Genomic DNA, 115,343 nt, shown 5'->3' on the forward strand with positions numbered 1-115,343 from the left:
AAATTGTCGTTCTTCTTTTTTTCTTCAATTTTAAAACTTCATCCATTGTTTTCCCGGGAAGAGGTACAAGTGAAAGAAAGTGAATTGCAGAATAAGTGTCGTGCCAATTGCCACCAGCTTCCTTTGTTGCTTGTCTATTTCTGCTTCATCTAAATTAATTTTCTTTTAATCTTCCGCAATGCCCCAATAAACATACATCATTTTCTTTTATTTTCTTCCTTTTCATAAGCATGCAGGCTATCTCTCCTTGTTAAGTTGAAGCAGCAGTTCTGCTTTTTTAATTTTCTCCCTTTGTTAAACATATTTTTTGATAGCTCTTTACTCCGAAGTGTATCAGTGTAACCCAACTCTTTCTAAATTGTCTGATAAGCAAGACATATTTTGAAACCATTATTAACAAATTGTTGAATAAGGTATTTTCTTCTTTTTAATTGAGTAATAAGTCTTTGGGGAAATAAGGAATAGTAATTATCAGCTGAATAATAATTTGCAGTTCCCTGATTTTTCCTGCTTTCATAAATAATGGCTTAAACTTAGAAGCATCATGCTTTACTTTTAAACAGTTTTTCAGCAAATGAAATAATTGCATCTATTTTTTTTATATCAAGCCTCAAATTATTGGATGTATTCAGGCTTTCTATCTTCATATAACATAAATATTCTGCTCAATCGATTCAAAGAGGTCTAGTAAATAATTATTTAAGTTCTTTCCCATTAACATTTCATCTATGATACTTTGTTACAGGCAAGTTATATATCTTAATGGCTTTTTTATCAGGCCAGCCAGAGAACTTTTTGCCCGTTATTCTCTTTGAAACATATCACGATGCATAAACAATAATGCTTCCTGTCTATTAATATAACAAATTCTCCAAAAGAAAGCGCAATGCTGTAATTAATTTAAATTCAAAAAGAAAAATCATAGAAGGAATTCATCTTCGTCAATTGGGCCGCTCTGAGGGGGATGATTCTTCCTGAAAGGATGCCTTTGGCTTGGATTCTTCAGGGAAAAGCATTTTTATACAATCTCTTAATTTGCAATAAGACCACCATCATTTGAAAATCGATTCGATTATGGATTTCATGCCATCCTTAACACGTTTTACGCGGCAGCCAGGGACTCAGGTACATCTTTTTCTCAGCTTGAAAGCAGAAAACCTAACAAAGCAGAATATTTGTTCAGAATCAGCAGTTGCCCCCAAAGTCAGCAGGCGATCTGGCTTATTTTCTCAGCCGTTTGAAGTCCTTGCGTATATTTCTAAACTAATAAATTTTCCATTTTTTATTTCCACAATCTCCTTATAGTTCCTTCTCTGCCGGAAGTCAAGTTTTTCCATTGTTTTTTACAGTTTATATTGTCGGATTCTACAAACCCTTCAATTCTGTGAAGTCCCAATTTTTCAAAACCATACTTAAAATGATAGGCATTGTTTCAGTCATGATTCCTTTGTCTCCAATAATCAGAAGCAGCCAAAACCACTTCCGCTTTTTATGTGCTTTGCTTAAACTATTCAGACCCCCAGCTCCATAAGATGTTGTATTATCCAATGAGCAAACTGCCCACCAAATTCCTGTTTCCTTCTACTCCAAACTGGTAAAAAATTTCATTTGTGCCTTTGTTTCTTCCAATGTTGTATAACTAACTCCATAGTATTTAATAATGTCCGGGTGCGACAGACCTCTGTATACATTTTCCAAGTCACTTCCTGAAAACTGTCGAAGTAAAAGTCTATGTGTTTTTATTATGGGAAAATCCTTTTGCTGTCATAGTCTGGTTCTATTTTCTCAGTTCACAAACAAGGAATTATGCAACTCTATAAAATTATTATGTAACACTCCTTCCTTGCGAGTTCATAAATTGCAACGATCCTTTAAAGGTAAGTGATGCTATATTCAAATTAAACAAATTCGAAACAAATATGTGGTTTTTCCAAATCAGCAGAAGCAGTTTTAAAAGAACTTAATGTTGATCCTGCTTTTGGTCTTTCTGATGATGAAGCTATAACCAGAGTGAAGAAATAGGGTTCAAATAAATTACTGTCAGAAAAAAAAAAAAGCATAATCCTGTTGTTTTTTGCCCAGCTTAAAAACTGGTTAATATATATCCTGCTTGGAGCGGTGGTTATTACCATTTTTATGGGAGAGTATGTTGATGCAGCTATAATTTTATTTGTGATAAGTATTAATGCAATCCTGGGCGTAGTTCAGGGAAGTAAAAGCGGGAAAGCGATTGAAGGACTTAGAAACTTACATTTCAAAACACTTGTTCGCAGAAATGGAGTTGTTCAGGAGATTGATTCTGAAAATATCGTACCTGGTGACATCCTAATCCTTGATGCGGGCAGAATTATTTCCGCAGATATTCGCCTGATCGAATCCATTAATCTGCAGGTTGATGAATCATCATTAACAGGGGAATCTGTTCCATCAGAAAAGACGCCACCCTTTATTCAAACTGACCTTAAACCGCCCGGGAGACCGGTTAACCTAGGTTTCATGTCAACTATAATAACCATAGGAAGAGGATTCGGGGGTAGGGAGGGAACAGGAATGAATACAGAAATTGGTAAAATTGCTTCCATCATAAACACAGAGATTAAGTCGAAAACTCCATTGGAAATCTGTTTGAGATAAACTGGGCAAAACTTAGGTATTATTGCAATAGTCATTTGTGTATTGATTTTCATCATTGCAATGTTGCAGGGAAGGGATTTGTCTGAAATATTCCTGATGTCGATTTCCTGGCTGTGGCCGCCATACCAGAGGACTGGCAGCAATAGTAGCAGTCTATGGCAATAGGGTTACAAACCTTTCAAAAAATGCCATTATTAAACAACTTTCCGCTGTTGAAACACTGGGTTCTTTGAATATTATCTGCTCCGACAAAACAGGTACATTAACTACAAAATAAATGACGGTTACAAGCTGTTTCACCCATCAAGGTCTGCAGTTCAGCTTGGATTGAGGATAATATGATTCAGAAGAGCAAAAACCCGGCTAAAGTCATGATCCTTGCCTGACACGAGCTATGACAATGGGCAGGAACCGGGGACCCCAATGGAAATAGCTCTGCTGGTGATGGGCGATAAACTGGGGATTGACCGTAAATCATTACTCCACAGCAACAAGCGTATCGATGAATCGGCTTTTGATTCTGACCGAAAGTTAATGTCTACACTGGTTGAAGAAAACGGGAAGTTTTATGTCTATACAAAAGGAGCTCCGGGAAACTTAATAGAAATCTGCACCCAGGTATTAGAGGATGGAAAAACGAGTCCTTTAACCGAAGCTCATAAAAAGAGGTACCTGGATGCTGCCATTATTATGTCTGATCAGGCTTTGCGCACGCTTGGGGCAGCCTATACAGGTAAATGAAAAATTGACCCACACAGAGATGGAAAAGACCTGATACTAGTCGGCCTGGTGGGTATGATAGATCCACCAAGGGCTGAAGCGAAGGACCTGATTCTAAAAGCAAAATGGCCGGGTAAAAACGTCTCATGATTACCGGTGACCATAAGAATACGGCATTCGCTATTGCCTTTCAGCTGGGAATTGCAGAAAAGATAGAACAAACATTAACGGACAGGAAATTGACGGGTTTACTGAACTTGAATTCTCTGAAAAGATTGATAATTATAATGTTTTGCACGTGTGTCCCCCGAACATAAAGTAAAATTGTACGGGCACTGGAAATCTCAGGGCAATATAGTTTCCATGACGGGTGACGGGGTCAACGATGCCCCGTCGTTAAACACTGCCGATATTGGAGTAGCGATGGGAATTACAGGGACTGATGTTGCCAAAGGTGCTTCAGATATGATTCTTACCGATGATAATTTTTCAACCATTGTTTCGGCTATTGAGCAGGGTAGAAATATTTACAATAACATAAAAAAGTCCGTTATTTTCCTGATTACCTGTAACCTGGGGGAAGTGATAACCATCTTCGTCGCACTTATTATTGGCTGGAAAGCTCCATTAATTGCAACACAACTACTTTGGATAAACCTGATCACTGACTCCCTCCCTGCAATAGCACTTGGAATGGATCCGGGAAACACCGATGTAATGAAAGAAAAGCCACGGCCTGCCAAAGAAAGTTTCTTTGCCAATGGTGCCGGTATGCATGTTTTGCTTGGGGGAGTTTTGATAGGTTCATTAACGATCACCGCTTACTTTTTTGGATATTATGAGCATGGCTACACTCCGTTTGATAAGCAGGTACCGCAAAAAACAATAGAATATGCCCGTACAATGGCTTTTATGGTATTGGTGGTATGTCAGCTGGTTTATTCGCTAGCACTGAGAAATGAACGAAAATCCATTTTCAGCATCGGAATTTTTTCAAATAAATTTCTTGTGGGAGCCATTCTGTCAGGTTTAGCCCTTCAATTCCTTGTGGTTAAAATTCCAGCCATAAAAAGTGCATTTCATTTGCAGATGCCTGATCTCAGAGCGTGGGGGATTATTCTTGCACTTGGAATTACTCCATTGATATTAAATGAACTTATTAAATTAATTATCAGAGTTTCGAAAAAAACATGGTGAAAACAATCTGCAAGAATCTTGCTTTGCAAATTCATTGCGATTGAGTATAGTTACGCAAAAACGGGATAAATCAATATACGGGTGTGCTGGCTAATCAGGCAGCAGCAATGTTATGGTTTTCACAACATCACTTTCGTGATTTCAACCCCTGCCTGGGTTTCAGTTCGCAACAGGTAGGCACCTTTTGGTAAAAATGAAATATCAACCTGAATCTTTTCATTTGGACTAAATTCCTTTTCCCAGAATAACTGTCCGTTGATGCCTGAAATAGCAACTTTTACACCTGAAGATACCTGATCATTGAATTCGATATTGATAATTTCTGTGGCAGGATTAGGGTACACAGTGATGTTTCCTTTTGACAATTCACTTTCTGGCATCCCCAAAGCACCGGCATTGGTGGTTTTCAGGATTAAACCATTATCACCAGCAATAAAACCAATACTTTCGTCATAAAAATACACATCCCATAAATTAAGGCTGGTTCCGCTCACCGAAATCGTCCAGTGCAAACCGGCATCAGCTGTCATCAGGATAGTACCATCTTTGCCTGTTATATAGCCGTTGTTTTCAGAAGTGAATACAACAGAATATAAATCCTTAATAGTCACTGAGGGTAAAAACAGTCCAGTTTTCCCCGGCATCAGTGGTTTTCATTATACAGCCTACTGCACCTACTATGTACCCTGTGTTTGGGTTAGTAAAAAACACATCTGAAGGATGTTGCCATGATGGAGATGAAACAATCCAGTTTAGCCCCCCATCAACTGTTTTTAACACTTTTCCAGATCCTCCGACAGCATATCCTGTGTTTGCATCTGTGAAGAAGCAGGATTGCAGGTCATCATTAACCGGACTTAGCATCATATTCCAGGTTTCACCGCCATCAGTAGTTTTACGCGAATGACCTTTGGTAACATTGTCAGGACTGCTTCCTACGTGCATACAACCAACACTGGCATTAACAAAGAATAAATCATTAATCCAGTTTCCTGTTGAATGAAATTTGGATATCCAGGTGGCTCCTCCATCAGTAGTTTTCAGGATTCTTCCGCCATCCATACTGGCAGTTGAAACCATTCCGGTACTTGCATCCATAAAATAAAGGGAAGTAAGGTCCATCTCCGTACCACTTTCAAGGGCTATCCAGTTGGTGCCCCCATCATCCGTCTTAAAAAGAACCCCACCACTTCCTGCTAAATACCCCGTTTCTGGCTGAGGAAAACAAACCGAGAAAAGCTTTTTATCGGTAGGTGCCGGTGAAAGTATGGTCCACTGGGCAAACGTTACAGATGAAAACAATAACAGGATCCCAAGAATATTGAATGCTTTCATAGGTATATTTTTTAGGTTATTGCAAAATATTGTCAGTTACAAAGTTATACCAATGTCAGAACCAAATCTACTACCCGGTTGGGTAGTATTTTTCATAAGTTTGTCAAGTACTTAGCAAAAGAATCATAATTATGAGCCTGGTAAGTGATTTCTTTAAACCTGTCCCTTCCATCGAAGGCATCAGTGAGGCTGATTATGAATCACTCAGGCACTATATTAATACCCTGGAAGCCATAGCCCGCCTGGTTGACCTGAGTTATTACATAATAGACTATAAGAAGCGTGAATTTATTTATGTTTCAGGACACCCCCTGTTTCTTTCAGGCTATCAGGCTGAAGAAGTCCGGCAAATGGGATATGATTTCTTCGGAAAAGCAGTTCCTCCGGATGATTTGAATATGCTGCTTGGAAATCAATGAAAAGGGATTTGAGTTTTACTATAACTTGCCCTCAATCAGGCGTCCGAAGGGATATATCTCCTATGATTTCAGGCTGAAACACAAAAGTGGCAGCACCATCCTTATTAATCATAAGCTCACCCCTGTAATTCTGAATGAAGAGGGTGACCTGTGGATTTCGCTATGCCTTGTCACACTCTCCACTGCACGAAAAACCGGTAATATGAATATTTTCATGCAGGATGAGGGGGTAAAATATCATTATAGTTTCAGGACGAAGAAATTCCAGGCTGCAAAAAACCAATCCCTTACTGCGACAGAGAAACAGGTTATTCAGCTTCTTTCGATGGGGAATTCAAGTCGTCAGATTGCAGCGCAATTATCAGTGAGTGAAAACACCATCAAGTTTCACAAGAAAAATGTCTTCCGGAAACTTGGGTCAAAACAGTAATGAAGCTGTTTACTCTCTACCATTCAGAAGTGATTTTCGAATCCCTGATGGAATAATATTACCATAAAAAGACTCAACTGACAACACCAGCAATCAAGTCATTCGTGCTAATTCGTGCATTCGTGGCATTAAAACTCCCTCAGGATCATGTTCATGGCCTTTCTTTTCAGCTTTCTGAGTATAATAGGGATAAATATCAGCGAATGGAGTTTCGAATAATTTTGAGTGATCCATGATGCAATTTTTTCAATAATAAAAATAAACTTAGAGACGCCTGGGTCGGGCGTCTCCACGGGTAAACCGGGTTAAATCAAATCAATAACCCTATTGACATTAATGTTTAAACCTGCCGTCCAGACCCAATTCCGAACACGGAGTTCATCGGTTCTGACCGGGTTTAAGAAATCCATATTCATTGATATATCCAGGCTTATCAGCTTGTAGATTTCAACACCTGCACCAAGCAGGTAGCTCATCGAGAATTTTTTGTATTTTGAATAATCCGGAAACTGGCTCAAGGTATACAGATCAGGGAATTCCTCCATATCTTTTGCTAACAGGTAACTTGCCTGCAGGCCTACCATAAAATAAGGGTTAATAAGTTTTTTGTTCAGGTGAACTTTCCCAAGTAAATCAAGATTCAGATAATCAAAAGTGTTCTTCACTTTCTTATCATTTATTTCATTATTGCCCAGGCCCACCTGCACAGGATCTACAAATCCTTTCCTGCTGTAACCGAGCCGGATCAATGAATTCAGGCTTTTTGCATGTTCGAGTTCAACAAAGGAAGCAACTCCAAATGTGTTGATAGAATTCCATTGGGAAGTGCCATCAGCAGGCTTTTCGGGATTTTTAACCAACTGCGTGGCATTGTTAAATTGTGGGCTCACGCCATAGTTGACGATCTGACTACTTACACTGATTGAAATAAAAAGAAGAGGCAAAGCAAAGATGAATGATTTTCTCATGACAGAAAAGATTTAGGATTGAAAATAAAAGATGAATTAAAAATGGTTAGAGTAGAAATACCTATAGTGATGAATTTGACGATAAACGTAAAATATAAAGGAATATTATTAAGTGGAACTTTAATTCAGGAATAAAATACTAATCAGTCAGTATAATCTGGTTAAGTCTATTCGATATCTGTATAAGTACAATAAATGCAACCCTCATGCGGGGTTAACAAATTATAAATCAGGAAAACCTGCCGTGTGCACATTTGCAAATTATTGTGAATCCCTGTCATTTACCTTTAGCAAAAAAGCATCAAATACGACCTGAATTTCACCTTTAAAATTCTGATCATTCAAATGAGTCTTCATAAAGGCAGAACTATCTTCTTTCTTGTCGTCGGCAAAACCAAAGTAATCGGAAAAGCCTGACAAAAATCACATTTTTCCTTTAGTATATTTTCTACTTCTTTGAATACCAAACCATGACCAAACTTTTCATATTTCTTGTCATCAGAGCTACCACAGCAAGAAACGAAAATTAATTTATTGAGTTTACTATGATTCCTTTTGATAAAACTGCGTAGAGGAGGTATAAGTTTACCCATCCATATTGGCCCACACAAGATAACTCTATCAAAATCTTTCAAGTTGTTCTTCAGTGGCCAAATCCCTAAGTGAATATTCATTAAAAAAAATAGAAAAATATTGAGTCGTGGCTTGATTTCTTCTATCTGGCAGGATAATTCTTTTGAAATTTTTCTGGCTAAGTATTTATTGCTGCCTTTGTTCGAATAATAAACTACAATTGTTTTCATCTGTTAAATATTAATTTTAAGTGTAATTTAATTTTTAAAGTAGATAAGAAAAGTCACCTTGCTAATATAGCCATTTGCATTGATAGGTAAACCTTTCTTTGAAAAATCATCATTGCAAAAGCTATCCCAACGGTGTCAGGCTTTCGGGTATAATTATGTAAATTTAACATTATGGTATTTCTATATCAGTGAACAGTAGTCAATATCATTTGTTTAATATATTATAAGATTAATTAAACAATATCTTTACTAACAGATTAAACCAATGAAAAATATAAATGCAATAGGACTCGACACTGTTAAAGCTAAACAACTAGCAGAAAAACTAGATGAACTTTTGGCAAATTACTCCATATTTTATCAGAACACCAGGGGGTATCACTGGAACATCAAAGGTGAGAAGTTTTTTGAGCTTCATTTAAAGTTTGAAGAACTCTACAACGACTTATTCCTGAAAATAGATGAAGTTGCCGAAAGAATTTTGACTTTAGGTCATTCGCCTTCACACAACTATTCTAAGTACAGGGAGGCTTCCAAAATAGCCGAGAGCGATCAGGTGAGCGATGGAATCAAAGCTGTTGGTGAAATACTAAATGCTTTTCAAACAATAATAATTCTGCAGCGCGAATTACTGCTATTATCAGCGGATGCTAATGACGAAGGGACAAATGCCCTTATGAGTGACTATATCCGCCAACAGGAAAAATTAGTGTGGATGTATTCCTCATTTTTAAATTAAAATTCCGGGGTTGTCGACACTCAAAGATTAACGGATGAAAATTCTACTAACAGGAGTTACAGGATATATTGCGCAACGTCTTTTGCCGGTATTGTTGCAAAACGGTCACCATGTTGTATGTTGTGTCCGTGATCAAAAGCGTTTCAATTCAAAAACATACGCCTCTGAAAAATTAAGCGTAATTGAAGCTGATTTTCTGAAGAAAGAAAGTCTTAATTCTATACCTGGGGATATTGATGTGGCTTTTTATCTCATTCATTCCATGTCGACTCAAACAGGTGATTTTGAATCTATGGAGCAGGTATGTGCCAGAAATTTCCGGGAACGAATACAAAATACCAATGCCCGGCAAGTAATTTATTTAAGTGGTATTGTAAATGAATCGGAACTGTCGAAACATTTGTCGTCGCGAAAAAATGTGGAAAGTATCCTGGCGGATTCAAGCTTTGCCCTTACCACCTTGAAGGCTGGCATTATTGTAGGATCAGGCAGTGCCTCCTTCGAAATTATCCGCGATTTGGTTGAGAAACTCCCGGTAATGATAACACCACGATGGCTTGAAACAAAATGCCAGCCTATCGCAATCCGTAATGTTATAGAATTTTTAGTGGGTGTTACCGGCAACACAGAAACCTATAATAAAAGCTACGATATAGGCGGGCCCGATATACTGAGTTACAAGCAAATGCTACTGCAATTTGCAGCGATCAGAGGTCTGAAAAGAAGAATAATCATCGTACCTGTTATGACGCCGAAAATCTCCTCGTATTGGTTATATTTCGTAACAGCAACATCATTTTCTTTAGCTAAGAATCTTGTTAATAGTATGAAAGTTGAAGTGATATGCTCTCCGAATAATTTAGCATCAAAGCTTGGAATTTCACTGATAGATTATAATACTTCAATTAAACTGGCTTTCGATAAAATTGAGCAAAACCAAGTATTGTCGAGTTGGAAAGATGCACAAACCAGTAATCTTCTGAAAAAAGGTATTTCACAGTATATTGAAATTCCAGTAAATGGCTGTTTTATAGATGTGCGTAAAAGTAAAGTTAATAACAGTCAGACATCTGTGAATAAAATCTGGTCGATAGGGGGTAAAACAGGCTGGTATTATGGGAATTGGCTATGGGAATCAAGAGGTTTTGTAGACAAGCTGTTAGGTGGAGTTGGAATGCGAAGAGGCCGTAAAAGTTATACAGAACTGGCAGCGGGCGATGCTTTGGATTATTGGAGGGTGCTCTATGCCGATCGTGAAGAAAAAAGGCTCTTGCTTTACGCTGAAATGAAGTTGCCGGGTGAAGCATGGCTTGAGTTTAAAATAGATGAAAAGGATTTATTGACACAAACAGCTACTTTCAGACCTTTAGGACTGGCTGGCAGGCTATATTGGTATTCATTATTACCTTTTCATGGTTTGATTTTCAGCGGTATGTTAAAAAAAATAGCAAACGGATAACTTCAAAAACAAAAAAGTAAGTTTCACAAAAAAAATAATTGACTTCATTATGAACCAAATTCTTCCCCTTCGGTCATTAGGCAAATCAGAATTGATGATAACTCCGGTTGGTCTGGGCTGCTGGCAATTTAGCAAGCAAAATAATATGGCCGGAAAATTCTGGCCCAACATGGAAGATGATCTTATCACGCAAATGGTAAAAATCTCCCTGGAAGGTGGTATCAATTGGTTTGATACTGCCGAGTTATATGGAAATGGTGCTTCAGAGCGAGCCTTGGCAGCATCTCTCAAAGCTACTGGCAGAAAACCTGGTGAAATTATAATAGCCACTAAATGGTGGCCGATGTTCCGATTTGCATCTAATATCCTCAAAACAATTGATCAGCGAATTGAAGCCCTGGCACCTTACCCCATTGATTTGTACCAGGTTCATCAGCCCTGGGGGTTCTCAAACACAAAAGCTGAAATGGAAGCCATGGCAAGGCTGGTTAAAGAACACAAAATACGGTATGTAGGGGTAAGTAATTTCTCGGCTGCTCAAATGAGAAATGCATGGGAAGTTCTTCAAAAACACAACATTCATCTGGTTTCCAATCAAGTAAGGTACAATCTGCTTGACCGCAAAATTGAATCTAATGGTATTCTGCAAACTGCAAAAGAACTTGGAATTACCATCATCGCTTATTCACCGTTAGCGCAGGGGTTGGTTACCGGGAAGTTTCACGATAATCCGGAACTGTTAAAAAATATCGGCATGCGTAAACATTCTTCACAATTCAAACCCAACGGACTGGAAAAGAGCAGGCCTGTTATAAAATCTGTTCAGGAACTCGCCATTAAATACGATGTTACTCCATCGCAAATCGCACTCAACTGGCTGATTAATTCTCATGGTGACACTGTTGTGGCTATTCCCGGCGCTACCAAAGAAGCGCACGCTAAAGAAAACGTTGGGACAATGAGGTTTAAATTAACAGCTGAAGACCTATCCATACTTGACAAAAAGAGCACTCTGTTCAGATAAAGCATGAAAAGCACAATATCACCAGCAATCGGAGCATATTTGTGATCCTTCAATTAACGGACAGTTTCTTATCACGGAAAGACTCATTCCAGGTTGTTTCTATCAGTGACGAATTTCGAACCTGCTTATAATGAGTCTATTCACCACATATTTAACTTTACAAAAAGACCATTCAATGAACGAACTAAAAATTGGCAGCACTATTCCATCATTTACATTGCCTGATCAAAACGGAAGTCTATTCGATATTAATTCTGTGATCGGCAAAAAGAACGTGGTGATTTATTTTTATCCCAAAGATGACAGTCCTGGCTGTACAGCACAAGCCTGCTCCTTCCGTGATCAGTTTGAGGTATTTAAGGAAGCAGATGCAGTAATTATTGGCATTAGCGGACAATCTGTCGAAAGCCATAAAGAATTTGCCATCAAACACAGGCTTACCTTTACCCTGCTGAGCGACAAAGGCAATAAAATTCGTAAACAATTTGGCGTACCTACCAATTTATTAGGATTGCTTCCGGGCCGTGTAACCTATGTGGCAGATAAAACGGGCAAAGTAATTTATATCTTCAATTCGCAAATGCAGGCAAGCAGGCATGTGGATGAAGCGCTAAGGATACTCAAACAAACTAAATAGACTGAATCTTTATGAAAATGCGATGCACTTTTCTTTTATATTCAGTAATCCCTGGGCCGACCAGCTCGATTTTTCCGTAAATGAATTAGCAACGGTATAAGCAGATCTTGATTGTAGTATTGGCAATGATCTTGCTAAAATGATTTAGAAGTACACCCTGAAAGAAGCCGATGACGTGAAGCGATCTAATTGCAAAGTCATTAATGCCACTTATAGATGAGCAAAATTATGAATCATTTCCAGAAATACTTTTGTATCAAAGCCTGTAGTTCATCTTTGTGGATAGGCTTGGCAATATAATCGTTGCATCCTGCTTCTATTGATTTCTCCCTGTCGCCGGTTAAACCATGAGCGGTTTGTGCAATTATAATAACCTCTTTGTTAGATTCCCTGATTTGCCTTGTGGCTTCGTATCCACCCATTTCGGGCAAACGAATGTCCATCAGTATCAGGTCAATGTCCGGATTGGAAAGGCACATTTCAACTGCTTCAACACCTGTTCCCGCCTTTAAAATTTCTTTGCTGAACATATTGACTGTTTCGTCCAGCAACATTCCTGAAACCTCATCATCTTCTACAATCAGAATTTTTAGTTTCCTGAAATCATTGGTTTTCCCTGAAGACTCAGGTTGTTGTTTATTGGTTTCTTTAACTGCATTGGTTTTATAAGGCAAGGTGAAATAAAACGATGAGCCTATTCCCTCTTCGCTTACAACCCAAATTTCGCCACCAAGCATTTTGACATAGGCTTTGGAAATTGACAATCCCAGGCCTGCACCCTGGTATGCCATTTTCCAGCAATATCAGCCTGAATAAAACGCTCAAAGATTGCTTCCTGCCTGTCGATGGGTATTCCGATCCCTGAATCCTTAACATAAAATTCCAGGAATTCTTCTTTTAACTGATACCCAAATTCAATGGCTCCTTTGTGACTGAATTTTATAGCATTTTTAACAAGATTGGTTATAATAGAATAGAACTTCTCATTGTCGGTTTTAATGCACACATGATTATCGGGCAGGGATTTCCCGACAATTAAATGTATTCCTTTCTCGTCGGCCTGTGGTTTGAAGAAGGAATAAATATAGTCGAGTTTCTCATTAATATTCGACTCTTCTATTTCAACTGTTATCAGGCCGGCTTCAATTTTCGAAATATCAATAATATCGTTAATAATATTAAGCATACGAGCCCCACTCTTTTCTATGATCCGGATGTACTCTTTCTGCTGTTCTCCGGTGAGGTTAGGTCTTTTCAACAATTCAGAAAATCCTAAGATTCCGTTCATCGGGGTTCGTATTTCATGGCTCATATTGGCAAGGAATGCAGACTTAAGGCGATCGCTCTCAAGGGCCTTATCTTTTGCTTTAATAAGTTCTTGTTCAGCAATCTTACGTTCTGTAATGTTTTCATGCATAAAAACAAAACGCTCAGGCTTGCCAATACTATTATTTAATGGGAATATCAGTGCACGAATCCAGAGTGGAATATCAGGGGCTTCAGCTATAGCATCATGTGCATTGAAGTATATATCAGGTAAATGAACAAGCTCACCATTTAAAGCCCTTGATACCAGATCCTTCAATTCGCTGCCCTTACTTTTTAAATCCTCAAAAATCGAAAACTCAGGTGGTGGAACAGCACCAAAAAGATTAATAAAGGCAGGATTCCCCTCAGAGTATGCCCTTCTTTATCGACTACTTGAATCGACATTGGGTTATTCTCAATAATATCATTTAATAAGGCCTCTGCATTTTTTTGTTCTGTAATGTTTTCATGCAATAATACTATTTTATTAGGAGTCCCATTACTATCATTTAATGTAAAACCCAGTGCTTTTACCCATTCCGGCGAATCAGGGAATGATGGGTCAACATCATGAACATTATAATATGAATCAGGAAAGTAGACAACTTCTCCTTTTTTAATCCGTTCAAACAATTTACCAAAACCCTGCGCTAATAATTGAGTATCTTTTAATACCGAGTAATCAGATGGAGGCTTTACTCCAAAAAGTTTAGTATGTGCAGAATTTACCTGAATTGGATATCCTTCCATATTCAGAATTTGAATAGACATAGGATTTTTTTCAATAATATCCTTAAATATGGCTTCTGATAGCCTATTCTCAGTAAAATCAGTATGTATACCAAATAGACGAATAACCTTGCCTTCATCGTTTTTTAATGAAGCGGCTTTATTATGAATCCATCGATAAGTTCCATCCTTATGGCGAAATCTGAAATCCAGAATAAAATGCTCAACTGGTTGGTTTAAATATGAATATACTGCATTCTGGCAATATTCCTTTTCATCAGGATGAAGGTGCTCAACCCAGGTATTAAATTCATTTTTCAACTCATAATCCTGGTATCCAATTTGCTTTTTCCATTGCTCAGAATAGAAAACTTCGTTGGTTTCAACATTCCAATCCCATATTCCTTCTTCAGAAGCTTCAATAACAAGAGAATAGCGTTCTTCGCTCTTCTTCAGTTTTTCCTGGGCCCGTTGGCGCTCGATGATCGTACCAATCAGTCGTGCCGAGGCATGAAGCCGATGTTTTGTCAGCTCAATGATGTATGGCGGGCGCGATTCGTACTGCATGGCAAGGGCTTGCAGCTCTGCATAGTCAACTTGATAATTTGATGCCAATTCACGTAGTTTCTCCTCATCATTTGGAGGGTCGCCATAACCAAAATTGATCGCACCAACAATCTCATCACCAACCCTGATTAGCACTGCATAGAGATGGATCCCACCATCACAGTCAATGTCAGCAGGCTGTCCTGTTTCGATAGCTGTCTTAGATGCGCGCGACCAACAGGATTCATGACAGTGCCACCGACCAGAGTTCAGCGCCTCGCGGTTATCGTTGGTGTCACATAGCGCGCGGGATGCAGCATCCATGAAGCGGCACCAGCCAGAGGAGAATATACCCAATGCGTAATCACCGTTTTTTTCATAAACAGCTGTAGAGGTATCGAGCAGGTTAAGATAGTCGCCCACAATGTCGGTTAGCGTCTCTTCACCTACCGAGTCGAGAATAAGCCGGGAGGTGTTAAGCGCAACCAGGTCGCCATAAGGTGGATTATAGGCCAGTGCTTGCTTTTCAGATGGATGGTGAGTGCTGGTCAACAGCCATTCAAGGCGTTTCATTTCCTTTTGAGCTAACCTTGCCTTTGTTATATCCTGTAAAATACAATGTGTTTGCTTAAAATCACCTTTCAAATCATAGCCTATTCTGCCCTCAAAAGCTATAAACAGCACTGAACCCTCTTTATGGATCATTTCAAATTCGCTGTGAATATGACCCTGAGCTTTAAAAACAGGAAACCGCATTCGAAATCCATCCTGATAGGCAGGTGTAAGAAAATCACCAAACCACTTGCCAATTACTTCTTCACGCTGATAACCCAACAAATCGAGCCACTGCTGATTGACTTCAATAAAATAACCATCAATATCAAGAGACTGATAACCCAAAGGTGCTTTGTTAAACAAAAGCTGAAACCGCTCTTCGCTCGCCCGCAGCTCAACTTCGGTATGATTATGGGAAAGCAGCTCAGCTTCAGATGTTGCTTTTAAGGAACTATGCGCGAGCCTCAATTCCTGTAACTCACTGATGAGTTGTTCTTTGGATTTTTGTAAATCATTCATAAACATACTCCTTATTTAACGGTAAGCATTTTTATGTAGGCGACTTCTCAGTCAATGGTTATAGCCGGATCATGCATGGCTGGTTTCCACATCGATCTAAGGGAACCGTATCGTAAAGGCATCGGTTCCGTCAACTGGAGAAGATTCCCTGCATACAGCCTGCCAAGCTATAAACAAAGGCTCTTCCAGTTTACTCACGAATATAATAAATATACTGATCTGAATGGGTCTGCCACCCGACAAAAGACTGAAAGTTACTCCACGCTGCATAACTCATTCGAATCACAGTCACGTATGAGCATAAAAACTGTACTTCAAATTTAATGATTTCCTTAAATTTTAAGTACTTTTAAATAATTCCCATGAGAAGGAAAAATATCTTTTTACCCTTAATTGATACTTAACATATTCGTCACCAAACCTATTCTTCATAAAAGCCTCTTCTCCTTTTATTATCAAATGATAGGTAATTAAACTGTATACTCCTAAAATTAAAATGAGCCAATGGAAGGTAAAAACTAAAGATGCAATTGTAATTAAATCAAAACCCACATACATGGGATTTCTGCTAAATTTATAAATTCCATTAGTTTTTAATGTTGTGTCCTCCGAAGGCAATCCCAGGCGTGTTGATTTCCCTAGGTTTACAAGACTTATCACGGTAAATAATAATCCCGCAAAAAGTAAAATTATTGATGCATAATTATTGTAAAAAAACAATTTTCTCTCTATTATATTGATATCGAATAGCATCAAAAACAAAACAATCCAAGTAATATACCCGGATATTTTTCCTGAATAAAAGAGTATCGGGTTAATCGTTGTTCGTCCTATTAGTTCCATATTATATTTTTCATCGAAAAATACATAAATTTGCCGGGTCTAAAAACATTGGATGTTTAAGTTGAAAATGGATCTGGTAAAGTAAATAACCTTTGGTATTTTGCCCAAGGTTATCCCTTCGTTAAACTCCGGCAATCTCTTGCCCGGGTTATTATCACGTGAATATATAAAAATTATCGAAGCAAGGCCTGGCATGGATTGTATTCCTATGCCCTGTTTTCAACAACATAAATTTAAACATCATGAATAACGAAAATAAATCCATTCACGAATTCGACTTCAATTTAATCTGTGAATATTTTTCAAGTCTCGAACGTCAAGGGCCTGGCAGCCCCGAAGTAACTATCAAAGCATTAAACTTTACCGGTAATCTCACCCGGGAATCCCGTATTGCCGACATTGGCTGCGGAACAGGCGGCCAATCGGTGGTATTGGCACAACATACACCGGGACATATTACAGGTATCGACCTTTTCCCTGCTTTCATTGACCAGTTGAATGTGAATGCCAACAAACTGAATATTCAGGATAGACTAAAAGGCATTGTCGGTTCAATGGACAACCTCCCTTTTCAGCATGAAGAGTTAGACCTTATCTGGTCGGAAGGTGCAATCTATAATATTGGATTTGAGAAGGGGCTGAAAGAGTGGAATCAATTCCTGAAACCGGGCGGTTACATTGCTGTTACAGATGCTTCCTGGTTTACAGAAGAACGGCCTGCTGAAATCAATGCATTCTGGCAGGATGCTTACCCTGAAATTGACACGATCCCCAATAAGGTCGCCCAATTACAAAAAGCCGGGTATATTCCGGTTGCGAGCTTTATCCTGCCGGAAAACTGCTGGACGGAACATTTCTATGTCCCTCAAATGGAGGCACAGAGAATTTTCCTGTCAAAGTATAAAGGCAATCCAACGGCTGAGGAACTTATCGCATCTCAGCAACATGAAGCGCAATTATACGCCAGGTATAAAGCGTATTATGGCTATGTATTCTATATTGGAAAGAAGATCTAAGTAATCATTCAAAACGGACTGTCCTGTTCTCAGGGCAGTCCGCTTTTGTTACAATGTATGAAGGTTGGGTCATGCAAGAATCGGGTCCTGTCCAGAAACCGTAAAAGAAAAGGATTGGGGACAGTTCTGCCTCATTCAATCTGGCTGGTTTATGGAACAAAGCTTCTGGATTCTGTCTGCCAGTATGCTATTCCGGATTCTCCCAGGTATACAACTTTTTCTATTGATGTCCAGTCTATAGTCTGAAATGGGATGTTGCTCATTTTATTCTTTTGTCAACTTCAATCAACTTATTAACGGTTGGATTACTCCTATCTAATTGTTGCATTGTGTTTCACCTTAAAATTAACTGAATTTGCTATAAAACAAAGTTCATTAGCTTTTTGATGTAACTCATCAATTTTGCCAGCCAGATCAATATTCTCAATAGTGACTACCGGATTAAGAATTACTTCTTTAAATCTCCCTCCACCGTTTTCAGTTTCACTCAATATTCCAACTGGATTATCAATATAATCAGTAATAACAATTCCACTTTCAGCGCACAAGTGCAGAAACCAAAGCATATGACAACCCGAAAGCGAGGCTAATAATAATTCTTCAGGATTATATTTTGTCTTATCACCACGAAATACGGGGTCAGAAGAAGCAAAAATACCGACTTTGTTTTCAGCCTGAATGGTATAACTCCTTTCATAAGACCGATAATCAAGAGTTCCACTTCCGGTGTTACCAGTCCATTTAATTGCCAATTGGTATAAATGTTCTTTAATCATCATTTAACTATTTGTTGTACTTTTTAAATGCCCGGTAAGAAAGTGCGCCTGGGTGTTACCCAAAGCTTCATCATGTCATATCTTTTTAGGGTTGCCACATGTTTATTTTTTACAATGATTGATTACTAACTGAGCATTAGTCAATGGCTAAAATTCCGATACAGACAGCTGCAGGCATTTATTTATTCCGGAATCGGTTCTGCCAGCAATTCCTTTCCGGCTAAATCATAATAGGTACAGATCATTTTATCCAGGCTAACCACCCATTTTTCGATACCCGATTTTGCGCAATCGCTGCAGAAGGTCATATAATCCGTCTTTCCCTGCTGGTGAGCAAGTAAGTCAGCTTTGAATTGTTCAATACCAGGTGATGTCTCAATCTTTAAGCTATCATACCTAGCAACCGATGAGGTTTTATATTCATTTGCTCCGAAATAGTCGGTATGGCCATCGGTGACATAAGCTTCATAGTGTGTTACCCCTAATTTTTTTATATCCTGAATATATGCAGGAAAGTCTGCCCCGGATTTCACATTGCTATGGGCCGCTTTGATATCATCTATGGTAAACATATCAGTTATTAATCATTATTATTATGTTCAAAAATACCTTGTTAATAAAGATGCTTATTACCTTATATCAGGCATTCGGGTGATATCCTCAATATGAATAAGAGTTAACTTCCATTCGTCATTTTTTTGTTTACTCCATACAAGGCTATAATTCCCTCTTTCTTTAAGAACAGGTCCTCCCGGGGGAGTCAGGTCAAGACTGTAGGTTCCGCCATTATAGGCTATTGATTCATTGGTTTCTTTGATTAAAGAATTTGTTTTTATGTTACTAAGAACCTTAACTCCGCCACTAACCCAATTTTGCGCAATTGCAGAAGTACCCGAGTGAATTAATGAATCATTCATTACTATTGCATTGTCGGCAATAGTGTTCATTATTGCGGCAGAATCATGGTTGTTCCAGCCAGCAAGGAATTCCATCATCAATGAATCAATATTGACTGATTGGGATTGTTGCATCTTTTCGCCAGAATTTTCAGGTCCCTGATTGCACCCAAAAATTACACAACATAAAGAAATCATAACCAGGTTTTTCATAGTGATTGTTTTTAAAATCATGTAATTTATAGCTCAGTAAATATCCAACAATTCCAATCCAATAATGTTTTAGTAATAGGTTCAATTTGCAAATCGGAATTTTTACTAATAATTGGATAAAATCACTATGATCTTACTGCCTTTGAACTTTAACAATTATTGGTTCAATAATGAAATCCGGGGGATCAAAAAAAGCATAGGATTGACTGTAGCGATAGGTGCTGCGGTGGCGGCTGCCAGACTCTTTGTAGCGTGTTAAGAGTTCTGGCAGATATTTAAAATTACGGCTTTTTAGTTTTATAAACGGCAATCGCTAATCCGGTCTAAATTTCTGGGACTTAAATTCAAATTATTTTAGAATTTAAACCCGATATACAGATTAGGTTCAAAAAGAAAGTAGTTATTCCACTTACTTTCTTTTTCTTTAAAGGCTTCAGGTGTATTGGTGTCAATCGGCCAGTACTGGCAATGAACCTGAGGTTCTATATAGACCCTGTTCCTGAAAAAGGAAACATGATACCCCAGATGATAAGAAGTATATAACTTGAAGCCGTTTCCAATCTTCTTATCATTGATGTCAGTGTATGTTTTCAATTGGGGTAAAACTTCTACAGTGGCAAATAAGCCTTTCCACAGCATACGCTGATAAGTAAGTCCTATTCCACTTTCCCTGAGTCTGCCGGGGTAGAAATTACCCTCATTGAACTTAAGCTGCTCCTGCATAGGCATCCCCATCGGGGCAAACATTTTCCAGGTAGCTACCTTGATTCCAATTCTGTCTTTTGGAGTCAGTTTATACCCAAAGTGAAATTCGTAATGATGCGTGTTTGTTTTTTCTTCTTCAAAATTTAAAAATGAATAGTGAGTAGTACTGAGGGAAAATTTACGTTCTGTGGATGTTCCCAAATTTTGGTTCGTTTGGGTTTGTCCGGACATACTCATCATTGATAAGACAAATAATATTGCCAGCGTGATTCTTTTTGTTGTTGTTTTCATTTTACAGTAAATAAAGTTGAACAATAATTTCAACCAAAATTACAGTGACTTTACAGGCTCATTCGTTGACTTAAGTTAAGAAATGCAGCTGAAATTTATTTCAGGATTCTTTTACGAATCCGGCTTAAAGATTCGGGCTTAATTCCCAGGTAACTGGCTATTTGATGCTGGGGTGCCCTTTGGATTAAATCAGGTCTGTTTTTCAACAAGGCCAGGTATCTTTCCTCAGGCGAAGCCATTTTAAATTCGGCCAGTGTATCCTGGTATTTTGCCATGATAACTTCACCTAAAGCACGATTTAATGATTCTATCTGGGGAAATTTCTGATACATTTCAGCTTCCAGTTCAGGAGTACCTACGCCGACAATAGTATCCTCCATACACTCAATATAATACTCTGAAGAAATCTGTTTTCCATACGCTGAGGGGATTACAGCCTCTTCTTCTGTAAAGAATTCAGTTGTTTTTTCTTCTCCATCCTTATTGTAGAAGCTTCTGATGCAGCCTTTGATGATAAAATAGCATTCATTTGAAATTTTCCCTTCTTCCAGCAGAAGGGTTCCTTTCGGATAGACCCTTACAAAATCAATTTTACTGAGTTCATTCTCCAATTCTTTTGTAATTGGAATATATTTTGAAAGGTAGTTTTTTATTTCATTTTCCATTACTTTATTATTTCAGGTTCTATGATAATGAAATAGATCGTTGCCAGGCTTGTATTCAACCGGCTTCCCGGGAAGCACAGATCACGAATTTAGTAATTGTTTTCAAGAGAAGCACGAGCGAAAGCCTGGTGGCAGGTAGGTGGCAGTTATGGACAGGCTATTATTCTATTTTTTTGATTTTAATATCTTTGGATTCAAGGTCCTCAAATTGTATTTTCTTATCACTTATTTTTAGTTGAAAAGAATCCCAGGATATCCAATTTATAAAAGTGACATCTGAGAATTCTCCTTCTATATTTAATGCCTTTATTAACTCATCAGTATTAATTAATCTTCTCCAAAGAATTGTTTTATTTCCTCCTTCACTTCCACATGAAGTTTTTTCGATAAGAATATCATTATATATCTCAGAAGTTGTAATAATCAACCGGTAAGCGAATCCTGTTTCATCATCAGAATTCCAACTTGTTTCACCCTCACTTAGAAAGGTAATCCAAGGATAATAGTCTTGGTTTGATTTATCGGTAGTTGATATCTCGTATGTTTGAGCAGATATTCTGCAGCTCAAAATAGTTAATGTTATTACTAACCAGTATCTCATGCTTGTACTATTTTTTGCTTGCCCATAACGTCAGTTCGTCTAAAAACCTAACCCAAGTTTGGCCTTTAATCCGATTACCTGCTTATACTTCGGCTGATTAGGTTTGTGAATTTTCCTGTATGGAACATGCTCAGTATCACTGAATCTAAAAAGCCTTGCTTCGATCCGAAGGCTTTTTTTTGGGGCAAACTTGTTAAGATTAAGTATAAAATTAAGGAAATCGGTAACAGGAAGGATGAAACTTTTGAAAATTCGGTTCAGGCGGTTTATGGAAGCAAAAGGTTTTTCCTGTTAGTTCTCAACACGCTGCGTTATTGTAAAGGGTTCAATCAACTGTTGGAAAGGAGAAGAAATACGTCATTAAATGGAGAAACCGGATACCCTCAGCCAGGGACCAGAAACATACCTGTGCATGAAGCAGTCAGGCCCGTCAGTCTAAGCTGGCGGGGCCGTTTACTTGACTAGCAGTAAGTTTTATTCATTTTTAATTCGGGTTGAGTGAAGCATTTCCAGTTTCCATCCATTCTCTGTTAAAATTGCCGTTGCGCTTTCTAACCAATGAGCTTTTCTAATGATTTTATTATCAGTTGAGAATGTCGCATAGTTTTGGTATGCAATCCATGCCATTTTGTTTGCGATCTTAATTTCAATAATTTCAATTGTATTCATTCGTTTTGGATTCGGTTTCCGAAGTATGGCATTATCCAAATAATTTTTAATAGAATCGTTATTCCAAACTTCTCCGTTTTCCAAAAGCAGGAAGTCTTTGGTGTAGTATTTATCAATGTTTTTAGAATCTAACTTAGACCATATTTCGTCAAAAGATTCAATTACTAAATTTTTAATATGTGTTTTGTCGGTTTCATTTGAAACCTGACCGAATGATATCGTTGTAAAAAACATCATTAAAATTATGGAGTTAAGTCTTTTCATTTTTTATTATTTTTAAATTACTGCTAAAGTTTGAGGATATGGTTAGTTGCCGATATCAAAGCACTTTCCTGCCAGGTTATACTGAATACTGTTTGGGAATATTCACATGAAGAGAACTGTGTGCCGTTACCCGTCAGTCAGGGTCTTCCTCTATAACTCCAAAAATCCGGACGGCTCGTATAGAATAACTATGAAGTTTATTATTGCAACTCTGTAAGCCAGAGTTAAAGTACTGAGTATATGCACTTAAATAATCACACTCTGAACTACTCCAATAGTTCAGCTTAGTAAAATTGCCCAATCCATTTATTTTCAAATTGGTATACATTAGGCCCAATTCATCCCTGGAAGGTAAAAACCAATCATCAAAACCATTCAAAACCAAGTCATCACAATACTTAGCAGCATAGTAATCATTTCCCAGCCTATCGACAAGGGAGCGGGTATTCGTTTGCCCGGAACCAATACCGGTATTTGTTGTACCATAGTAAATATAACTTTTAGAATACCAGGGGACTCCTGCACCCTGATCGTATTGAGCACAAACAAGTCCAAACTGGTCAGGGTAGGTTCCACGCAAGTAGAAAATAATACCTCCTTCATATGTATCGCCAATAGATAACGATGATGATGAAATTGTTGTAAACGCTCTATCTGGCCCATAACTGATGCCTTCTGAATTTACAGCATAAGCCCGAACATGATACAACTTACCGGGGAGCAAGCCAGTTATATTACTTGTAAAAGCGCTGTCACCAATTCCGTCGGAAGTTTTAAAATTGGCTATAGTTGGATTGGGTTTAGTAAACCAACAAACCCCTCTTGCTGTAATGGCGGCTCCTTCATCACTTACTATATTGCCTCCACTTATTGCAGAAGTTTGAGTTATATCCGAAATCGCTGCTGTAGTTAAAGTTGGTTTCTGGGCAATAGGTGTGGATTGATCTGTTTCACAGCTACTCAAATATGATAACAGGGTAATTATCAGGATGAACTGAAAAGTAAAAATATTATATCGCTTTTTCATGTACTTGTTTATTACTATCGGAAGAAAGGTTACTGATGGGCGCAGGTCTTATAGAATGGACACATGTCTTTATGAAAATTTTCCTGTTCTAAGAGCCTGTTTAAATTTCCGAAAATGCAGTAGAGGTTGAATTCTTTTTGAAGCAGGATTATTAAAGAGTCTCTAAATTCGGCTAAATTTTTTCAATTTCAAGCCCTCGGTGTATCGTTTCAGGATTCCATCATTCTTTTACATAATTGCTATGTGTTTTGTACCTGTTTTTAGTACACATGTCAGCATTGGCGGTAGCGTTCCCGGGCTAGGCGAGGTGGGTTTTGTGGTGGGCTAAGTTCGGCTGGAAAACCCACCTTGCTTAGCCGCTGTTGTAAACAGTTGCTATTCTTGCTTCACTAATACCACGTTACATGAGGTATTGTGTTCTTTTATTACTATTCCGTTTTCTTTTATTGAATAAGTAAGTACAGTTTTCTCTTCATAATAAACCTTCTGTAATTTGAATTCGTATAGGATTGAGTTAACTCCTTGTATGAATTCTATTCTCATGGTACTATCTTTTACTTCTTCTATTATTCTATAATTCTTATATTTTTTAAAAAGATTTTCCTGGTTTTTTCTTTTAAATCCACCAAATCCATATCCTACAATTACTCTATCTTTTGATATAATTAAAGTCTCCAAATTCTTTGAATTACTCTCGTAAATATTTGAGTAGACTCCTTGAAGCCAATTTGGGAAAGTAAGCGATTGTCCAAAGGAAAATGAACATAAGGATAACCCTAAAAAAGTTAGCAATAATATTGGTAAAGCTTTCATTTATCGAAATTTCTGCAATTGTTTACAAACATATATATACCCGAAACTCCCCCTCCCCAATTTCATCTTACATTCTCATATCTCGATATATCCGCATTTCATATAAACACCCTATCTTGCCTTATATACTAAGCTTATTGCTTATTGCACATTATTTATTGCTTAAAACTTCAATACCGGGGAGGAATAAATTTACACCCCTTGTTGACTTATAATTAAAACAATCGGGTTAACTCCTTACTAACACCCTTTAAAAATACCTATTAAAGTCATTCATCATCTTCAAATCCTTACTTTTTCTTCGATGCTTTCGCCCTCGGATTAAAATCAAGGCATAGCCGGATCCAATCATTAAAATCCTGCTGCGTGCGCATTCCGGAATCATCCACCAGCACATAGCCCCTCATCGGGCGTTTGGTAAAGTCCATGGTGCGGCAGCCTTGTTTTTCCACCAGTTCATCATGAATCTCAGGGTCGATGCGGCACATCATATCATCCCTGATAACACCTATACACATCTTTTCATTCACCATAAAAACCAGTCCGCCCATCATCTGCTTTTCTTCAATAACGGGTAAATCCTGTAAGGCTTCACGGATGCGGTCAGCTAATTTCTCATTATAGGCCATTTTCGAAGGTGTTAGGGTGTTCTGTTGTTAACGGCTGATGCTAAGGCAAGTGCGGGATTAAACTTGTTGCTCAATTGCCTGCCAGCACACCGGTCCCGATTTTTCGGGAAATGTATATAAAGATTTCAAATGTATCAACTGCCACAAAAACCTGCATATGATATTGCGTTTGTTGTGCATAGTGCATTTTTCGTCTATGGTTTATAAGGAATTTCTTTAGTGCTTCCTTCATTAATTTTTTCAATTAACTCAAATTGTTTATCAGTCAATAGGAATGTGCTTCTAAAGGTACATTTCCCCCTATATTATAAAATCAATTCGCATTGATTTGCTCTTTTCTGAATTCCTGGTTTATTGCTTTGAAAAATCTGCGAGTACCTATTTCCCAGAAACTGTAATCAGAAAGGTTCTTTTCATCATATAAACTGAACCTTTTATTATTAATCATTACCTCATGTAATTTCTCAAAATTTTCCGTAGTAGAAAATGTTATTTCTAATCCTCTTTTTTTAAGAATTTTGTCAAGTCATTTTTTCAAAAAAATCAAATGAACCTTCAATCTTGCTTTCCTCAGCATCAATATGAACATACCTATTAATCTCTGAGCTAAAAATATATCCGTCCTTAATAAAAGATTGTCTTACAGAATCAATTTTTGAAGAATCTGTGAATATTAAAAAGTCATTTTGTACTAATCCATAAACAAGTGAATCTTGATACAGAGTCTGTGCAATCACATTGCTATCTTGTTTGATATTACAAGAACAAAGAATTACAATCAAAAAAATCAAATATCTCATGGTTGCTGTCTTTTATGCATTAGGCACAACGTCTAAATATCCGCAATTAATCTACTTTATTAACTTAAAAGTTCACCTTCAAGGATACTAATTCATGGACTTTACTTACTCAATTTTATCTTCCTGATTCTACTTTGCTAGATGTTTGCTAGAATAAATCTGCCTACCCTCACAAATGCATCATCTTCACCATCCTTACCTGCCCACCCGACTGGAACCTGAGTAAATACATCCCGGCAGGAAGTCCGGAAACATCCAGCATACAGGAGTGATGGCCTTTGGCATAGGATTTTGAAGGATGGGAATATACCTGATCACCCTGGATTGAAAAGATCTCAATTTGCACTACTCCCGGGCTTGTCAGCTCAAACTGCAGAGTTGCCTGCTCAAGGCAGGGATTGGGCTGCAGGCTCAAACTTATTGGAGCCTCTGCTCCAGGGATCTCATTCAGTAGTTTCGAAACCTTTAAACAGTCAATATAGCACATAATGGAATTCCCGAGTTCGGGAAATCTGTCCTGTTGAAAGATCAGGTACCAGTACTGTGGGTCGGAATAAGGGTTCAGGACGGGGAAAAGACTCTCCCTGTAACCCAAAACAGGATCATCCTGCAGGTCCTGGAAGGGAAGCAGGCTGATGCCATCATAGGAAAAAGCCCTGGCCCAGAGATGCCTGAAATCGTATCCCTGGTAATGATATCCTTCGGTAAGACTGGAGTATACCAGCAAACCACGGTTCTGTGCATCGAACTGCAACTGGGGGAAAGAGGAAGCGCCCAGCCAGTAATCGGCAAACAACTGTGAATTTTCATATTCGAGGTCAATGCTTCCATTGTTATTCACATCCTGCATCCAGCCTATCAATGCTCCCTGGTTGTAAAGCAGGTCGGGGTCGAGGGCATTGAACTGATCGCCTCCTGTCCAGGCAGGCATATTTTCGTTCCAGTAACCGATTCCATCTACAAACGGGAAGCGGTACCATTCACCCTCTTCGGCATACAGCCTCGTAATCCCGAAAACCACATGCAGCATCCCGCTGGCATCAAAGGCACAATGCAGGGCTCCATCGGGGCAATAAAGGGTATCAGCCTCTTCCCCATTCCATTTTGGGATAAGGATGTTCCCATATTACAGTCTTTTGCCAGCTTGCACCTGCATCATTGGAGGTCATAACAAACAGGTCATGCTCCCAGCTGCCCGCCATGAAAGCCAGTTTGTCACCCTGTGGTTCAGCGAAAGCATAACAGTCGCCATTGAAATCAAGAAAGTCGGCAGTATCCATCCCTGGCAGTTGCACAGCAAGATCGGCCCAGGTATTTCCCCCATCAGTGGAGCGATAGTACAAAAGGGCTCCGTTCATGCCTTTGTAGACGAGTCCCCCGTTGCCAGTGGGTGCGGAGAGGGCAAAAATATGCACCAGCTGGTGATCAGTGCCTGAAGTCACCATTCGTGGCCAGAGGAATCCGCTAACCTCTTCCGGCTTCGGGATATCGCTTTCTGTCCATATTTCGGAGCCTTTTTGTACAGAAGTGATCATGTGTAAAGGCGTAGTTCCGCTCCGGTGGTTAACGATGATTTCTCCATTCTCACCCCAGCGGGCAATGGAAGGCCAGCCGGTCCTGACAGTTTCAATGCGTTGTTCAGGTATGGGCCTCCATGAAAGGCCGTCAAAGTAATTATACCCGGTTCCCCGGTCGCTGTATGCAGTTGCTGAGTGTCCCATGGTCCAGACAGCTGATAGGGTTCCGTCGGGGAAGCCGATAAAGCGTCCGGAGGGGCTGCCGGTAAGGGTTTGTAGGTCGTAGCGTGTAGTCCCTATGGTATCTTCCATAAAGCTGAGTGGTCCGGCAGGGCTCATCAGCAGGTTTTCGGGGAAAAGCTGAGGACTTGTCCTGCTTACAGGAAAGGCTTTGTTTTCCAGGTGAGTCGAAACCGGAACCCTTGTGGGCTGGGCGTTACAGACGAAAAATAAAAGGCTGGCCAGCGCAAAGAGGAGATAATATTTCATCTGAATGGAATAATAATTAAAACATATATGTTAGCAGATCAAATATACAAAATAGTTTCACCTGGGTAAACGACTTGCTAAGTTCCAAGTCTAAAGTCCCAAGTCCCAAGTTCCAAGTCTCAAGTCCCAAGTCTCAAGTCCCAAGTCTTAAAGTTCCAAGTCTAAAGTTCCAAGTCTCAAGTCCCAAGTCTCAAGTCCCAAGTCTTAAGTGCGGTGGATGGAACGCGGATGACGCGGATTCCTACGCGGATCCGTCAGCTGACGGACGGATTAATTCTCTTAATTCAACAACTTGTAATAATACAGAAGAATTAGGGGTATGGGATAAAGTCCATAAATCCCAAAATCAAAAATCCGAAATCAAAAATCCGAAATCAAAAACAAAGGCTCCCCTTCAGGGCATCTCCTCATCTCCACATCTCCTAATCTCCTCATCTCCACATCTCCACATCTCCTAATCCCCTAATCTCCTCATCTCAAATTTCTAAATTGTCGAATTGTCGAATTTTCCAATTGTCGAATTGTCGAATTAACCTACCTTCTCACCTGCGCCCCAAGTTCTTTCTCAAGGCTTTCGGCAAGCCGCTTCATCATCTTTTCCACTTCCTGGTCGGTGAGGGTTTTTTGTGTATCCTGAAGGATAAAGCTGATGGCATAAGACTTTTTACCGGCTTCAATTTTATCGCCTTCATATACGTCGAAGAGATTCACAGCTTTCAGCAGTCCTTTACCCACACGGTAAGCAAGGCTTTCGACAGAAGCGAAGGTAACAGACTGATCAAGCAGCAGGGCCAGGTCGCGGCGGACTTCAGGGAATCGGGGAACCTCACTATACTTCACATTCTCGGGATTCACCTCTTTCAATAAAGACAGCCAGTCGATTTCGGCATAATAAACATCCTGCTTGATATCAAAGGATTTCAGCACCGATGCTGTGAGTTTACCCATACTAACCAACGGCTTACTGTTTAATGTGAAAGCCTCTGCTGCTGAGAATATCCGCTGATCAGCTTCTGCCGGCTGCAGTTTCCATAATCCCAGTCCAACCTTACGGAATACTGAGAATACAAATGATTTAAGATAGGTATAATCTACGGTCTGTTCTTTCCTGTACCAGCTTTCATTTTCCTGCTTACCGGTAAGGTAGATGACCAGTTTTTTCTTTTCTGTGAATTTCTTTGTCACTTTGGCATCAGCGGGTTGACCTGCATTTCTTGAATAAACGGTACCAAATTCATAGAATTTAAGGTCATTCTGCCTGCGGTTCAGGTTATAGGAAATGGACTCGAGGCCGCTGAAGAGTAGAGTCTGGCGCATCACTTCCAGGTCACGGCTGAGGGGATTCAGGATCTTCACACATTGATCAATGGGGAAGGCTTCTGATTTCTCATAATAGGCGGAACTGCTCAGTGAGTTCGTTAGGATTTCGTTGAATCCGTTTGCTGACAGGAAATCAGCCACCAGGTTCTGTACCCTTTCCGGATCAGGCTTGTGGCTGTATGAGAGGGAGGAATGCACAGCAGTAGGCATTTCCACATTATTATAACCATAGATACGCAGTACTTCTTCCACAACATCTGCTTCGCGCTCCACATCCACTTTAAAAGGGGGAATTGCCAGCGTGAATCCTTCGGCTGTTTCAGCCATTATTTCAATATCAAGCGATTCCAGTATCTCCCTGATGGTATTACGCCCAATTGCTTTACCAATCAGTGCTTCCATCCTTTGAATGCTGACTTCTACTTCCCTGTTTTCCACTTTCACCGGGTAAACATCCACGATATCGGATGACAGACTTCCGCCTGCAATCTCCATCATCATAACCGCTGCCCTTTGAAGCGCATAAATGGTCATATTGGGATCGGTGCCCCTTTCGAAACGGAAGGAGGCATCGGTTTTCAATCCATGCAGCTTAGAGGTTTTGCGGATATGGGTAGGATCGAAATAGGCACTCTCCAGGAAGATGGAAGTTGTTTTTTCAGTTACACCTGATTTTTCTCCTCCGAAGACACCTCCGATACACATGCCTTCAACGGAATTGCAGATCATCAGGTCGTCGGCTCCCAGGGTACGTTCCACTCCGTCGAGGGTGATAAACTTAGTCCCGGCAGGCAATTTCTTCACTATCACCTGGTTTCCGGCAATCTCAGCAGCATCAAAAGCATGCAGGGGTTGCCCGGTTTCCATCAGGACAAAATTGGTAATATCCACGATATTGTTGATAGGCCTTAGTCCGACAGCCTTCAGCCGGTCCTTTAGCCAGGCCGGTGATTCCTGTACTTTCAACCCGGTAAGCGTCAATCCTGAGTACCGCTTACAGGCTTCAGGATTTTCGATAGTTACGCTAATGGGCAGTTCTTTGGTATGACCGATGGGCACTTTGTCCCATTGTATAAGCGGTTTGGTAAAGGGAATGGTGGCATGCTGGGTTTCCCTGTTTTTAAGGGCTGCGGCCAGGTCGCGGGCAACACCGAAATGCGAAGCGGCATCTGAACGGTTTGGCGTGATGGCTACTTCAAGAACAGTATCGGTACTGACACTGAAATATTCGGCAGCAGGCATCCCAATGGTGGCATTTTCATCCAATACCATAATGCCGGCATGAGAATCACCCAGTCCGAGTTCATCTTCCGCACAGATCATGCCTTCTGAGGGTTCACCCCGGAGTTTAGATGCTTTGATCGTAAATGATTCTTCTCCTTTATAGATAACAGTTCCAACTGTTGCCACAGGCACTTTTTGTCCGGGTGCCACATTAGGTGCCCCGCAAACGATATCGAGTACTTGCCCGTTCCCGACATCAACCTTGCAGCAGGTGAGTTTATCGGCGTTTGGATGGCGGCTGGTGGAGAGCACATGTCCGATCACCACGCCCTTTAATCCTCCCTTAACAGACTCAAAATCCTCAAATGCTTCCACTTCAAGGCCACAGTCGGTGAGGATACGGCCGATTTCAACAGGGTCTAACGGGGTGGGGATATACTCTTTCAGCCAGTTGCAGGAGATTTTCATGATTCAATGGTTTATGAGTGCAAAAGTAGGGTTTTTAGGGAAATGTGCTAATTTGGCAATTCGGCAATTTGACAATTCGGCAAGGGAAGCCTTTTCGACAATTTCCCGAAGGGAAGCCTTTGGCTCGACAATTTAGAAATTTAGAAATTTAGAAATTTGAAAATGAGGAGATGAGGAGATCGGGAGCTGGGAGGGGAGATGAGGAGATGAGGAGAGGTGAGAATTTGAGAATTTGGAAATTCCGTTTGGGAGGGCTTTTAGTTTAGATTATTTCTAACAGATTCTCAAAGAAGACAGTCTGTAAATGACAAAGAAATTATTCGTGTATATTCGTGGGACATTCGTCTGTAAATCGACGGATTCGTGGACTTTTTTCTTGTCAGAACAAAAACATCCTTTAATGGTTAAAATATTATCCAAAAATTGAGCTATATGTCCCCAAAAATATTTGTCAATCTGCCTGTATCCGACCTGAAAAGGGCAATGTCTTTTTATGAAGCCATTGGTTTTAAAAACAATCCACAGTTCTCGGATGAAACTGCTGCCTGCATGGTAGTAAGTGAAGAAATCTATGTAATGATACTCACTCATGAGAAATTCAGCCAGTTTGTTAATAAAGACATTTGCAATACCAGGTCACAGGTTGCAGCCATTCTATCCCTAGAAATGGAAAGCAATGCAAAGGTTGATGAACTGGTTACCAAAGCATTGGCTGCCGGTGGCAATGAAAGCCGTGAGGCGATGGTGATGGATTTTATGTACCAGCGTTCCGTTGAAGACCCCGATGGTCATAACTGGGAATTCTTTTATATGGATATGAGTAAATTCCCAACTGCATAACATGGAGAATCAACATTCAACCAATTATTACAACACTTTTATAAAGGTTTCGGAAGATAGCAAAGCAACGGAAGCAATAGTCCCGCCGGAAAAGCCCGGACAGATGACTGTGGCCACCATTGAACTGGACCTGATATTGAAGAATCCATATTCTTTTACATCTGATGAAGTCTTATTCAGGGTGCATAGCCTCAAAAAAGAGGTTCCTGATTCAGATTTCGGCCGGGAATGGGAGCAGTACTTCTCGAAAGGACAAGCCTGTTTACGCTGTTCACCATTGGTAAAAACATATGGATGGGGCATTCATCACAATGCCGAAGGAAAGGTAGCCCTCATTCCAAAAGGTAGCCCGGAATATGATGCCTTTGCTTCCGATCCCAACCTGAAACAGCTTTTCGGGATGAGATCCTCAAAAAAATAAACCTGTCAGGTAGTCCGGGTTTAGTCCGGGTGCGACTTGGAGTCGCGCCCGGACTATAAGAATTGGCGGATTCGTGGATCCCTTTCATTCTAATTTCTGGTATATTTGTTTTAATTACAGACAATCCCATTAAACCATGGATGAATTCTTATCAGCTGCAATAGCTGAAGCAAAAGCAGGCCTTTCAGAAGGGGGTATTCCCATTGGATCGGTACTGGTTCATAAAGGCAGGATACTCGGAAGGGGCCACAATCAAAGGGTACAAAAAGGCAGTGTTGTGCTGCATGCCGAAATGGATGCCCTTGAAAATGCCGGCAGGCAAAAGGCTTCTGTTTACCGGGAATGCACCCTTTATACCACCTTATCCCCATGTCCAATGTGCACAGGAGCGATTCTGCTTTATGGGATTCCAAAAGTGGTGATTGGCGAAAACCGAAGCTTTATGGGTGGTGAAGAACTCCTGAAGGCTCATCAAGTGGAAGTAACCGTTGTCGATAGTCCAGAATGTATCAGCATGATGGAAACTTTCATGATTGAAAAGCCAGAATTGTGGAATGAGGACATTGGGGTGTAATCACTCCCTGTTTACTCTTTGTACTGCATTTCAGTGATGCACCTGAGGCGATCACTGAAATGCATCATTTATTTACCTGACAACAATCCTGATGGATTCTGTATTTCCGTCAGCCGATAACCTGGCAACATAAATCCCTTTGCCTGTCATGCTGCCAGACTGGTTGAGCAGGTCCCAATGGATTGTATTCAGCCCTTTTTCCCTGGAATCATTTAATAGTTCATTAACAAGTCGTCCCTGGATATCATATACTGATAATTTTGCTTTTCCTGAAGTCTTTAAAAGGAAGCTGATATCAACCTTTTCACTTGCAGGATTAGGCATTGCAGTCATTGAAGATTCCGGCCGGGTGCTGACAGATTCCTGAACGCCTACCGTGCCTGTAACCACATCTAAAACAGCAATTCCTCTGCCCAGGCAACTCATCCATAACTCATAGCCGTTGGCAGTCGGACGAACTTCAAGGTCTTTGATCGTGCTGTTGGGTAATCCGCCCCATTGTGGCACTCCACCGGGTGATGAGGGTAAAGCTTCTACTGTTACCCCATCATACCATAAGATACCGGAATTGGTAGAAGGATATTCAGAATCATATTGCATCCACAGGCGTCCATCAGGTGTAATGGTCAGTGGGCGGACATGTTCCCCCGGGAAAGGCCAGCCCTCATCATACGACCAGGTTTGATAATCGCCTGTATTGGCATCATATCGTATCAATGTGCTTCCTGTACTGGTGAATTGCGACCAGGTGCCAGTCCACATAATCCCATTCTGATCTGCGGCAATTCCGGTAAACCAGGCGGCTGAACCGGGAAAATTCTCAATAGGCAGTGACAATGTCGTATTTCCATCGGTACGTAATATTTCATAATCCGTAAGAGCCCATATATTCCCTGGAATTGCAGGGTCCGGTATTACTTTACTTCCCCAGCCCACGATAGGAACTGAAATCCATTGCGCGTTATTCTCATTATAATATCGGAGACTGTAGTATTCCCCGATACTCCATAATTTACCATCTGAACCTTCGACAAATCCTTCCGAACTTGTCATAAAATCCTCCAAAGCATTGAAACTACTGCCATCCCATGCATGTATTCCATGGAAAGTCGGGTTAATGACGATATCCCCATTCGAAGGCCTGGCATAGATTGCCTGTGTATTGTCGGCTTCAAAAGGAAAAGGATAACCAAGTCCATAGGTATAAGGGTTGAAGCCTGTCCAGCGGGAGCCGTCAAATTTCTGAAATCCACCTACACCGCTTCCTGCATTCCCACAGAACCATACATTTCCTTGTCCGTCGATGGTAAGGTCCTCAACAAAATAATCTATTTGGGAGGTATTGGTAATCCTGTACCTCTGCCAGGAGCCGGTGTTAAAATCTCTTTTGGCAGCCCCTGTTGCTCCACATACCCATACATTTCCCTGATCATCAGTATCAACTGAATATGAAGTAACATTTGGTTCCCAAGTGCCGTAATTATTCCAGTTTGTACCATCGAACATCCAGGTTTCAGCATTTGCGGTCACCAGCAGTGCTTTCCCATCGCCATAGGCTTTAAAGGCATCAATATAATAGCTAATATTTTCATAGGGAGGGGTTGGATATACCCATGTCCCATCCGGGCGCTGATATTCCAGTGTTTCCCAGTTCCCATTGTCTGACATCCTCAAGGCCCAGAAATTCCCGGCATCATCTACACAATCTTTACCAGGAAGGCCGGCGATATCACCAATGGCTTCCGGGGTATAATTAGTATAAGTCTGGGTGGCACTGTTAAAAGTGAAGACAGAACCAAAATAGGTATCTGCTGACCAAACCAGGTAGCTTCCATCAGGCTTGGGCTGGACAGCAATACGGACATTGGACCCTTCCCAGGAAGTCCAGTCATCAGATGTTGGATCATAGCGAACCAAAGCTCCACTAGTGAACCAGATAGAGCTGTCGGGTGCAAGGTCGATATCCATGGTGAAACCTTGGAGATCAGAATTGGACATCCCAAAATTCTGCATTGAAGAGATCCCTGTTTGAGGGTTAAATCTTAGCGCCCCGGTAAAGGATCCCATCCAGAGGTTATGATTATAATCTTCAACAATATCATGAAGCTGAATATCCCCATTATCAAATGAACCCATGACCTGGTAATCCACATTTGAATAATTAATCCATTTATTCTCCGACTGATCAAATTTAGCTACTCCACCCTCTCCCCAATCCCCGGTGTTAGCAGCAATATAAGGATCACCGTTTTCATCTACCCAAAGGGAAGTGGCGACATCACCCTGGATCCCGGTATTTCCCGGACGGTAATAGCGCCAGGAATATTCTGGTTTGGATTGCGCCAAAAGAACAAAAGGCAGAAAAAGGAATGGAATAAGGGTAAGTAGATTTTTCATACGGAAATATTTATTTGATGGATTGCAAACTTATGAGGTTCATTAAGAGTGATAAAAAACTTTTGGCTTTACTGGAATAAATTTCGGTTGAACAGGTATAATCCGGCACTGAATCAAACATCTGACGGTAGAAAAGGTTTTGCAATGTGAAAATACCCGACGGTCATCAGGAATACATCATAAAGGAAAGAAGACAAACGAACCTTTTCTTACTTTTACTAGCATGAGTTTTATCTGAAATTTCCACCTCAATAGACTACGTTAATGGAAACCAGTGTTTTTTTCGACAAATCACATCCTCCAACCGAACAAAAGTTGGCAGAAGTATTAGAGAACACATACCCACTCTGGACTGCGTTACGAGAATATGTCCATGAACAATACCCTGCCGCAGAGGATCAATGGAGCTTTCCGGGGGCAAAATATGGCTGGGGTTTCCGGGTAAAGGATAAAAAAAGGGCAATCATCTATCTGCTGCCCAGGGAAAAGTTTTTTATGGCAGCTTTTGTTTTCGGACAAAAGGCTACTGACCTCATTCTGACTAGTGAATTGGCTGCAGAAATCAGAACAGAACTAGCCACAGCAAGAGTGTATGCAGAAGGACGAGGTATCAGATTAGCTGTTTATGATGCTGCTATCCTCCCTGATATACAGGAATTGATAAAGATTAAACTCTCTCACTAATCGTTCCGTATTCATTCAATATTTTTTAAACTGAGAACTTAAATAATATACTGATAAACAGTTTGTTTAGAAGTAAATAGATGATCATTATATATTTTTTATTTTTATTTAGTCTAATTTAATATTAATGAACCTATATTTGTATTAACATCAACCTAACCGGGTACACTCTCACACCACTCCTTTCATCCTCAGAGTACCTGTCAAATAAGGGAATCGTATACATCAGGCTCGGTATCATCTGGTTTACATTTTAAAAAATTACATATGGAAAAAGACGAAAGAAAACTCCTTGGTAGTATTCAGCGGGCTACCATTTTATCAGGCATTGGCATGGGATTATTACTTGGAGTCATAATGGGGCTCTCGGTTTCTGAAGTAGTCAAGGTGATTTTTGGGATTCTCACGGCCATGCTTGGAGCCTTCCTTGGCTTTGATAAACGAAGTTTTGCCGGAATGGAATCGGCTGAATATCAAAAAGAGAAGGAGAATACACTTTTCACAGCTTTAAGGGCAGGATGGTTTGGTATAGCTGTAGTGGCTGGTATCTTCCTGGGTATGTTTGTCAGGACACAGGAAGTATTTACTATCAGTGTGGCCAAAAGCGTGAAAGATTATACGGATGCCGGTTTTGCGCCGGATCATGCCCGAAAACTGGTTCTTTTCCAGCGACTTGGAATTGATCCGAATACCGGAGAATTAGGCCCTGTGACGGAAGTCCAGCGGGCACACCAGTCGAACCTGTTTAGTGCTGAGCAAGCGCAAGAGCTGTGTGGAGCTACTGATCCCGACCAATGGAACAATGATTGGGAAGCCGCACAGAAAGAGCTGATCGCATTGGATCCCAAAATCATGACACCAATTATTAGTGAAATAGCAAACACCATCCCGGAGCAGGAAAGATTTGCCTTCCTAAAGGGATTGAATAAACTATTCTGCCAGTTAGGGAAGAAAGGGACTACCTACTGCAAACTAGGGACAGATTTTGAATTATGGCAAAAGGAATCATCGCTCAGTTCAATAGTCCAGGAACTTTCTAAACTCAGCCCTGAGCAACGTCAAAAGATATTACCAAAGCTGGCCGAACTGGTATGCAAAATAGAAAATGAATAACGCTCATAAATCTGAATAGTTATGAAAAGATATTTACTCAACCTTCTGATACCCGCATTACTTATATATTTCCCCACGATCTCACTTGCTCAGGGTTCTGATCTTGAAAGTGCAAAAGCATCGGTGGTAAAAATTAAGACACACTATATCCGCACTGAAAAAGGAAAAGTGGTGAAGGATCTTGGTGTAGCAACCGGCTGGTGCTGGAAGGAACCCACACTTATTGTTACGGCACTGCATGCTGTAACCGGAGCAGAAGATATCATGGTTTACAGGGAAGGAAATAAATCTTCGAAGGCTGTTATTTATAAAGTGCTCAAGGAAGCGGACCTGGCTTTGCTGCGAATCAGTACTGACCTTGGATTGAGTCCATTGCAACTGCAAGAGGCCGATCCGAATTCTAGTAAAGAATTATATGTATGGGGATTCCCTCATGGTGTAAATACTATGCAGGGCGATGATATCCGCTTGTCAAGAAGTCTTGAAAAATCGCCCACTTTAAACAGTATTCTTACGGGAAATAAGCTAAAATCTGAATTAGAAGACCAGGGTTATCCTCTTCCCATTGCCAAAATATTACGAATTAGCTCCACTATTCAACCGGGCCATTCCGGGGCACCTATCATGGCTTCAAATGGAGCAGTGATAGGAGTGGCCGATGGCGGTCTTCGCGGAGGAGCTGCCAGGATCAATTGGGCTATGCCCGCTAATTTCTATGTTCCCAGGTTAGCCAGTTCCATTGACCCGATTCCGTCTTCCCCTTCAGTGCAGGTAAGCTTATATAGCAACAGAACCACTGTTGACGCCGATGCGAGTGAAGCTGAAGAAATCATGGAACTCCAAAAGGAAGCAAAGGAGAATACCGTTGAAAATGGTGAACAATCGGTTACACTTACCTGGACTGCCAGCTATGAAGACCTCTTTTCAACCATGACTATTGATGAACAAAGGGAGATGCAGGAAATCACCAATAGCCTTTCCCTGAATTTATCGGGAGCTACATTTAATATTTACGAGGATTATGAAACAGGAGCCACTATTGCGGTGCCGTCTGATGCCTTATTCGTGGTTGAAGACGGATGGTTCTACTCTTCTAATGAGGATGAAACCCTGACCTATGATGCATTACCGTTTTATTCTGAAAGCTATGCGTTAGCAAAGCAGGATGTGTATGATGTTTATAATGAGAATTTTTTAGCCGCCGAATGGATGGCAGACCCGGAAATTGCAGATGAAATCGCAGAAGATGATGAAAACGAGTCTGCTTCCTATTTCCTTACCAGGGTGGCAGCCGATGGAAGTGGGCGGACCTTGTATTTTATGGCAGAAGTACGCGGACCAGATTTATTGGTCATCAACCTTGAATTTGATCCGAACCGATTGGTGGAGGATGACTATTTGAAGAAATTCATGCTTTTCACCTTGTCTACTGAGCTTTGTACATTCGGTGAATATTGATGAAGACTGGACATCTGAAAGATTCCCTTGAAGGTATAGGGATAGGGCTTATTTCGGGCTTGGTCATTGGCCTGGCAGATAACGACTGGATACGCATGACGCTGGCGGTTGCCCTGATCACTTATGCTGGTCGTGCACTGGGCAACCATAAAGAAAATATAGCAGGTCCCTCCTATCGGATTGCCTTCATGGGGATTTTTGCATCATTTGCCCTCTTTGGGGGGCTATATATCCAGGGACAGCATCTTTTCAGAGAGGCACCCCTGAAAAGCATAGAAAAATGGGTAAAAGCCGGGTATACACCTGCTCAGGCCCGCCAATTGCATTTGCAATCATTGCAGTTGGCTGCCTATCAAAAAGACACTGCAGACAATACCTTTCAGAAATTCGCGCCTATGCTGCCGGATTCCAATGGAACTGCCAGTGTTAATATATTGAAAGATAGCCTTTTGGGACAAATAGACACACTAAAATCATTGATATCACATATTTTGGGTGGTGGAAAGCCTGAATCTGCCCTTATCGGCACTGTTGCATCAAATTTATTCAGCAGCAGGAGTAGTGAACCTTTATGTGAAACCCTTGACCCCGGGCTTAATGAAGATACACTAAGTTATATTTCATCCTTTCAGACTTCTGGTATCACCGAACTGGAATCAATTCAAATATTGAATTCGTCTGAAAGTTCAGAAGAAAAGTATGAACTGGCAACCTTATTATGGAGACTGATTTGTACCCTTGAGTCGGACACCTTAACTCCCTGGGCAGAACTCACTGATCCAGCCAGGCATGGAGATGATCCCGGGAAACTTCATGAAGCCTACCGTGGCCAGGAAAGAAAAGTATTCGGGTTACTTTCAGCCTGGCTCAGCAAGCATGCCTCAAATCAATTAGAAGGTTTCAGAGCAATACATACTTTAATCAGGAAGAAATCCGGAATACCAGCAAATGGTTGATGAACACTTTGTTTTGATCAGTAGGGGCATATTCAATGGGGATTTTCAAAGAAAAATCCTTCACAAGTGACAAACTCACCCGTGAAGGATTTTTGCTTTCAGGGAATAGGAGTTATTTCCCGGTTTTTACTTTAGTTACGGTCTTGTTTTCGTAGACATACACGAATTCTCCTTCTGTAGAAAGGGTTGTGGATGCTCCTTTTCTTGCCTTGAACTCAAGGTATTTACAGGTATTCAGGTCGAAAGCGGCAATATCTGCACCGGCAGTTTTCATCACGAGGATGTTATCCACCCTGCCTTCAAATGCTGATTTAGCATACTTTCCGCTATTTACAAGGGCTCCATCATTAATTTTAAAAGTTGAAACCCCCTTTTCACCGACAACTACAACCATATCTTTAAAGGTTTGAATCAGCTCTGCATCACCCACTCCACCTTTCGCAACGGGCACTTCGTAATTTTCCTTACCGGTAGCCACATCCATTGAGTAAAGGGCTTTACCTGAACAAACCACTACACGGTCACCATTCTGTATCATATTGGTAATTCCCCGGCGGAAACGCTCTGAATCCCATGCCTGCTTACCATCTGAAGTGTTAAAAGCCTGCACCCCACAAGGCCTGATATTGGGATACCATATCCTCCATTCTTCGGTGATGGTAACTGAGCCATCGGGATTGGAAGTCCTTTTGTAAATATACGCCTGGGCTTCAACAGTACCACCAACCTGGAGTACAATTTTATCCCCGATTACATACATATTCGGAATCGCACGTGCTTCCTTGATTTCAGGTGACGACCAGATCAGCTCACCATTCAGGGCATTGTATTTCTTAATATACTGATGCCTGCGATCCGACATATCCAGCACATAAAGCTCATCGCCTACCCTAACAGGTTCAGCTACGCCACCATAAACGCCGAATTTTTTCGATCCGGCAGGCCGTGCTGTTAAGCCTTCCGGCGTATAATCAAATGCAGCAGACCAAACCTTTTTCCCTGTAGCATAATCATATACTTGCATTCCGTTCAACTTTAGAACAACATTGTCCTTATCACGATCAAGGCTATAGAGGAATTCACGGGATATAACCTTTCTTTCGGCGCGGCCTATATAATTGCTTTCCCAAACGATATCACCATTGGATAAGTCAATTTTGGCAATCTGGTTTTTAAAGCCGGTAAATAGCGCTACCAGGGAACTTGGAACAAAATTTACCATGACCATATATCCATCATTGCCCCAGATGTATTTTCCAACAGCCCCTTTGAATTTTGAAGTTGACCACAACTCTTCACCAGTGCGGGCTTTTACCATCACAAGCTGGCTCTTGAGAGAGAGGACAAATGCATCATTTTCCTTGATATACATTACATTCTCATCGTTGATATCCTGGTATTTATCTGTATTCCATAGAAAAGCACCTGATTCCATGTCAATACAAGCCATCTGGTCCTTGCCTAACTTCCTGTCGAACATAAAGAGCATATCTGATTCCCAGAAAGGAATGAGTTCATCAATTTTACTCAACTTGGGGGCTAGTTCCTTGAACTTCTTGTTCCATCTCACTTTACCGGTTTTGTTGTCAACGATGGAAATCTCCTTGTCAGAAGCAGTGTAGCTAAATCCCCTGTCTTCAGTCCCTGTTCCATTGTACTGGATTTTATGATCCATTCTCGACTCCCATACCATGGGCATGTCATCCTGTGCCTTGCCCGATAAAAGTCCAAGCAGTGCAATAGCTGCAATAAATAATGTTCTCATGAATTAATGTTTGATTGGTTAGTTTTCTGGTTATGAATGATACTGATTAGGTAAACATGAATGTATACCGGAATTTATAGGTAGTCTTTTTTGGAATGACTAGTTTGAATTTAAAGGTTTTGATGCGATCCTTCAGGAGATTTTGCATCGGGATACTTGCATTTTCGGAAGATACCACGAAAACAGTGGCTACTTCTCCTTTCTTCCTGATCGAAATATCGAATACAAAGGTTCCTTTAAGATTGTTTTCGACAGCAAATTGGTAAAGCTCACCTTCAGGAGACTTCAAGGAGGTTTCAAGCTGCGAAACAGCCTGTTGTACAAGTGGATCAGAACAAGCAACAGGTGTACCCTCCTGGGCCAGAACCAGATTACTGAAAACAACAACCATTGCAAAAAGAAAAAGCTTCAATTTATTGAGCATAAGTAAAGATTAAATAGTTGTCAAAGAAAAATCAACATAATAACAAAGGAATGATATGATTGTTTACAAAGATTTGAAAAAGCTTTACAGCCTTAATCGGATAGTCACAATGTCTATATTTGCCGGATTAAAACCAATCTCCCGCATACTATAATGAGCCATAAGCATTTCATGATCCATAAACCTTATGGCTATCTCTGTCAGTTTGTATGTGAACTGAGCAAAAAAAAGCTTTTAGGAGAACTCTATGATTTCCCTGAAGGGACAATGGCTATCGGCCGCCTCGATGAAGAGAGTGAGGGATTGCTTTTACTTACAACCGACGGGATGATGAGTGAAAGGATGCGTGAAAAGAGTATTGAAAAAGAATATTATGCCCAGGTAGATGGCCTCATTACTGATAAAGCACTTCAGATGCTGCAAACCGGTGTGGAGATAGGGATCAGGGATGTGAAATATATAACCAAACCTTGCAAAGTTCAGCGGCTGGATCCTCAACCTGAATTTGCCCCCAGAACAAAAAAGCTTCGTGACGACAGGCATGGGCCTACTATTTGGATTTCACTCATCTTAACAGAAGGGAAATACAGGCAGGTAAGGAAAATGACTGCTGCAGCAGGATTCCCTACTTTACGACTAATACGGGTAAGGGTTGGCAAGTTCCAACTCGGTGACTTAAAACCAGGGGAGGTTAAGGAATTATCGGATATTGATTTTATCTAATCCGATGCAGTTACAATGGTAGGATATGTAACTACCGGGCAGGCTTCCTTAAGATGTTGATGATTTTCCATTGGCCCTCAATCTTTGCAAGCTGGCAATAGCTCCAGCCAGTGGGTAGTTTCAACTCAACAACGGCAAGACCATCCATACAATCAAGCATTTGAACAGAGATGTTCCATTTTTCGCGATCAAGTGCACCTAATCCGGCCCGTGTAGCTTCAATCAAAGCCCCTGCAGCATCTCTCTGAATCATATACCCTCCTGTTGAAGGCATCTGAATCAGGGTAGCTCTCTGAAATTCAGGATGAATTTTACTTTCTACAACCATGGCATTGGAAGAATAAATCCCTTCGAACAGGTCGTTCACGGTCTGCTCAATCTCCTTTCTCTCATTGGCACCTTTATAATCGGCTAAAGGCTTCTTGTTTGGCGAATCCTCTCCCCAGGTCCAGAGTGCATTGATGATCTTCCATTGTTCATCGATCTTGACCAACTGAAGGTAATCATTAAAATTAGCAGACATTATCCTGGCACAAGCTACATTATCGTTCATCTTTAAAACATCCACCCTGATTTTCCTTTTTGCTTCAGGCAAGGCCCCTGCTTTCGCGCGGGTAAGCTCAATCAACCCGGAAAAAGTGGAATACATCAGGTAACTCTTACCCGTCTGAGTCATGGTAACCGGACAGACTTTATTCAGGTCGGGGTGCAGAGCTCTTTCCATCCTTTCAGCATCGCCTGAGTAAAATCCGTCTGCATAATCCAATGCTGCAGAAATTACAGCCAATGAATCATTAGAAATTTTGAGAATATTCTGAGCGAATCCCATTGATGAAATCAGGCTCAAAATCATGAAGATGAATGTTAATTTGGCTTTCATGGCTGAGGTTTAGGTAAATTAATATTCCATAAATATATGAACACCAATTGATTATCGGTCTGTTATTTGACGAATTAAGTGAAATATTCTGCGAAATAGCAGATTATATCTGCAAATTAATGGAAAGAAGAGGCTAGTAAAATCAGGATATCTAACTTATCATGGCCCAATCTGTTTTCTTTCGGGTAAGAAAAGCAAGGTGATTAGCGATTTTACGGTTTTTTTCCAGGTTTAACCCGGGATCTTCTTCCAGGACCTTCTGCGCGTGCTGACGGGCAATCCTGAGCACAGCTTCATCTTTTATAATATTGGCTATTTTAAGGTCCATAACACCGCTCTGCTGGGTGCCCTCCAGGTCACCAGGCCCGCGTAGTTTCAAATCCACATCAGAGATTTCAAATCCGTCGTTTGTACGCACCATGGTTTCAATACGGATTTTCGCATCGGAAGAAACTTTGAAGCCGGTCATCAGGATACAATGCGATTGATCTGCACCACGTCCCACTCTGCCCCGGAGCTGATGCAATTGTGAAAGACCGAAACGTTCAGCATTCTCAATCACCATAACAGAAGCATTCGGAACATCCACTCCTACTTCAATTACCGTGGTTGCAACCATAATTTGCGTCTCACCAAGCAGGAACTTTTGCATCTCTTTTTCCTTCTCTTCAGGTTTCATCCTCCCATGAACCATTGAGAGTTTATATGAAGAAGGAGGAAAAATTTGTTCCAGCAATTCATATCCTTCCTGGAGATTTTTGAGGTCAAGGGTTTCAGACTCTTCAATCAAGGGGTAAACGACATAAATCTGCCTCCCTGTTGCAATTTGCTGTTTCATGAAATTGAAGACCTTTTCATGTCCATTTTCATAGAAATGGTAGGTTTTAATAGGTTTCCTTCCAGGAGGTAACTCATCAATAACTGAATAATCGAGGTCTCCATAAACGGTCATAGCCAGGGTACGGGGAATAGGGGTTGCAGTCATAACCAGCACATGAGGCGGGGTTTCGCTTTTACTCCACAACCTTGCACGCTGTTCAACTCCAAAACGATGCTGTTCATCAATTACCACTAAACCCAGTTGATTGAACTGAACGGTGTCTTCTATCAATGCATGGGTACCAATCAGGATATGTAATTCCCCGCTTTGAAGCAGTTTATGCATTACTTTTCGCTGGGCATTTTTAGTACTGCCTGTTAATAAGTCCACCTTTACATCCATTCCCTGCAGAAAACGTGAAATGGTTTTATAATGTTGAGTGGCAAGGATCTCTGTCGGGGCCATCAGGCAGGCCTGGAATCCATTGTCAAGGGCAATAAGCATACACATCAGGGCTACCAGTGTTTTGCCACTCCCAACATCCCCTTGAAGCAACCTGTTCATTTGACGGCCGGAACCCAGGTCAGTCCTGATCTCACGGATCACTTTCTTTTGGGCATTTGTAAGTTCAAAAGGCAGAAATTTATGGTAGAATTCATTGAAAATAGCGCCTACATGTTCAAATACAACCCCTCTTACCCTTTGTGTCCTGCTGAGTTTATAGCGTAATAATCGTAACTGGATAAAAAACAATTCCTCAAATTTCAGCCGGGCTTCAGCTTTTCCAAGTATTTCCAGGTTCGTAGGATAATGGATATTCAGAAAAGCGGATTCCCGGGAAATAAGTTTATAATCCTGGAGAATGGAAGCAGGAAGGGTTTCGGGTATGCTACCCTGCAATTGGGATATCAGTCCTTTAGCCATTTTAGAGAGGACACGGCTATTGATTCCCTTCTGTTTAATTTTCTCTGAAGTATTATATAAAGGGTGCAAGGGATCTGCCGGACTGGCATAATATTCAGCAGCGAGTTCGAGTTCAGGGTGTGCCATATTAAACCTACCACTAAAAAGGGCAGGCTTACCAAAAGCTATAACTTCAGAACCAAGGGGATATTTGTCTTTGATCCATGAGATTCCCTGGAACCAGATTAATTCCATAGCGCCCGAATCATCCTTTAACGTCATGACGTAGCGCATCCCACCCCCCTTTCCGATCAATTGCAGATCGGTAATTTTACCTTTTACCTGGATGTAAGCGGTATCACTATTTACTTCCCGAATTTTAAGGATACGGCTTCGATCGATATACCGGAAGGGATAATAGGTGAGCAGGTCATAATAGGTAGAGATGTTGAGTTCCTTTCGCATCCATTCTGCCCGTTTGGGGCCAACCCCTTTCAGGTATTCAATGGGAGTATCGAGCAGGTCTATGGACATTGGGAAAGATAATCATACAAAAATAAGAAAACAAAAGCAGCTTTCCTGTGATGGAAAGCTGCCTGGTTATGATTGAATATCAACAGGGATTAGTATTCCCAGAGTTGTTGTTCGAAGTTAAAGAGATCGCTCTTGATTCTTTCTGATTCCAGCATGGCATCTATACCAAGTGCATATTCAGCAATGATTCTATCGTAGGTATTATCCTCCTTATAGATATAGCTGCTAAACATACGTTTCCAGAAAAAGTCGTCATAGGTCATTTTAGCAGCACCATTGAAGCGGTTAAACACTTCAGATTTAGCAAAAATGGGACGGGCTTCCGGGAAATAGATCCAGAACAATGGTTTGGTACCTTTAAAATCACCTTTGGAATCCAGCTGATCAACGATCGGGCAAATGCCAATGATGCGCACTTCCATCATAGATCTCTGTTTATCGAAGAACCAGTCTTCCTTGATCCTGAATTTCTTTACATCAGTAGGTTGGAACTTCTTTACGATAACGGTATCATAAAAATCGTATGGCGGATAGTCACGCTGTAATTGCATGGTATCAGCTTTCTCAACCTTTGCCATGATCTCCTTGAAAGATAAGGGGATAATAAACTCATCAGTAACAGAGGAAGCATCATAAGCAGTAATACTACCTTCTTTCATGGCATCCATAAGAACGGTCATGAAACTTTTCCAGTTATTATGAGGAGTTTCAGGGAAATACATGGGTTGATTCATCTTTTCCCTAAGGTCGATTACCCGCCAGATCCTTTTTTCCCAGACGTAATCAGCCTGACGGATCCAGGGATATGGAATCGGCTTCTTTTCAAGTTTGTCAGCCTTGTCAACCACTCCATCTCTAGGCGGAGTGTTCAGCATTTGCTGAGCAAAGGTACTTGCAGACGCAACCAGCATAAACAGTACCAGGAATAAAAGCAATTTCTTCATGTTACCAGAGGCTAACAATAATTATTGAATAGTGATGATGATCGAGTTAAGTTTGCGGTTTTTACCATCAGGACCCTTGGCATAAATATCTTCAAATGATACCTTAGATCCACGTTTACATTCCTTGATAAAAGTCCGCATATCTTCTGAAAGTTTGTTCCCGACACCTTTGTAATCAATGACATCTCCCTTTCGGTTACCAGAGAAGGTGTATGATGTGATCACAAAGTTCAGGTCAAAATCGAAGTCAGCAGGCATACGAGGTATTAATGCGGAAGCTGCAAGAACTTCCCTTGCTACGGTACCCCCATCAGTATTGGCTATAAAGGCATTAGGAGAAGGAACATTTTTCACCCTGAATTCGAAGGAACCCATAGGTTTCACTTTATCTCCAACCTTAGCGGTAACTGAAACAATGGCTTTTCCAGGCTGGGTAACACGAGCCACCCATCCACTGGCAGTACGAACCAGGCTTCCCTGGGAAATATTCGCAGTGATTTGTGCATCTGATACACCACCGGCAGAGATAGAAACCGGGTTATCCACAGAAGCATACAATACATTCATTTTGGTTGGAGCGACTGTGAGTGATGGAGGAGCCACGATATAAGTGAACTCAACCGGGTAAGGTTTAATCTCGCCATCAGGTGATTTAAACATCACATTACCGGTTACTTTCTTTTCTCCGGGAGCGGTTGCAGGAAGTTGAACTTTTACTTTTCCGCCTTCACTACTGTAACCACGTCCACCAATATTCGCAGTAAAATCCTGCTTGGTATCCATGGCAGTTACGAAAACTTCAGCTTCATAGCTGTCTCCCATGAAAACATACTGACTTTTCGGAACTACGGTAGCTCCTACCTGGTCAATCTTGAAATCGGTAGCACCAATCTGGCTCATAAAATGGGTTACAACATCCTGTTCAGCATTCTGAACTTCAGCAATCAGCTTATTAAGGATAGTTACATCAGCCGCAAGAATGGTACGGTAGAAGTTATACATTTCCCAGTTCTGCTTTTTCCCGCTGGCGTTGTAAAATGGCCCATCAGTATCAAGGCCTATTTTGATCATATCCCTTTTATCTGCATCAACCAGTTTGATAATGTCACTTTTATATTTGATGATCTTATCTTTCAGTTCACGGGATTTACCTTTAGAACCATCTTCGGAAGTACCGATAAAAAAAGCGGTGGTCTGGTCGTATTTATCTTTTCCTTTAAGTTCCCTTAAAGTAGATTTTTTAGCTTCTTCAAGAGGGATTCTTTCGGAGAAGGCAATCATATCATACTTGAGATTGATGATATATTGCTTCATTTCTTCTGAAAGCTTTTTTACCTCTTTGGCCTTGTTATAGAATGGGCCAACTTTATCAGGGTTCTGGAGATTCTGTTTTTCAAATTGCCCGTAAAGGCTTTCTGTCTTTTTTCCAAATATCTGGTTCGTGGTTTCCATGCTATCATTAACGACCAGGAATGCATTCAGGATCTCTACAGATACATTCAGTGCCAGCAGCGCTGTGAGCACTAAATACATCATCGCGATCATTTTTTGTCTTGGCGTCTCTTTATATCCAGCCATATTCCTAAAATTTCAGTGTTAATCAGTTAATGTTGCTGTGATATAAAGATTACTTGTTCATGTTAACATTCATGGCAGTGAGCATATTTCCATATACCTGGTTCAGGGCAGAGACGCGCTTGGTAAGTTGGTCAATTTCTTCCTTGTATTTGGTCATATTACCGGAGGAATCACTCATGCTTGCCAGGAAGGTATTAACAGTAGTCCTGAGCTTATTGGTTGATTCGATCTGTTCATTGGAACTCTGAAGCTGTAATTCGTATATTGCATTGAGAGCAGTAAGATTTTTTGAAATCTTCTGGAGCTGCTCATTATATGATTTTGAATCAAGAGCACTGAAGTTAAGGGCTTCAGCAGATTTTCCAAGCAATTCTGCACTCTGATTATACTTTTGAGCAAGTTTATTGGCAGATTCCGTAGCCATAGCCATTGTATTGGAGAACTGCTCTGTTGCTGACATTTCTTTCTTGATAGCGGCAGAAACTTCAGTATAAACGGTAGCAAGGGTTCCGGCTGAGGTTGCAGCAGATTTCACGCTATTTGAGAATTCACCCACAGTGGAAGCATCCTGGTTCAGGACTTCAGCGGTTTTCTTATAGGAGTTGCTTAGTTCACCTGCTGACTTACTGGCATCTTTAACAGATTTGGTAAATTCATCGGTAGCCACAGCTGTGCTTGTGATGTCAGACATTTTACCAACATTCTCACTCATCTTACGCATACCATCGCCTAAGCTTTCAATAAGTTCAGGACCAATTTTAGCTTTGCTGAGCATATCATCCAGATCCTGGGAAACGGTTTTCCCGGTTTGACCTTTTCTGGGAGCTGCTCCCGGGGTACCGGCACCACCGTGGTACATTCCGGCTAATTCGGGATACACAAGACTCCAATCGGGTTCTACGTGAGGAGGTTCAAAAGCAGAGAAGAAGAAGATCAGCGCTTCTGTAGTCAAACCAATGATGAGCATGATATCTGCCCCAGTGTAATGGTTGATTTTGAAAAGTGCACCCATGATAACAAGGGCAGCTCCCCATCCATACACTTTGGACATGAAATTCTTATAAAATCTGCTTGAAACGAAACTTGATAAACTCATGATTGACTTGTTTTTACTGTTTTAAGTTAGAGTTGACTACGGCACTTAATCAAATTATCAGCCTTTGGTAATTGTATTAATTATAAATTCTTGAAGCCCGGGAAGGATTGTCATCTTTCTGACGGCCCATAAAGTCCTGAACGCAGCGGAAACCAATATAACATTTGGATGAATCCTGATATTCATAATTCCTGGTTGATACCTGAAGATAATAGGCGATATCCTTCCATGAACCTCCACGAACGAGTTTCCTTTTGAGAGCTGGGGGATCATCTTCCTTAGCATTATAAAGATAGGTAGGGTTCATATCCCAGGTAAACTGGTTGGCTGATTCATCCCATGCATCGGCACACCATTCAGAAACGTTTCCTGACATATCATACAGGCCAAAATCGTTAGCCGGGTAATGAGCAACTACTATCGGACGAGCACCGCCATCATCTATATAATTCCCGCGAAGTGGTTTGAAGTTAGCAAGGAAACAGCCTTTGTCGTTACGGGTATAAGGACCTCCCCATGGATATGGAGACAATGTATTTCCGCCACGTGCAGCCCATTCCCACTCAGCTTCGGTAGGAAGTCTGAATTCATTGGGGATAGCGCTCTTACGACGGGCATGGAATGACTCAAGAAGTCGGGTACGCCAAACACAGAAAGCAGAAGCCTGTTTCCAATCAACACCAACAACGGGATAATTATCGTAAGCAGGATGCCAGAAGTATCTTTGAGCCATAGGATCGTTGTAACTGTAGGCATAGTCATGCAACCAGGCAAGGGTATCAGGATAAATATTTATCACTTCTTTCCTGACATATACTGAACGATCTTTCATTCCCTGAGGACGATTGGCGAAAGAGGCATTTTTTGAATCACCGGCCTGGTTATAGTCTTTTTTCGAAGCTGCTAAAAGATCAACGAAGTAATATTCGTAGAATAATTTCCTGGTATCAATTTCTTTCTTCCTGAAGTACCTTTCATGATCGGGAAGGAACATCTGTTCCAGGGATTCCCGGTTTTCTTCGGCAGTCCAGTCAATTTCTGCATCCCAGTTAAGGAAAGGAGGATCATAGGTTTCTCCTGTTTTCTTATTTTCAGAGATGAGGAATTCTTCTGCATTTACCTCCCCAAGAATCCTGCGGGCGATGGAATCACGAACCCAGTATACAAACTGGCGGTACTCATTATTCGTGATTTCAGTTTCATCCATCCAGAATGCAGTAACCGTAATGGTCCTGGGATTGTTGAGATGTGCATAGGGTACATCCTGATCTCCCGAACCCATTGTATAACTTCCCATAGGAACATAAGTCATACCGAATGGATCGGGTTGATAGAACTTTTCCCTTTTCTCAACGCCGATCAATTCACCGTTTCCGGTATTTCGACAACTAGCCATGAGAATGATCACAAGAGAAATGAAAAGCAGTTTCTTCATTGCAATTTATTTTTATTTTGACTCCCTATTACCCTGTTAGTTAGGCCAGAAAACCTAATGCACTGTAATTATGTTATTTCCATCCCACTTTTCACCTCTTCCCGGGTAATCAGACATCACTTTAGTATGCAGATAACGAGGTTTATTTGGCTTTAGTATATTTTCCTTTTTTATTTTTCAACCCGCAAATGTAATGACATCAAGTTTATCCGCCAAATTATAAGAATCTTGTATTCCGATAACCTGTTCTAACTTTTTCCCTTTCGATCTTGAAAATATACCTGACCATAATTTCGTGACTTCCTGTTGCTCCTACCCTTGAAGTTGGAACATCATATGAATATCCGACATCAATATCGTTAAATTTAAAGCCTACCATTAAAGCAAATGCATCATTGATGCGATAGCTTGCCCCTCCCCATATTTTTTTGTTATAGGTCGCCAATGCATTCACATCGGCCTGCATAGTGTTCCCATCCGATTTCAGATAAAGAGATGGGGTAAGGACGTATCCCGGGAATGCCGGGAAAGTAAAGTCATAACCTCCTGTCAGGTAATAATGCCTGCGCAGTTTGAACTGTCCGGTTTGCCCTGATTTTGCCAGGAATTTTGAGGACTCCAGCAATTGAGTGGAAGAAGCAGATAAATAATATTTTGGTGCTGCCATATAGAAACCGGCAGAAAGGTCAGTGAAAATTACCCCTTCGGAAGAAGTAAACCCGGTTATCGCCGGATCATCAGGATTTACCACCTGTAAGTTATCCCCGAAATCCACTGATTTATTCAGAAAACTTCCGTTGATACCGAAACCCATCCTTGTTGCTCCTTTGGTCGTATGATAAGCATACCCGATTTTCAGGGTCATATCTTTGAAAAAGCCGTATTTATCCTGCACAATTGAAAGCCCAACCCCTCCATGAAGTAAACGGATCGGAGCATCCGCCGAAACCACAAAAGTTTCAGGAGCTACTTTATTCCCATTGTCATCTTTGAATCCCAACCACTGTTCCCTCAATAATCCGGTAACACATATTCCTTCTGTCATACCAAAATGGCCAGGGTTGACCGATGACAGATTGAACATATTTTGCGTAAACTGCGGTTCCTGCTGGGCGGATAAACTTCCACCCCATAAGGAGACTAGCAGCATGGCACAAAAAAGTATATGGGTAGAAATCTTATTCAGCATGGTTTAAACAGCTCCGAAAAGCGCGGCTAAAGTAGTAATAATTTATTTTCTCAGACACAGTTTATTATAGGTTTCATGAATATTCTCTCCATTACTTCCAAACTTCAACCTTAAACCCAGGCTATTGATTGATTAGAAACGCTAAACCCAGTCAGAGTATTGTTAATTAAAATAATTTAAAAAATAATTAATATTTATTTCATTGATTATGTGACTGTTATAAAATATTTTCATTTTTTTTCGTTTTCTTGTATTACCTTTTTAAGGATTCCACATTAATGATATAAGAGCAACACTTAGCTGTCTTTTTAAAAAGTTCTTTCATAAGATGATTTATTAACAGCTAAAAGTTAATAAATAATTTAAAAAAGTTAAGTAACGGATTTTTATACAATAATTTTGCTCAGGAAAACAAACGGAAATCACAGCCAGTCTGGGATTCCAATAACGATAAGGTTAATTAAATCATAGTTTGGGTTTTTGGTTAATTGATCTAAGGGGCAGCATTCGCTGCCCCTGCCTATTTTATGGCATTTCCAATTCAGCGATATCATTATATAATTCAGATATATATGTTATAATTATCTCAATATCAAATCAATAAATTCCTACATTAGTTCTGCCAAACAACCTTGAACGGATTCAGATTTTTAAAATCAGTGAAATTTTAGTTGTCAGCTTTTCAAGGCTGAATTTGTGTCTCTTGTAAAAGTTCAGAACTTTGCATCCTGAATTCATTTCTCATTAAACGATATTCCTATGCAAATCCAGTCAGAAAAAGTATTTTCCAGGAAGTGGTTCCTGAGCTATACCCTGATAATCCTTGGCTCATTTATCCTGGCTGCAGGGTTTGTGTTTTTCATTTCTCCTTATCGCATTGTACCGGGAGGGGTATATGGGATTGCCATCGTCATTCACCACATGACTAAAGGAATGTTTGACTGGGCTCCGGAGGGACTTCCTATAGGATTGATGGGTTTAATTATGAATATCCCGCTCACCATTATTGGAGTTAAAGTATTGGGACCCAGATTCGGGATAAAGACAGTGGTTGGATTTGTTCTTTCTTCTGTTTTTATGGATGGAATCACCTATTTCTGGGGAGAGGCTCCATTGGTAGTGGGAGATGCTCTCCTGTCTTCAATCTTTGGCGGCGTTCTGGTAGGTATAGGATTAGGCATGATTTTCAAAGCCAAAGCTACTTCCGGGGGCTCAGATATTATCGCTATGATTATAGCAAAATATACAAGTCTGCCATTGGGGCAATTAATGATTTATGTTGATTCGGTGATTGTACTTATCGGACTTGTCGTATTTGCCGACTGGAAAATCCCTTTGTACTCCTGGATAGTGATCTTTGTAACCGGAAAAGTGATTGATGTTGTTTTACAAGGAATCAGCTACGATAAGACCCTGTTTATCATTTCAGAAAAATATGAAGAGATCAGGGAAAGAATCATTGTAGACCTGAATCGCGGGGGTACCTATATTCCGGGGAAAGGAATGTTTAATGGCTCTGATAAAACCATTATCTTCACCGTAGTGAACAGAAGAGAGATGGCTATACTTGAAGAATTCATCCATAAAATTGATCCGCATGCATTTGTAACAGTTCTTGAAGCCAATGAGATCCTGGGTGAAGGTTTTAAATCGCTAAAAGAAAAGATTGAAGAATAAATGAAAATTGGCAAGAAGCGGCAGTGTCAATGGCTCCAATTTTTCTATTCTGACTCCTGAATACTGAATTCTGAATTCTTTTTGTACTACATATTAACAATTTTAAACAGTTTCTAAGTAATCTAACACGAGATAATCATTTGAATGTCAAATAGAATCGCATGATCCCAAAACCTATTTTACTGCAAAGTGAGAAAGTATTCTCTGCAACATGGTTCAAATCCTACCTGTTGATTCTCATTGGAACCTTTATCATGGCTTCCGGATATGTATTGTTTATAAGTCCGAATAAGATTGTGCCAGGAGGGATTTATGGAATTTCCATTATGCTTCACCATTTAATGGGCTTACCGATTGGTATCACTGCACTGGCATTTAATATACCACTTACCATCATTGGTACACGGATACTGGGTCCGCGCTTTGGCACCAAGACTGTTGTAGCTTTTATACTTACTTCTGTTTTTGTCGACTTAATTTCCTATTACCAGGGGAACCAACCTTTGATTGAAGGTGAAGTCCTGGTTTCCTGCATCTTTGGTGGACTTTTGATCGGTATCGGGGTTGCTTTAACCTTTAAAGCAAAGGCAACCAGCGGTGGGACGGATGTTGTGGCAATGATTCTTGCCAAATATACAAGACTCCCATTGGGGCAGTTGATGATGATGGTTGATTCGACCATCGTATTGCTCAGTTATTTTGCATTTGGCGACTGGAAAATCCCCCTTTTCAGCTGGATCACAATTTTTGTCATGGGTCGTGTTGTGGATACAGTGATGCATGGATTCTCCTATGATAAAACCTTGTTCATCATCTCTGATAAGCATCAGGAGATTAGAACCAGGATCATTGAAGACCTTAGAAGGGGCGGGACCTTTCTACATGGTGAAGGCATGTATAACCACTCACAGAAACAGATCATTTTCACAGTGGTGAATCCAAGGGAATTGTATATGCTTGAAGACTATATACACAAGGTAGATCCGGAAGCTTTTGTAGCAGTTCTGGATGCCTATGAAATACTTGGGAAAGGCTTCAAATCACTTAAAGAAAAGGTTGAAGACCAATAATGACATTGAATACTAGCTTTTCTGAAGCTATTTCACCCTGTTTCGGGCGTCTTCTTTGATTTTCTCTGCCTCCAGCCTCGCTTTTTCCAGCATAGCATCAGATCGTTGCTTAGCTTCATCTAACAGCTTCTTTGACTTATTATCCGCTTCTTTCTTCAATTTTTCAGCGGTCTTTTTAGCTGCCATTTCAGCAATCATTCCATTCTTCTTTCCTTCAGCGATCACTTTATTTCCTGTGGAATCAGCCTGGGCTTTGATCTTATCAGCTGCAAATCCGGCTGATTTCAGCACCTGGTCACTTTGGGCTTTTGCCAGGGAAAGAACTCTTGCTGCCTGAACTTCAGCTTCATCAATCCATTTATTGGCCTCGACCTTTGCCTTTGCAATCACTTCTTCCTTTTTCTGTTGAACCACGGCAATGGCTTGTTGTTTCAGGTCTTCTACTACATCTGCCATAGCTTGTTTGATACCGGCGGTAATTTTGGGATCCGTAATAGTTCCACCAATAAGCAAAGTAACCGGAACCATCTCGCCTAAATTCACTTTAAGCCCCTTTTTGGATGCATCAGAAACCAATCCGTTCAGCACTCCATTAGCTTTTCCGCCAAAATCGGAGCGGGGGATCTCAAGGTTTAATACGAAGTTGATGGCCTGATCCAATCCAATGGTACCAGAGAAATTGGACTTATACGAAGCTAGTTTGAAATCCATAGGTTTCACTGTAGCTTTTCCATCTACCAGGTCGAAGGAGAGATTTATTTTTTCTAAGGATGGACGTCTAAGTTTTTCAATCTTAAGAACATCAGCTATCACATTGAATGTGTTAATATTATCAACTGATAGGAGGTCAGATAAAAGTAGCCCATCTCCTGCCAAAGAGGCTAATTCAGGCATCATATCCTGTTTCAGGTTTCCTTTGAAAGCCAGGTTAGTGGAGATTTTTCCATTCAGCTTTTCAGTGATAGGTGCGAATGCCTGCAGGGTACTGAAGTTATTAAAGGCTGATTTCACTTCTATGTCCTTTATCCTGATATCCATATCAACCTTTGGCTTTTTCGGATCAAAGGTGTTATAACTGCCATTCAGGGCCATGTTTCCTCCCAGCATCCTGACATTCAGTCCTTGAAGGAACAGGGTCTTATCTTTGATCTTCACCGTTCCAACAGCATCTTCCATTATATAATCGTCATAACTTATTTTCCTGAAGCTGGACTGAAGGGTAAAGTCAATATTGGCCGGAATCTCAACAACTGCAAGTGCTGAAGTATCTGAGGTGGTTCCAGTTGCAGACGGTGTCATGAAACTATTCAGATCCATATTGCCCGAACTCGTCTTCAGCTCACCTTTTAATACTGCATTGTCTTTGAAAAGATATGCAATGTAATTCTCAATCTTGCCTTCGGCTGACATATCACTATTCCCGACTTTCATAACAAAACCGGACAAAGAAATAAATGCCGGGGAAAAATCTATACGGGCTGATGGGATCGCAATTGGCATCGGGACATCCGGACTTGAGATGCTCACTTTTTCTGCAATTGCAAAACCAGCGGCATCAAACTGCTCATACAATCCCTTTTCAATAGTGGAAAGCTTCCCGTTTAGCCTGATATCCGCACTCATTGAACCTGCAAGACTGGTATTCTGAGGCAATGGATAGAAACGTGCAATATCCTGTAAATTCAGAACCCCTTTGAGTGTTCCTTTGATTTCCGGGTCGGAATCGGGGGTTCTGAGAGAGAATGTTGCATCAATAGGATTTTGAATTACCCGGAGATGCAGTTTGGGTACATCTACTATTGTATGGTCAATAATTCCGTCAGGATTTGAAACAGAGGCTATGATATTAATTTGGCTTACATTTCCCGGCATTGAAGGATAGCTGAACATTCCGTTGGTAATCTTCAGATTCAGGCCGAAGGAGGGAATGGTCAGATCGGTATATTTTCCTTTCACAAATCCATCGAAAGATAGTGTACCCTCTGTTTTAACAGACTCAAAATCCTTTGAATAAATGGCAGGAACCAAAGAAAGAAAGGATTTGAAAGTATTTTCCTGTGCCGAAAACTTTACATCCATATCATATCCGTCTTCGGGCATGGAAAAGAATCCATCGGCTAACAGGTTGAGGTCATTCAAGGCAAGAGAAGCTTTTGTGAATGTAAACTTCCATTGCGTCAGATCGGCCTCAAGCTTTGTAACCAGGTGAGCCCTGGTTCTCCCAAGATAGCGCACACCATCATAATCAGCTGTCAAAGCAGCCACTTCTGCATCAACATCAAGGGTTGTGACATCAGCAGTCATATCTCCTTTCAGAGTTCCCGTCAATCCATTCATCCCAAAAAACATGGGGGTTTCGGCATCATCATATACCAGGCTGGCATCGCTGATCTCAATTTTATTCAGCTTCACCTTGAACGCTGATGCAGTAGTAGTTGTATCAATGGTTTCGGAAGGTTTCGTGATATCCCAGTTGACTTTTCCATCCTTCAGTACTTTCAGGAGAATAGAAGGATGGTTAAGAATGATACGACCTACTTCATATTCTTTCCCGCGAATAACGCTGAAAAGGTCAAGTGTTACCTCAAAGGATGGAATATCAGCCAGGGTGTCTTCTTTGAATTCATTGATGCCGACAACAGACAGATCTTTGAGCTTCAAAGTCATATCAGGAAAATGGCTGAACATCGATAATCCTACGCTACCGAATTTCACAGTAGCATTCAGATTTTTATTGATCTCCACCTCGACTTTTTCCCGGATCTTGCCTTTGAAGGCAAATGGCAGGACAAACATAAGTACAAGGATGGATACGATAACAATGAGGAAGATCTTGATCGCCTTTTTCATACATAGTCGGATTTATCAATTAACGCTGGCAATGGGCCAGAATTATATGCTTTAACAATTATTACAAAGATAACTAATATGGTCTCTGACTGGGGGGAGGTCGGATGTCGGATATCGGATGTCGGATGCCATGTCGGAGTGTGTTGGATGTCGGATGTCGGATGTTTGGATGTCGGATGTCGGATGTTGGATGTCGGATGTTTGATGTCGGATCATCACATGTTACATGGCACCTTCCCCTCAGCACCCAGAGCCAAAGGCTCCCCTTTGGGGCACAAGGCACATCGGCACCCCGGCACTCAGCACTCGGCACTCGGCACTCAGAGCCAATGGCTCCCATTTGGGGCAATGACACCTGCACGACTGATAGAATTATCAATATTGAACAAGATCGCCCCGGTCAAGCGGGTTTTAGATTTTGGATTGCGGATTTCGGAACTGGGTTTGGATTGTAGGCACTGCAAATGGCACATTGGCACATTGGCACATTGGCACATCGGCACACCGGCACATTGGCATCCCGGCACTCAGCACCCAGCACTCAGCACTCAGCACTTTTCGTGACTGGCGATCATGGAATAAAAACCTTCTGAACAAGGTTCGAACTGTTGCTATTTAGCTTTACGATATAAATCCCTTTGGGTAAATGAAGAGGGATACTCCCATTGCCTGTAAATGAAAGCGGCTTTGCATACTGGCAAATCCCCCCGGTTGAATAAATGCTAATACTGGTTTGTTCGGTAACATTTTCAATACGCATCTCACCATTCAAAGGATATACTTTCAATTCATCATACTCTGTTTCACCAATTCCGGTTGGCTGAAAATGGAGCATAAATCGGGAGGAATCCTGACCAATAGAGGCCTCAAAATGGTAAACCGGGTCAAGGGAAAGATTATGATCTGATTTAGCAAGCTGATCATATAAAAAAACCTGCTGTTCAATTAGTTCAAGACCATAAGCCTCTATCTGGTGAGACCCATTCACACTGGCACTAAAAATAAAGTGCATGTTGGTTTCACTGTTTAACTCAGGAATACTGTTAGTGCTAAGCCTTATACCATTAGACTCGGTATAAAAAACAGGGCCGTCACCCGCCTGAAATTCTGCATCGTACAGCAGATCGAAACCGTCAGTGGCGTTCGGATTGATGATAATATAACATTCCTTTACTGATCCTTCTTCCAGGTTAAATGCGGAAAGTCCGATCCAGCCGCCCAGTTTTTTTTCACCCCCGGTGCAAGAGAAAGAGGAGTTGTTGTTGCCATAAATAGCCTGCTGTCCGGTGTCTCCGGCTATTAAAGGGTTGGCAAGACAAAATGAACAGAATGACAGCAATAAAGTAAGGAGCATGCCAATGTTTTGTTGACGAGTAAAGGTAGTATTCATAGCAGAACTAGTTTTCAATCACCCTTTAATCCATAAATTTCAGATAGGTAATCCGTAAATTCAGGAATTATTTTTGAAAAGCATACTGAATCCCTAAGAAAATACTTAAAGGGAATGAATGCCTTTATAAAAAAGCTGAGAAGGTACGGGGCAACCTATTTCAGGTAATATCATCGACAGGAATCTGGCGGTCCATAAATCGCCTGATACCGAATGCCAATCCGAGAGTTACAAGCATTGAAATTCCTGCACCCAGGGGAGAACCTTTTTGGGTAGAAGTGGGATTTTCATTTTTTTGTTTAGAAGATTCAGAAAGCTGGTTTCCCTGTGGAGATCCTGCTGAAAGTAAGGTGGATGTTAAGATGCATACTAGTAATACAAATAAGGGTTTTAGCAATTTCATAACAATACTCTAAATTTAAAGGGTTATTTGGTTAATAAACTGAGGTAATTCTATATCAATTCCTGACTGGCAGGTTTATAGATAGCAATCATTGACCAACTCATGAAATATTCTCCGGAATGATTAATTCATGAAGCCGTTTAGAATTTATTGCCCATTACTTGAATTGTAACCCCTGATAAGTGAAATAATTTCATTCAAGATCAATCCCACAAAGGGATAGGTGATTCATAACAGTATAATTCTAAAAGATTTACAAGCTGAAAACAATCGCTTTTTGATTCTTATTATTTCATCTAAGTGAATAATCCTGAAAGTCATTGCATCATCGAATCTTTTGAAAGCAGTGCTTCTGAATTATAATGACTATACCCATAAAAAAAGCCCCGAAAAGGGGCTTTTTAAAAGCAAACTGAATTTATTGTTTTTGTTGATCTTGTTGTTCCTGCTCGCGGGCTGCCTTTTGAAGGAATTTCTTCTTTGCTTCCATTCCTGCAAGTTCTTCTTTAGCTTTGGCAATCTTGGCTTCAAACTCTGATTTCAGGACATTGGCTTGTTTTGAATTGGCAAAGAACCCGATATTATTTTCCCAAAGGAGGATCTCTTCTTTAAGTTCATCAATCTTTGACTGAAGGGTATTGCGTTCCTTATTGATGATCCTGTGGGCATCAGGTTGTTCCTTCACATTATCGAAACGGTTCCTGTAATTGGAGAACCTTTGCTCGGATGCCTCCATCTTGAGTTTGTCGTAAATCTTATTCACAGCTGTTTTATATTCAGCATGAAGGCGGTCTTTTTCTTTAATAGGGACATGACCGGTTTCCATCCAGACTCTTTGCAGTTCTTTAACAGTATCAAGATTGGCTTGCCTGTCTTCGGTATATTCAAAGTTCTCGAGTTTTTTGATCAATTCGAGTTTGATATTCAGATTTTCACCTTCAGCACTCTGCATAGTTTTGAAGAACTCCGACTTACGCTGGAAGAATTCATCGCAGGCTGCACGGAAACGTTTCCATATCTTATCGCTATGTTTACGAGGCACCGGACCAATTTTCTTCCATTCTTCCTGCAAATTGATAAGGTCACGGGAAGCATTTCTCCATTCGGTACTCTGACGCAGAGCTTCAGCCTGTGCACAAAGATCTACTTTCAGATTGTAGTTATGCAGTTGTTGTTCCTTCAGTTTTCCGAAGAAATCTTTCTTAATGGCAAAATAATTATCAAGTTGACCTTTGAATCTCAGCCAAACTTCATTGTTCAACTTTGGAGAAGCCTGGCCAATTGATTTCCACATCTTCAGGAGCTCATTTACCTGCTGGGTACTCTCCTGCCATTGCTTGATAGAAGAATACTCCTTACTTACAAGTTGTTCAGCCTGTTCACAAAGGACAATTTTCGCACCATAATTGGCATCCTGTTCTTCCTGGATTTTACCATAGAATTCATGGCGCCTTTCATTAATTTTATCAGATGCAGTTTTAAAACGATCCCAAACTTCTTCTCTCTTATCCTGTGGAACGGGGCCCAGTTCTTTCCATTCTTCGTGAAGTTCCTGAAGACGTTTGAAAGCCTTGGTAATGGAAGTTTCGATGATCAGTTCTTCAGCTTTTTCACAAAGCTCAATTTTATGTTCCAGGTTTTTTCTTAGGTCAAGGTCTTTGAGTTCCTTATTGATTTTAACCTTATCAAAAAACTTTTCAATCAGGAAATGATAATTCTGCCACATTCCCGGAGCTTCATTCTTCGGAACCATCCCGATTGATTTCCACTTATCCTGCAAAACCTTGAAATCATCATAGGTCTTTTTCAGTGTTTCTTCGGAAGAAATCAATGTTTTCAGTTCATCAAGAATCTGCTTCTTTGCTTCAAGGTTATGCACCTTTTCCTTCTCAAGAAGCTCGGCATGTAAAAATTTATTGTGTTTATATATATTGAACGCCGCCTTGAATCTTTCTTCAAGTGGATCTGTCGTTTCAAAACTCTCGGCTTCCTCTTCAGCAGCCGCCTTTTGGTACATCGATTCTCTCTCTTCGTTGGAACGTTTGAGATAGGCGACTTTGATGAGGGCCACCATATTTTTGATGGCATTCGCATCTTCATTCTTTACCGTTTCCTCAAGGAGTTCCACCAATTGCATGCGGTTCCGGTGATCAAGGTCAATGGCTTCAGCTACTTCAACTTCTTCTTCGTCTTCCTCAGCTTCTTCATGAGCCTGAACTTTCGAGGCTTCCTGAACAGGAACTTCCGCAGTTTCCACTTCAGCAACCACTTCAGGGACAATAGTTTCTTCTGCTTCAGCTTCGGGAGTTTCAATTATTTCTTCCACCTCAGCAACAGGAGTTTCTTCCACCTCTGCAACAGGAGTTTCTTCCACTTCAGCAGCCGGGGCTTCTTCAACCTCTGCAACTGGAGTTTCTTCTACTTCCGCAACAACCTCAGTAACAGGAGCTTCTTCAACTTCTGCACTTTCAGGCATTTTCTCAGGTTCTTGTATTTCTATTTCTGCAGCTACTTCCTCAATTTCAGTCACAGCTGTTGCTTCCTCTTTTAAAGGTTCTTCAGCAACTTCTGTTTCTGAATCTTCAGGGGTGGTTTCTTCTGCAGGGGGTGTAGTCATTTCTGACTTTGGATTCTCCTCATCGTGGCTAAGCTTAGCCTCCTCGGGATTTTGGTCTGAATGCGTGTTTTCCTTCATGGTACAAATGAATGTTAGGGTTGTTGAATTAGATTACTATAAAAAAATTTCCCCAAGCTTTCTCAAGACAGGGAAGGTCGATTCGGTTGATTATCTCCTTGCGTTCCGGGCAAAGGAGTGCAAAAATATAAATTATCCAGATTGGACACCAATAAGTTGCAACTTTATATGATGTTTTTATACAAGCGTTGATACAAGGGGCTGTCAATTCAATGCCTGCCGGTTAAAAAGGATATACCCTATATTCAGGAAGAAAGAATATGGCTTTTCTTCTTTCCCAAAATAAGAATATGAAACACTTAGGGGGCCGATCGGACTTTGATAGATCAAAGAAGTTGATCCGGCATAATTAAGGTAATTAAATACAGGCCCGTATTTTGCCTGTCTGTTGTTATCCTGCAATAGTTGTCTATAGGGAATCATCACAAATCCTTCAATCCTCATATCCACATTTTTCCACAATGTCAGGATATTCCTCTGACCAGCAGCGAAATACACCGGATTTCTGAAGGTAGGAAGAAAAAGTGTAGCCATTTCCGGAATCGGACTAAAACCAGGTGATGCTAAGAGAGTAGATGTATAATTCCGGAAGAGATGCTGAAATGACATCATGGCTTCAAGGTAAAATCCTCCGGTATATGGGCCTCTTTTACTAAAGTACTTTTCATAACAAATATTGGCCTGAATATAATTATGGGCTTGCTCGAAATCAGTCCTTTCAAGCCCGGTTGAACCCGGTTTATGCTCTTCCATTGAGGAGATAAACCTGACCTGGCTATAAAACCTTTCACCTTTGTTGGCATATTGCTTCCGGTTTAAGGAATTGGATTCTATTGCAAACAAAGGGCTATAAAACTCAATAGTTGTTTTATCAAGGGTGTCTTTCGAAGTAAAGGTGTTGGTCTGGTAATAGCTGTCAATTATCTGACCAACATTTAAAGCAAGTTCAATTTTAGTTTTATGCTTTATCGGGAAACCGAACCTGAAGTCCCAATAGTTTTCCCCATGTTTTAAATATACAGGTGTTTCATAATCAAAGAAATAGGTATTTGAAGTATTCATATAATTAAACCGGTTACCGATATAGCTGCTTTCAAGAAAGAAAGGGATACGGCTTGGGAATTCAACACGGCCTCCCAGCTTAACAGAATTATAAAACCGCCCGATGTAGGCATTGAACTCCATGGAAGTAGCAATCTTCGACCAATAGGTGTATTGAAGGCGGAGAAATACTTCATTATTGGCTTTAGATGAGATATTTCCACCGAAATCAGCAGTGACATTATTCTCCCTGCTGGCCTGAATATGCAATTCATAACCCTTAAGTTCGGGTGAATAGTGGATTTGCGGATACGTATGAGAAACCCGATTCTCGGCAAGCAATCGGAAATATTCCCCTTTTACCTCTTCCAGGGTAGTGGTATCTAGTATTGCCCGATAGCGATATTTACGGGGAAGCTCATGTTGCAATAATTTCTTCACATAAGTGTATTGCCCATCAGTGAGCCCGGAAATACTGTATTTTTTTATATCATAATACGGCTTTTTCTGGTTGAATGCACTTCTCAAAGCAGAACGCTGTTCCTGTGAAACCGAATCCAGTACAAACTTCCTGATCTCAGGAAGCATTCGCTGAGCTGCAACATACCCGCTATCAATAAACTCCCTGGAATGTGAAAAATCTATCACATTTACAGCTTTGAGTTCAGGTTCAATCATTACCCCACTTTCACAAATCACATCATATTTTGATTTCTCCATCAGCATATTTGTAAGCTGGGAAACCACATTGTCATCGGAGGGTGGACGGGCATTACTGGATGCTTTACTTCCGATAATTATGTCCGGGAAGAAATCTTCGTAGGCTACATCTGAAGGAAAGTTATTATACATTCCGCCATCGAACAGCAATTTCCCGTCAATGCGAATGGGTTTAAAGTAAAAAGGAAATGTCATGGATGCCCGGATAGCAGAACCAAGATCCCCTGATTTAAGAACTATCGATTTATTTTCATCCACATCAGCTGCAACACAACGAAATGGGACCATCAGGCTGTCAAAATTGTAGTTTGCAGCCGCTGAAGCACTTCCAAACAGCTCAAGGAAAGCAAAATCCATTCTGACCGGAGAAACAATATTTGTTGGTAGTTGAGTTTGAAGCACAGAATCATACCTGAACCTGAAGGTCATCCATGATGCATCAGGGTATGATTGCCGGAAGAAATAATAGTACTTTGATTCAATCTTTCCGGTAACCCATTCATTAAATTCTTCGGAGGAGATGATATTCTCCATATCGGATGGAGAATACCCTGCTGCATACAAGCCTCCAATAATCGCCCCCATGGAGGTGCCTGCAATATAGTCAATGGGAATACACGCTTCTTCCAGGGCTTTCAAAACACCAATGTGACAAACCCCTTTAGCACCTCCTCCACTTAGTACAACAGCTACCTTCTGTGCTTGCACCAGGGAAGTGGTCAGCAAGAAAAGAAAAAAGAGAAAAATGTATTGAGTAAACCTTTGTCGCATGCAATTGAACATATAGAAACAAAACGGATACAAAAATAACTTATTGTCCTGCAAAAGGTCAACAAAAAATTGAGTAATTTCTTCAGGCAAAAAAGACCATCCCCTAAATATTTTTCCTTTGATTCAGGAGAAATATCGTCGGGGGATGATCATATTAAATAAGACTAAAATAGTTACCCGAAGAGGATCTTTCTTGCATTTACACTTTTTGCAATGCCTGGTCCAGATCAGCAATCAAATCTTCAACATCTTCAATTCCAACCGAGTAACGCACAAGGCCATCGGTAATCCCTGCCTTTGCTTTTCCATCAGCAGATACCTTTGAATGGGTCATGGATGCAGGATGTTGAATCAGGGTTTCAACCCCACCGAGAGAAACAGCCAGGATAGCCAGTTTTACATTATTCATCAGTGTTTTGCCTGCATTCAGTCCACCTTTCAGTTCAAAACTGATCATTGAACCCGGGCCATTCATCTGTTTTTTGGCCAGCTCATATTGTGGATGAGATGGTAAACCAGGATAACGCACCCAATCTACCTTTGGATGGTTTTCGAGGAAGGAGGCCAGTTTCATTGCATTTTGCTGAGAACGGTCGATACGGATACCCAGGGTTTTAAGTCCGCGGATAGCAAGGTATGCCTGGTGGGGATCCATATTGAAGCCAAGATTAACCATATTGGAGCGGAGTTTCTTATACAAGGCTTCATCCCTGGCGATGATAATACCTGCTACTACATCAGCATGACCATTGATGAACTTTGTCATGGAGTGTAGAACAATATCAACACCCATATCGAGGGGTTTCTGGAGGTAAGGGCTACAGAAGGTATTATCCACAGCAACGGGAATTCCGTGCTCCTTTCCAAGAGCAGCACAAGCATGGAGATCGGTAATATCCATGGTAGGATTTGAAGGTGTTTCGATATAAATCAGCTTTGTATTGGGTCTGATTGCTTTTCTTATCTCTTCAATATCGGCGGTATTCACAAAAGAGGCTTCAACACCGAAACGGGTGTATTGTTGCTCAAGAATCACTCTTGATGGCCCATATACTGCTGCTGAGCTCACCACATGGGCACCCTGGCCAAGAAAAGAGAAATAGACGGTATTCACTGCTCCCATGCCTGAACTGGTAGCAATGGCTCCAAACCCATTTTCCAGCAAGGCAATTTGTTTCTCAAGCGCATTGATGGTAGGATTGGCAATACGGGTATAGATGTATCCATCGCTTTCCCCTGAAAAGCACCTGGCACCATGATCTGCATCTTCAAACACAAAGGTTGATGTCTGGTAAATGGGAACTGTTGCACTTCCCAACGGGTCTTTAAAGCCACCGCCATGGATGAGCTTTGAATTAAAACCAAGGTCTTTTGAATCCATTTTTGTACTTTATGATGAGTGTTAAATATTATGAGATTTCAACGGATAGCCTGAAGGAGATTTTTCCATAGCTGCGCAAAGATAGGTTCCAATTCTGAATCGAGGGCAGTAAATGTTGAAGAGTTTTCATGGTTTAATTTCTCAAGGAAAGGGATGACGCCAAGGAATGGAATATTCTGTAATGCAGCATAATTTTTAATCTCATCCAGACAAGTTTTTTCATCCCTGAAATAATTCACTACGATACTATATCGGATGTTGGATTTATCCAATTCCTCCCTGAGCATGCTGACATTTCTTTCCCAACCCTGGATAGCCCGTGTCATGATGACAGCAAGGGATGTATTTTTCAGTGCGATCTTCACCTTCCCTGTAATACCCGGACCCAGGTCACAAATAGAGATAGCACCAGGCACCCGGTAATTATCCAATGCACAAACCAGGGGTAAGAGGAAATCATGATGATCCTCCCCTTTTCCAATGGTGATAAAATTTCCATTGGACCGACCCTGAAGTATATACCCTGTCAATCGTTCTTTTCGTGAAATACCATGTATACTGCATCCATCCACACAATCGCCGCATGCTTCACATTTGTCCGGATCAATCTCGATTTTTGGAATATCCCTGTTCAGATGCAGCGCACCGCATTCACAATAGCTCACACAAGCCCCGCAGTATTTACAGTGGTCTTTATCGATCCTGGGAAATCCGGCAAAGACTTCAGTAGCATCAAATCTCAGGGATTGCTGGTAATTTAACAAATCAGGTTTTTCGATATCATACCCCATCAGTTGAAGGGTATTTTCATTGTTTTTCCTGGCTGCCTCGAATAGCATATGTGCCAGCAAGGTCCTCCCTGCGGCACTTTCATGACTAATGATGGATATCTTCTTATTCAACAGCCAGGAGTTTTATTTTGATTTCATCAGCCTTGCTGCAAACCCACCCAATGCAGTGCGGGATGGAGATCGCCTGAAAACTCCTTCATTGGAGCTTTTAACATCTTCAATGGTGTAAAAGGCAGTAGGGTTGAATTCATGCACCGTTTGCACAAAACCCTGGATTTCTTTCCTGCGGATGATAGAGAATATTATTTTAATTTTCCCTTTTGCCCCTTCTCCATCCACCAGGGTGAGTCCAAAATTTTGTGAAGTGAGTGCATTCACCAATTCAGGGGATTCCGGGAAAGAATTACCCTAATAATTACTGTTCCCAGTGAAAGCCTCTCTTCCAACTTGATACCAATGAAATTTCCCATAGCAAAACCTGCACCATAGGCTATATAGCTGAGCCAGTTATCAAGATGCTGCATAATCTGTCCTACAGCAAGCAGCCAGATGATCACTTCAAAAAAGCCAAGAAAAGGCGCAATATACTTGAGTCCCTTGGAAATAAATATAAGGCGCATCGTGCCAATGCTTTGATCCAAAATCCTGGCAAAGAAGATCAGGAGTGGAAGAATGACCCAGGAAAATAAGGTGGTGTCAGTTGCTATGGAGAACATGATAATACAGGTTTTCAGCGGGCAAAATTACGGTTTATGATGGCATGAAAATAATTAAATGTTAATAGATTGTCCCGTGACGGCTGGCGCGCGTCTCCCGACGCGTGACTGCTGGCGCGCGTCTCCCGACGCGTGACTGCTGGCGCGTGTCTCCCGACGCGTGACTGCTGGCGCGCGTCTCCCGACGCGTGACTGCTGGCGCGCGTCTCCCGACGCGTGACTGCTGGCGCGCGTCTCCCGACGCGTGACTGCTGGCGCGCGACGCGTGACGCTGGCGCGCCCTCCCAACGCGTAACTGCTGGCGCGCGTCTCCTGACGCGTGACTGCTGGCGCGCGTCTCCCGACGCGTGACTGCTGGCGCGCGTCTCCCGACGCGTGACTGCTGGCGCGCGTCTCCCGACGCGTGACTGCTGGCGCGCGTCTCCCGACGCGTGACTGCTGGCGCGCGTCTCCCGACGCGTGACGGCACTATCTAACAGTCTTCTCTTACCACAAACTTAATAATTCCACTTTTATCAATGAATCCTTATCTGCATAATTAGAAGCAGAACTAAATTTATACTCCCAGGGAGTACTGCACAAACCATATTCAACAGGATTGTTATGGATATAAGATAGTTTCTCCATAAGAAACTTATTGCTGTATAGTAATTTGGCCATATTACCATCTTGCCAGACTTTGTAGTTTGTTATCCTTTTTAATGGCTTTCCAGCTTCCGAAAATTGGCTCAAAACATCCATATACCCTTCTGGTTTGTCTTGCTCGAGTTTATTAACAATAGCCCTGGCTGTAAATTTCTTTAAATCACGCAATATCTCCGAGATTGAAAATTTACCAACTGCCTGAATTATCATATGCACATGATTAGGCATAATGCAATATCCATATACAACCAAACCTTTATTTGTCTGGTAAAATTTTATGGCATCAATGATTAGTAGTTTGTAGCTATCATCGGCCAATACTTTAATCCAATCAACTATTGTGAAGGTGACAAAATATGCTTCATCACCATCAAATATTTTGTATTTGTCTGACATAACAAGGCAAGATAATAAAAAAAATCATAGAATGGGAAATCGTACTGTCACGCGTCGGGAGACGCGCGCCAGCGGAGGAAAATGGTGCCGTCACGCGTCAGGAGGAAAAAGGTGCCGTCACGCGTCAGGAGACGCGCGCCAGCGGTGATATTGTCACGCGCCAGGAGACGCGCGCCAGCGGGGAAAACAGTGCCGTCACGCGTCAGGAGACGCGCGCCAGCGGGGAAAATGGTCGTCACGCGTCAGGAGACGCGCGCCAGCGGGGGAAAATGGTGCCGTCACGCGTCAGGAGACGCGCGCCAGCGGTGATATTGTCACGCGTCGGGAGACGCGAGCCAGCGGTGGACAATGGTGCCGTCACGCGTCAGGAGACGCGCGCCAGAGGGGGTGCCGTCACGCGTCGGGAGACGCGCGCCAGCCACGCGCGCCAGCGAAATTGTAAGGCATCAGTTCTGAATTAGATTACAATTGCAGTTTCCTGTTTTAAGTATAAAGGAGAAATCTTCCACCTGATAAAAAAACTTCCAGGTTGGAACATCAATTTGTCCTGCGATATTCGACAGAAAATCAATGGAAGGCTGTTGATTTAATCCATCCTTGCCAATAAAATAGGGGGTAAAACAATATCGTTTCCATGGCTTTAATCCTGATATTCTGGCAAAATCACGTGTGTTTTTTACAGGAATGTTCCACCTGTCATCATCAGACGGATGAACCAGATGGCCCTGGCTGCTGTAAACCGGTTTTAATCCCAAATTATACCAGTAGGCACTTGAATTATGAATCCATCCGATAGCTGATTGCCTGTCGGAACCAATCCTGTAGAAATTTTCCACCCGATAATTCCGCCCACGCAAAGTGATTCCATGAAATTTCGGGAATCGCCTGGCTTGAGGATAATCCGCCCAATCTATCATATTTACAAACTGGCTAAGCGCTTTATAATGCATCAGGTACCCTCTTGGTATCACCGCTTCCCAATGCCAGTATAATCCTGAAACACCACCGCTCATCAGCGTAGTCGCCCAGATATTGGAGCGAAATTGCCGATCCGTTACCTCATCAACACCCGGGTCGACATGTCCACCAATCTCACCAAACAGGATAGGCTTACCCCTGAGTATAGCAGACGTTTTTTTCATGACATAATACCGGTCAAAATTGGTTCTTTTGTTTTCACCGTATGCATGTAGGTTAACCAGGTCACAATTATCCGAATGCCATACCCAATATTTACTGTTATTGCCACTTAAATGAGTCGCATAGGAACCGCTAATGAGATGTTTCCTATTGTCAAATCCTTTTATAACAGCCGACATTTCATTGAACCAATCCAATACAACAGGTTCAATTAATGAGGATCCTTCAATATTGTCAATTTCTGTTGCTAATTCATACCACGCAATCTGCGTGCTATAACCCCAACGGGCAACCATATACCGTAATTTATTCCTGAATGCTTTCCGGGCAATGCTGTCAGTAAAAAAGTCCATAGGCCTTATGACCGAAGGGATGCCGGTATGATACGGATTTTCAGACCAGTTCCAAAAATCGGGTCCAAAATCAGCATGCTGTAAAAAATTGAACTTTAGAAATATATCAAATGTATCAGCCAATGCAAGAATCTGATCCACTTCCCATGCATGAGCCTGGCGATTTGCATTATAATCCGGTGAATTATTCATCACTTCTACTGATTCATAAACGCCCAGGTGTTCCCATTCAATCTGCAGCCCGGTCCGGTTGATAAAAGAGAGGCTTGCCAGGTTGGCGCCATTCATGTGCAGTTCGCTGAAGAACTTTTGATATTCCCTGCTAATATTATGGTTTACCATTCCCCAACGATACCAGTCTGTATTGAGTCCCAGCAAAGGAAAAGCGGCATCACTCCTGCCCCGGCTGATCATATTCCCGGAATTCACATTGATGTAGCCTTTATGCCGGGATGCAGTGCATTGGAAGGATCCTTCAGCAGATAGCAGTTTGGGCCAATGACTGTTGCTAAATACTGCATGAATTACAAACTTCCATACACCGGGTTCATCGGGGCTAAACCGTATCCGCCAGGGCCAGGGAGTTGGCTTTTCTTCCCAACAGGGATATGCTTTTTCTGTGCAAAATGCCCTGGTGAAATCCCGGTAAAAGAACCCATTAACCCGGAGTATTTTTCCTGAAGGTGACGTAAAAATGGCATACAGGTCAATTTGCTCCGGATCATAGGGGTTGATACCTTCTGTAAAATAAGGCTTCGTAAAAAAGACTGCTATCTCTCTAGTCAGGTAAGCCGGCAGCTGAACCCCAAATTCGATTTTTTGAAACTCGGAAATTGCAGATGAATCTGAATCCAGGCGGCTATACTTTAATGAATCAGATGTATTTTCTGTTGCTTGTAAGAGATCCGGTAAATGAATGGAAAGAGCAAAAGTGGCTTTAGCGGTTATTCCTGAAACCAGCAGGATAATGAATATGCAGCTGAGCCAATGCCCCGCATATCCGGCAGGTATTTTCATGAAAAAGCCAGGAAACTTCCACATTTTTACTACTTATCTCGAAGGGTAAATATAGGAATACTTGTCGGAACGGATCCCGCTTGATGATTAATAACAGATGCAGAGAATCGACGAACCTTTCAAACAAATCGGTAAGTGGCCTGATTCTAAACAATCATGCAGTTCACAATGTTCTATATTTGCCATGCTGCACTTTAGCAGCCATTATTCATCAAAAACTATTCAAATGAACAAGTATTTTCTGCTGGCATCCCTATTATTTTGCTTGTCGATGGCAGGTTTTTCACAAGAGGAGTCAAGGCTACTCCGTTTCCCCACACTTCATGGAAACCATTTAGTTTTCAGCTATGCAGGTGACTTATATGAAGTTGCTGCCTCAGGGGGCATTGCCAGGAAATTAACGAATGATCCCGGCTATGAGATGTTTTCAAAATATTCTCCTGATGGGAGCCAGATAGCTTTTACGGCTCAATATGATGGTAATACCGAGGTATATGTGATGCCTGCAACCGGTGGTATTCCAAAACGTCTTACTATAACAGCCACTTTGGGCAGGGATGATATTTCTGATCGAATGGGCCCTAATAATATCGTAATGGCATGGAGTCCGGATGGCAAATCCATTACCTACCGTTCCAGGAAGCAATCCTATAATGATTTTGTGGGGCAGTTGTTCACTGTTCCGGTAGAAGGCGGATTATCCACTGAATTGCCTTTACCCGCAGGAGGATTCTGTTCATGGTCGGCAGATGGCAAGAAACTGGCCTATAACAGGGTATTCAGAGAATTCAGGACCTGGAAGTATTATAAAGGCGGCATGGCTGATGATATCTGGATTTATGATTTCCCGACAAAAAAACTTCAGAATATTACCAATCATGGATCACAGGATATATTCCCCATGTGGTTCGGGAATGAAATCTATTTCTGTTCCGACCGCGACAGGATTATGAACCTCTTCTGTTACAATATCAGTACCGGTTCAACCCGTAAGGTGACCAATTTCACTGATTATGACATTAAATTCCCTTCTGCAGCTGATCAGAGAATCACCTTTGAACAGGCCGGTTTTATTCACATTTTTGATATTGCTACCCAAACAACTCAAAAAGTCAGTATTGAAATAAAGGATGATTTTATAGGTGGCAGGGCAGAATACAAAGATGCTACCCGCTTTTTAGGAGCAGTAAACCCTTCACCTGATGGCAACCGCATTGTTGCTACTGCCAGGGGTGATATTTTCTCCGTCCCGGTAAAGGAAGGCATCACCCGCAACCTTACAGGAAGCAACCAGGCTCATGACAGGGATGGCGCATGGTCACCCGATGGGAAATGGATCGCCTACCTCAGTGATATCAATGGCGAATATGAAATCTATATTCAGAAACAGGATGGAAGTGAACCCCCTGTTCAGCTTACTACCGGGGCTGATACGTATAAATTTACCTTCCGCTGGTCACCTGACAGCAAGAAAATACTCTGGAATGATAAGATGATGCGTCTGCAATACATTGATATTGAGACTAAAAAAGTAACACTCGTAGATAAATCCAAATTATGGGAATATGGCAGTTTCGACTGGTCGCCTGATAGTAAATGGATTTGTTATTCCCAGATGCAACCCAACCGGTTTAACCAGGTGATTTTGTACCAGTTGGAAACAGCCAGGAAAATCGAAGTAACCGATCAATGGTTCAATAGTGACCAGGCTACATTCAGCAGGGATGGGAAATACCTGGTTTTTGTGTCAGATCGTACTTATAATCCTACTTACAGTGCGGTAGAATGGAATTATGCATACGAAAATATGTCAAAGATATACCTCGTAGCCCTTGCAGCAGACACCCCTTCGCCTTTTGCACTTTCGAATGATGAAGTAAAAATGGAGGAGGCAGAAACTCCAAAAGAAGAGGATGCCAAAGGCAAAGGAAAAGAATCCAAATCGAAAAAAGCTGACAAGGAAAAAGCTGAAACTGAAAAACCAAAGGATATCAAAGTAGATGAGGAAGGGATTCAACAGCGAATCGTGGAATTACCGGTCAAGGCATCGAATTACTTTAACCTGTGGGCTATTGACGATAAGGTTTATTATAATGAAGCCTCTGGCGAGGGATTTAATCTCAAACTCTTTGACCTCAAAGCTAAAAAGGAGACAGAAATCGGGAATAACATGGTTTTTGACATTACAACCAATGGTAAAAAAATGTTAATCCGTCAGAATAACCGCTTTTATATGATCGACCTGCCTTCATCAAAAGTCAACCTCGACAAATCCATTGAGATGAATGATGTCAAAATGTGGGTGGATTACAGGCTGGAATGGAAACAGATTTATGATGAAGCCTGGAGGCAGATGCGTGATTTCTTCTATGTTCCTAATATGCATGGGGTTGACTGGAAATCGATGTACGAAAAATATGCAGTAATGTTACCCTATGTAAACCACCGAAACGACCTTACCTACCTGATCGGGGAAATGATAGGAGAATTGAATGTAGGGCATGCATATATCGGTGGAGGAGAAAGGCCCTCACAGGAGAAAATTGACCTGGGTCTGCTGGGAGCAAGATTAAGCAGGGATGCCTCGGGGTATTATCGCATCGACAGCCTGATGATGGGTGAAAACTGGGCCCGTAACCTGAGATCCCCGCTTACTATGATGGGAGTGGGTGCCAAAAAAGGTGACTTTATTACTTCAGTAAATGGTAAATCCACGAAGGATATGGCTGATATTAACCAGGCCTTCATCAATAAAGCAGGGAAAAATGTTGAAATCACATTAAATTCTGCCCCTGAAGCAGGGGGAAGAAAAGTCCTGATCAATCCAATCAGGGATGAATCCCAACTCTACTATTATACCTGGGTACAAAACAATATCCGCAAAGTAAATGAAGCCACCAACGGGGAAGTAGGATATTTGCATGTACCTGATATGAGTGCAGAAGGATTGAATGAATTCGTTAAATACTTCTATCCGCAACTCTCGAAGAAAGCATTAATCATCGATGATCGCGGAAATGGCGGCGGGAATGTAAGTCCGATGTTGATTGAGAGACTTCAAAGGGAGATAACCCGCTCAAACACAGCCAGAAACGTTGAATTACCCGGACAAACTCCCCAACAGATGATGCTTGGGCCCAAAGTCTTACTGATAAATAATTATTCAGCTTCTGACGGAGACCTTTTCCCTTATGCATTCAAGAAACATCAGTTAGGTAAAGTTATTGGGGTAAGAAGCTGGGGCGGAGTCGTAGGGATCAGGGGTTCTCTGCCATTTATTGATGGAGCAGATTTAAGAAAACCGGAATTCGCCTCCTATTCAGCCGAAGAAAGTAAATGGATTATAGAAGGGCATGGAGTAGATCCTGATATTATTGTTGATAATGACCCTGCACTCGAATACCAGGGCATCGACGAACAGTTGAATAAAGCCATTGAAGTGATCAGGGAAGAACTCAAAAATTATAAAGACTTACCTGCAATTCCTGCAGGACCGGATAAGACAAAGTAATTTGCAGATTTTTATCTCCAGGATACTCCGGATGGATGTTTTTCGGTAAACATCATCCGGAGTATTATCTTTGCAGACGTATGATAAAAAAGTATTCCATTTCAATATTTAGGGTTAAACCCCTGCTGTTACTATTGATGCTATGGTTTTTATCAATCGCAGCTATCGGACAACCGGTCAAAAAAGATAATAGGACCGGAGAATGGAATCGTTGGAATATTGGCACTTCATTTGGATACAGTAATTTACTCCTGGATATATCCTTTGACCTGGGAGATGAGTTTGCCAACTATATGAAGCGGCTAAAATCAGGATATCACCTTGGGATTGAAGGACAATATTTTTTTAATCCCTACCTGGGAGCAAATATCAGTTTTACAGGCTTTTACACCAGGGAACACCAGGATAGCCTGACTGCCTCGAATGGCTTTTTCACCATCAAAGGCAATATTAAGGACCAAATGCGCATTTATACAGTAACACCTATGGTTGTTGGCAGGTATTCCTTTCATAACCGGCCGGAGATTTGCCTTGGAGTTGGCCCTGCCTACCTGAATTACAGGAATGAAGGAAAAGCACTGACTGACTCTGCCACCTTTACTGGAAGTGCAGCCGGGTTAAGCAGTATGATCGAAATCGATTATGCCCTCACATCCAGGTTCAGCCTTGGAGCATCTTCTACTTACACGCATTCCGTGCTGAAAAGGATCAACAAGATCACTGTGGCTGGAACTGAACTAATGATCCTAAATGAAGATGAATACCAGGATATATCCCGCATTGATGTCTCATTCCACCTACGCTATAAATTCAGGAAAAAGCAATAGCAATCGCTTATTGATAATCGTCATTTTCCTTTGCTTCCCATTCCTTAAAGATGGTTATTCCCAAGAATCGAATGTCCCTGCCTTTGATACAACCCGCTTCAACTCGATGTTGCAAACGACCCAATGGATGTGCGATTATGAATCAGTTGGATGGACAACTGATGAAACCAAAGGCAGATTCAGGGAAATGCCTTTCATCCGTTTTGGCCAGCAAGGAGTTTGCCTTACTGACTCTTCAGGCCAATGGCAGGTGGTATATGGAAATTATAAGGAAGACGTCTTCAGGCCCGAATTTGCAGCAAGAAGTGAATCTGAAACACTTATAACCATTGAACCCACTACAGTGGACAGCATTCAGCTACTTCCCCTTTTCAGGGCTTTAAACCAAACCTACCAGGCAATCAGTCAACAAACCGATTCTATTGAAGTCCATTTCGACCAATTCCTTCGCATTCTTCCCGACCAATCCATTGAAATACATATCCTCCCCTCGTTTCAGCCCAGCGGACAAGGAATTTACGGGGCGGAATGGAAGTTTCTATATTCACCAGATGGGAAAAAGCTGATTAATTCAACCTCTTACCTTCAAGACATTAAAGGTGTATGGATCGGACAGCCAAGAGAATTATGGCTCGATTACAGATCCACCGGCTTCCCAACCATGGGGGCAGTTTATTTCACCTGGTATTTCAAAGATTTCTTCACCAAAATACATATTGATACTCAGTTAACCAGGAGTACCCTGAATAAGAATAAGGCAGGTAAGTACGAATGGAAACATCTTATTAAATAAAACTTACAGGCATAGTTCTCAATTATACAATTTTATGATTCGGGCTAGTTACTAAACACCCATTTGATTCAAGGATAAGATGTACTTTTGCAGGCATCAAAAAGAAACGTATTTCATGCACCCTCACCGACTGACATTTAGGATCACCATTTTCCTGTTCACTGTATTAGCAGCTTTTACAGTAGGTGCACAAGGGACCTATCGGATCCAGATCATGCCGGGTGCTGCAGAGATGCGATATTCAAAAAACATGAATGAAGCCATCCGTTTTATCGGCAACCCGGTATTTTATCATGATGGAGCTTATCTTTATTGTGACAGTGCATGGCTGCTGGAAGAAGAAAATACCATCGACTGCTTTGGGAAAGTCCGCATCAAATCAAGCGACACCCTGAATCTCTATGGTAATTTCCTCCATTACGACGGAAATACAAAAATCGCTAACCTCAGGGATAATGTCAGGCTCGTAGATAACCAAACCGTGCTCACCACCGACAATATGGTCTTCGACAGGAATACCCAGATTGCGAGTTATGTTACCTGGGGAAAAATTGTAAACAAGGATAATACCCTGACCAGTCGGAAAGGTTATTACCATACGGATTCCAAGAAAATGTATTTCAAGGAAAATGTCATTGTGAGGAATCCTGACTATACCATGAATGCCGACACGCTTCTTTATAATACCTTAAGCCGGATCACCTATTTCCTTGGACCCACTGTTATCAAAGGCAAGGACAATTACATCTATTGTGAGAACGGAGAATATGACCGTGTTTCCAACAAGTCACGATTTAGTGTGAATGCTTTGCTGGTTGATGAAAACCGTCGTCTGACCGGCGACAGCCTGTATTACGACAGTAAGAACGATTATGGGAAAGCTGTCCGGAACGTTCAACTTACTGATACCGTTAAAGATGTAATACTAAGAGGGCATTTTGCCGAATACTGGAAGAAAAAAGGGGTTGCCTATATCACCAGTATGGCCCTGGCTATCCTGGGGGATAAAGAAGATACTTTATACCTCCATGCCGATACCCTGAAAGCCACTTTTGATTCTGTAACACAGGATACGAAAGAGTTGTATGCTTATTATAATTCGAAGTTCTACAGAAATGATATCCAGGGAGAATGTGATTCACTGTATTATAATTTTTCCGATTCCACAATAACCATGTTGCAGGATCCGGTGCTCTGGACTGACAACAACCAGCTCACCGCCGACACGATCAGGATTTTTACCGGTGATAAGTCCATTAAGCTGATGAAACTGTATAATACCTCTTTCATTGTTAATAAGGACAGCACTACCACCTTTAACCAGGTGAAGGGCAAGAATATGATCGGGTATTTTTCTGATAACCGTTTAGTGAGAATTGATGTGGATGGAAATGCAGAAACCATCTATTACATCAGGGAGGATAATAAAGAAATGATAGGCATCAATAAAGCCAAAGGCAGCAGGATGAGCCTGTATATTGATGAAAACAAAATCAACCGGATCACTTATTTTGACCGGCCCGACGGCAATCTTTTTCCTGAGAAAGATGTAACTGCAGAACAGAGGATATTAAAGGATTTCCAATGGCTCCCGGAACGGCGTCCTGCCACATGGATTGATATCTTTAGAAAATCAAATTAACCTTATTCTTCTTTTGGTTCCTGGAATTGCATCCTTTTACTGCCCGGAGGAAATACTGAGAAATTCAGGTATCGGTAAGGATTTAGCTTCATATCCCTTATGAGTTGATTTAGCTCATTCGATGATTTCTCGAGGTTATTATAAAGCTTCTTATCATTTACAAGCATTCCCATTGAACCTTCACCCTGGTTGATTTTAACCAGGATTTCATCGAAACTCATCATAGCAGTATGCACATCATTCAAAGTATGTGAAATCTGGGCTTTGGCCAGGGTATCACTGATTGCTGAGAAATTGGTAAGGATATTGGTGATATTCTTATCATTTTCCCTGATATTGGCGGTGATGCCTTCAACATTGAAAAGGATACGTTCCATCCTGCTTCTTTGCCCATATACCAATGTATCCAGGTTAAAAGTGGTGTGTTCAATATTGATGATGGTCTGGCGGATATGTTCAAAAGAGGCTTTCAGGTTCTCCCGTGTCTGCGCATTAAAAACGGTTCTTACAACCGTAACCATGGTGTCGAGCGACAACATCAAATCCTCTGCCTTTCTTTTGAGAGGGGCCACCTGACGGTTCACTTCCTCAGTTAAAGTAGCCTGCATTTCACTTCCGAGGGTATCACCACTCATCGCCATCAAGCGGGAATCACCTAAAACCAGCTCAATATTCTTCGTTCCCAGGATATCAGGGCTGAAGATCCGGGCAATAGAATTAGCCGGTATATTGATGGAGCTATAAACCGTAATTTCTACGATGATTTTACTGGAATTGGGGCTTTCGAACTGGATATCACTCACATTCCCTATATTGAATCCGTTTACAGAAACGGGAGCAGCTTCAACAAGGCCTGCTATTTGAGTGTATTTCGCATAATATGTTCTATGCTTCCGGAAAATATCCTTGCCTTTTATATAGTTGATTCCTAAAATAAAAAACAACAGGACGATTATCAGGAAGGCGCCTATTTTTATTTCGCGGCGAATTTTCATTGGTCCGAAGTTAACTGGTGCGCAAAGTTAGTATTATTTTCCCCCCAGCCGTCGGGCTTCTTCATTCGTTATTCTTTTATCCTGGTAAAAAGGAACAACGAATGCATCTTTAAATCCTTTCTTTACCACCTCCAGCCTGTAATCGGATGCTTCTTTGAAGGTACCGAAATTCCCGGCAGTAAATTTATACAAGTTACTCTGGATATACTTTCTCACCTCGTTTAATCCTGCAAATTCGGTGGCATCAATAGGCTTATCGGTAGCAGAAGATGCAAACTGTACGCGATACCATACTTTGTTTTGGGATAGCAGTTCCGACACTTCCTGGCTGGGTGGATTTACCTCTTTTGCGGGTGGAGGTATATCTTGTTTTACAGATGCTGTTAGTGTATTTTCCGGATCCGAAGAAAGGGGAATCATTCTTTTCTCGACTGTACATTTATATTCATGAAGAGCTCTGAAAATAGCCTGAGCCACCTGTTGCTGACCTTTATCAGAAAGTAAAAACTTTTCATCCTTTGAGTTACTGATGAACCCGGTTTCTATCAACACCCCGGGCATAGCCGTTTTATACAACACCAGGAATCCGGCCTGCTTCACTCCCCTGTCGGTAAGGTTCAGTTTAAGTTTGAATTGCCTTTGAACCCTGCCAGCAAAATCCAGGCTTTTATCAAGAAAGGAATTCTGCATCATACTGAAGAAAATGGTTCCTTCGGCGGAATTGGGGTCAAAACCATCATACTGTTCAACATAATCATCCTCCAGCAGGATTGCTGCATTCTCAGCCTTTGCAACCGCAAGATTGGCAGTACTTTTATGAAGCCCCATCACGTATGTCTCAGTGCCGAAAGGCGAAGCAGAAGGATTTGCATTACAATGGATTGAGATAAAGAGGTCTGCTTTATTTTCATTGGCAATCCTGGCCCTTTTATAAAGTTCCACAAATTCATCATTATCACGCGTAAGGATCACCTTCACATCATCCAGGTGCTGATGTATATAATCCCTTAGCTTAAGAACAATGGAAAGAGTAATATCCTTTTCACGGGAATGTTTGCCTAATGCCCCGGTATCATGCCCTCCATGCCCTGCATCCAAAACAATTGTATTCACCTTTTGTGAAAAACTGTTAAACTGTGTGAATAACAACACAATCAGTATAAGAAATGAGAGCAATTTTCGTTTTTCCGACATCCGATGAATTTGTTTAGCTTTGCAGCCGGCACGATGCGGCAGTATCATGTACTTAAGTGATTGATGAGTTGTAGATTGCAGGTTTTTCATTAAAAAATAACCATTATATCAGGCATCCAACACCTATGTTCGTGTCTATACAAAAATAGCCAGTTAACCCAATTATTGAAGGCAGAAGTTTTGAAGTTAGTAACAATGCGATGGTTAATAACCCTGATCCTGGTGGTAACAGCACTTATGCCTGTTATTGCCGGGAACATTATTCCTGATACCCTCGTTAATATCCCTCCTGATACTATCGTTAGTAACGCTCCTGATACATTAATAGTATCCAGGGATTCGATACCATTAAATAAAGGGGGGAAAAACAAGACAGTTCTTGATGGGAAGATTGAATATGCTGCCGCTGATTCTCTCAGCTTCGACATTCAGAAAAAGATGGCTTATATGTATGGTGATGCTGTGATCAAATACCAGGATATCACCCTGAAAGCAGCTGTCATCATCCTTGATTTCAATCGTAATATTGTTACTGCCAACGCTATAACTGATTCAACAGGTAAGAAAATCGGAATACCGGATTTCACCCAGGGCACCCTGAATTTTAAATCCAACTCACTCACCTATAATTTCACTTCCCGAAAAGGCCTGATTAAAGAAGTAATCACCGAAGAAGGGGGTGGATACCTTCATGCTTCTGTCATCAAGAAACTGGATAATAATGTGAGTGAAACCGGGAGTGGGATGTTTACCACCTGCGACCTCGAGCATCCCCATTTTGCCATCAAATATACCAGGGCTAAAGTAATGCCTGGTGATAAAATAGTCACCGGCCCTGCTTTCCTTAGTATTGAAGATATTCCCCTCCCGCTTGTATTGCCCTTCGGACTTTTCCCCAATAAGAAAGGCCGGAGTTCAGGTATAATGATCCCTCGTTACGGGGAATCTGCAAACCGTGGATTTTACCTGGAAGACGGGGGGTACTATTTCGGACTGAGTGATCATTTTGACCTGAAACTTCTTGGTGATATCTATTCAAGAGGGAGTTGGGCCATCAAACCAAATGTTACCTATAAAAAAAGATACAAATACACCGGATCATTCTCTATCAAGTATGCAACCAATGTATTGGGTGTGAGAGGCACCCCCGATTACCAGAAGAATAAGGATTTCTTTATCAACTGGTCCCATCAGCAGGATCCTAAAGCCAGGCCTAATGGCAGGTTCACAGCCAGTGTGCAGGCAGGCAGCAGTAAATTCAACAGCTATAACCCGGCCACTGTAAGCGATTACCTCAATAATAGTTTTTCATCCAGCATCTCCTACGACATGAAGGTGGGCCAAAATGCCAACCTGGTTGCCAGCGCCCGGCATAGTCAGAATACTTCTACCAGGGATGTCACCATCTCACTTCCTGAAGTCTCCTTCGGATTTAACCGTTTTTATCCATTTAAAAAGAAGGTCCAAACAGGAAAACCCGGCTGGTATGAATCTATTAGCGTGACCTACAACATGAATATGAAGAATGAAATCACTGCTAAGGATACCATGTTGTTTAAGCCTGAATCACTCAATCGCTTTGTGTCCGGCATGAAACACACAATCCCGGTAAGTGGTTCTTTCAAAATTCTGAAGTATTTCACCTGGTCACATGGCATCAATTATACGGAACGCTGGTATCCCAAGACCCTCAATAAAACCTGGATCGGTGACAGTACAGTTGTTAACGGCGATACCCTTGCTCCTCATGTGCAGGTAGATACAGTCAGTGGCTTCAAAGCAGCAAGAGACTACAGCTACAATTCTTCCATCAGCACAACTGTGTATGGGCAGAAGAGATTCACAAAAGGGCCGGTTATAGCCATACGGCACGTAATGAGGCCCTCGGTAGGATTCAGCTATCAACCCGATTTTGGACGTTCACAACTGGGATACTATAAAACCGTTCAGATTGACACCCTGGGCAATACCCAGAAATATTCAATATTCGGGGACGGAACTTATTTAAGGACACTTTATGGCTACCCGGGGAGTGGGAAATCGGGGGCACTGAACTTTTCCCTTTCGAATAACCTGGAAATGAAGGTGAAATCTAAAAAGGATACCATCACAGGAGAGAAAAAGGTGATGCTGATCGACAACCTGTCACTTTCATCTTCTTATGACCTGGCAAGGGATTCCATGCGGTGGTCAAACCTGAATGTGGCAGCCAGGACTACCCTCTTCAAAAAAGTGCAGATAAGCTATGGAGCAGGTTTTTCCCCTTATGCAGTGAATGACAAAGGGGTTGCCTATAATAAATTCGAATGGGATGTAAGTAAGAAGCCTTTCCGCTTCCTCAATTCCAATTGGAATTTGAGTGTTGGATATGAGATTAAATCCAAATCGGCAAAACCAAGCCCCGCGCCGCCGGCCAATGCCAATCCGGAAGAAATGGAAGATATACTGGCCAACCCTGACCAGTTTATTGATTGGAATAATCCATGGAACATAAGTTTTAATTATAATTTCAGGTATAATAGTATCAATTTAATCACCGGTGTGAGGCAGAGAAAAGTTGTCCAGACCTTCCAGGTATCAGGGGTTCTGAATGTAACCGAGAAATGGAGGATCCAGGCTCAGACCGGCTATGATTTCGAGAATAAGAATTTTGCTTTTACACAATTCACTATCTATCGGAATCTCCATTGCTGGGAAATGCGGTTTAACTGGGTGCCATACGGTTTCCAAAAGAGCTGGAACTTCCAGATCAATGTAAAATCCGCCGTATTACAGGACCTCAAACTCACCAAGAAAAAAGACTTTAGGGATAATCTGTAATTCTTTGGCCTGCAGTTTGTCAGTGTATAATGTGAATTTTCTATGGTCACGATTTGTGACCTTAGAAACAACAGGAATAATAAGACTGAGATTACAATCGGAAACAGATAATCAAGGAAAGCAGCAGCTCTGGGGAGATGGTATAATCCCCGTCCGCCTGGGAGCGGACACCCTTTGAAAAAAAGGGGGAGGCAGGGCAGTTTTAACCTGACAGGTTTTCGAAACCTGACAGGTTTATGGACCGCAATTTTGCATTTTCAGGATTAATCAGATGAAGTAAGGAAGGAGCAGAGAATGGTGACTCTGGGGAGATCGCATGAATCCCCCGTCCGCCGGGAGGCGGACACCCCCTTTTGAAATAAAAGGGGGACGGCAATTAGGGCAGTTTAAACCTGTCAGGTTTTCGAAACCTGACAGGTTTATGGACCGCAATTTTGCATTTTCAGGATTAATCAGGATGAAGTAAGAAGAGCAAGCGTTTTAACCGGTTGCATTTGGTTCAGGATGAAGTAAGGAAGAAGCAGAGGATGGTGACTCTGGGGAGATCGCATAAATCCCCGTCCGCCTTGGGGGCGGACACCCCTTTGAAATAAAAGGGGGACAGCCTTCTGGCGATTTTAACCTATAAGGTTTTCGAAACCTGTCACAATGTAATCAGCATTTGAAAGAAGCGGGGAGTGGCAAAATAATAGAAAAAGTTGAGCCTTCTCCCGGTTTGCTTTCAACGGAAATTTCACCACCATGCCTTTCGATCATCTCCTTACAGATAATAAGGCCCAATCCAGTACCAGGCTCATTGGCGGTACCGATACTGGTATAATGGTCATTCATATTGAAGATACGTGGTAAAGCATCGGGGTGGATTCCAATACCATTATCTTTTACCTTAATTTGAACACACTTTCTACTGCAACCGCATTCAGTCGTTTTGTGCAATGATTGAAGAGGTTTTATCTCCGAAGTAACAATGATTTCTCCCCTGTTATTAGAAAATTTAATCGCATTGCTCACCAGGTTTTGAATCACTGAGTGGATCATATTCTGATCTGCTTCTATTTCAAGGCCATGTTGCACTTTATTGGTAAGCTGAATACTTTTCCTGATGGCATTGCTATTCAATATTTCCATAACCCCGGAAATTTCTTTGGAGAGATCGAATTTTGAAATTTTGAATTGTAAACGCCCGGATTGCATCCTTGACCATTCAAGAAGATTTTCCAGAAGTGCGTAAGTATTATGGGAAGCATTACGAATATTCTGAATATACTTTCTCACCTCATCCTTTTCCAGGTGCTCATATTCATCCATCAGAAGGTCGGTAAATCCCATCAATCCCTGAAAAGGACTTTTCAAATCATGGGCAATTACGCTAAAGAATTTATCCTTGCTGGTATTCAGTTCTTCGAGTTCCTTATTATATTCCTGTAGTTTTTCTTCAGCCTTTTTCCGACCTGTAATATCACGTGCAATATGCACACTCCCTAGGATCTCTCCATTCTGATCGAAGACGGGAGTAGTAGAAACCAGGAAAACACCGTCCAATAAAGGTTCATATAACTCACCTACATGACCTTTACCATCTTTGAGCATTTCAACATGAGGGCATCCTTCATGGGGATGATGCATTCCATGAATAGTCTCATAACAAAAATGCCCGGCCATGATATTCTCTGTTTTCCCGATTCTTTCCAACATGGCTTTATTAGCCCGGACAACCCTGCAATTTTTATCAATAACAGTCACAAGATCTGGGATGGAATCAAAGATCGCCTCCCAGACCGACTCCGGCAAAGCATGGCTGAGAGAAGAAGGATTATTCATAAAATCCTTATCTGCTGCGTCTTCAGATAAATTATTACTCTCACTCCCGTTCATAAGCATATAATTCTGATTTCTTACAAGTTTTATTGAGCAGTCCAATCATAGCAACAATCTCTTGCAAAAATGCAGAAAAAAATAAAATCGTACTACCAATTGAGCCTAGTTTAGAAAACACAGATTCTATTGTCAATCAAAATCAAGGCTTAAAATATTCAAATACCTTGAAAATACTGATTTTTCCCAAAGAAATCATTATGAATTCTTCTTGATACTCTAGTCTAAATAAACAGTTAGATGACTTGAAAGTTTATTTTGCTGAAGTTTTTTGAAGTTTTAATCTTAAAAGAATAATGAAAATTTAATATTCAGTAAATAGTCCGCTTTAGACATGAATAGCCTAAACTGAAGTTCACAGCAAAAGGGGATTATTCGCTAAGAGGCAGCGTAAATGAGAAGGTTGAACCATTTCCGGGGACACTTTCAACCCTGATTTTACCACCATTCTTCTCCACCATTTCTTTACAAAGGATCAGTCCAAGCCCAGTCCCTGGCTCGTTTGCAGTACCTGCCATGGAAAATTGCCCATCGAGTTTAAATAATTTTGGCATAATATCATCAGGTATCCCGATTCCGGTATCCGTAATGCTTAATTCATACCATTTCCGGGCTTTAGAAACCACTTCTGCGTTTTTGTGGTTACCAGGTTCAGGGGGTAATGCGTACTTTCCTTTTATGGTAACCGTACTATTTGAATTTGAGAACTTGATAGCATTGGTTGCCAGGTTCTGAATTACGCTATGAATCATATTACGGTCGGCCTCAGCCTCTATGCCGGCCGGGACCAGATTCAATAATTTGATGTTTTTGCGAACAGCATTCACATCCAACACCATTACAACTGATTCAATTTCTTCCTTCAGATCAAACTTTGAGGGTCTGAATTGAACTTTACCCGTTTGAATTCTCGACCATTCCAATAAATTCTCCAGTAAAGAGTAAGTATGATAAGAAGCGGTTCGTATATTCTGCAGATACTCTTTTACCTGGTCTGTGCTTAATTCATCAATATCTTCGTACAACAGGTCAATAAAACCAAGTAAACCACCAAATGGATTTTTCAGATCATGTGCCAGGATACTGAAGAACTTATCTTTACTTTGGTTGATTTCACGAAGCTCCATATTATATCCCAGGAGTTGCTCTTCTACCTGCTTTCGTTCCGAAATATCCCTGCCAATCGCGATAACTACATCTCTTCCAAAATACCTTCCTCTGTTGAGTACAATATCTTTTGGAAAGACTTCTCCGTTTTTACGAATGCCCCACCATTCAAACTCCTGTGTTTCACCATTGAAAGCTTTTATAATAGACTGAAAAGTAGCTTCATGGTCATTTTTTTCAGGTGCTGACAACATTTCAATATTGCTGCCAATCATGTCTTCCCGGTTATAGCCATACATCCGGGTAGCTCCGGTGTTTACGTCAATAAATACCCCATCAGGTGCCAGAATATAGATTGAATCAGTAAAGAAATCAAATAACTCCCTGTAATTCAAATCATTTACTTCTGATTTAACATTCAACCCTACCCTGCTATTTTCCAGAGCCATTGCAGATGAAATCATGGAGCAGAACTCCTTATCATCACCCTTTAATTGGAAATTGAAAGTAAATACAACTACAATCTGGCCCAGGATTGTCTGTCCTGATTTAACAGTAATACCAAGAATTGTGCGTATCCCGTATTTATCAATGAGTTGTGGATTTACCTGGTAATGAGGTGCAAGCTGTGGTTTGGGCAGAAGGATAAAATCGTCAGGGTTGCTGTTGAATTGATCCAGGGCTATGTTACTGACCTGGTCGGGAGTGAAATCCTTCATGAAAGGTGATTGCCATGAAGCAAATGGTATTGAGGCACCATTCGAGATTTTGTTAAAACTGCAGGCAGATGCTCCCAGCATTTCACCAAGCAGGGAAACGAGACGATTGATATTCATTGAAGGTTCAGATGTGAACCCGAGAAAGGTCTTATTAAACCGGCTAAGCCTGATATGATTCTTATTGGCTGATTCCTGAAGGGCAACCTGGTTTGAAATATCACGGAAAGTTAGCAGCACTCCGGAAATGCTAACATTATTTTGCTTGACAAGACTCATTGTTACTTCGCAACGGAAAGCCTCACGGCCTGCCTTTCGCACCATGAACTGCCCCGACAATTTTTCCTGGGTTCCATAGGTGAGTGTATTAAAGCCTAACAGTGCCCTGTCGATATCCTCATGGGCAAAGAAAGAAATATAATTGCTGCCATTTACTGCTTCAGAATCAAGAATTCCGGTCATATCAAGGAAACCTGCTGAGGCCATCAATATACTACCGGAAAGGTCACATAGTAAGGAAGGGTCAGGTATAGCATTGACTAATGAATACATTGCCCGCTCTTTATCCATATTGCCGGAGTGAATATCCTTCATCTCGTCAACTGGTTCAACCATGTGCAGGCAACCTGTAAAACTCCCATCAGCGGCATAAAGGGGAATTGCTTTGACCAGGGCTTTCCCAAAGTTTTTATCTTCAACAATAGAAGTTTGAATAGATTTCTCCCCGTTTATTTTCATCAGCGGACAATCAGTAACAGGGGAAGTAGATTGATGCATAACTTCGTAGCAAGGTTTCCCGATATACTGGGAAGGACTTCCTCCAAGGAAAGCAGCTAATGCTTTGTTAATTCTTTGAATTTTGAAATCAGGGGAGATGAATGCAATATAACCTGGTGAAGCATCAAAAACATGCTCCCAGGTTTCGTTTGAAAGTAGTATCCCCTGGCCGACAGAGTCAGCTAGATTCGGGATAATCATGCTTTCAGAATTCTTCTCCTCACTCTGATGTTGCATAATCCCTATTGGGTTCGTAAAATTACAAACTTGCCATTTAAAAAGCCTGGCAAGCTGGTGGGTTTTTTCACTCGTGCCATCGAAGAATCAAATAATATGCCAACAACCAGAATTTGTCAGCAACCAATTAATACTCATTATAAATAATATAGGTATGACTTGCTCTGTGTTTCAATAATAACTTTATAACCAGACGAATTATCAAAAAAAATAATTCAATAATATATACAAATCATTTCAACTAAAAACAAACTAAATAAGATTTCTGCAGACAAAAGACTGCTGAACTCCAAATTCATTTTAGAAAAATCCTTTCATTTACGGGACAAACAGCGGCAGGTGAAAAGAAAATGTAGAACCTGCGCCCAGTTCACTTTCTATTTTTAGTATTCCGCCATGTTTTTCTACCATTTCCCTGGTAAGGAGTAATCCTAAGCCTGTACCGGTTTCTTTCTCAGTCCCGGGAAGCGTAAACGGACGGGTAAGAGAGAATAGCTTGGCTTGATCTTCCTTACTGATCCCTATTCCGGTATCAGTAACAGAAATTTCTGCAAAACTACCGGTACCAGGTGAGTCCTTAATATCAACACTAATGCTTATATTTCCATTTGAGGGCGTAAACTTGATTGCATTCATCAGTAAGTTGTGCATAATTGACAGGAACATATTCTGATCAGCAGTCACAACAATTGAACGATCAATCAGGTTTTCAACCTGGATTTTTTTTCGGTAGGAAAGGCTGAAGAGTATGGTAGCAGCAGCATCAACCTCAACTGCCAGGTGAAGAGGAACCGGGTTATAGATCATCCTGCCTGTTTGAAGCCTCGACCATGCAAGGAGGTTTTCAAGCAAGATCAATGAATTTTTTGCCGTATTTCTGATGATTCCGACATAATCTCTCATCTCATCTTTCGACAATTCATCAAATTCTTCAAGCAGAAGTTCTGAGAAGCCTATCAGGCTATTGAATGGATTCTTAAGATCATGAGCGATAATGGAATAAAATTTATCCTTACTGGCATTCAGTTCCTGCAATTCTTTATTTACCTGTTCCAGACTTCGGGTGGTAAATCTTTTTTCACTGATGTCGCGTGCAATACCTTGTATTCCTACAGGTTTATTATCCTTAAACATGACCCTGGCCTGGATTTCAAGGATTACAGATTTCCCGTTCTTTTCAAGGGTTTCAATCTCAAATGGACCCACTTTACCTTCAATCATTAATTTATCGGTATTCCTCTTAGCATCTTCAATAACCTCTGGTTTGATCAGGCTATAGATATTGATCTTGCTGATTTCTTCAAGCGGAATACCGATGACATCAAGCATTACTTTATTGGCGTTGGTAAAATTGCCATTCAGATCTGTTGTAAAAATATGATCGTTTGCATTATCGAAAAGATCATGGTATTTCCTTTCACTTTCCTTGAGCCTGGTCTCAGAAAGTTTTATTTCAGTGATATCATGAATGGTTCCGACTATATATTTCTTCCCGGTAGTCCCTTCTGTATATAGGCGCTTATAAGTAATGATATTTCTCTCTGTTCCATCGCTCCACATAATAGTTTCCTCATTCACATTGGAACCATTTCGCAACACAAAGGAATCCTTTTCCCAAAAAATATCCGCTTGTTCCCTCGGATATAGCTCATAATCCGATTTTCCAAGCAAGCTTTCCCTGGATTGCCCCATCATGGCAATGGCGGAGTCATTCAACATGATCCATCTGTGGTTTTCATCTTTCACAAAGAAAGGCTCTTGCATGGTATTGATAACAACATTGAGAAAATCAATTTGTTGTTGACTTTTCTCCTCTGCTTTCTTTATCCGTGTAATATCTCTTACATTACAGATTACCTGGCTCACCTGACCTTCTTGATCAAAAACCGGCACGGCACTGTAAAGCAGAAAACTTTTCTTCCCCCATTTACTAAGATATTCCGATTGACCATTTACTACTTTCCGTTCCCTGATGCTGGATTTCAGATTCTCACTAATCCCTGCATTCACAATATTTTCAAATTCGAACATATTGATCATCCGCGTAGGTTCAGAACCTGGTGAGCCTAAAATATCAAGTAAAGCCTGGTTTACCTCGAGAATATTGCCCTGGGTATCCATCAACAGGATACCAGTTGGCAGATAGTTTACTAATGTTCGGTATTTTTCTTCACTCCTCCTGAGTGAATCTTCAAGCATTTTAGGGGCTGTGATGTCCCGGGTAATAATAGTAATCTTGTCGGGCTTTCCTTCTGTATCAAATATGCATTGACTCACACTGTCAACCCATACTGTATGGCCTTGCTTGTGGATCAACCTGTATACAGCCTTTACAACTCCCCTGGTTTTTTGAATTTTTTCGAGGGAATCATTTACAATGCCCATATCTTCAGGATGTATGGTATGATAAGCTCCTAACCCCATCAATTCTGTTACCGAATAGCCTAGAATTTTTTCTACTGATGGAGACACATACAGGAAGGAACCATCCATCGAATGCAAGGTGATAACATCCCCGGCATTTTCAATGATGATCTTTAGTTTACAATAATCGGGATCAACCACACCTAATTCAATGGTATCACTTATTCTTTCAAAAAAGCAAAACCAGGAAACCTGAGTGGAATTGTCACCACCTGACTGTATATAAAACACATTAACAGGAACTCCATTCTCAACCCCTTCCATATAAAGTTCACCCTGGCCAGACTCGATTTTGCCGGATGAAGCTCCCTGAAGGGCAGTCCTGAGCCAATCATTGCCAGGCAATGAAAAAATATCTGATCCAATCAGCAATAATGGGGAAGAAAACCAATCGGTAAAATGTTCACTGCATTGAACGATAGTGCCACTATCTTGAATAACTAAAAAAGCTGATTCCCGGAAGCGTCTTGCAAGTGTTAATTCAGAGTGATGAATCGAGTTTTCCGAGAATAGGTCATCCTGTCTTTCCATATTTACTATTTAATAATTGCTTTCCCAACTTTCCTTTAATTGCAGATACAACAAATTCAGAGTTGTCCTTTTCATTCAAAAAATTCTTCTACACAAAAAAATAAGTTCGATAAAAATGTGAATTTCTTTCATCATGATAGTTTGGCACTCATGAGGATTTCATTAAGTAAATTTACAATAATACTTTTCAGTTTGAATCATCTGTCTCAATTTCTTTTGTTATTTTTTCATTATCCAATTCCTAAAGGCGAGGCTATGCAATATGTCTCCATTTTTCGATAATTTTACCACAAAATTAGATGCCATGAAGAAGATCATATTCACTGAAAATGCACCAAAAGCCATTGGCCCTTACAGCCAGGCCGTTGAAAGCAATGGGATGCTGTTTATTTCCGGACAGGTGCCTATTAATCCGCTAACAGGAGTTATTGTTGAAGGGGGAATTAAGGAACAAACTGAACAAGTCATGAAAAATATTGGATCCATACTGGAAGCAGCAGGATATAGCTTTGATGATGTGATTAAATCCACATGCCTGTTAAGTGACATGGATAACTTTGCTTCTATGAATGAAGTTTATGGCAGGTATTACCCTGAAAAGAGCCCTGCACGCGCAGCTTATGGTGTGGTCCGGTTGCCGCTGGGAGCTTTGGTTGAAATTGAAACCATCGCTGCAAAATAGAATCCACCACATTTCTTATCCCAACTTAAAATTCATTTTCCCGCATGAAAAAATCATTCTTTTTAGCCTTTATTATCCTGCTGGCTTTTGCACACTCTTTAAAGGCAGGTGAAGGCATGTGGCTTCCTCATTTATTAGGACAATTGAACGAAAAACAAATGAGGGACATGGGGATGCGAATTACTGCAGAGGATATTTATAGCATTAACCACTCTAGTCTGAAAGATGCCATCGTCATGTTCGGAGGCGGTTGCACAGCTGAACTGGTCTCAGACAAAGGCCTCATCCTTACAAACCATCATTGCGGATTCGGCAATATTCAGAGACATAGTACACTGGAACATGACTATTTAACAAATGGTTTCTGGGCACAATCCCTGGCAGAAGAGCTTTCAAATCCCGGGTTGAGTGTCACATTCCTGGTTAGGATGGAGGAGGTTACAGCGCAAGTATTGGAGGGTGTACTTCCTTCCTTCACGGAAAATGCCAGGCAGTCGATGATTAGCAGGAATAGCGAAAAACTTACATCTGAAGCTATCAAGGGAACTCATTACAAAGCTTCAGTAAAATCATTTTATGAAGGCAACCAGTTTTATATGTTCATTACTGAAGTTTTTACGGATGTCAGGCTTGTGGGTGCCCCACCTTCCAATATCGGCAAATTTGGGGGTGACACAGATAACTGGATGTGGCCCAGGCATACAGGTGATTTTTCAGTATTCAGGATTTACGCTGGGAAGGACAATAAGCCGGCGGAATACTCAAAGGAAAATGTCCCCTATGTGCCCAAAAAGCATCTGACAATATCAGTTAAAGGAGTTAAAGAAGGTGATTTCACATTTGTTTACGGGTTCCCTGGTACTACTGAAGAGTATTTGCCTTCACATGCTATTGATCTCACCGTGAACATTAGAAATCCCCTGGCCATTCAAATGAGGCAGGAAAGGCTCTCAATTATCGACCAGGCGATGGAATCTGATCCGCTTATCCGGATTCAGTACGCAGCTAAAGCAGCCGGTATTGCCAACTACTGGAAGAAAATGATCGGCGAAAGCAGGGGAATTAAGAAACTGGACGGAATCGAAAAAAAGCAAGCCTTTGAATCTCAGTTCACGAACTGGTTAAATACGGATCCTTCCAGGAAATCAAACTATGGAAATCTTCTGACTGCTTACGCTGATGCCACAAATGCTGTTAAGCCTTACCAGGAGGCATACACTCTCTTGCTGGAAGGAGCACTCGGTGTGGAGATCATCAGGTACTCCTATGGTTTCAATAATCTTGTGAAATTATGCCAGGATCCGGCCAAAACAGAAACTGAAATCCAGCAGGCCGTAGACAAACTGAAGGCAGGTGCTGAAGGTTATTTCAAAAACTACCAGGCGGCTGTGGATGAAAAAGTATATGCTTCATTAATCAGTATCTGCGTGAAAGAATGTGACCAGGCCTATCTTCCGGAAGCCATTTCCGCTGGTATGAAAGCATTTAATAATGATACAAAAGCCTGGGCAGCAAATATCTTCGAGAAAAGCTATTTCTCTGATAAGACAAAAGTGTTGCTCCTCTTGAACAGCTTCAAAAGAAAGGATGTAAAAAAAATACTCCGGGATCCGGCCTTCCAGGTTGCTGCTTCGGTTTACAGCATGATTCAGCTGAATCTTGCCCCCAAAGTGAGCACTTACTATACTCTGACGGATAGTCTTCAGCGGCTTTACATGAAAGCCCAAATGGATATGCAACCTGAGAAGGTGTTTTATCCTGATGCCAATTCTACCTTAAGGGTTGCCTATGGAAATGTAAAGGGCTACTTCCCTACTGATGGCGTTGAATATCACTGGTTCAGCACATTAGATGGCATTATGCAGAAAGAAAACCCGGAAATCTATGATTATGTGGTAGAACCCAGGCTGAAAGAGCTTTATCTTAATAAGGATTATGGCCCTTATGCCGATGCTGACGGCACCATGCATGTTGCATTTATAGCAACTAACCATACCACAGGTGGAAATTCAGGCAGCCCAGTGCTGAACGCAGACGGGGAGCTTGTTGGAATTAACTTCGATCGTTGCTGGGAAGGCACCATGAGTGACCTGATGTATGATCCTGACCAATGCCGGAATATTACACTGGATATTCGATACTGCCTATTTATCATTGATCGTTTCGCAGGGGCATCCCACCTTATCAATGAATTAAATATTGCAAGTCGCTGATTTTGAAAACCTCAACTTACAAATGGGTTTTATTTTTCTTTCCTTTATTACTGGGAGCAGTTACCGGGAATAGCCAGGTATCCATTCACCAGGAAGAATCACAGAAATACAAGAACCAAAATTTCTTTGACCTGGGGAATGAGATTAAGTCCTATCGATTGAATACAGATTCATGCAAGCCTGAAAAGATGGTATTCGGATATCATCCTTATTGGATTGGGGATGCATGGCAAGACTATCAGTGGAACCTTCTCACGGATCTATGCTATTTTTCATATGAAGTAAACCCAGCCAGCGGTAATCCTGTGACTTTAAACGGCTGGGATACGAATCCTGTCATTGACTCCGCACTGGCAAATCAAACCCGGGTGCATTTATGTATTACTCTATTTAGTAGTCATTCCACCTTTTTTAACAGTGCAACAGCCGGTGATCAGCTCATTCAAAATACAATCGCACTGCTGAAAGACCGACATGCGCATGGAGTGAACCTGGATTTTGAGGCTGTACCCCTTTCTCAATCAGCAAAATATAATCAATATCTCATACGATTTGCTGATAGCCTGCATGCTGCCATCCCGGGATGTATCGTTAGCATGGCCTCTCCTGCAGTTGATTGGGACGAGATGCTGGATATTCAGAACCTTTCCGAACATCTCGACTACCTGATGATCATGGGATATGACTACTACTGGAATGGAAGTAATCAAGCCGGTCCGGTATCAGGAATGTATGCTATGACCTCATCTTATCCTTATTCAGTTTCAAGAACCCTGAGCTGGTATCTCAGTAAAGGGGCAACCGTTGATAAAATCCTCCTCGGACTTCCTTATTACGGGCGCGATTGGCCGGTAAACAGTATTATGCCGCCGGCTAATTCTACAGGAACAAGCACGGCAATTACCTACCGGATGTTCCGGAATAATTACCTGACTTATAGTAATGAAAACCTTCGTTTTGAAAAAAACAGCCAATCTCCTTATTACCTGTACAATGTGAATGGATGGCACCATTGTTTCATGGATAATGTATCAAGCCTGGGGGCAAAATACGAGTTGGTCAGGAGGTCAGGAATTGCCGGAATTGGCATATGGGCTTTAGGTTACGACGATGGGTACGAGGATTTGTGGAACCTTATCAGGGATAAATTGACTGATTGCAGCAAACCATTATGCATGGATACACTCTATGACAATGGTGGGCCGGCGTTTAACTATTTCAATGATGAAGAGTACCAGCAAACCATCAGCATTGGCCCAAATGAAACTATAGAGCTTGAATTCCTGGAATTTGATTTACAGGAAGGCCATGATTCATTATTCATTTACCAGGGAACAAGCCTGGCTGATCCATTGATTGGCGCCTTTACGGGCAATACATTACCCCAAATCCCGGAACTGAATGGCAATTCAATCACCCTGAAATTTATCAGCGATGGAACAGTGACTAATTCAGGTTGGAAAGCAGTTTACCGCTGTCCGACTGCAGATATTGCCCAGCTACTGTCAGAGACTGGGGTTACCGTATTTCCAAATCCAACATATGGAGCTTTTACGTTGAAATTCAGGAGCAGATATGAAGGAAACGCCCGCATCACTTTTCATGACCTTCAGGCAAGAAACCTTGGGATTGAGAAGCTAATCCAGGTAGAAGCCGGGTCAAATACCATTCCTGTTTGGCCGGAGGTTCGAAATGATGGGATGTATATTTGCAGGCTTATTTTACCTGGAGGAGAAATTTATACTTTTAAGCTGATTATCTTAGCCGGGCTATTTTGATGCTTACATCAAGTGCCGTCCCTTTATCGTTAATTAGTTAACCATCTGAATGACACGTATTTCACTTTCTGAAAAACTGATCATTTACTTCATGCTATTGAGTATGATGGCTATAGGCATTGTTGGTATCTACTCTTATTATTCGGCTAAGCAGGCACAGATGGCAAGAACCTACGATCAGCTTGCTTCAGTTAAGTATCTAAAAAAGAAACAAATAGAATATTTCTACGTCCAGCAGGTTCAAATGGTTCAATCTTTGGCTAATAATGCTGGATGGGCTGGAATGATGAAACAAGATCCGGAACTATCCGTTAAAGCCTCCCCAGATTCTCCTGGATGCATTAAGTTCCCTTGAATTGATCAATAAACATGAGAGAATCCTCGTGCTCTCCAAAGCGACATCATATTCAATTTCATTCAATGCAGAACATCAGCCACAGGTTGAAACCATCATCAACCCGTTTGGAGATTCACTGAGCAAGCTGGTTAAAGCAGAAAATCCATACATCACAGATTTGATCTGGAATGAGAACCAGAAGGGATGGTTTCAATATATATTGACATCTGTAAAAACGAAAGAAGAACAAACTCTTGTATTCCTGGGCCTGGAAATTTCATCTGCTACAATTGATAGCCTGATGCCTGACCAAAATCCCCTGAATGGGCTTGGAAATTCCGGTGAAGCATACCTGGCCGGCAAAGACCGGTTTCTGCGCAGCAATTCCCGTTTTTTCCCCAATTCCATCCTGAAACAAAAAATCAATGAGGCTACTGCAGCATTGGCAATCAGTGGGCAGGAAGGCACCTGGTTATTGAAGGATTACCGGGGTGTGCAGGTATTGGGAGCTTTTGCCGTACTGGAATCCCCTGCTCCCCCATGGATTTTAATAGCTGAAATTGATTTCAAGGAAGCAATGGTTCCTATATATGCAATCCGGAACAATGTTCTTTTCTTCTCGGTATTTATTTCTGCTTTTGTGTTGCTGATTACCTGGCTGATTTCACGAAGGATTACGCGCCCGATTATTCAGCTCCAAAAAGCTGCCCTTGAACTGGGTGATGGCAAACTTGGAACCAGGGTCGATATTGATAGCCGGGATGAAATCGGTGAATTGGCAGAGATATTCAACCAGATGAGTACGCAGTTGCAGGAAAATGAGGTACAGATCAGCAAGGAGAGAGCCCGCCGCATGAAAGCAGCCTTTGATGGACAGGATATTGAACGACAGCGGCTCTCCCGTGAGTTGCACGATGGTCTTGGACAATCATTAATTGCTCAGAAACTAAGACTTGAATCCCTCACTACCGGGAATAAAGCAGAAATTGAAAATGGCTTAGCCGATCTGAAGAAATGTGCCGACCAACTGGTGGATGAAGTACGAAGAATATCCAATGCCCTCATGCCGGCTCAATTGCATCAGTTTGGACTGGCTGCAGCATTAAGGCAACATTGCGAGGAGGTCTCCAAATACGGGAAAATTGAAGTAAAATTTGATGCAACCGGTGATTTTGAACCACTGAGCCGAAAAATTAAAACCTATCTCTTTCGAATCGTACAGGAAGCCCTGAATAATGTTGTCAAACATTCAAATGCAAAATCTGCTGCTGTTGAGATTGCACTTACCAGGGAGAACCTTTTCCTTAGCATTTCTGACGATGGACAAGGGTTTGATGCTTCCAAAGCATGCTCAGGTAATGGACTGAATAATATGAAAGAACGAATAGAACTACTTCACGGCGTCATTGTATTTAACACTGATAAAGGCAGAGGTGCCACCATTGAAATTCAAATCCCCGTTAAAAGATGAATTCCAAGCCAATCTCGATCATACTTACCGATGACCACCAGGTGGTTAGGGATGGACTAAAATCGATGCTGTCAGAATACCGCGATATCCAAATCCTGGGACAGGCAGATTCCGGTGCAGCATTAATGGAATTACTTTCGCATATGAAAGCTGATGTGCTGGTTCTGGATATTGAGTTACCCGATATTTCCGGACTTGAACTCTGCCAGAAAGTACTATCCAAATATCCGGCTATTCGCATACTAATCCTTTCTATGTATACCGGTGAAGAGTTCATTTTTAAAGCCTTAGCAGAAGGAGCTAAAGGATATTTACCCAAAAATACCACCCGTGAAGAACTGGCAGAAGCCATCCGCGCCCTTGCGGAAGGGAAGGAATTCTTCAGTCCGCTGATCAATGAAATTATGTTGAGAAGCTACATAAACCAGGCTAAGTCGAAAAGAGTGGAAGAAAAAGAGCTTACCGACTTATCCAAAAGAGAGACAGAAATACTCAGGATGATGGCGGAAGGTATCCCCAACATTGAGATAGCCGACCGGCTCTTTATCAGTATCCGGACAGTAGAATCTCATAAAAGTCATATCATGCAGAAGCTGGATTTACATACGACTGCAGAGCTTGTCAAATATGCAATCCGTCATAAATTGATAGAGATTTGAGAATACCTTAATGCTTATCGAAAAAAAATTATTGCATCCAGATCGGAGTCTGAAAATTTACGTAATTCATGCAAAATAATTCCGTAATTTGTGCACTGAAAAATACTGTTCCCCCTGTTGTGGGATAAGTCAGGAACAACAAATTTTGCCGCCAAACCAATATCAACAATACCTATGAAAGGAAAATTATTTTTCAAGTTTTCGGTTTTGGCGACTGTATTACTTTTAACTGTTAGCCAAACAGTTACAGGACAGGAAAAAACCTGTAATGCAAAGCTGGACCTCTCAGCTGATATTATGAGCCGATATATTTGGCGTGGCTTAAACCTGGGTGGCTCTTCCCCCAGTATTCAACCGAATATAGAGTTAGGAATGGGGAATTTTGCCCTGGGAGCATGGGCAGCCTATTCATTCAATCAGGCTATAGTTAAGCAGGAAGTGGATCTTTATGCATCCTATACTTTTGCTGATCTTATCAATATCACGGCAACTGATTATTTTCTTCCTTTTGAAGATACCAATGCAAATCGTTATTTCAATTATAAAAAAGATGAAACTGGCCATCTCTTTGAAATTTCTGCCAAATTTCTTGGAACAGATAAAATTCCCTTCAGCCTGATGGTTGCCACCAATATTTACGGGGCTGATGCAAAAAAGAGCAATGGAGATAACCAATTCTCAACCTATTTGGAATTAGGTTATAGTTTTGAGGTTAAAGATGTCGCCTGCAGCGCATTCCTGGGCATGACCCCAACAAAACCCGACACTGAAAAGGGTGAAACCGGTTACTACGGTGAAGGCCCTGGTGTAATAAACCTTGGTATTTCTGCTTCCAAAGAAATCAAAATCAGTGAGAGCTTCTCATTGCCTGTCAATGCGTCGCTGATCACAAATCCACAAGCTGAAAACATTTTCCTGGTTTTCGGAATATCCCTCTAATTTTTCACTTTTAATTCAACCTGTATGATAGACACTGGTTCTACCGGGTTTATGCTGCTTGCTTGCAGCCTGGTCATGCTTATGACCCCCGGATTAGCTTTCTTTTATGGTGGCTTAGCCACGAAACGCAATATCCTGGCAATCATGATACAAAGCTTTGTATCACTGGGATGGACCACCGTCCTCTGGTTTGCCTTTGGATATTCACTTTGCTTCAGCGGAGGTGAAGGTGGAATCATGGGTAATTTCGACAAGGCATTCCTGATGGGAGTAGGCATAGACTCCATGTACTCCAACGGTAAAATCCCGGAAGTGGTATTTATCGCTTACCAGATGATGTTTGCCATTATTACACCTGCTCTCATCACAGGTGCATTTGTAAACAGGGTAACCTTTAAATCGTACATGATCTTCCTTACAGTATGGCAGATACTGGTTTATTACCCGTTCGTACATATGATTTGGGGTGGTGGATTATTGGCACAATGGGGTGTTCTTGACTTTGCAGGCGGTATCGTTGTTCATGCAACAGCTGGTTTTGCAGCCCTTGCGTCTGTCTTTTATGTAGGTGCCCGTGTTGATAAAAACTCAACGCCAAATAGCATTCCATTGGTTGCTATAGGAAGTGGTTTACTCTGGTTTGGCTGGTATGGCTTTAATGCCGGAAGCGAAGTAGCTGTTGACTTTATCACTTCAACGGCATTTCTTAATACTGATATTGCCGCCTCATTTGCTACAATGGCGTGGGTAGCTATCGAATGGATAAGGGAAAAGAAACCCAAATTTGTAGGCTTACTCACCGGGTCTATTGCCGGACTGGCAACCATAACACCCTGTGCGGGATTCGTACCTTTGTGGGCTGCACCTATAATAGGAACCGCTGCCGGAGTAGTCTGTTACCTGGCAGTTCAATTAAAAAACAGGCTAAAGTGGGACGATGCACTGGATGTATGGGGTGTACACGGAATCGGGGGTGTGCTGGGAACCATTCTTCTTGGCGTTTTTGCTACAAAAGCAGTGAATTCAGCCGGGGCTGATGGTTTACTGTTAGGAAATGCTTCCTTTTTCTTCAAACAGATTGTTGCTGTAACCGTGGCTTCAGTGTATGCCTTCGTTTTCACCTATTTCATGCTTTCACTTATTAATATGGTCACAAAAGTTCGTGTAACAGAGGGTGAAGAAATGCAAGGCCTTGATGTTGCCATGCATGGAGAGAAAGCATACGATGAAGGGGCTTTGTAAGTTTAGTTTTTAAGTCAAAGATTCATTATAAAACAGAAAGAGTCGGATTGAAGTTTAGCTCAGTCCGACTCTTTGTTTTAGGGCAAATTGCTGATTTCAGCTATGACCCCTTCCGGAACAGAGAATAGCAAGGCACTTTCCAACTCAGGATATTGAAATGAGAATCCTGAATTTATCAACTTTTCGGGATATACAAATTGTCCTTGTGTTAGCGCAGTAGCTCCTTCTCCATATAGTAACCGCAATACAAAAGCAGGAGTATGAAAAAAAGCTGGGCGGTGCAACACAGAAGCCAGTGCTTTTGAAAACTTCAGGTTATCAACCGGGTTGGGAGCCGTGAAATTGAAGATTCCGCTAAGTTCAGTGTGGTGGATGAGAAAGTCAACAGCCCGGATTAAGTCATTCACATGAATCCATGAGAATCCTTGTTTCCCTGATGCAATGGGTCCGCCCAATCCAAGTTTGAAAGGAAGCAACATTGCAGGTAATGCTCCACCTTCCCGACCCAATACAATACCAGTGCGCATTATGACTACCCTGCAGGTAGCTTTGCTGGCCTCAGCTTCCCAATCGATACAAACTTTACCAAGAAAACCTTCATCAAAAGAATGACTGGTTTCAGTGTGTTCACCTGGAGATTGATAAATTCCGATAGCGGATGCAGAAACCAAAACTGAAGGTGGACTCTTCAATATTTTAGTAGCCGCGACCAATTTTCGCGTGGTGAGAATCCTGCTATCATAAATTAAGTGCTTGTTTTTGTCACTCCATCTCGAGACGACTGCGGCCCCGGCAAGATTTATTATCACATCTGCACCTTCAAGCAAAGAGGCCAGCTTCTCATCACGTAAGTTCTGCATCGCCCTGCTGATAGGCATCACCGTGTGACCCAATGATTGGAAATACCTGGAAATTGATGTCCCAAGGAATCCCCCTGCTCCGCTTATTGCTATTTTCAATGGGAATAAGATTAATAAGTCATTTAACTACTTTAAGAAACAGTTCTATCATCTGCATGTTCAAAATTCCATCCGCCAGCCGGCGGACCAAATTAAGCCCGCCTGACCGAAGGATAAGTACTAAGTATTGTATTTTTCAGTCGGGCAGGTTCAAAGATCAAAGTTCAAAGATCAGATCTTGCCGGGCTGAAGGAATTTATAAATATAAGTGAATATTTACTTAATCAGGCATTGGCAAAATGAAAAATGAAAAATGCAAAATGAAAATGAAAATGAAAATGAAGTTCCAGGGCAAAACCCGTCTGACCGAGGAATTGTGCGTATATAAGGATAATTCTCTCAGTCGGGTAGGTGAAAAATGAAAAATACAAAATGAAAAATGAAAAATGAAAAATGCAAAATGAAAAATACAAAATGAAAAATGAAAAATGAAAAAGCGCAGGGGGACAGTTAAATTTGTTTATCCTAATTTCCAGCTCTCTCATTTCTAAATTTCTAAATTGTCAAGCCAAAGGCTTCCCTTCGGGAAATTGTCGAATTGTCAAATTGTCGAGCCAAAGGCATCCCTTCGGGACAATCCGACATTAGACATTAGACATCAGACATTAAACATCCACAATCAGCAATCCGCATTCCGCAATCCACATTCTGCATTCCAAAATCCAAAATCCGAAATCAGACATTCAACATTAGACATTAGACATCCAACATTAGACATTAAACATCCAATATACTTGACTCTCAAAAAATAACTTTTGTTACTTCAATAACAATTGACTGAAGTACATTAATCAAATATTTTTACCTTTGCAGGGGTCTAAATGCAGATCAAGTTCATAATACTGAGGACATAAATCATCCTGGAATGGATAAGAATTCGAACAAATTATTTACTGATTTCCCAGAGATAAGTACTTCAACCTGGGAATCAAAAATCCTTGAAGACCTCAAGGGAGCAGATTATGCAAAGAAATTAATCTGGAAGACTAATGAAGGATTTGATATAAAGCCATATTACAGGGCTGAGGACCTTTCTGCACTTTCCCATATGGATGGCGAACCGGGGCAATATCCTTTTGTCAGGGGTAATGAAACGACGATGAACCATTGGGAAGTCAGGCAGGATATCTATACAGAAGATCCTAAAGACGCTAACTTTCATGCTTTAAATGCTTTAAGAAGAGGTGCAAACAGTATTTGCTTCCAGGTTAGCAAAATAAAAACCACCCGTCATCTTGAGACCTTAATGAAAGGCATCTGTATGGGGGATTGCACCCTACATTTTGCAGGAGCTCAATGTTACCCTGATATTGTAAACCTTCTTTCGGAATTTACCCGGAAGCATCATATGAATAAAGCCGCCATTCGTGGTTCTTTTGATTTTGACCCTATAAGCTATCTTTTGCTCGAAGGGGACTTCTGGAAATCGGAAGAATCTGATATGGAACAGGTTGGCACTATGATTGGATTGGGAAAGGATTTATTGCCCTCCATGAAAATGATCACTGTTAATGGGCAATACTTTCAGAATTCAGGATCTAACCTGGTCCAGGAACTTGCTTTCAGTCTGGCTTCCGGAAACGAATACCTTGCGAGAGCAACTGAAAGTGGGTATACTATTGATGAAGTCGCACCAAAAATCACATTTGCCTTTGCGATAGGTTCAAATTACTTCATGGAGATTGCCAAACTGAGGGCTGCCAGGATGTTGTGGGCAAGAATTGTGGAACAATATAAACCGGTTTCTGAATCGTCAATGGCGATGCACATCCATAGCTCCACCTCCAATTTCAACAAATCGTTGTACGACCCTCATGTTAATATTCTGAGAAGCACTACCGAAGCTATGTCAGCAGTAATCGGGGGGACACAATCACTCAACATTACTCCATTCGACGCTTTCTACAAAGAGCCCGACGAATTCTCCACCCGTATTGCCCGTAATCAACAAATCATATTAAAAGAAGAATCCTACCTTGAGAAGGTGGTTGATCCTGCTGCAGGATCCTATTATATTGAGAGTCTTACAGATTCTGTTGCAAAAGCAGCCTGGGATTTATTCAGGATCGTTGAGAACAAAGGCGGCATGATTGCAGCTGTTAAAGAAGGATTTATTCAGGATGAAATCAACAAACAGGCAGCCCGGTTCTCTGAAGATGTTGCTACACGAAAGCTGGTAGTACTTGGGACCAATCAATATCCTGATCCTAAAGGAATGATCCTTGATAAAATCCAGGAAAGCCAGGACAACTCTACAGAAGAGGAAGAGAAGAATTCAAAATATAAGAAACTGGAGATCCGAAGGCTTACTGACGATTTTGATGAGATGCGCCTTGCTACCGAGATCCATGTTGAAGCCGGCAACAAACTGCCTTCCGTATTCCTGTTCACCATTGGAAACCTTGCCATGAGAAAAGCAAGGGCTATGTTCAGTACGAATTTCTTCGGCTGTGCCGGGTATGAAATTATTGACAATCCAGGATTCAACAATGTTGATGAAGGGGTTAAAGCAGCTCTTGCATCCAAAGCCAGTATTATTGTGCTCTGCAGTTCCGATGAAGAGTACGCCGAACTTGCCCCGTCCATTGCATCTCAGCTAAAAAGCAGCCATAAGGATTTAATTGTAATCCTTGCCGGGTATCCCAAAGAGTTGGTTGAGTCACTTCAGGCTTCCGGGGTAGATGATTTTATTCACATCAGAACCAATGTACTGGAGTTTCTGCAGAAAATTCAGGATAAACTGAACATCTCTCTTTAACAGTATCAGGAAAATAAATTATAAGATACAATCCATGAGACCCGATTTTAAAAATGTGGATTATAAACCAGGAAAAACTTCTGCTTCAGCTCCTCTGGAGTCGAAGGAAAAATCCTGGATGACGAATGAACAAATAGCAGTGAAACCGGTCTATTCAGCAGACGACCTCAAGCATATGGAACATCTTCATTATGCAGCAGGAGTTGCTCCTTTTCTACGAGGGCCATATAGCACTATGTATGTGATGAAACCCTGGACGATTCGTCAATATGCCGGATTTTCAACTGCTGAAGAGTCAAATGCATTTTACAGGCGTAACCTTGCCGCCGGGCAGATGGGCTTGTCAGTTGCTTTTGACCTGGCCACACATCGTGGTTACGACAGTGATCATGAAAGGGTAGCCGGAGATGTTGGAAAAGCTGGCGTTGCTATTGATTCCATCCTGGATATGAAAATTCTTTTCGATCAGATACCCCTCGACAAGATGTCAGTATCCATGACCATGAATGGTGCAGTGCTTCCTATCCTCGCCTTTTACATTGTTGCAGCAGAAGAACAGGGTGTTCCAATGGAAAAACTGAGTGGGACCATTCAGAATGATATCCTGAAGGAATTCATGGTGAGGAATACCTATATATACCCACCCATTCCTTCTATGCGGATTATTGCTGATATTTTTGAATTCACTTCACAAAATATGAAGAAATTTAATTCAATAAGTATCAGCGGTTATCATATGCAGGAAGCCGGTGCAACAGCAGATATCGAGCTTGCTTACACCCTGGCTGACGGGCTTGAGTACCTAAGGACAGGAATCCAGGCTGGAATCCCTGTGGATGCCTTTGCTCCCCGCCTCTCCTTTTTCTGGGCAGTAGGGATGAACCACTTTATGGAGATCGCAAAAATGCGGGCTGCCAGGATGTTATGGGCTAAAATAGTCAGTAAGTTTGACCCTAAGGACCCGAAATCGCTGGCTTTGCGTACGCACTCCCAAACCTCTGGCTGGAGTCTTACTGAGCAGGATCCATTTAACAATATTACCCGTACCTGTGTTGAAGCTCTAGCTGCTGCCCTGGGTCATACACAGTCGTTACATACCAATGCACTGGATGAAGCCATAGCTTTACCCACTGATTTTTCCGCGCGTATTGCAAGAAATACCCAGATTTATTTACAGGAAGAAACACAAATCTGCAAGGTTGTAGATCCCTGGGCAGGTTCCTATTATGTTGAATCATTAACTCATGAACTGGCTCATAAAGCATGGACCCTGATTGAAGAAGTGGAATCACTGGGTGGTATGGCAAAGGCTATTGAAACCGGGATTCCAAAGATGAGGATCGAGGAGGCATCTGCAAGGAAACAGGCAAAAATTGACGCTGGAAAAGATACAATTGTTGGGGTCAATAAATTCAGGCTTGAAAAAGAAGACCCTATTGAAATACTTGAAGTTGACAATTCAATTGTCAGGGAAGCCCAGTTAAAAAGACTGGAAATTCTAAAAGCAGGCAGGAATGCTGAAGAGGTTCAATCTGCTCTTGAAGCCCTCACTCATGCAGCTGAAACAGGTGAAGGCAATTTACTTGCCCTCAGTATAGATGCTGCCAGGAAAAGGGCATCACTGGGAGAAATAAGTTATGCACTTGAAAAAGTATATGGGAGGTATAAAGCCGTGATACGTTCAATTTCAGGAGTTTACTCATCCGAGAGTAAGGATGATGACAACTATCGCAAAGCATGCGAATTGGCTGATATCTTTGCTGAACTGGAAGGCCGTCGCCCCAGGATCATGATCGCAAAGATGGGCCAGGATGGACATGACCGTGGAGCTAAAGTAGTAGCCACAGGTTATGCTGATATGGGGTTTGATGTTGATATCGGACCGCTCTTCCAAACTCCTGCTGAATCTGCCCGTCAAGCTGTTGAAAATGATGTACACATCCTCGGAGTTTCCAGCCTGGCTGCCGGACATAAAACCCTGGTCCCACAGGTAATCGAAGAACTTAAGAAATTCGGCAGGGAAGATATTATGGTAATTGTTGGAGGAGTTATCCCTGCACAGGATTACCAGTATCTCTATGATGCAGGTGCTGTCGCAATCTTTGGCCCCGGAACACGCATCCCCGATGCTGCCATTATGCTTTTGAATATACTTATCGAAAGCAGGCAGTAACCTATTTCTGAAAATCTGTTTATCGGTTCCGGAATTTAGTGAAAACGAATGAAATCTTTCATGGCAGACCTGTTAACCGGGTCTGCCATTTGCTTTATTACCAATACAATCAAATTTCTTTCATTTTATCAAACGGAAGAACTTTTTCCTATATTTGAAACAATACTCAGTATATCTATTAAATGATTGTTCAGCTATGAAACTTTACTCATGCCCGTTGCAGACCTATTTGATCCTGTTCTTTATTTTCTTATTCAAATTATTACCGGCACAGGAGAATACCCCTGACAGTTGTTTGAACCTGGTTTTTCATTCCACTCTTGAGCAACAAGGATTTGATGCATTGTGCTCAGGGAAAAGTGTTGATTATCTCACGATGGCTATTGCGGTGAATCCTTCTTCTGATAAGGCTACACTTGAAAATTTCAAAGGGGTCATCCTGGCGGAAACCAGTGCAATCAAGAAATTTATGGAGAAACAAAAGAAACTCTCTAAATCACTGAAATTCATCTTCGACGATGTACAACAAAAATTCCTGAAAGCATATGACCTGGATGCTGAATTCAATGATCTGTTTGAATCGGGAAAATATAATTGCCTTACAGCTACCATATTATATTCCGTTATCCTGGAAAACCTGGGTATTGATCATAAGATCAAGTTCATGCCCGGCCATGTATACCTGGTTGCCTTCAATGGTGAAATCCCCTTTATGTTTGAAACAACAGATCCTTATGCAGGATTTTATGAAATCACAGATGCTGAGCAGACAAAAGCCTTGCAGGGCATGAGGTTACTGCAGTTCATGGCTTCAGGAAACGGACAGGATAAATCAGGTTCCGATTTGTTCGACAGGTATTTCATTAAGCTCAATAACACTGAAATGAGAGGTCTTGTGGGGTATCAATATGTAAACCAGGCGGTAACAGAAATGATGAACAGTCGTTTCACCAATGTGTACGATCTGACCTCTAAGGCGATATTATTGACTCCCATGGCTGAATTGAGGCTATTAAGGGAAGAATCCCTCAGGCAAGCTATTGCCCTGGAGAATAAAAACACTGTGAAAAGGGCAAAATTACTTGCAACCTACTACAATACCACTTCAAATGTCAACAAGAAGAACCAGGTTGCTGATGAGTTTAAACTCACTATTTACCAATGCCTGTTTAGCGCATTCCCTGCCCCTGATTCAATGAAACCCATTTATGAAACATTGAAAAACAGCATCAATGATGCAGATATGGTCATGGTGTTATCTGATCTTTATTCTTCCACCTATTCGGAATATCTGAAGACGACTGAAAACTATGAAGAGTATGTAGAATTTATATTCAGGATGTATGGAGAAGGGGTGAAAAGCAACTTCATAAAACTGCAAATCCAAAACTTTGTAGAAGCAATGGGGAGCAGCATTCCTTACCAGGAAAATGGCATTGAAGTGTATGATAGCATAGCCTTAAAATACCCTGTTTTAAATGAATTTGAAGATTTCAGGAGAATCCAGTGTCATCTATGGGTAAGCAATGCTGAAAATGCTTTCCGAAACAATCAAATTGCTGAAGGCGAGGCGTTTTTGAAAAAGTACGAGGAGAATTCATTTGCCGGTGCAAAAAATTGCAATGCATCAATAGCCTATAGTGTAGCTGCTTCCTATTTTTTCAGAAAAGGAAATACTACAAAATCAAAAGCTTTGCTCAAAAAAGGATTAAGTTATGATCCAAACAATTGGGAGCTCAAGCAGAAACTGCGTGAGATAAGCAAATAATTCTAGCCATCTATCGCCAGGTTATGTTGTTTCTTCGTGATAAACTCATTGCCCAGTGCAGTTTTAAATCGCACCTCGAACATGAGTTTCTTCATGAAGAAAGAGCCTCTGACAACAGGGACATGATAAATCCCCTTTTTCCCTGACACTTCCAGTTGTTGCCGGGAACCTGGTTCTCCAAAGATAGTTACGAAAAAGTTAGGAGTATATTTATCATCATTCAAACTTGCGACAAGCTTATAGGTCCCATCTATGGTGAGATGGTTAACTTCGGAAATAAGTATTGAAATATTATATTCTATCGGTGTCCCATTCTTCCTGTACTCTTTCAATCCTGGCTGCACCTCATTCTTTTTATAGAGTACATGTGCCATCACTTTGCCATCTTCATAAAACCTTTTTTCGATCCCTTCTTTATATCCCTCAACATAATTAGATTGGGAGAAAGCAATTCCATTCCCATAGAAATAGAGACATTTGCCATTCTTCTTCCCATCTTTATAAATGGCATCCATCCTTAACTTTCCATCCGCATAGTATTTCCTCACTCTCCCATTCGCTTTACCATTTTTAACCTCCACAATCGACTGGAGTTTCCCATCCTCAGAATAGATTTTTTGTTCACCATCCTTGGTATTACCGGAACCGAGCTGCTCAGGTTCAAGACCCACAAGGCGTTTTCCTCCTTTACTATCACAAGATTCAAAGAGAAACAAACAAAACAACAGTGAAACAGAAAATAGATAGATCTTCATACCTCAATAATTAATGATTAATTGTTTGATTTAAGCTGCCTTTAGCACTTCAATTATATGATGCTATTTTACAAGAATAAGCACATTTCATATTTGAAAAATATTGATGCAAATTAAAGAAAATCCGAAAATCCAGCAAAAACTTTTTGATTTTACATAAACACATGAAAATCATTCAATAACGAATTTACGGGGAAACGACTTTGGGAGCGTCTTTTCTCGATAAGAATACGAAACCATTTTTCTTGTACAACACTTCCATTGCAGGAATGATGTGTTTCCACTCTTCGTAATGGGGTTCTTTCAATACCAGGTAGAATGGTTTATCAATATTCTCAGTCAATAACCACATAGGACGCTTTTTATCTTCTGGATTCTTGTTCCCATAAAACAAGGGTGCATAACTGAAATACCCGGTATTTAATATATAGCAATCCTCTCCTGCTTTTTCTTTAAAAAATTCAATAGCAGCACCTTGTGTATATTTTTCAATTTTATAAGGGAAGACCAGAATGGTCAGCCATGTGAAAAGCAAAGTGGATGAAAGCAGACCAATCATTGCATACTTAAAATTCCTTTTCCGGAAAAGGACAAAGAATACAGCTCCAGAAAGAATTATCAGTCCTATAAGGCTCTCAAAACCAGACCAGTGGACGTCAGCTCCCAGGTTGGCAACTGCAAAAGAGTCCTTTATGATACCTGAGGCAATAATTTCTGCCTTAAACTGCATAGCTAAAGGAATAGCAATTACAACCGATGCAATTAGGAATGAAAGGCTTAAAACGAGAACATTCAGCCAGGTATTCCATTTTTTCTTTCCTTCGAGTAAATCCACGATCGTTTTAGCTGCAAGGAATGTGAGTGGGAAATAACAAAGGGAGCTGTAGTGAACAATTTTGGTTTTCACAATGCTGAATAAAATTAGCACTACCCAGAAAAGGATCAGCATCAATTTGTGAAAGTTAACGAGCGCGGGATTATCTGGTTTATTCAGTCTGAATGACTTCAAGGCTATGACAGAAGCAGGAAATACCCCGGCCAGGAGTACCCAGAAGTGGTAACTCCAATGCCCTCCGTGGCCGGCATCAGGGATGGTAAAGAGTCGTACCTGGTACATAATGAACTTAACTACCATATCTCCATGGCCGTTCAATATTTGCAGAATAAACCAGAATCCCCCTGTGAAAAGGGCAGTGAAAAGAAAAATCGGGAGGTGTTTCCAACTGAAAAACAATGATGATGGCACTTCCCTCTTCCTGAAATAATTCCAGATTACAGGTATAAAATAAACAGCTATCACCAAACCAAGAATCAGGAAGGCAGTCGGCCCCTTGGTCATCACTGCTAACCCGATGAAAAAACCTGAAAGCAGCGCGTTGCGTATTTTAGAGTTTCTAACTTCAGGAGATGTGGAGTACAGTGAAAAATACCAGACAGAAAGAAAAATGAAAAGGTTGAACCAGGGGTCAATAATTCCTGAACGGAAGTAAAGCTGAGGAAGGATAGAAGCAGCATATACGAGTAACCACCATAGTCCCATTGATTTTGAATGAAGCCTGTCACCGATTTTAAAAATCAGCAGCAGGGTGACTATCCCACAAACTGCATTGGGGAAGCGGGCTGCGAATTCATTGATTCCAAAGGCTTTCATCGATAAAACCTGGAGCCATATGAATAATGGTGGTTTTTCCCAGAATGGCTTGAAATCTATCTGTACATTCAGAAAATCACCAGTCACAATCATTTCACGCGCACATTCAGCGAAATTGATCTCATCCCAATCAAAAAGATGCATATTTCCGATAAAGGGAATGAAAAACACCGCCGAGGCAGCAGCAATAATCATCATCCATGAAAAATAGTTCCGACGTTCCAAATCAGCAATTTTATACAAAAATATACAATTCATTTCATTGCCTGATTTCTACTATCTTTATATACTTAAATTTAAACCGAATAAATCCTTTACAAAATGGATACTGAAGAAAGTTCCGCCCCATACCAGGTATATGAGGGTACAGCCTGGGAGTCAGGATTATTACTGAGTATTCTTGAAGACAATGAGATACCTGCTTTTCTAAAGGATGTATCCAGTATACCCTGGAATTCATTTCCTGTAAATTCATCCAGTGTGAAAGTATTTGTTGCTTTCCGTGATTATGAACCAGCCCTGAAAATTGTTGAAGAATTCACACAGAATATGCAAAAAGCACCTGAAACTCTTCCTGAAGAATAAGTATCCCTTGATAGAGCCCATCAAATTGATTTAACATTGGTTTTATATTGAGTTTCTTTTATATCTTGCAATCCTATTTGACTGCCAAGTCTGCTCTAACTCAATAATTACCTGCTAACCAATACCTTAACAGGTCATTCGTTATGAAATTACCCAATGTTGGCAAATCCTCCTTTTTTTATTCCCTCCTTTTCTGGTCGGTATATCTTTATTTTAATGTGTATTTCAGGCGCTTTTCTGTAACAGGGAGGAATAATATTCCGGCTGGCAAACCAATAATCTTTGCCGGGAACCATCAGAATGCCCTTATGGATGCTTTATCTATTTTATTTGCAGCGCGGGGAAAAGTAGTATTCCTTGCCCGGGCTGACCTGTTCAAAAAGAAATATATTGCAAGGATCCTGTTTTTTATGAGAATCCTGCCTGTTTACCGCATCAGGGATGGAATAAGTTCGATGGGGCAGAATGATGCAACTTTTAAAAAAGCAGCCGAAATACTTAGGGCAGGCACTCCCATTGCATTATTTCCGGAAGGCAATCATGCAGGGTACAAGAGGCTGAGATCGCTGAAAAAAGGAATATGTCGCATTGCTTTCATGGCGGAAGAACAGGCCGGATACAACCTTGATCTTCATATAGTTCCTTCAGGTATAGATTATAGTAATTATTCTGATCCGGGAGCAAGACTGCTTGTGAAATACGGAAAACCAATTCGTGTAGCCGATTTTATTCCACAGCACCATGAAAATCCACAGAAAGCTCTTTCTCTCCTGAGGGATAAACTCTCAGAAGAGATGGAACCGCTGATGATCAATATTTCAAGTGAAGAGGATTATGACACCTATATGAATGCCTGTAAAATATTTGTGCCTGCCATTCTCAGGAAACTTAAAATCCGAAATAACCATCACAATCGCTTATTGCAAGAGAAAGAAGTTATTTCCCGCCTCGGTCAGGCAGAAAAGGAATACCCTTTGGCTTTTGAATCTTTAAGAAATGGATTACAAATCTATAACAAGCTGTTATATCAATATGGACTTAGAGATTGGCTGTTACGTAAGAAAAAAATGCCATTTCTTTCCTTTGCACTTGATTTGTTTATATCCCTCCTGCTTTCTCCAATATATTTTTATGGGCTGATTATTAACTACATACCATATAAACTCCCGTTATTATTCAGCAGGAAAGTCAAGGACCCTGTTTTTCACAGTTCCATTCACTTTGGAACCGGGTTGGTGATTTTCCCTCTCTTTCACCTGATTTTGCTGACCATTTTCAGCTTACTTACAAAGGGTGTTCTCCTTAAAATTGCCTTTGCATTGAGTCTGCCACTTTCAGGAATTTTCACCTTTTATTACTATATCCATTTTCTTAAGCTGGGCGGCAAATTCCGCCTGTTATGGATGAAGTTGTTTGAAAAGTACTTTTTAGAAGATATTCAGGAAAAAAGATCCTCCCTTCTACTTCAAATCTATAAACTGTTGAATTACTAAAATCAAACCTATGAGAACCTCTCATTTTATGCTTTTATCAGTTTTGTTAGCTATGGCCGTTATTGCCAATGGCCAGGAACAAAAAACTGAGCAAGTTAAAAAAGGATATAGTTTTGGCCTTCTACCCACCATTTCTTTCGATGCAGATATGGGGTTCCAGTATGGAGGCCTGGTAAGTGTTTATGATTATGGTGACGGGAAAATATATCCTTCCTACAAACAGATGGTAAAAGTTGAAGTATCAAGGTATACGAAAGGCTCAGGAACAAACCAGCTCTTCTATGATGCCAAAAATCTATTGCCACATCACTTAAGGCTGACCGCCGATTTAAGTTACCTCACTGAAAAATCCCTGGATTTCTATGGGTTTAATGGATATCAAAGCATTTTTGATATAGATCTCACCGACAAAGATGCCGATGACTATATTTCCAGGGTATTCTATCGGAATCAACGTAAGATGTTCAGGTTCACCCTTGATTTGCAAGGCAGGTTATATGGAGATCACCTGAGGTGGTTAGGAGGAATCGGGATCATGAATATGAAAATGGGAAGAGTGGATTTCAATTCCATCAATAAAGGAAAAAAAGATGAGGATATCCTGAAAGATACAACAACCCTGTATGACAAATATGTTGATTGGGGCATTATCAGCCAGGAAGAAAAAGATGGCGGCAATGCCAATTTCCTAAAAGCCGGTATAGTTTATGACACCCGCGATAATGAAGCAAATGCGATGAAAGGTATGTGGTCAGAAGCCCTCATAACCTATGCCCCGGGCTTCATGTTTAACCCTGAATTCAATTATGCAAAGCTGGTACTTATCCACCGACAATATTTCACATTGATCAAAGACAGGCTTTCGTTTGTTTATCGTTTAGGTTACCAGGGAACAATTGGAGGAGATGCACCCTTCTTTATGCAACCCTATATGCTTAGCTCCTACTCTTCCATTACCAAAACCGATGGCCTGGGAGGAGCGAAAACACTGAGAGGTATCATGCGCGACCGGGTAGTAGGAGATGGTATTGCTTATGGAAACCTCGAAGTTAGGTGGAAATTCCTGAAGACTCATGTAGGCAAACAAAACCTGTATATGGCCTTAAATGGATTTTCCGACTTCGGAATGGTGGTTCAGGAAATTAATCTGAACAGAGCCAATATCACCCAGGCAGACCAGGATACCTATTTTGATTTCTCTTACGAAAAAGATAAACTGCACCCCAGTGTTGGAGCTGGTTTAAGGATAGCTTTAAATGAAAACTTTATCCTTGCAGTTGATTATGGCTTTGCATTGAATCAAAAAGATGGCGCAAAAGGTTTATACATAAACATTGGTAATCTGTTCTAGACAACAACAATAACTTTCCTAAAGGCAGTTAACGGTATTACCTTTGTAGAATACACAGATTAAGAGTAAATTAGATAGTCTGAATTTATCTACCTAATCCCTTTGCCAATGGTAAATCCTGTTATTACCCCCATGATAATTGCTGCAAGAATCCGCAGATATGTTAATCGTTTCGAAAATGCCGGTGCAACTGATCCCCGGGGTGCAAAAACGCTCCAATCGCTGGGTTTAGATAATGGATTCCTTTTTAATCGTCTTTTGGCTAATAATGTTTTTATAGAAGCCTCTCCGGGTTATTTCTATGTGAGCAGGGAAAACTTCATGAAGTACAGGCAAAAACGGAGAACCAGGGCGATCTACATTCTTTCTGCTTTCATTGCAGTAATAGTTATTAGCTATTTGTTCCTGTAACCTTTCACCAGTAAAGTACAATTGAATTGAAGGTTGGCAAATATCATAAGCTCACCTGATTCTTATTTTTTCAGACCAACCCTTTTTACACCTGAATAATTTAAAGTCTTTTTTTCTTTAATAAAATCAATCAGGGTCTGAGCACCAGTTGTAAACGTGCTATTTCCCGGATCTCTGTGGTCAAATTTGTAGCTTGCTGAAATATAACTATTTAAACCAACACTATAATCTTTCACCGGATCCAGGATTTTTCCGTTCATATCTTTCATCTCCACACCTACACAACTTCCCTTTTCATCCAGGATAACTTCATAGGTGATTCCGGAAACTTCAAGATCAATACTCTTCTCCCTGTTATACGCATTACAAATCAGTGATGTCATCTCATCAACATTCATCTTGTAGATAACAATCAGGTTGCCAAATGGATCCAGTTTGTAAACATCCTTTAACCTGATTTCTCCTTCGGGGATTGAAGAAATCCGAATTCCTCCTGTATTCTGAAAAGCAATATCCAACTTAAGCTGAGAAGTAATGGCATCAGTCATCAGGCTTCCTAATTCATCTTCACCTGCAATAGGTTTCTCTGCAAAACCGATAATCACATTGAGCTCTTTATTATCATTGTATTGATCAATCAATGCCTGGACTTCAGGTTTTGAATTCGTAACCGACTGCAGAGGAATCAACTCATAATCGCGACGATTGATCTTTCCATCAACAATCCCTAACGTAAGTTTGCCTACATTTCTCAATCCCGATCCGGCTTGAACAATCATAACATCATTCACCATCATGGCCTTAGTCATTGTAGTATGAGAATGACCGCCAATAATCACATCAAATTCGGGCATCTCTTTTGCCAGGGGTTCATCGGTTTCAACACCTAAATGAGTCAAACCAATCAACATTCCATACTCTTGTTTAAGGTATTTGTATTTTAGTGCTTGCTGCAGTCCATCTGTAAATCTCAGGCCTTCCAGCTTTGAAGGATGCGAATCAGGTAGACCATTTTCACCTAATTGAATAACGCCCAATACTGGTATCCTGATTCCCCCGGCTTCAAGTATATAGAAGGGTTCAGGCTGTTTGAAAACAGCGTTGGAAGCATCGATATTACAGCTAATAAAAGGGAAAGCGGCCTGCTTAATTCTTGCATTCAGCTTATCCTGCCCCAGGTCAAATTCATGATTGCCCAGAGCAGAGAGATTGAATCCGCATTGGTTCATCAGGTCGATCATTGGAAAACCTTTATCTTCTACCATATCAACTACCGGGTTACCAGTGAAATTATCCCCGGCAGCAAAAAGGAATACAAAAGGATGTATCTTTCTCAGACTGTCAGCCAGGTAGGCAAGCTTACCCATATTATCGATCTTTGCATGCATATCATTGGTATGCAGAATGATGATTTCAGTTTCTTTCGAAGCAGCTTGTCCAAAAGTGCCAGCTGGGATTATTGCAATTCCTGCAAGTAATATCCAAACAAGAAAGTTTTGAATTTTCATAGGATTTTGATTCTTTTCAATGTTAAACGCTGTCCATTTGCCAGGGAGCCATCAAGGTCTGTAAGGTTTCCAAACCGGTCAAAGATAGCCATTTTACCCTGTTTTACCAGATTGAATGACCTT

The 115,343-nt window shown here is 41.1% G+C and carries 90 protein-coding genes and 2 pseudogenes (1 of these 92 running past the window's edge); 39 read left to right on the forward strand and 53 right to left on the reverse strand.

Features of this window, described 5'->3' with window-relative positions:
- Positions 1-1,917: 1,917 nt before the first annotated feature.
- Positions 1,918-4,551, forward strand: a pseudogene (locus tag IPH84_03420) (cation-translocating P-type ATPase).
- Between the two features lie 119 nt (positions 4,552-4,670).
- On the opposite strand, the gene IPH84_03425 reads toward IPH84_03420, so the two are convergent.
- Positions 4,671-5,195, reverse strand: a complete 525-nt coding sequence (locus IPH84_03425; GenBank protein MBK7172285.1) for a T9SS type A sorting domain-containing protein — start codon at positions 5,193-5,195, stop codon at positions 4,671-4,673.
- A complete protein-coding gene (locus IPH84_03430) occupies positions 5,152-5,886 on the reverse strand; it encodes a hypothetical protein (protein ID MBK7172286.1) in 735 nt (244 codons plus the stop codon). Before IPH84_03430 ends, IPH84_03425 begins: the two co-directional genes overlap by 44 nt.
- A gap of 131 nt (positions 5,887-6,017) precedes the next feature.
- On the opposite strand from IPH84_03430, the gene IPH84_03435 reads away from it, so the two are divergent.
- Together IPH84_03435 and IPH84_03440 are read left to right on the forward strand one after the other, a co-directional pair.
- The gene (locus tag IPH84_03435; GenBank protein ID MBK7172287.1) at positions 6,018-6,305 is read left to right on the forward strand and encodes a hypothetical protein; all 288 of its coding nucleotides are present in this window, start codon (positions 6,018-6,020) and stop codon (positions 6,303-6,305) included.
- Complete coding sequence (locus tag IPH84_03440; protein MBK7172288.1) at positions 6,292-6,735, forward strand: helix-turn-helix transcriptional regulator; 444 nt, start codon at positions 6,292-6,294, stop codon at positions 6,733-6,735. Before IPH84_03435 ends, IPH84_03440 begins: the two co-directional genes overlap by 14 nt.
- Before the next feature lie 93 nt (positions 6,736-6,828).
- On the opposite strand, the gene IPH84_03445 is transcribed toward IPH84_03440, so the two are convergent.
- From IPH84_03445 to IPH84_03455, 3 genes are all read right to left on the reverse strand, one after another.
- Positions 6,829-6,969: a hypothetical protein gene (locus IPH84_03445; protein ID MBK7172289.1), complete on the reverse strand. Its 141-nt coding sequence runs from the start codon at positions 6,967-6,969 to the stop codon at positions 6,829-6,831.
- 71 nt (positions 6,970-7,040) lie between these two features.
- Positions 7,041-7,703: a PorT family protein gene (locus IPH84_03450; protein ID MBK7172290.1), complete on the reverse strand. Its 663-nt coding sequence runs from the start codon at positions 7,701-7,703 to the stop codon at positions 7,041-7,043.
- Between the two features lie 353 nt (positions 7,704-8,056).
- Complete coding sequence (locus IPH84_03455) at positions 8,057-8,506, reverse strand: hypothetical protein (protein ID MBK7172291.1); 450 nt, start codon at positions 8,504-8,506, stop codon at positions 8,057-8,059.
- Between the two features lie 265 nt (positions 8,507-8,771).
- Between IPH84_03455 and IPH84_03460 the strand changes: the two genes are divergently transcribed.
- The 4 genes from IPH84_03460 (at position 8,772) to IPH84_03475 (ending at position 12,365) form a co-directional block, all read left to right on the forward strand.
- On the forward strand, positions 8,772-9,245 hold the full coding sequence (locus IPH84_03460; protein ID MBK7172292.1) for a DNA starvation/stationary phase protection protein: 474 nt from the start codon (positions 8,772-8,774) through the stop codon (positions 9,243-9,245).
- Positions 9,246-9,279: 34 nt separating this feature from the next.
- A complete protein-coding gene (locus IPH84_03465; protein MBK7172293.1) occupies positions 9,280-10,704 on the forward strand; it encodes an SDR family oxidoreductase in 1,425 nt (474 codons plus the stop codon).
- A 94-nt stretch (positions 10,705-10,798) separates the two neighbouring features.
- A complete protein-coding gene (locus IPH84_03470; GenBank protein ID MBK7172294.1) occupies positions 10,799-11,728 on the forward strand; it encodes an aldo/keto reductase in 930 nt (309 codons plus the stop codon).
- A 175-nt stretch (positions 11,729-11,903) separates the two neighbouring features.
- Complete coding sequence (locus IPH84_03475) at positions 11,904-12,365, forward strand: peroxiredoxin (protein MBK7172295.1); 462 nt, start codon at positions 11,904-11,906, stop codon at positions 12,363-12,365.
- A gap of 233 nt (positions 12,366-12,598) precedes the next feature.
- Here IPH84_03475 and IPH84_03480 read toward each other — a convergent pair whose 3' ends face one another.
- The 3 genes from IPH84_03480 to IPH84_03490 are packed head-to-tail and all read right to left on the reverse strand — an operon-like array spanning position 12,599 to position 16,022.
- Positions 12,599-13,129 carry a response regulator gene (locus tag IPH84_03480; protein MBK7172296.1) on the reverse strand — a complete coding sequence of 177 codons (531 nt, stop codon included), beginning with the start codon at positions 13,127-13,129 and terminating at the stop codon, positions 12,599-12,601.
- Positions 13,075-13,950: a hypothetical protein gene (locus IPH84_03485; protein ID MBK7172297.1), complete on the reverse strand. Its 876-nt coding sequence runs from the start codon at positions 13,948-13,950 to the stop codon at positions 13,075-13,077. Before IPH84_03485 ends, IPH84_03480 begins: the two co-directional genes overlap by 55 nt.
- 17 nt (positions 13,951-13,967) lie before the next feature.
- Positions 13,968-16,022: a PAS domain S-box protein gene (locus IPH84_03490; GenBank protein ID MBK7172298.1), complete on the reverse strand. Its 2,055-nt coding sequence runs from the start codon at positions 16,020-16,022 to the stop codon at positions 13,968-13,970.
- A 75-nt stretch (positions 16,023-16,097) separates the two neighbouring features.
- On the opposite strand from IPH84_03490, the gene IPH84_03495 reads away from it, so the two are divergent.
- On the forward strand, positions 16,098-16,346 hold the full coding sequence (locus tag IPH84_03495) for a hypothetical protein (GenBank protein ID MBK7172299.1): 249 nt from the start codon (positions 16,098-16,100) through the stop codon (positions 16,344-16,346).
- A 15-nt stretch (positions 16,347-16,361) separates the two neighbouring features.
- Here IPH84_03495 and IPH84_03500 read toward each other — a convergent pair whose 3' ends face one another.
- On the reverse strand, positions 16,362-16,865 hold the full coding sequence (locus IPH84_03500; GenBank protein MBK7172300.1) for an isoprenylcysteine carboxylmethyltransferase family protein: 504 nt from the start codon (positions 16,863-16,865) through the stop codon (positions 16,362-16,364).
- Between the two features lie 242 nt (positions 16,866-17,107).
- Here IPH84_03500 and IPH84_03505 point away from each other — a divergent pair, with 242 nt between their 5' ends.
- The gene (locus IPH84_03505) at positions 17,108-17,881 is read left to right on the forward strand and encodes a class I SAM-dependent methyltransferase (protein ID MBK7172301.1); all 774 of its coding nucleotides are present in this window, start codon (positions 17,108-17,110) and stop codon (positions 17,879-17,881) included.
- Between the two features lie 311 nt (positions 17,882-18,192).
- Here the strand turns inward: IPH84_03505 and IPH84_03510 are convergent, their stop codons facing one another.
- The 14 genes from IPH84_03510 to IPH84_03575 form a co-directional block, all read right to left on the reverse strand.
- Entirely contained in the window at positions 18,193-18,654 is a 462-nt protein-coding gene (locus IPH84_03510) for an OsmC family protein (protein MBK7172302.1), read from the reverse strand.
- Between the two features lie 185 nt (positions 18,655-18,839).
- On the reverse strand, positions 18,840-19,229 hold the full coding sequence (locus tag IPH84_03515; GenBank protein MBK7172303.1) for a DUF1398 domain-containing protein: 390 nt from the start codon (positions 19,227-19,229) through the stop codon (positions 18,840-18,842).
- Between the two features lie 57 nt (positions 19,230-19,286).
- Positions 19,287-19,766, reverse strand: a complete 480-nt coding sequence (locus IPH84_03520; protein MBK7172304.1) for a nuclear transport factor 2 family protein — start codon at positions 19,764-19,766, stop codon at positions 19,287-19,289.
- Positions 19,767-20,120: 354 nt separating this feature from the next.
- On the reverse strand, positions 20,121-20,762 hold the full coding sequence (locus tag IPH84_03525) for a hypothetical protein (GenBank protein ID MBK7172305.1): 642 nt from the start codon (positions 20,760-20,762) through the stop codon (positions 20,121-20,123).
- 95 nt (positions 20,763-20,857) lie between these two features.
- Positions 20,858-21,427: a Crp/Fnr family transcriptional regulator gene (locus IPH84_03530; GenBank protein MBK7172306.1), complete on the reverse strand. Its 570-nt coding sequence runs from the start codon at positions 21,425-21,427 to the stop codon at positions 20,858-20,860.
- A gap of 160 nt (positions 21,428-21,587) precedes the next feature.
- The gene (locus IPH84_03535; protein MBK7172307.1) at positions 21,588-22,028 is read right to left on the reverse strand and encodes a hypothetical protein; all 441 of its coding nucleotides are present in this window, start codon (positions 22,026-22,028) and stop codon (positions 21,588-21,590) included.
- A 474-nt stretch (positions 22,029-22,502) separates the two neighbouring features.
- The gene (locus IPH84_03540) at positions 22,503-22,934 is read right to left on the reverse strand and encodes a DUF4440 domain-containing protein (protein MBK7172308.1); all 432 of its coding nucleotides are present in this window, start codon (positions 22,932-22,934) and stop codon (positions 22,503-22,505) included.
- A 160-nt stretch (positions 22,935-23,094) separates the two neighbouring features.
- Positions 23,095-23,988 (reverse strand): DUF1566 domain-containing protein, encoded by an 894-nt coding sequence (locus IPH84_03545; GenBank protein MBK7172309.1) that lies wholly within the window; start codon positions 23,986-23,988, stop codon positions 23,095-23,097.
- Positions 23,989-24,363: 375 nt separating this feature from the next.
- Positions 24,364-24,801 carry a hypothetical protein gene (locus IPH84_03550; protein ID MBK7172310.1) on the reverse strand — a complete coding sequence of 146 codons (438 nt, stop codon included), beginning with the start codon at positions 24,799-24,801 and terminating at the stop codon, positions 24,364-24,366.
- Positions 24,802-25,091: 290 nt separating this feature from the next.
- Entirely contained in the window at positions 25,092-25,430 is a 339-nt protein-coding gene (locus IPH84_03555; GenBank protein ID MBK7172311.1) for a TfoX/Sxy family protein, read from the reverse strand.
- A gap of 521 nt (positions 25,431-25,951) precedes the next feature.
- Positions 25,952-26,230, reverse strand: coding sequence for a hypothetical protein (locus tag IPH84_03560; GenBank protein ID MBK7172312.1), 279 nt, complete (start codon positions 26,228-26,230; stop codon positions 25,952-25,954).
- 169 nt (positions 26,231-26,399) lie between these two features.
- Positions 26,400-27,260 carry a T9SS type A sorting domain-containing protein gene (locus tag IPH84_03565; GenBank protein ID MBK7172313.1) on the reverse strand — a complete coding sequence of 287 codons (861 nt, stop codon included), beginning with the start codon at positions 27,258-27,260 and terminating at the stop codon, positions 26,400-26,402.
- A 52-nt stretch (positions 27,261-27,312) separates the two neighbouring features.
- Positions 27,313-28,236, reverse strand: a complete 924-nt coding sequence (locus IPH84_03570; protein MBK7172314.1) for a hypothetical protein — start codon at positions 28,234-28,236, stop codon at positions 27,313-27,315.
- A 534-nt stretch (positions 28,237-28,770) separates the two neighbouring features.
- Complete coding sequence (locus tag IPH84_03575) at positions 28,771-31,248, reverse strand: phenylalanine--tRNA ligase subunit beta (GenBank protein MBK7172315.1); 2,478 nt, start codon at positions 31,246-31,248, stop codon at positions 28,771-28,773.
- A 432-nt stretch (positions 31,249-31,680) separates the two neighbouring features.
- Between IPH84_03575 and IPH84_03580 the strand changes: the two genes are divergently transcribed.
- From IPH84_03580 to IPH84_03590, 3 genes are all read left to right on the forward strand, one after another.
- Positions 31,681-32,088: a glyoxalase/bleomycin resistance/extradiol dioxygenase family protein gene (locus IPH84_03580; protein ID MBK7172316.1), complete on the forward strand. Its 408-nt coding sequence runs from the start codon at positions 31,681-31,683 to the stop codon at positions 32,086-32,088.
- Between the two features lies 1 nt (position 32,089).
- Complete coding sequence (locus IPH84_03585) at positions 32,090-32,509, forward strand: hypothetical protein (GenBank protein ID MBK7172317.1); 420 nt, start codon at positions 32,090-32,092, stop codon at positions 32,507-32,509.
- 136 nt (positions 32,510-32,645) lie between these two features.
- Complete coding sequence (locus IPH84_03590; protein ID MBK7172318.1) at positions 32,646-33,083, forward strand: nucleoside deaminase; 438 nt, start codon at positions 32,646-32,648, stop codon at positions 33,081-33,083.
- A 72-nt stretch (positions 33,084-33,155) separates the two neighbouring features.
- On the opposite strand, the gene IPH84_03595 is transcribed toward IPH84_03590, so the two are convergent.
- Positions 33,156-35,480 carry a T9SS type A sorting domain-containing protein gene (locus tag IPH84_03595; protein MBK7172319.1) on the reverse strand — a complete coding sequence of 775 codons (2,325 nt, stop codon included), beginning with the start codon at positions 35,478-35,480 and terminating at the stop codon, positions 33,156-33,158.
- Between the two features lie 264 nt (positions 35,481-35,744).
- On the opposite strand from IPH84_03595, the gene IPH84_03600 reads away from it, so the two are divergent.
- The 4 genes from IPH84_03600 (at position 35,745) to IPH84_03615 (ending at position 39,691) form a co-directional block, all read left to right on the forward strand.
- Positions 35,745-36,164 carry a DUF3788 domain-containing protein gene (locus IPH84_03600; protein MBK7172320.1) on the forward strand — a complete coding sequence of 140 codons (420 nt, stop codon included), beginning with the start codon at positions 35,745-35,747 and terminating at the stop codon, positions 36,162-36,164.
- Positions 36,165-36,431: 267 nt separating this feature from the next.
- On the forward strand, positions 36,432-37,277 hold the full coding sequence (locus tag IPH84_03605; GenBank protein ID MBK7172321.1) for a hypothetical protein: 846 nt from the start codon (positions 36,432-36,434) through the stop codon (positions 37,275-37,277).
- Positions 37,278-37,298: 21 nt separating this feature from the next.
- Complete coding sequence (locus IPH84_03610; GenBank protein ID MBK7172322.1) at positions 37,299-38,735, forward strand: trypsin-like peptidase domain-containing protein; 1,437 nt, start codon at positions 37,299-37,301, stop codon at positions 38,733-38,735.
- Entirely contained in the window at positions 38,735-39,691 is a 957-nt protein-coding gene (locus tag IPH84_03615) for a hypothetical protein (protein ID MBK7172323.1), read from the forward strand. Before IPH84_03610 ends, IPH84_03615 begins: the two co-directional genes overlap by 1 nt.
- 112 nt (positions 39,692-39,803) lie before the next feature.
- Here IPH84_03615 and IPH84_03620 read toward each other — a convergent pair whose 3' ends face one another.
- A complete protein-coding gene (locus IPH84_03620) occupies positions 39,804-41,456 on the reverse strand; it encodes a PQQ-binding-like beta-propeller repeat protein (protein MBK7172324.1) in 1,653 nt (550 codons plus the stop codon).
- A gap of 46 nt (positions 41,457-41,502) precedes the next feature.
- Positions 41,503-41,880, reverse strand: coding sequence for a hypothetical protein (locus IPH84_03625; GenBank protein ID MBK7172325.1), 378 nt, complete (start codon positions 41,878-41,880; stop codon positions 41,503-41,505).
- 153 nt (positions 41,881-42,033) lie between these two features.
- Between IPH84_03625 and IPH84_03630 the strand changes: the two genes are divergently transcribed.
- Positions 42,034-42,603 carry a pseudouridine synthase gene (locus IPH84_03630; GenBank protein ID MBK7172326.1) on the forward strand — a complete coding sequence of 190 codons (570 nt, stop codon included), beginning with the start codon at positions 42,034-42,036 and terminating at the stop codon, positions 42,601-42,603.
- A gap of 31 nt (positions 42,604-42,634) precedes the next feature.
- Here IPH84_03630 and IPH84_03635 read toward each other — a convergent pair whose 3' ends face one another.
- The 7 genes from IPH84_03635 to IPH84_03665 all read right to left on the reverse strand — a co-directional run bounded on the left by IPH84_03635 (position 42,635) and on the right by IPH84_03665 (position 51,982).
- Positions 42,635-43,483, reverse strand: coding sequence for a nuclear transport factor 2 family protein (locus IPH84_03635; protein MBK7172327.1), 849 nt, complete (start codon positions 43,481-43,483; stop codon positions 42,635-42,637).
- A gap of 151 nt (positions 43,484-43,634) precedes the next feature.
- Positions 43,635-45,740: an ATP-dependent DNA helicase RecG gene (recG, locus tag IPH84_03640; GenBank protein ID MBK7172328.1), complete on the reverse strand. Its 2,106-nt coding sequence runs from the start codon at positions 45,738-45,740 to the stop codon at positions 43,635-43,637.
- Positions 45,741-45,829: 89 nt separating this feature from the next.
- Complete coding sequence (gldN, locus tag IPH84_03645) at positions 45,830-46,684, reverse strand: gliding motility protein GldN (GenBank protein ID MBK7172329.1); 855 nt, start codon at positions 46,682-46,684, stop codon at positions 45,830-45,832.
- A gap of 21 nt (positions 46,685-46,705) precedes the next feature.
- On the reverse strand, positions 46,706-48,262 hold the full coding sequence (gene gldM, locus IPH84_03650) for a gliding motility protein GldM (GenBank protein ID MBK7172330.1): 1,557 nt from the start codon (positions 48,260-48,262) through the stop codon (positions 46,706-46,708).
- A 49-nt stretch (positions 48,263-48,311) separates the two neighbouring features.
- On the reverse strand, positions 48,312-49,358 hold the full coding sequence (gldL, locus tag IPH84_03655) for a gliding motility protein GldL (protein ID MBK7172331.1): 1,047 nt from the start codon (positions 49,356-49,358) through the stop codon (positions 48,312-48,314).
- 76 nt (positions 49,359-49,434) lie between these two features.
- The gene (locus IPH84_03660; GenBank protein MBK7172332.1) at positions 49,435-50,793 is read right to left on the reverse strand and encodes an SUMF1/EgtB/PvdO family nonheme iron enzyme; all 1,359 of its coding nucleotides are present in this window, start codon (positions 50,791-50,793) and stop codon (positions 49,435-49,437) included.
- A 217-nt stretch (positions 50,794-51,010) separates the two neighbouring features.
- On the reverse strand, positions 51,011-51,982 hold the full coding sequence (locus IPH84_03665) for a type IX secretion system membrane protein PorP/SprF (GenBank protein ID MBK7172333.1): 972 nt from the start codon (positions 51,980-51,982) through the stop codon (positions 51,011-51,013).
- Positions 51,983-52,741: 759 nt separating this feature from the next.
- Between IPH84_03665 and IPH84_03670 the strand changes: the two genes are divergently transcribed.
- Together IPH84_03670 and IPH84_03675 are read left to right on the forward strand one after the other, a co-directional pair.
- Entirely contained in the window at positions 52,742-53,659 is a 918-nt protein-coding gene (locus tag IPH84_03670) for a YitT family protein (protein MBK7172334.1), read from the forward strand.
- Between the two features lie 161 nt (positions 53,660-53,820).
- On the forward strand, positions 53,821-54,729 hold the full coding sequence (locus tag IPH84_03675; GenBank protein MBK7172335.1) for a YitT family protein: 909 nt from the start codon (positions 53,821-53,823) through the stop codon (positions 54,727-54,729).
- A 27-nt stretch (positions 54,730-54,756) separates the two neighbouring features.
- Here the strand turns inward: IPH84_03675 and IPH84_03680 are convergent, their stop codons facing one another.
- From IPH84_03680 to IPH84_03725, 10 genes and pseudogenes are all read right to left on the reverse strand, one after another.
- Positions 54,757-57,579, reverse strand: a complete 2,823-nt coding sequence (locus tag IPH84_03680) for an AsmA family protein (protein MBK7172336.1) — start codon at positions 57,577-57,579, stop codon at positions 54,757-54,759.
- A 571-nt stretch (positions 57,580-58,150) separates the two neighbouring features.
- Positions 58,151-58,987, reverse strand: a complete 837-nt coding sequence (locus IPH84_03685; GenBank protein ID MBK7172337.1) for a T9SS type A sorting domain-containing protein — start codon at positions 58,985-58,987, stop codon at positions 58,151-58,153.
- Positions 58,988-59,129: 142 nt separating this feature from the next.
- Positions 59,130-59,372: a hypothetical protein gene (locus IPH84_03690; GenBank protein ID MBK7172338.1), complete on the reverse strand. Its 243-nt coding sequence runs from the start codon at positions 59,370-59,372 to the stop codon at positions 59,130-59,132.
- Positions 59,373-59,790: 418 nt separating this feature from the next.
- Positions 59,791-62,067, reverse strand: coding sequence for a DUF349 domain-containing protein (locus IPH84_03695; protein MBK7172339.1), 2,277 nt, complete (start codon positions 62,065-62,067; stop codon positions 59,791-59,793).
- A 204-nt stretch (positions 62,068-62,271) separates the two neighbouring features.
- A complete protein-coding gene (locus tag IPH84_03700) occupies positions 62,272-64,599 on the reverse strand; it encodes a patatin-like phospholipase family protein (protein ID MBK7172340.1) in 2,328 nt (775 codons plus the stop codon).
- A 199-nt stretch (positions 64,600-64,798) separates the two neighbouring features.
- The gene (locus IPH84_03705; protein MBK7172341.1) at positions 64,799-65,980 is read right to left on the reverse strand and encodes an aminotransferase class I/II-fold pyridoxal phosphate-dependent enzyme; all 1,182 of its coding nucleotides are present in this window, start codon (positions 65,978-65,980) and stop codon (positions 64,799-64,801) included.
- 38 nt (positions 65,981-66,018) lie between these two features.
- On the reverse strand, positions 66,019-66,882 hold the full coding sequence (locus tag IPH84_03710) for a 4Fe-4S binding protein (protein MBK7172342.1): 864 nt from the start codon (positions 66,880-66,882) through the stop codon (positions 66,019-66,021).
- A 12-nt stretch (positions 66,883-66,894) separates the two neighbouring features.
- Positions 66,895-67,487: pseudogene (locus IPH84_03715) on the reverse strand (DUF2179 domain-containing protein).
- A 486-nt stretch (positions 67,488-67,973) separates the two neighbouring features.
- Positions 67,974-68,528 (reverse strand): transposase, encoded by a 555-nt coding sequence (locus IPH84_03720; protein MBK7172343.1) that lies wholly within the window; start codon positions 68,526-68,528, stop codon positions 67,974-67,976.
- Between the two features lie 446 nt (positions 68,529-68,974).
- Positions 68,975-71,038, reverse strand: coding sequence for a DUF5060 domain-containing protein (locus IPH84_03725; protein MBK7172344.1), 2,064 nt, complete (start codon positions 71,036-71,038; stop codon positions 68,975-68,977).
- Between the two features lie 226 nt (positions 71,039-71,264).
- Here IPH84_03725 and IPH84_03730 point away from each other — a divergent pair, with 226 nt between their 5' ends.
- The 4 genes from IPH84_03730 to IPH84_03745 all read left to right on the forward strand — a co-directional run bounded on the left by IPH84_03730 (position 71,265) and on the right by IPH84_03745 (position 77,811).
- The gene (locus IPH84_03730; protein MBK7172345.1) at positions 71,265-74,549 is read left to right on the forward strand and encodes a PD40 domain-containing protein; all 3,285 of its coding nucleotides are present in this window, start codon (positions 71,265-71,267) and stop codon (positions 74,547-74,549) included.
- Positions 74,550-74,584: 35 nt separating this feature from the next.
- Complete coding sequence (locus tag IPH84_03735; GenBank protein ID MBK7172346.1) at positions 74,585-75,376, forward strand: outer membrane beta-barrel protein; 792 nt, start codon at positions 74,585-74,587, stop codon at positions 75,374-75,376.
- Positions 75,333-76,169, forward strand: a complete 837-nt coding sequence (locus IPH84_03740) for a hypothetical protein (protein MBK7172347.1) — start codon at positions 75,333-75,335, stop codon at positions 76,167-76,169. Before IPH84_03735 ends, IPH84_03740 begins: the two co-directional genes overlap by 44 nt.
- Positions 76,170-76,284: 115 nt before the next feature.
- Entirely contained in the window at positions 76,285-77,811 is a 1,527-nt protein-coding gene (locus tag IPH84_03745) for a hypothetical protein (GenBank protein MBK7172348.1), read from the forward strand.
- 2 nt (positions 77,812-77,813) lie between these two features.
- On the opposite strand, the gene IPH84_03750 is transcribed toward IPH84_03745, so the two are convergent.
- Together IPH84_03750 and IPH84_03755 are read right to left on the reverse strand one after the other, a co-directional pair.
- On the reverse strand, positions 77,814-78,806 hold the full coding sequence (locus IPH84_03750; protein ID MBK7172349.1) for an MCE family protein: 993 nt from the start codon (positions 78,804-78,806) through the stop codon (positions 77,814-77,816).
- Between the two features lie 33 nt (positions 78,807-78,839).
- Positions 78,840-80,090 carry an N-acetylmuramoyl-L-alanine amidase gene (locus IPH84_03755; GenBank protein MBK7172350.1) on the reverse strand — a complete coding sequence of 417 codons (1,251 nt, stop codon included), beginning with the start codon at positions 80,088-80,090 and terminating at the stop codon, positions 78,840-78,842.
- Positions 80,091-80,195: 105 nt separating this feature from the next.
- Here IPH84_03755 and IPH84_03760 point away from each other — a divergent pair, with 105 nt between their 5' ends.
- Positions 80,196-82,820 carry an LPS-assembly protein LptD gene (locus IPH84_03760; protein MBK7172351.1) on the forward strand — a complete coding sequence of 875 codons (2,625 nt, stop codon included), beginning with the start codon at positions 80,196-80,198 and terminating at the stop codon, positions 82,818-82,820.
- Between the two features lie 654 nt (positions 82,821-83,474).
- Here the strand turns inward: IPH84_03760 and IPH84_03765 are convergent.
- From IPH84_03765 to IPH84_03775, 3 genes are all read right to left on the reverse strand, one after another.
- Entirely contained in the window at positions 83,475-84,701 is a 1,227-nt protein-coding gene (locus tag IPH84_03765; protein ID MBK7172352.1) for a PAS domain-containing sensor histidine kinase, read from the reverse strand.
- A gap of 365 nt (positions 84,702-85,066) precedes the next feature.
- On the reverse strand, positions 85,067-87,532 hold the full coding sequence (locus tag IPH84_03770; protein ID MBK7172353.1) for a PAS domain S-box protein: 2,466 nt from the start codon (positions 87,530-87,532) through the stop codon (positions 85,067-85,069).
- A 318-nt stretch (positions 87,533-87,850) separates the two neighbouring features.
- Positions 87,851-90,487: a PAS domain-containing sensor histidine kinase gene (locus IPH84_03775; protein MBK7172354.1), complete on the reverse strand. Its 2,637-nt coding sequence runs from the start codon at positions 90,485-90,487 to the stop codon at positions 87,851-87,853.
- 304 nt (positions 90,488-90,791) lie between these two features.
- On the opposite strand from IPH84_03775, the gene IPH84_03780 reads away from it, so the two are divergent.
- The 8 genes from IPH84_03780 (at position 90,792) to IPH84_03815 (ending at position 99,808) form a co-directional block, all read left to right on the forward strand.
- Positions 90,792-91,169 carry a RidA family protein gene (locus IPH84_03780; GenBank protein MBK7172355.1) on the forward strand — a complete coding sequence of 126 codons (378 nt, stop codon included), beginning with the start codon at positions 90,792-90,794 and terminating at the stop codon, positions 91,167-91,169.
- A 44-nt stretch (positions 91,170-91,213) separates the two neighbouring features.
- On the forward strand, positions 91,214-93,382 hold the full coding sequence (locus IPH84_03785) for a S46 family peptidase (GenBank protein ID MBK7172356.1): 2,169 nt from the start codon (positions 91,214-91,216) through the stop codon (positions 93,380-93,382).
- 2 nt (positions 93,383-93,384) lie between these two features.
- A complete protein-coding gene (locus IPH84_03790) occupies positions 93,385-95,160 on the forward strand; it encodes a T9SS type A sorting domain-containing protein (protein MBK7172357.1) in 1,776 nt (591 codons plus the stop codon).
- A gap of 49 nt (positions 95,161-95,209) precedes the next feature.
- On the forward strand, positions 95,210-95,515 hold the full coding sequence (locus IPH84_03795; protein MBK7172358.1) for a hypothetical protein: 306 nt from the start codon (positions 95,210-95,212) through the stop codon (positions 95,513-95,515).
- 1 nt (position 95,516) lies between these two features.
- A complete protein-coding gene (locus IPH84_03800; protein MBK7172359.1) occupies positions 95,517-96,968 on the forward strand; it encodes a sensor histidine kinase in 1,452 nt (483 codons plus the stop codon).
- A complete protein-coding gene (locus tag IPH84_03805; protein ID MBK7172360.1) occupies positions 96,965-97,627 on the forward strand; it encodes a response regulator transcription factor in 663 nt (220 codons plus the stop codon). Before IPH84_03800 ends, IPH84_03805 begins: the two co-directional genes overlap by 4 nt.
- 174 nt (positions 97,628-97,801) lie before the next feature.
- The gene (locus tag IPH84_03810) at positions 97,802-98,566 is read left to right on the forward strand and encodes a hypothetical protein (GenBank protein MBK7172361.1); all 765 of its coding nucleotides are present in this window, start codon (positions 97,802-97,804) and stop codon (positions 98,564-98,566) included.
- A 24-nt stretch (positions 98,567-98,590) separates the two neighbouring features.
- Positions 98,591-99,808: an ammonium transporter gene (locus tag IPH84_03815; protein MBK7172362.1), complete on the forward strand. Its 1,218-nt coding sequence runs from the start codon at positions 98,591-98,593 to the stop codon at positions 99,806-99,808.
- A gap of 77 nt (positions 99,809-99,885) precedes the next feature.
- Here IPH84_03815 and IPH84_03820 read toward each other — a convergent pair whose 3' ends face one another.
- Complete coding sequence (locus tag IPH84_03820; protein ID MBK7172363.1) at positions 99,886-100,767, reverse strand: TIGR01777 family protein; 882 nt, start codon at positions 100,765-100,767, stop codon at positions 99,886-99,888.
- An 865-nt stretch (positions 100,768-101,632) separates the two neighbouring features.
- Between IPH84_03820 and IPH84_03825 the strand changes: the two genes are divergently transcribed.
- The 3 genes from IPH84_03825 to IPH84_03835 all read left to right on the forward strand — a co-directional run bounded on the left by IPH84_03825 (position 101,633) and on the right by IPH84_03835 (position 107,466).
- Complete coding sequence (locus IPH84_03825; protein ID MBK7172364.1) at positions 101,633-103,525, forward strand: acyl-CoA mutase large subunit family protein; 1,893 nt, start codon at positions 101,633-101,635, stop codon at positions 103,523-103,525.
- A gap of 34 nt (positions 103,526-103,559) precedes the next feature.
- Complete coding sequence (gene scpA / locus IPH84_03830) at positions 103,560-105,698, forward strand: methylmalonyl-CoA mutase (GenBank protein ID MBK7172365.1); 2,139 nt, start codon at positions 103,560-103,562, stop codon at positions 105,696-105,698.
- A 196-nt stretch (positions 105,699-105,894) separates the two neighbouring features.
- Complete coding sequence (locus IPH84_03835) at positions 105,895-107,466, forward strand: hypothetical protein (protein ID MBK7172366.1); 1,572 nt, start codon at positions 105,895-105,897, stop codon at positions 107,464-107,466.
- Between the two features lie 2 nt (positions 107,467-107,468).
- On the opposite strand, the gene IPH84_03840 is transcribed toward IPH84_03835, so the two are convergent.
- Both IPH84_03840 and IPH84_03845 read right to left on the reverse strand, forming a co-directional pair.
- Positions 107,469-108,221 (reverse strand): hypothetical protein, encoded by a 753-nt coding sequence (locus IPH84_03840; protein ID MBK7172367.1) that lies wholly within the window; start codon positions 108,219-108,221, stop codon positions 107,469-107,471.
- A 187-nt stretch (positions 108,222-108,408) separates the two neighbouring features.
- Positions 108,409-110,097 carry a glycosyltransferase family 39 protein gene (locus IPH84_03845; protein MBK7172368.1) on the reverse strand — a complete coding sequence of 563 codons (1,689 nt, stop codon included), beginning with the start codon at positions 110,095-110,097 and terminating at the stop codon, positions 108,409-108,411.
- 96 nt (positions 110,098-110,193) lie between these two features.
- Between IPH84_03845 and IPH84_03850 the strand changes: the two genes are divergently transcribed.
- The 4 genes from IPH84_03850 (at position 110,194) to IPH84_03865 (ending at position 113,712) form a co-directional block, all read left to right on the forward strand.
- The gene (locus IPH84_03850; GenBank protein MBK7172369.1) at positions 110,194-110,457 is read left to right on the forward strand and encodes a DUF2007 domain-containing protein; all 264 of its coding nucleotides are present in this window, start codon (positions 110,194-110,196) and stop codon (positions 110,455-110,457) included.
- Positions 110,458-110,600: 143 nt separating this feature from the next.
- Entirely contained in the window at positions 110,601-111,950 is a 1,350-nt protein-coding gene (locus IPH84_03855; protein MBK7172370.1) for a 1-acyl-sn-glycerol-3-phosphate acyltransferase, read from the forward strand.
- Positions 111,951-111,960: 10 nt separating this feature from the next.
- Complete coding sequence (locus IPH84_03860) at positions 111,961-113,301, forward strand: BamA/TamA family outer membrane protein (GenBank protein MBK7172371.1); 1,341 nt, start codon at positions 111,961-111,963, stop codon at positions 113,299-113,301.
- 108 nt (positions 113,302-113,409) lie between these two features.
- Positions 113,410-113,712, forward strand: coding sequence for a hypothetical protein (locus IPH84_03865; GenBank protein ID MBK7172372.1), 303 nt, complete (start codon positions 113,410-113,412; stop codon positions 113,710-113,712).
- A 62-nt stretch (positions 113,713-113,774) separates the two neighbouring features.
- Here the strand turns inward: IPH84_03865 and IPH84_03870 are convergent, their stop codons facing one another.
- Positions 113,775-115,220 (reverse strand): bifunctional metallophosphatase/5'-nucleotidase, encoded by a 1,446-nt coding sequence (locus IPH84_03870; GenBank protein MBK7172373.1) that lies wholly within the window; start codon positions 115,218-115,220, stop codon positions 113,775-113,777.
- Positions 115,217-115,343 carry the 3' portion of a hypothetical protein gene (locus IPH84_03875; GenBank protein MBK7172374.1) on the reverse strand. It continues 80 nt past the right edge of the window, so the window shows 127 of its 207 coding nt (coding positions 81-207); its start codon lies off the right edge, out of view; it ends in the stop codon at positions 115,217-115,219. The genes IPH84_03870 and IPH84_03875 overlap by 4 nt, the downstream gene beginning before the upstream one ends.

The sequence above is a fragment of the Bacteroidales bacterium genome, assembly GCA_016707785.1.
Taxonomy (GTDB): Bacteria; Bacteroidota; Bacteroidia; order Bacteroidales; family UBA4417; genus UBA4417.

Coding starts and splice junctions, on each gene's coding strand:
- gldL (MBK7172331.1), bottom strand. CDS start 49,358: ATGAGTTTATCAAGTTTCGTTTCAAGCAGATTTTATAAGAATTTCATG.
- IPH84_03735 (MBK7172346.1), top strand. CDS start 74,585: ATGTTTTTCGGTAAACATCATCCGGAGTATTATCTTTGCAGACGTATG.
- IPH84_03810 (MBK7172361.1), top strand. CDS start 97,802: ATGAAAGGAAAATTATTTTTCAAGTTTTCGGTTTTGGCGACTGTATTA.
- IPH84_03435 (MBK7172287.1), top strand. CDS start 6,018: ATGAGCCTGGTAAGTGATTTCTTTAAACCTGTCCCTTCCATCGAAGGC.
- IPH84_03545 (MBK7172309.1), bottom strand. CDS start 23,988: ATGAAAAAGCGATATAATATTTTTACTTTTCAGTTCATCCTGATAATT.
- IPH84_03665 (MBK7172333.1), bottom strand. CDS start 51,982: ATGCTGAATAAGATTTCTACCCATATACTTTTTTGTGCCATGCTGCTA.
- IPH84_03865 (MBK7172372.1), top strand. CDS start 113,410: ATGGTAAATCCTGTTATTACCCCCATGATAATTGCTGCAAGAATCCGC.
- IPH84_03690 (MBK7172338.1), bottom strand. CDS start 59,372: ATGAAATTGCTAAAACCCTTATTTGTATTACTAGTATGCATCTTAACA.
- IPH84_03745 (MBK7172348.1), top strand. CDS start 76,285: ATGCACCCTCACCGACTGACATTTAGGATCACCATTTTCCTGTTCACT.
- recG (MBK7172328.1), bottom strand. CDS start 45,740: ATGTCCATAGACCTGCTCGATACTCCCATTGAATACCTGAAAGGGGTT.
- IPH84_03530 (MBK7172306.1), bottom strand. CDS start 21,427: ATGGAAAATGAAATAAAAAACTACCTTTCAAAATATATTCCAATTACA.
- IPH84_03430 (MBK7172286.1), bottom strand. CDS start 5,886: ATGAAAGCATTCAATATTCTTGGGATCCTGTTATTGTTTTCATCTGTA.
- IPH84_03680 (MBK7172336.1), bottom strand. CDS start 57,579: ATGAAAAAGGCGATCAAGATCTTCCTCATTGTTATCGTATCCATCCTT.
- IPH84_03740 (MBK7172347.1), top strand. CDS start 75,333: ATGTCTCATTCCACCTACGCTATAAATTCAGGAAAAAGCAATAGCAAT.
- IPH84_03605 (MBK7172321.1), top strand. CDS start 36,432: ATGGAAAAAGACGAAAGAAAACTCCTTGGTAGTATTCAGCGGGCTACC.
- IPH84_03670 (MBK7172334.1), top strand. CDS start 52,742: ATGCAAATCCAGTCAGAAAAAGTATTTTCCAGGAAGTGGTTCCTGAGC.
- gldM (MBK7172330.1), bottom strand. CDS start 48,262: ATGGCTGGATATAAAGAGACGCCAAGACAAAAAATGATCGCGATGATG.
- IPH84_03625 (MBK7172325.1), bottom strand. CDS start 41,880: ATGCTCAATAAATTGAAGCTTTTTCTTTTTGCAATGGTTGTTGTTTTC.
- IPH84_03780 (MBK7172355.1), top strand. CDS start 90,792: ATGAAGAAGATCATATTCACTGAAAATGCACCAAAAGCCATTGGCCCT.
- IPH84_03455 (MBK7172291.1), bottom strand. CDS start 8,506: ATGAAAACAATTGTAGTTTATTATTCGAACAAAGGCAGCAATAAATAC.
- IPH84_03775 (MBK7172354.1), bottom strand. CDS start 90,487: ATGGAAAGACAGGATGACCTATTCTCGGAAAACTCGATTCATCACTCT.
- IPH84_03765 (MBK7172352.1), bottom strand. CDS start 84,701: ATGCTTATGAACGGGAGTGAGAGTAATAATTTATCTGAAGACGCAGCA.
- IPH84_03730 (MBK7172345.1), top strand. CDS start 71,265: ATGAACAAGTATTTTCTGCTGGCATCCCTATTATTTTGCTTGTCGATG.
- IPH84_03585 (MBK7172317.1), top strand. CDS start 32,090: ATGGAGAATCAACATTCAACCAATTATTACAACACTTTTATAAAGGTT.
- scpA (MBK7172365.1), top strand. CDS start 103,560: ATGAGACCCGATTTTAAAAATGTGGATTATAAACCAGGAAAAACTTCT.
- IPH84_03520 (MBK7172304.1), bottom strand. CDS start 19,766: ATGAAAAACCTGGTTATGATTTCTTTATGTTGTGTAATTTTTGGGTGC.
- IPH84_03610 (MBK7172322.1), top strand. CDS start 37,299: ATGAAAAGATATTTACTCAACCTTCTGATACCCGCATTACTTATATAT.
- IPH84_03870 (MBK7172373.1), bottom strand. CDS start 115,220: ATGAAAATTCAAAACTTTCTTGTTTGGATATTACTTGCAGGAATTGCA.
- IPH84_03615 (MBK7172323.1), top strand. CDS start 38,735: ATGAAGACTGGACATCTGAAAGATTCCCTTGAAGGTATAGGGATAGGG.
- IPH84_03505 (MBK7172301.1), top strand. CDS start 17,108: ATGAATAACGAAAATAAATCCATTCACGAATTCGACTTCAATTTAATC.
- IPH84_03815 (MBK7172362.1), top strand. CDS start 98,591: ATGATAGACACTGGTTCTACCGGGTTTATGCTGCTTGCTTGCAGCCTG.
- IPH84_03850 (MBK7172369.1), top strand. CDS start 110,194: ATGGATACTGAAGAAAGTTCCGCCCCATACCAGGTATATGAGGGTACA.
- IPH84_03840 (MBK7172367.1), bottom strand. CDS start 108,221: ATGAAGATCTATCTATTTTCTGTTTCACTGTTGTTTTGTTTGTTTCTC.
- IPH84_03540 (MBK7172308.1), bottom strand. CDS start 22,934: ATGATGTTTTTTACAACGATATCATTCGGTCAGGTTTCAAATGAAACC.
- IPH84_03570 (MBK7172314.1), bottom strand. CDS start 28,236: ATGAAATATTATCTCCTCTTTGCGCTGGCCAGCCTTTTATTTTTCGTC.
- IPH84_03795 (MBK7172358.1), top strand. CDS start 95,210: ATGACACGTATTTCACTTTCTGAAAAACTGATCATTTACTTCATGCTA.
- IPH84_03630 (MBK7172326.1), top strand. CDS start 42,034: ATGAGCCATAAGCATTTCATGATCCATAAACCTTATGGCTATCTCTGT.
- IPH84_03725 (MBK7172344.1), bottom strand. CDS start 71,038: ATGAAAATACCTGCCGGATATGCGGGGCATTGGCTCAGCTGCATATTC.
- IPH84_03535 (MBK7172307.1), bottom strand. CDS start 22,028: ATGAGATACTGGTTAGTAATAACATTAACTATTTTGAGCTGCAGAATA.
- IPH84_03580 (MBK7172316.1), top strand. CDS start 31,681: ATGTCCCCAAAAATATTTGTCAATCTGCCTGTATCCGACCTGAAAAGG.
- IPH84_03565 (MBK7172313.1), bottom strand. CDS start 27,260: ATGCTGCATGTGGTTTTCGGGATTACGAGGCTGTATGCCGAAGAGGGT.
- IPH84_03600 (MBK7172320.1), top strand. CDS start 35,745: ATGGAAACCAGTGTTTTTTTCGACAAATCACATCCTCCAACCGAACAA.
- IPH84_03705 (MBK7172341.1), bottom strand. CDS start 65,980: ATGGATTCAAAAGACCTTGGTTTTAATTCAAAGCTCATCCATGGCGGT.
- IPH84_03500 (MBK7172300.1), bottom strand. CDS start 16,865: ATGGAACTAATAGGACGAACAACGATTAACCCGATACTCTTTTATTCA.
- IPH84_03475 (MBK7172295.1), top strand. CDS start 11,904: ATGAACGAACTAAAAATTGGCAGCACTATTCCATCATTTACATTGCCT.
- IPH84_03750 (MBK7172349.1), bottom strand. CDS start 78,806: ATGAAAATTCGCCGCGAAATAAAAATAGGCGCCTTCCTGATAATCGTC.
- IPH84_03550 (MBK7172310.1), bottom strand. CDS start 24,801: ATGAAAGCTTTACCAATATTATTGCTAACTTTTTTAGGGTTATCCTTA.
- IPH84_03620 (MBK7172324.1), bottom strand. CDS start 41,456: ATGAGAACATTATTTATTGCAGCTATTGCACTGCTTGGACTTTTATCG.
- IPH84_03720 (MBK7172343.1), bottom strand. CDS start 68,528: ATGTCAGACAAATACAAAATATTTGATGGTGATGAAGCATATTTTGTC.
- IPH84_03855 (MBK7172370.1), top strand. CDS start 110,601: ATGAAATTACCCAATGTTGGCAAATCCTCCTTTTTTTATTCCCTCCTT.
- gldN (MBK7172329.1), bottom strand. CDS start 46,684: ATGAAGAAATTGCTTTTATTCCTGGTACTGTTTATGCTGGTTGCGTCT.
- IPH84_03425 (MBK7172285.1), bottom strand. CDS start 5,195: ATGCCGGGGAAAACTGGACTGTTTTTACCCTCAGTGACTATTAAGGAT.
- IPH84_03700 (MBK7172340.1), bottom strand. CDS start 64,599: ATGCGACAAAGGTTTACTCAATACATTTTTCTCTTTTTTCTTTTCTTG.
- IPH84_03575 (MBK7172315.1), bottom strand. CDS start 31,248: ATGAAAATCTCCTGCAACTGGCTGAAAGAGTATATCCCCACCCCGTTA.
- IPH84_03825 (MBK7172364.1), top strand. CDS start 101,633: ATGGATAAGAATTCGAACAAATTATTTACTGATTTCCCAGAGATAAGT.
- IPH84_03760 (MBK7172351.1), top strand. CDS start 80,196: ATGCGATGGTTAATAACCCTGATCCTGGTGGTAACAGCACTTATGCCT.
- IPH84_03595 (MBK7172319.1), bottom strand. CDS start 35,480: ATGAAAAATCTACTTACCCTTATTCCATTCCTTTTTCTGCCTTTTGTT.
- IPH84_03515 (MBK7172303.1), bottom strand. CDS start 19,229: ATGTTTACCATAGATGATATCAAAGCGGCCCATAGCAATGTGAAATCC.
- IPH84_03555 (MBK7172311.1), bottom strand. CDS start 25,430: ATGGCCTATAATGAGAAATTAGCTGACCGCATCCGTGAAGCCTTACAG.
- IPH84_03770 (MBK7172353.1), bottom strand. CDS start 87,532: ATGCAACATCAGAGTGAGGAGAAGAATTCTGAAAGCATGATTATCCCG.
- IPH84_03465 (MBK7172293.1), top strand. CDS start 9,280: ATGAAAATTCTACTAACAGGAGTTACAGGATATATTGCGCAACGTCTT.
- IPH84_03835 (MBK7172366.1), top strand. CDS start 105,895: ATGAAACTTTACTCATGCCCGTTGCAGACCTATTTGATCCTGTTCTTT.
- IPH84_03660 (MBK7172332.1), bottom strand. CDS start 50,793: ATGAAGAAACTGCTTTTCATTTCTCTTGTGATCATTCTCATGGCTAGT.
- IPH84_03695 (MBK7172339.1), bottom strand. CDS start 62,067: ATGAAGGAAAACACGCATTCAGACCAAAATCCCGAGGAGGCTAAGCTT.
- IPH84_03560 (MBK7172312.1), bottom strand. CDS start 26,230: ATGAGATATTTGATTTTTTTGATTGTAATTCTTTGTTCTTGTAATATC.
- IPH84_03495 (MBK7172299.1), top strand. CDS start 16,098: ATGGCTGGTTTCCACATCGATCTAAGGGAACCGTATCGTAAAGGCATC.
- IPH84_03675 (MBK7172335.1), top strand. CDS start 53,821: ATGATCCCAAAACCTATTTTACTGCAAAGTGAGAAAGTATTCTCTGCA.
- IPH84_03470 (MBK7172294.1), top strand. CDS start 10,799: ATGATAACTCCGGTTGGTCTGGGCTGCTGGCAATTTAGCAAGCAAAAT.
- IPH84_03635 (MBK7172327.1), bottom strand. CDS start 43,483: ATGAAAGCCAAATTAACATTCATCTTCATGATTTTGAGCCTGATTTCA.
- IPH84_03445 (MBK7172289.1), bottom strand. CDS start 6,969: ATGGATCACTCAAAATTATTCGAAACTCCATTCGCTGATATTTATCCC.
- IPH84_03460 (MBK7172292.1), top strand. CDS start 8,772: ATGAAAAATATAAATGCAATAGGACTCGACACTGTTAAAGCTAAACAA.
- IPH84_03785 (MBK7172356.1), top strand. CDS start 91,214: ATGAAAAAATCATTCTTTTTAGCCTTTATTATCCTGCTGGCTTTTGCA.
- IPH84_03590 (MBK7172318.1), top strand. CDS start 32,646: ATGGATGAATTCTTATCAGCTGCAATAGCTGAAGCAAAAGCAGGCCTT.
- IPH84_03755 (MBK7172350.1), bottom strand. CDS start 80,090: ATGAAAAACCTGCAATCTACAACTCATCAATCACTTAAGTACATGATA.
- IPH84_03805 (MBK7172360.1), top strand. CDS start 96,965: ATGAATTCCAAGCCAATCTCGATCATACTTACCGATGACCACCAGGTG.
- IPH84_03490 (MBK7172298.1), bottom strand. CDS start 16,022: ATGAATGATTTACAAAAATCCAAAGAACAACTCATCAGTGAGTTACAG.
- IPH84_03525 (MBK7172305.1), bottom strand. CDS start 20,762: ATGAAAACAACAACAAAAAGAATCACGCTGGCAATATTATTTGTCTTA.
- IPH84_03450 (MBK7172290.1), bottom strand. CDS start 7,703: ATGAGAAAATCATTCATCTTTGCTTTGCCTCTTCTTTTTATTTCAATC.
- IPH84_03860 (MBK7172371.1), top strand. CDS start 111,961: ATGAGAACCTCTCATTTTATGCTTTTATCAGTTTTGTTAGCTATGGCC.